Origin of the sequence: Leifsonia aquatica H1aii (assembly GCF_000633535.1) — a bacterium.
In the GTDB taxonomy this organism is placed as follows: Bacteria; Actinomycetota; Actinomycetes; order Actinomycetales; family Microbacteriaceae; genus Leifsonia; species Leifsonia aquatica_A.
The window spans coordinates 1-92,604 of record NZ_AYMR01000014.1 but is presented as its reverse complement, the minus strand read 5'-3'; the positions used below and the strand labels follow the sequence as shown (position 1 = coordinate 92,604).

Below are 92,604 nucleotides of genomic sequence, written 5' to 3'. Positions count from 1 at the left end.
CCCCGGTGGAGCCCCGGCCCGCTCGCCGACAGCCCCCTCGCCGAGGGACCGCTCGCACCGGACCCGCTCACCGCCGCCCGCGCCCTCGACGGCTCCGACCCGCTCGCGACCTACCGCGATCGGTTCGTCGGGGTGCTCGACGGCACCGGGGTGAGCGCCTACTTCGACGGCAACTCCCTGGGCCGGCCGACGCTGGCGAGCATCGACCGGGTGCAGCGCTTCCTGGTCGAGGACTGGGGCGGCCGGCTCATCCGCGGCTGGGACGAGGAGTGGATGGAGCTGCCGTTCGCGATCGGCGACGCCCTCGGCAGCGCCGCACTCGGCGCGGGCGCCGGCCAGACCTTCATCGGCGACTCCACCACGGTCCTCCTCTACAAGCTGGCGCGCGCCGCCGTCGACGCCCGCCCCGGCCGGAGCACCATCGTGCTCGACACCGACAACTTCCCCACCGACCGCTACCTTCTCGAAGGCATCGCACGCGAGCGCGGCCTCGACCTGGTCTGGATCGAGGCCGACACCGAGGCGGGCGTGACACCGGAGCAGGTCTCCGCCGCGGTCGGGCCGCAGACCGCTCTCGTGGTGCTCAGCCACGTCGCCTACCGCTCCGGATTCCTGGCCGACGTGCCGGCCATCACACGGATCGCGCATGACGCCGGAGCGCTCGTGCTCTGGGACCTCTGCCACTCGGCCGGTTCCGTCCCGGTGGAATTGGATGCGTGGGGCGTCGACCTCGCGGCGGGCTGCACCTACAAGTACCTCAACGGCGGTCCCGGGTCGCCCGCCTTCGGATACGTCGCCGCAGCCCTGCAGGGCGAGCTGACCCAGCCGATCCAGGGCTGGATGGGCACGAGCGATGTGTTCGCGATGGGGCCCGAGTACCGCCCGGCCGACGGCCTCCGCCGCTTCCTCAGCGGCACACCGCCGGTGGTCGGCATGCTCGCGATGCAGGACACGATCGCGATGATCGCCGAAGCCGGGATCGACGCGGTGCGAGCCAAGTCGGTGGCGCTCACGTCCTTCGCGGTCGCGCTCGCGGACGAGTGGCTGGCACCGCTCGGCGCAACCCTGGCGAGCCCACGGGATCCGGACCGCCGCGGGGGGCACATCACGCTCAGCCACCCCGCCATGCGGCAGGTGACGGCGACCCTCTGGGAGCAGGACGTCATCCCGGACTACCGTGATCCGGACGGGCTCCGGCTCGGCCTGTCGCCGCTGAGCACGAGCTTCGAGGAGGTCCGCCGCGGGATGGCCGCCGTGCGGGACGCCCTCGGCACGCTGACGCATGACTGACGCGGGCGGCGCCCGCGAGGATCTCGAGGCGAGCTCCGGGAGCGCCACCGCCCTCTTGCGCACCCTCGTCGGCAGCGTCCTGCGCCCGCTGGGCGGGTGGATGTCGGCCGCCGGCACCGTGCAACTGCTCGGCTCGCTCGGCATCCCGTCCGCGACGGCACGGTCGAGCATCGCCCGCCTGGTCGCCCGGGGCGTGCTGCGGCGTGCGCTCGGCGACGACGGCGCACCCGGGTACGCGCTGGATCCCGCGGCCGTCCCGATGCTGGAGCGCGGCGACGCCCGCATCTTCGGCGAGCGCCGCCCGTCCGACGGCTGGTGCCTGGTGTCGTTCTCCTTCCCCGAGCGGCAGCGCGCCCTGCGGCACCAGTTGCGGCGCCGACTCGCCGCGATCGGCTGCGGCGTGGTCGCCGACGGTCTCTGGATCGGGCCGGCGTCCCTGGAGCAGGAGCTGGCGGACGTCGTGGCCGAGTTCGATGCCGCGCTGTTCGTGGGGGCGACGCCGCACGGCCCGCTGGCCGAGGGTGTGGCCGCCTGGTACGACCTCCCCGCCCTCCGGCAGGTGCACGAGTCGTTCCTCGCCCGGTTCGGCGCGGCCGACGCGTCCCCCGCGATCGGGGACGAGGAGGCGTTCGCGCTCTGGGTGCGCGCGCTCGACGAATGGCGTGTCGTGCCGTACCGCGACCCCGGCCTCCCGCGTGCCGGCCTCCCCGCGGACTGGCCGGGCGACGCCTCCGCCACCCTGTTCGCGCGCCTGCGGACGGCTCTCGAGCACCGGGCCGTCGGTCACGCCTCCCGCGTCGCCGGGCCGGACCGCGTGGCCGCCGCCGCACGGTAGAATCGCAGGCGAACCCCCCGACCGCGAGCGAGCAGGAGCGCACCTTTGTCGACGATCGTTGTGGAAGTCATGCCCAAGGCGGAACTGCTCGACCCCCAGGGCAAGGCCGTCGCCGGCGCCCTGTCCCGGATCGGCAAGGGGCAGTTCTCCGGCGTGCGCGTCGGCAAGCGCTTCGAGCTGACCGTCGACGGCCCGATCGACGACGCCACCCGCGCCGCCGTCCGTGAGATCGCCGACGAGATCCTCTCCAACTCCGTGATCGAGGACGTCGTGGGCATCCACTACCCCGACGAGGCGGACGCCTGATGCGCATCGGCGTCATCACCTTCCCCGGTTCTCTGGACGACCGCGACGCCCTGCGCGCCGTACGGCTCGCCGGCGCCGAGGCGGTCGCCCTGTGGCACGGCGAGCACGACCTCCAGGGCGTCGACGCCCTCGTTCTCCCGGGCGGTTTCAGCTACGGCGACTATCTGCGCTGCGGCGCGATCGCGAGCCTCTCGCCGATCATGACCGAGGTCGTCGACGCCGCCGGCCAGGGGATGCCCGTGCTCGGCATCTGCAACGGCTTCCAGATGCTCGCCGAGGCGCACCTCGTCTCCGGCGGCCTCATCCGCAACGACCACGGCAACTTCATCCGCCGCGACCAGGCGCTGACCGTCGAGAACACGGACACCCCGTGGACGAACGGCTTCGAGCAGGGCCAGGAGATCGTCATCCCGCTCAAGAACGGCGAGGGCGGCTTCATCGCGTCGGCCGAGGAGCTGAAGCGTCTCGAGGGCGAAGGCCTGGTGGCGTTCCGCTACCACGGCGTCAACCCGAACGGCTCGCTCAACGACATCGCGGGCGTGCGCAACGAGCGCGGCAACGTGGTCGGCCTCATGCCGCACCCCGAGCACGCGGTCGAGCCCGGCTTCGGCCCCGACACCCATGACGCGATGCGCTCCGGCGTCGACGGCCTCACCTTCTTCACCTCCGTCATCCGCTCGGCGCTCGTGGAGGCCTAGCCGCGACGCGCGGCGACGCCCCGTCACGAGCGGGATGCAACCTTTTCGCGCGAGCGGACATACGTGGGTATGAGACAAACCCCGGGGGATGAGGCCGAGCGCTGGGAGTCCGCTCGCGCGGGCGATCCCGTCGCGTTCGGTGACCTCTACGATCGTCACCGTGATCGGATCTACGGTCACGCACTGCGCCTGGTGCGCTCGTCGCACGATGCCGAGGACGTGACGGCGCTCGTGTTCCTGGAGGCGTGGCGCCGACGCGCGAATGTCCGCCTCGTCGACGGCACCATCCTCCCGTGGCTCTTCGTGACCGCGACCAATGTGGTCCGCAACCACGAGCGCACAGCGCGGCGGCACCGATTGGCGATGAGCTCCCTCCCGCCGGCCGACGTCGCACCTGACCACGCGGACGAGATCGACGAGCGGATCGACCGGGAGCGGCCGACCGCCGACCTCCGTGGCGCGTTCGCCGAACTCTCCGCTCGCGATCAAGACGTCGTCACCCTGTGCGTCCTCGAACAGCTTCCGCTCGCGGAAGCCGCCCAGACCCTCGGCGTCCCCCTGGGCACCCTCAAGTCGCGACTCTCGCGCGCCAAGGCGAAGCTGAGCCGCACGCTCTCCTTCGATGTGGATACCGATCTGACGGCCGGAGGTGCACGATGAACGCCGAGAAGCCCTTCGACGAGACCCGTAGTGCTGCGATCAAGCGCATGCTGATGAACACGGTGGCGGGAGCCCCCGAGCCCGACCCGTCCCGACGGCGACGGGCCGGGCTGATCGCGGGGCTCGTCGCAGCCGCCCTGATACTGGCCGGTGGATCCGCCGCCGTTGCTTTCAACGCGGGCGGGATCTTCCGTCCGGCGGAGGTGACGCCGTCGTCCCCGTCGCCCGTCCCGACGACGACGCCCACCTCCCCCCCCACCCCGACGCCGACGGCCCCCGCCCAGCCGGCGGTCCCAGGCTCGACCATCCCGCTCGGCTGCCCCGATCTGGCAGAGGCCGCGTCGGGTTCGCTCACGAACCCATCGCTCTCGTCTGACAGCTTCTACCGCGTGGTCGACGCTGCGCAGGAGCAGGCCGGAGTGCTGCACTGCCAGTGGAACGCGAACGGGGCGTCCGGGTTCATCACGTTCGACGCAGTGGCGGACGCGCAAGCCGGACGCGCCGACATCGAGGGTCTGCGGGCCGAGGGCGCGACGTCTCTCGGCGCGGGAGAGACCAGCGCGTGGTCGTGCGAGCAGCGCGATCTCGGCTGTTCCGTCTCCGTGGTGGACGGCGCCTACTGGTTCACGCTGAACCTTCAGGGCAGAGGGCTGACCAGAGAGGCGGCCGGCGCTGCCTTGACGACGGCGGCGGACGGCATCCTCGCTCAGTTGCGCGCCCATCCCGACCCTGTCCCCGCCTGGACGCCCCCTTCGAACGTCTGGAACGGAGCCGACTGCTCGGCTCTCTCCGCGGCGCCGATCGCGACGATTCTCGGCACGCCGGGAATCACGGGGCCGACGCCGACGAAGTACGGCGCCGTCAACGCCATCGACGCATACAGCGGCGACATCGGCTGCAAATGGTACGTCGGCTCCGACGCGCAGACCGCTCCGGACCAGCCCCGCTCCATCGCCGTGGACCTCGCTCCCGGTTCGGCTTGGGCGTGGGGTCGCAGGGACGTCACGTTCGCCTCGCTCGAATCCGTCGCCGTGTCGGGCGCCGATCAGGCCGAGCTGGTGTGCTTCACCTCCGAGGGCACCCCGATGTGCTGGCTCGACGTCCTCGCCGATGACAGTTGGATGCGCGTCGACTCGGAAGCGGCGACGCTGCCCGGCGACCGGGAACGGTACATCGCCGTTGCGGAGGCGGTGTTGGCACAGCGCTAGTCCGCTACCCCAGTGGCGTGTAGACGACCAGCCGGAGCTCGGGGTGGTCGGTCGGCGTCAGCTGGTGGTGCTCGTACCGCGCGGTGACGCCGTCCGGGAGGCGGAACAGCCGCTCGCGGGAGGCGAACCCGCTGATGTCGTAGTGCTCCCACGCCGCGCGGAACTCCGGGCTCGCCGCGCGCAACCGTTCGACGAGCGTCCGCACGCCCGGGTCTCCCGCCCGCGCGCCGGTCTCGGCGCGGAACTCGGCGAGGAACCGTGCGCTGGTCACATCCCAGTCGGGCAGCAGCTCGCGCACCGCGTCGTCCGTGTAGACCAGCCAGAGCAGGTTGCGGTCCTCGGCCGGCACGTCGCCGACCCGCGGGTACAGCCGGGTGTACGCCTCGTTCCAGCCCGCGATGCCCCAGTCGGGCGCGAGCGCGAACGCCGGGTTGGGGTCGATCGCGTCGAGCAGGCGCTGCAGGTGGGGAGGCGCATCCTCCACAGCCCGCGCCGCAACGGTCGGGGCGAGACCGAACCCGGCCAGGGAGAGCACGAACTCCTGCTCCGACAGGGGCAAGCGGAGGGTGCGGGCGACCGCGTCGAGCACCGACCGCGACGGGTTGATCGGGCGTCCCTGCTCGAGCCAGGTGTACCAGGTGACGCTGACGCCGGAGAGGTAGGCGACCTCCTCGCGCCGCAGACCGCGATCGCGCGTGCGCCCGACCGGCGGGAGGCCGTAGTCGGCGCGCGGGGCCTGCTCGCGCCGGGAGCGCAGGAAGCGCCCGAGCTCGCGGCGGCGGTCCTCGGTGTCTGGCACGGAGTCGATACTAGTGCTCTCACTACTAGTATCACTGCTGACTTCCGCTCCCGCGCGCGCGGCCGAAGGATGGGACCATGCCTCCCCTCCGTTCACGCACCGTCACGCACGGCCGCAACATGGCCGGCGCCCGCGCACTGCTGCGCGCCGCCGGCGTCGCCCGCGAAGACTTCGGCAAGCCGATCATCGCGGTCGCGAACAGCTTCACCGAGTTCGTCCCCGGCCACACGCACCTGCAGCCGGTCGGCCGCATCGTCTCGCAGGCCATCCACGACGCCGGCGGCATCGCCCGCGAGTTCAACACGATCGCCGTCGACGACGGCATCGCGATGGGCCACGGCGGGATGCTGTACTCGCTGCCGTCGCGCGAGCTGATCGCCGACTCCGTCGAGTACATGGTCAACGCGCACTGCGCCGATGCGATCGTCTGCGTCTCCAACTGCGACAAGATCACGCCGGGCATGCTGCTCGCGGCGCTGCGCCTCAACATCCCCGTCGTGTTCGTCTCCGGCGGCCCGATGGAGGGCGGCCGGACCACGCTCGTCGACGGCACCGTGCGCAAGCTCGACCTCATCTCGGCGATCGCCGACTCCGCCAACGACAGCGTGAGCGACACCGACCTGTTCCGCATCGAGGAGAACGCCTGCCCGACCTGCGGTTCGTGCTCCGGGATGTTCACCGCCAACTCGATGAACTTCCTCACGGAGGCGCTCGGCCTCGCGCTGCCCGGCAACGGCTCGACCCTCGCGACCCACACCGCGCGCCGCGCCCTGTACGAGAAGGCCGGCGCGACCGCCGTCGAGCTGGCCCACCGGTACTACGACCAGGACGACGAGTCCGTGCTCCCCCGCTCGATCGCGACCAGCGCGGCCTTCGGCAACGCCATGGCGCTCGACATCGCGATGGGCGGGTCGACCAACACCATCCTGCATCTGCTCGCCGCGGCGCGTGAGGGCGGCATCGACTACGACCTGACCGACATCGACGCCCTGTCGCGCCGCGTGCCGTGCCTGTCGAAGGTCGCGCCCAATGGCGCCGCGCTCGTCGAGGACGTGCACCGCGCCGGAGGCGTCCCGGCCCTGCTGGGCGAGCTGGACCGCGCCGGACTGCTCGACCGCGGCGTCCACAGCGTCCACGCCGCGACGCTCGAGACCTGGCTGGCCGACTGGGACATCCGCGGCGGCTCCGCGACGCCCGAGGCGATCGAGCTGTTCCATGCGGCCCCGGGCGGCGTGCGCTCGTCGTCCGCCTTCTCGCAGTCCGAGCGGTGGCACGAGCTCGACCTCGACGCCGAGACCGGTGTGATCCGGGATGTCGGCCACGCGTACTCCAAGGACGGCGGCCTCGCCATCCTGCGCGGCAACCTCGCCCCCGACGGCGCCGTGGTGAAGACCGCGGGCGTCGACGAGAGCATCCTCACCTTCAGCGGTCCCGCCGTCGTCGTGGACTCGCAGGAGGCCGCGGTCGAGGCCATCCTCGGCAAGCGGGTGAACGAGGGCGATGTCGTCGTGATCCGTTATGAGGGGCCGCGCGGAGGTCCCGGGATGCAGGAGATGCTCTACCCGACGTCGTTCCTCAAGGGGCGCGGACTGGGCGCGAAGTGCGCGCTCATCACCGACGGCCGCTTCTCCGGCGGCACCTCCGGCCTCTCCATCGGACATGTCTCTCCCGAGGCGGCGGCGGGCGGCCTGATCGCCCTCGTCGAGGACGGCGACACGATCAGCATCGACGTGCACACCCGCGCGCTGCGCCTGGACGTTCCGGACGCCGTGCTCGACGCCCGCCGCGAGGCCCTCGAAGCCGGCCGCGGCTACCGACCCCTCGACCGCGACCGTCCGGTGTCGGCGGCGCTGCGTGCGTACGCCGCGATGGCGCTGTCCGCCGACAAGGGCGCCGCGCGCGACGTCGACCAGCTCGAGGAGCGCGTTCGTACTTTCGGGTGATTCGCCGACGGCGGGGATCCGTCAGGCTGGAGGGATGACCCCCCGCCTGCTCTACCGCATCCTCGCCGTCGCCGAGGCGATCACCTGGACCCTCCTCATCGCGGGGATGGTGCTCAAGTACGCGGTCGGGGTCGGCGACTGGCCCGTGACGGTGGCCGGCCCGATCCACGGCTTCGTCTTCATCGCCTACGCGATCACGGCCGCGCTCATCGGCGTCAACCAGCGCTGGCGGCCTGGCCTCATCGTGCTCGCAGTCGCGACCGCCGTCATCCCCTACGCCACGGTCCCGTTCGACCTCTGGGCCGACCGCACCGGCCGGCTCGACGGCGGCTGGCGCACGACGCCGACGGACGATCCTCGCGACCACACCTGGTTCGGGAGGCTCTTCCGCTGGATGCTGACCCACGTCGCCGTGCTGGCCACCTCCCTCGCCGTGCTCGCGATCGTCATCATGGCCGCGCTGCTCGTGATCGGGCCGCCCAAGCTGTCCTGAGCCGGGACTCCCCGCGCGCCGCTCGACCCGCTACCGTGTCGCCTGTTCGCACCGATCATCGACGACGGAGGGCACCATGGCAGGCAAATTCGAGCTCTACAAGGACAAGGCGGGCGAGTACCGCTTCCGGCTGAAGGCCGCGAACGGCGAGGTCATCGCGACCTCGGAGGGCTACGCCAGCAAGTCCGGCGCGCAGAACGGCATCGCCTCGGTGCAGAAGAACGCCCCGACCGCAGAGATCGTCGAACTCGACACCTGAGCGTCCTCCTCCCCCTGTGGATGAGTCGCCCTCAGCTGTCGCGACACGCCCTTTTTCGCGCCCGTTCACGGCGTGGGAGGGCGCGTCGTGACCGTTCAGCGGCGGGGCTTGGGAGGGAAGGCGGAGACGAGGGCGTGGGCGCGGGCGATCCAGGCGCGAAGGCGGTCGGGGTCGTCCCGCCACGCCTCGGGAAGAGCGACGTAGCCTCCCATCGGTCGCTCGGCCGGCCCGTACGGCCCCGCGCCGTCGACCGCGAGCAGCTCGTCGCGCGCAGCCTCGTCCGGAAGCCGCACACCGAGCGCGTCACCGAACGTCCCGGCGAACATGTTGCCGTTGACGAACGCCGCGACGTTCGCGAACATCGGCTTGACGACGACCCCAGGCGCGTCGGGAACCACGGAACGGAACAACTCCTGCGTCTCCTGCGACGGCCGTGGCACGTGCATGGCGGGCCTCCTTGTGCGCCAGGGTAATGCGGCAGGCGGCCGTTCGGGAACCGCCCGCGGGCGTTCGGAAACTACCTGGACGATCGGACTCCACCTGGACGATCGGCTTCGACGGCATCGGGCCGATGACGCTCGGGATGCCGATGGCGGAGGTGAACGGCGCGACGCCCACGATGTCCGACGAGACGGACGACATCTGCCGTCCCGGACAGCTGGATCTCGTCGCGCCGGACGGCTTGGCGCTCATCGTATTCGGACCTGCCGCGAGCGGCGACCGGGTCGGGAGCCTCCACCTCGGATTCAACTTCGACGTCGGGGGAGTCAGAACCCTCGCGACGCCGCGGACGGATCGCGGCATCGGAATCGGCTCCACGGTCGCGGATATGTTCGCCGCGTATCCGGGGATCCAGGAGACCGGCTCGTACGGTGAGCTCAGCCACTACTACGGCATCGACGGAGGTCACGGCACCTGGATCGTGTTCGGCACACTCCACGACACGGTGAACGCGATCACCGTCGGTCCGTCCTCCACGATCCCCTCGGAGTACTGCCCCGCCTGATACGCCGGCCGCTTCACCGCCCGCACCGCCCTGTGGATGAGCCGACCTCATCCGTCACGACACGCCCTTCTGCGCGCCCGTTCACGGCGTGGGAGGGCGCGTCGTGACGTCTCAATCCTGCCGACCCCTCGGGCCGGTAGACTGGCCTCCATCCCCCGCTTCCGCCTGCAGCCTGGAGTGCCCGCGTGACCGACACCACCGCCCAGCACGTCGTCGACACCGTCGCGAACGCGATCGAGACTCCCGAGAAGGAGCAGCCGTTCGCGGCGCTCGGCCTCAAGGAGGACGAGTACGCGCAGATCCGCGAGATCCTCGGCCGCCGCCCCACCAGCGGCGAGCTGGCGATGTACTCGGTGATGTGGTCGGAGCACTGCTCCTACAAGTCGTCGAAGATCTACCTGCGCCAGTTCGGCCAGAAGGTCTCCCCCGCCATGAAGAAGAACCTCATGGTCGGCATGGGCGAGAACGCGGGCGTCGTCGACGTCGGCGAGGGCTGGGCGGTCACCTTCAAGGTGGAGTCGCACAACCACCCCTCCTACATCGAGCCGTTCCAGGGCGCCGCGACCGGCGTCGGCGGCATCGTGCGCGACATCATCTCGATGGGCGCGCGCCCGGTGGCCGTGATGGACCAGCTGCGCTTCGGCGCCATCGACGACCCCGACACCGCGCGCGTCGTCCACGGCGTCGTCTCCGGCATCTCGTTCTACGGCAACTGCCTCGGCCTGCCGAACATCGGCGGCGAGACCTACTTCGACCCGATCTACCAGGGCAACCCGCTGGTCAACGCCCTGTCGGTCGGCGTGCTGCGTCACGAGGACCTCCACCTCGCCAACGCCTCCGGCGCCGGCAACAAGGTCGTGCTCTTCGGCGCCCGCACCGGCGGCGACGGCATCGGCGGCGCGAGCATCCTCGCCTCCGACACGTTCTCCGCGGGCGGCCCGACCAAGCGCCCTGCCGTGCAGGTCGGCGATCCGTTCGCCGAGAAGGTGCTCATCGAGTGCTGCCTGGAGCTGTTCCGCGACAAGCTCGTCGAGGGCATCCAGGACCTGGGCGCTGCCGGCATCTCGTGCGCGACCAGCGAGCTCGCCTCCAACGGCGACGGCGGCATGTACGTCGAGCTCGACAAGGTGCTGCTGCGCGACCCGTCGCTCACCGCCGAGGAGATCCTCATGTCGGAGAGCCAGGAGCGCATGATGGCGGTCGTCAAGCCCGAGCTGCTCGACGCCTTCCTCGCCGTCACCGCCAAGTGGGATGTCGAGACCAGCGTGCTGGGCGAGGTCACCGAGACCGGTCGCCTCGTCATCGACTGGAAGGGCGAGGAGATCGTCAACGTCGACCCGCGCACGGTCGCCGTCGACGGCCCGGTCTACGAGCGCCCGGTCGCCTACCCGACCTGGATCGACGCGCTGCAGGCCGACTCGGCGTCCCGCCTCCCCCGCCCCGAGGGCGGCGACGCTCTGCGCGAGCAGGTGCTGGCGCTCCTCGGCTCCGCCAACCTGGCCGACAAGGGCTGGATCACCGACCAGTACGACTACTTCGTCGGCGGCAACACCGCGCTCGCGTTCCCGGATGACGCCGGCATGGTCCGCGTCGACGAGGAGAGCGGGCTCGGCTTCGCCATCGCGACCGACGCGAACGGCCGCTACTGCCAGCTCGACCCGAAGGAGGGCGCCAAGCTCGCCCTCGCCGAGGCCTACCGCAACGTCGCCGCCTCCGGCGCCGTGCCCGCCGCGGTCACCGACTGCCTCAACTTCGGCAGCCCGGAGAACCCCGAGGTCATGTGGCAGTTCTCGCAGGCCGTCGAGGGCCTGTCGGACGCCTGCCTGGAGCTCGAGATCCCGGTCACCGGCGGCAACGTCTCCTTCTACAACCAGACCGGCGACGTGCCGATCTTCCCGACCCCGGTCGTCGGCGTGCTCGGCGTGATCGACGACGTCGCCCGCCGCATCCCCGCCGGCTGGCAGGACGAGGGCGAGAACATCTACCTGCTCGGCGTCACCCGCGAGGAGCTCGACGGGTCGGCCTGGGCCGGCACCATCCACGGCCACCTCGGCGGACGCCCGCCGGCGGTCGACCTCGCCGCCGAGCGCACGCTCGCCGAGACGCTGCACGCGGCGTCGGTTGAGGGCCTCGTCTCCTCCGCGCACGACCTCGCCGACGGCGGCCTCGCGCAGGCCCTCGCCGAAAGCGTGATGCGTTTCGGCGTCGGCGCGCGCGTCTGGCTGGGCGAGATCGTCGAGCGCGACGGCGTGGACGCGGCGACCGCGCTCTTCAGCGAGTCCACCGCCCGCGTCATCGTCTCGGTGCCGCGCGAGGACGACGTGAAGTTCCGCGGGCTCTGCGAGGGCCGCGGCGTCCCGCTCCTGCGCATCGGTGTCACCGACGCCGAAGTGGGCACCCAGCCGGTGCTCGAGGTGCAGGACCAGTTCACGATCGGCCTGGAGGAGCTGCGCGCGACGCACCGCTCCACCCTTCCGGAGCGTTTCGGCCCGGTCGTCGCCTGACGCCTCCCGACATCCGCACAGCGGGGTCGCATCCTGTCGTTCCAGCCCGCCCGGAACGACGGAGTGCGACCCCGCTGTCGCGTGCGGACGGCGCTCGTCGGACGCCCGGCCGCGACACGGGCGGTCACACGATTCCGTGACGGTGCGACCGGCTGCCAGGCTGGGAGCACCATGACCCAGCACAGCATCGATCGTCTCTCCGGCCGCTCCGTCGTCCTCGTCGGAGGCGGCTCCGGCATCGGGCTCGCCGTCGCGCGCCAGGCGGTCGCCGCCGGTGCCCGCGTGCACCTGGGAGGCCGCACGGAGGAGACCCTGCGGCGGGCCGCCGCCCAGCTGGGCGCGGCCGCATCCTGGGGTGTGGTCGACACCTCCGACGACGACTCCGTCGGCCGCTTCTTCGAGCCGGTGGAGACCGTGGACGCGCTGCTGACGACCGCCGCGAGCTACACGACGGGTCCCTTCACGACTTCCACGATCGAGGAGGCTCGCAGCCCCTTCGAGTCCAAGTTCTGGGGCCAGTACCGGGTCGTCCACGCCGCCCTCCCGCTCCTGACCCCCGACGCGGCCGTCGTGCTCATGTCGGGCGCGGCGAGCGTGCGCCCCGCCGGACCGGCCGCCGCCTATGTCGCCGCGAACGCGGCCGTCGAGGGCCTGGCCCGGGGCCTCGCCGTCGAGCTGGCACCCGTGCGCGTCAACGCCATCGCTCCCGGGACGATCGATGGCAACCTGTGGGCGCAGCGCTCCGCAGAGGTGCGGGAGGCGGCGTTCCGCGGTTTCAGCGCGACCACCCTCCTCGGCCGGCCCGGCACGGAGGACGAGATCGCCGACGCGGTCGTGCATCTCTTCACGAACACCTACACGACGGGCTCGACGCTCTACGTCGACGGCGGCTACGCGCTGCGCTGACCCACCAGCTCGGCCTGCCGGCGCGAGAAGATCCGCACCCGCTGCTGCGTCAGCAGGATGCCGACGATCACGATGAGGGCGCCCACCGGCTCGTTCCAGCTGAGGTGCTCGCCCAGCACCAGGATGCCGAGAGCGACCCCGACGACCGGAGTCACGTACGTCACACCGGAGGTCGCGGTGGGTCCCCACGCCCGCAGCACGTTCATGTTCCAGATGTAGACGACGCCCGTCCCGAGCATCCCGAGCGCCAGCAGGCTGAGCAGCACCGGCCAGCTGAAGGTGATCGGTCCGAGGGCCACGAACGGCGTCAGCACGATCATGATGACCGCGGCGATGCCGATGTTGAGGAACGCCGTCGTGGTCGCCGGGATGGCGCGGTGGCTGATGAACCGGCGGATGTAGCCGAAGCTGAAGCCGTAGCAGGTCACCGCGCCGAGGCAGGCGAGCTGGCCCCACACGCTGCCGCTGAGGGCGGCGATGCTCCAGGGGCCGACCACGACCACGACGCCGACCACGCCGACGAGCACGCCGAGCACCTGATCGCGGTTGAGCTTCTCGACCCGGAACGCGACGGTCACCATGATGGCCGTGGTGATCGGCGTGACCGCGTTGTAGATGCTGGCCAGGCTGGACGACACGTACTGCTCCGCCCAGGCGAAGAGCAGGAACGGCACGACGCAGTAGCTGATCGCCACGACGGTGAAGTGCAGCCAGACGATCGGCTCCCGCGGCAGCCGGCTGCGCAGCACGAGGACGATGACGCCGAGCGTGATCGCACCGAAGACGAGGCGCGCCCATGCGACCTGCCCGAACGAGACCCCGTCGAGCGCGATCTTCATGAACAGGAAGCTGGCGCCCCAGATGAGCCCCATGGCGATGAACTGCAGCGCGACCTTCATTCTGCGAGGCTAGCGGCTGCCCCCGACGCCGGCTGGCGGGAATCGGACCCGGCGTCGCAGTCTGTCCGGACCTGTGCGATGTCTGGCCGTATCTCCCTCCCGGAGGCCAGACTGGAGCCCGGGAATACTCCGGCAGTGCCTGCGTTATATGCGTTTGCATAGAAACGGCGAGACGAAACCCACAAGGAGCCAGCCATGCAGTACGGACTCTTCTCCGTCAGCGACATCACCCGCGACCCGGTCTCGGGCCACACCCCGAGCGAGGCCGAGCGGATCGACGCGATCGTGAAGATCGCGACCCACGCGGAGGAGGTCGGGCTGGACGTCTTCGCGATCGGCGAGCACCACAATCCGCCGTTCTTCTCCTCGTCGCCCACGACGCTGCTCTCGCACATCGCGGCCCTGACGAAGACCCTGACGGTCACCACCTCGACGACCCTCATCACCACCAACGACCCGGTGCGCATCGCCGAGGAGTACGCGATGCTGCAGCACCTCTCCAAGGGCCGCATGGACCTGATGCTCGGCCGCGGAAACACCGGACCGGTCTACCCGTGGTTCGGCAAGGACATCCGGCAGAGCCTGCCGCTCGCGCTCGAGAACTACAACCTCCTGCACCGCCTGTGGCGCGAGGACGTCGTGGACTGGGAGGGACGCTTCCGCACCCCGCTGCAGGGCTTCACCTCGACCCCGCGCCCGCTCGACGACGTGCCGCCGTTCGTCTGGCACGGCAGCATCCGCACCCCGGAGATCGCCGAGCAGGCCGCCTACTACGGAGACGGCTTCTTCGCCAACAACATCTTCTGGCCCAAGGAGCACTACCAGCGCCTGATCGCCTTCTACCGCGAGCGGTTCGAGCACTACGGCCACGGCACCGCGAAGGAGGCGATCGTCGGACTCGGCGGCCAGGCCTTCATCGCGAAGAACTCGCAGGACGCCAAGGACCAGTTCCGGCCGTACTTCAACGAGGCCCCCGTCTACGGCAACGGCCCGACGATGGAGGAGTTCACCGAGGCGACGCCGCTGACCGTCGGCAGCCCGCAGGAGGTCATCGACACGACGCTGACCTTCCGCGAGTGGGCGGGCGACTACCAGCGTCAGCTGTTCCTGATGGACCACGCGGGCCTGCCGCTGAGCACCGTGCTCAAGCAGCTCGACCTGCTGGGCGAGGAGGTCATCCCCGTGCTCCGCAAGGAGACTGAGGCCCGCAAGGACCCGGAGGCACCCGAGGCACCGACGCACGCCTCCCTCGTCGCCGCCAAGTACGGCGACGTCGAGCCCCGCCAGCCGCGCCCGAACGCCAACCGCGGCGACAACGTGACCGGCGCCTCCCCCTATCAGGACACCGAGGAGCAGTTCCAGGCGACCTTCCCGTCGCTCTGAGCGGCGAGACGGACCGGAACCGAGAGAAGGAGATGATGACGAACACCGAGCAGCGCCCGTTCCGGGTGGTGGTGGTGAACGCCGGCGTGAGCGACCCGTCGTCCACCAAGATGCTGGCCGACCGGCTGGCCCTGCGGGCGGAGGCCGCCGCGCAGCGTGACGGCCGCACGGTCGAGACGCAGCACCTCGACCTGCGCGAGCTGCTCCCGGAGCTGCCGGCGGCGCTCGCCTCCGGGCACCTCGGCCCGAAGTTCACGAAAGCGGTCGAGGCGCTGAAGTCAGCCGACGGGATCATCGCGACCGCGCCGGTCTACAAGGCGGGACCGAGCGGGCTGTTCAGCTCGGTCTTCCAGGTGCTCGACAACGACCTCCTGATCGCGAAGCCCGTCGTGCTCGGCGCGACCGCCGGCACCGCGCGGCACGCACTGGTGGTCGACGAGCAGATGCGGTCGATGTTCGCCTTCCTGCGCACGATGACCACGCCGACGTCCGTGTTCGCCTCGACCGAGGACTGGCAGGACAAGTCCCTCGGCAAGCGGATCGACCGGGCGGCGCGCGAGCTCGTGGTGCTCATGGAGAGCGAGGTGGAGGCCAAGATCACCGACGCCTCCTGGGACCACTACCAGCACGAGTTCGGCTCGGCGGGCGGCAACGAACTCGGGATCGACCTGGACTCCGACCTGATGAAGCTGGCCGCCGGCGGCTCCCTCGGAGCACCCCGCTCCTAGCACCGCCCACGGAAGCGGGCCCCGTCCACCGATGGGGCCGCTTCCGTCTGCCCGAGGGCGCTCCCGCGCTAAGGTTGCGGGTAGACGAGGGGAGTTTCCGGGTGGATGCCGTGAGCGTGCTGCAGTGGATCGGCGTGGTGGTGTGCCTGATCCTCGCGCTCACCGGATTCATCCCGGTCGTCGCCGCCGCAGTCACCTTCCTCGTCATCCCCTTCCACGCCTGGATCAACCACTACAAGAAGGCGGCGCCGTACTTGCCGCGAGTGGCCATCGTCGTGCCCGCCTGGAACGAAGGCGCGGTCATCGGCGCCTCCATCGACCGGTTGATGAAGCTCGACTACCCGAAGGAGGCGCTGCGGATCTACGTGGTCGACGACGCCTCCACCGACGACACCCCCGAGGTGGTGCGCAGCCGCGAGGCACAGTACCCGGGCAACGTGTTCCTGTTCCGCCGCGAACAGGGCGGCCAGGGCAAGGCGCACACCCTCAACCACGGCATCAGCCGCATCCTCGAGGAGGACTGGATGGAGGCGCTCCTCGTCATGGACGCCGACGTCATCTACCTTCCCGACTCGCTGCGCCGCATGACCCGGCACTTGGCGGATCCTGCGGTCGGGGCCGTCTCGGCGTACATCCGCGAGGGCAGCAGCGTCGGGCGCAACTACCTCACCAAGTTCATCGGCGTCGAGTACGTGCTCTCGCAGCCCGCCTCCCGTCGAGCGCAGAACGTCATGGGAGCCCAGGCGTGCCTCGCGGGCGGTGCCCAACTGCACACGCGCGAGAACATCGTCGCGATCGGCGGCCGCATCGACACCTCCTCGCTCGCCGAGGACACCATCACGACGTTCGAGACGCAGATCCAGGGCCGCACGGTCGTCTTCGAGCCACACGCGCACGTACTGGCCGAGGAGCCGAGCCGGGTCGACGCACTCTGGAAGCAGCGACTGCGCTGGGCCCGCGGCAACGTGACCGTGACGGCCCGCTACGCGAAAGTCTGGTTCCGCCCGTCGAAAGTGCACCACCTCGGTGGGTTCATGTTCGGCCTCATGTGGTTCAGCCTCCTGCTGCTCCCGCTCATCATGGTCGTGTCCGCGGTCGGGCTGACGGGCCTGTTGTTCCTCCAGTCGCCGTTCGCGACGGGGGTCTTCCGCGCCCTGTGGATCAGTGCGTCGCTCGCCTACCTGTTCGTGCTGCTTCTGGGCTCGCTGACCGATACGAGGACCTCCCGCCACGCACTCGGCCATGTGCTCCTCTTCCCCGGCATCATCAACATGCTGGTGATGGTGACGGCACTGTTCCCCACGCTCATGCTGGTGCGGCTCCCGGCCGTGTTCGGCGTCACTCTGAGCGATGCGGGCCTGCTCGTGCTCACGCTGCTGATCTACATCTGGATGCCGGTCTCGATGCTCGTCGCCTGGCTCGCCCGCGTGGTCGAGAAGCGCCGGGCGCTGCGCTGGCTCGCGCCGATCCTCGTGTACCTGGCGGGGTACGGCTCGCTGCTGTGCGCAATCACGCTCGACTCCTACTTCAAGGAGCTCGCCGGCGCCGAGGCGCGCTGGGACAAGACCGAGAAGGTCGGCCGCGTCGCCGTCTGAGCGCGCCGACCTCGTCATCCCACCTCCACCGAGGTTCACGTCGTGGTCGCTACACGTGCGGAATGAGCGCAACGACGTGAACCTCGCGCGAGGGTGACGGGTACCGCTCAGCCAGCGATCTCCGTCGCGGCGCGCACGATCAGGTCGGCGACGACATCCGGTCGGGACACGTAGATCGCGTGGCTTCCCGGGGTCTCGCTCACCGTCGAGCCCATCCGCTCCGCCATGCTCGACTGTGCGACCGGCGGAATCATCCTGTCCTCAGTGACGTGCAGATACCAGCTCGGCTTGACCCGCCAGGCGGCATCGGTGACCACCCCGCCCAGCGCATCGACGCCCCACGGGACCTGCGCGTCCCCCATGAAAGCGGCTTCGGCGTCGGAGACGTCCGCGGCGAACGCCTCATGGAACCTCGACCGATCGAGGAAGAGGAAGCCGTCGACCGGCGGCAGGATGGGCGGCTGGGGCCCGTCCGCCGGGAACGTCGCGAGGAGCGAGTTCACCGACTCGCCCGTGTCGGGTGCGAAGGCCGTGACATAGACGAGCGCGCCGACCGCGTCGTGCGTGCCCGCCTCCGTGATGACGGCCCCTCCGTACGAGTGTCCGACGAGAACGGCTCCGCGCTCGACGGTGTCCAGCACCGCACGGGTCGTCGCCGCATCGGCCGCGAGGGAGATGGTGGCGTTCTGCACCACCCGCACCTCGTACCCTTCGGCGCGCAGCCGGTCGTACACTCCGCGCCAGCCGGAGCCGTCGACGAATCCTCCGTGGACGAGGACGATGGTGGGTCTGCTCATGATCGCTCCTTCCTCTGCCGGTGGCCGCACGGGCTGTGCGGAGCGTCGCCGACGGCGCCCACGATCCGCTCGCCCAAGGCGCCGGCGCGCGGATCAGGACGAACGGTGTGCGGATCTCCGTGCACACCGAGGCATTGACCGGAGGATGGGCCCAGTGCTGTACTGACCGTGACCGATGGAGGCGGCGATGCCCGACGAGACGATCTCGACGTCCTCGGTGGATCCTGCCGATCGGGAGGCCTATTGGCGGCATGTGCTCGGTGAGACATTCGCCCCGGTCCTCCTGGATGGCTGGGACGACCACCCGCACCCCTCGGCGCAGCTGAGGGGGACGCGCAGAGGGCCGCTGCTGCTGGCCGAGCTGGCCGCGACCCCGCACGTCCACCGACGGACCGAGCCGCAGATCAAACAGGCCGACTCGCTCTTCTTCCAGGTCGCGGTCCTCACGGGCGGGTCGGCATCGCTCGAACAGGACGGCCGCACGGCACTGCTGGCGCCGGGCGACTTCGTCGTCTATGAGAATGCGCGCCCGTTCACCTGGCGGTTCCACACCCCGTGGGAGGTCGCTGTCCTCTCCGTGCCTGCCGACGAGGTACGCCTCACCCCCGCTGAACGGACGTCGGTGAGTGCCCGCACGCTCTCCGGGACGACGGGCCTCGCCGGCGTGGTGGCCCGCTTCGTCCGCGACACCACCCGCCACGCCGCGGAGATCCCCGCCGACGACGCGGGGCAGGTGCTCGGCCTGGCGACGGATCTCGTCGTCGCCCTCCTGGCGGCCTCGTCACGCACCGACCGGACGGACGCCCGCCATCGGACGACCATGGCCCGGATCACGGGCTACATCACCGACCATCTGCGCGATCCGACTCTCGGCCCCGAGGAGATCGCGGCGGCGGCGCACATCTCGACCCGGCTGCTCCACAAGCTGTTCGAGCGGGAGGAGCGCACGGTCGCCCTGTACGTACGGGACCGACGTCTGCACCTGGCCCGGCGTGAGCTGCTGGACCCCCACGCTCCCGATCGGAGCGTTGCCGCGATCGCCCACGGCTGCGGCTTCGGGGACGTCAGCGGCTTCACCCGCGCCTTCCGGTCCCGCTACGGCACCACCCCCGGCGCCCTCCGCGCCTCCGCGCGTGCCACGCAACGCGAGAGGTGAGTCGTTGCGGGTCGCAGTCTCCCGCGACCCGCAACGACTCACCTCTCGGCGGCGGGTCCGTCAGTCGACGATGGTGATCTTGACGGGGATGTTGCCTCGGGTGGCGTTGGAGTACGGGCAGACCTGGTGCGCCTTCTCACCGAGCTCCTCGGCGACGTCGCGGCTCACGTTCGGGACGTAGACGTCGAGCTCGACCTCCAGGGCGAAGCCGCCCTCACCGTTCGGGCCGATCCCGACGCTGGCCGAGACGGCGGCGTCGGTGGTGTTCTGCTTCTCGGCGCGGCCGACGGCGTGCAGAGCGCTCAGGAAGCACGCGGCGTAGCCTGCGGCGAACAGCTGCTCCGGGTTGGTGCCCTCACCGGAGCCGCCGAGCTCCTTCGGCGGGCGGGTGTCCATGTCGATCAGGTCGTCCTCGCTGCGGACGTGGCCGTCGCGGCCGCCTCCGGAGGCGTGGGCGATGGCGGTGTATGCGATTTCCATGGTCTCAGCCCACTCCAGCGGTCTGAACGGCGACTGGGAACCGCGTGAACAGTGCGGGTGTATAAGGCGATAGCGTGGAGACATGAAGGTCCGCGGGATGGTGCAGAGCAGCGAGACGAGCGAGCTGACGGCCGAGGCGGACGACGCCGAGACGGCGCGAGCGCTGGTCGAGGAGCAGGTGCCGGCCGGGCACGAGCTGCTGCGCGTGCACAACGCCATGCCGCGCGGCGGCCGAGTGATCTCCACGGCGCTCCTGCGGGTCGCGGCGGTCACCGAGATCGAGGCCGAGGGCGTCGACTACGCTGCCGCACGCGACGCCCTGCGAGCCGCCGTGCCAGAGGGCCAGCGGTTGCTGTCCATCACGGTCGTCGCAGAGTAAGCCGACGCCGGCCTCGGCGTCAGGCTCGGCCGAGGGGGAGTTCGACTCCGGCCGCCTCCTCGAGCAGCGGCAGCAGGCGCGCCCCCACACGTGGCGAGCGCGACTCCCTGGTGGGATGCGCGTGCGTCGGGATGCCCTTGGTGCGCGCCACCGGCCCGAGGTAGTCCTCTCCGTTCAGCGTCGGGTCGAGCACCGCCCGCACAGGTGCCCAGGCGCCGTGGTCCTTGCCCTGCGTCCAGGCCGCCTGGAGGTTGTCCACGAACCGTTTGAGCCGTGTCGGCTGGTTGACCCCGCGGATGCCGGGCGTCCGACCGGACGTCGAATAGCCGGGGTGCACGACCAGGCTCGTCACGCCGCTCCCGGCCGCGCGGAACCGCCGGTCGAGCTCGAACCCGAAGGCCTGCGCCGCGATCTTCGATCGCGAGTAGGCCCGCCACGACGTGTAGGAGTGCTCGAGCTGGAGGTCGTCGAGTCGGAGCCGTCCCAGTCGGGTGGCCAGCGACCCGAGGGTGACGATCCGCGCCCCGCCGGTCCGCTCCAGGGCGGGCAGGACACCGGCGACCAGGCGGACGTGCCCCAACACGTTCGTGGAAAGCACCAACTCGTTGCCGACCTCGTCGGTCCGGCGCTCGCGCGGCGGGTGCACGATCCCCGCGTTCAACACCAGCGCGTCCACGCGTTCCCGCTCCCGCAGGTGCTCGGCCGCGGCGTCGATGGAGGCGCGGTCCGTGACGTCCAGCGGCATCGCCTCGACACGCGCGCCCGGGACGCGGCGCCGGATGGCGGTCACGGCCGCTTCGGCCCGTTCGGGATCACGGCAGGCCAGCACGACCCGCGCGCCCGCCCGGGCGAGCTGCTCGCCCGTGAAGAAGCCCACACCGGCGTTGCCGCCCGTGATGACCACGGTGCGGCCGAGGGCGTCCGGCAGCGCCGACGGATCCCACACCATGCGCTTACTTGCCGCTCTCGGTGGCGATGCGCTCGTGGTGGTGGATGACCTCGGCGATGATGAAGTTCAGGAACTTCTCCGCGAACGCCGGGTCGAGGTGGCTCTCCTCCGCGAGGGCGCGCAGGCGCTGGATCTGCTCGCGCTCGCGCTCCGGGTCGGCTGGGGGGAGGCCGTGCTCGGCTTTCAGCGCCCCGACCTGCTGGGTGAACTTGAAGCGTTCCGCCAGCATGTGGATGACCGCCGCATCGATGTTGTCGATGCTCTGCCGGATACTGTGCAGCCGCTCGACGACGGCGGAGTCGGTCTCACCCATGCTCCGACACTACCGGGTCAGAGGCTGGGCGACGGCTCCGCGAGCACACGGGTCAGCACCGGCCGCGTGGCGAGCAAGGCCAGCCACGCCAGCCCCAGACCGGCCACGAGGCAGCCGAGGATCACGGCGATGCTCGCGGGCGCGACGATCAGGCTGAGCCCGGCGAGCGGGAACACCACCACGCCCGCGACGAGCGCCGACCCCACCGTGGTGATCCGCAGCGGCGAGAGCACGGCACGCCCGCGGGCGGCGTTCATCTCGCTCACCGGCATCCCCAACCGGTCCAGGCTGACGTAGAGGTCGCGCCGGTCGAGGATCGCGGCGGCCTGGTTGACGCCCGCTGAGCACGCGACCATCAGGAACGACGCGATGACGGTGATCAGCACACCGGTGCGGATGTCCGAAACGAGCTGGGCGGTCTGCGCGTCGGCGTCGCCCACGGCCCCGACGAGCGCGACGCCGACCCCGGCGAAGACGGCCATGAAGCTCGTCATCGCGACACCGGACACCTGCCGCCACGCAGCCTTCGGGGACTCCAGGATGCTCCGTGCGGCGAGGAGTCGACGCGCGGTGGCCGCGCGTCGCGCCTGCCGGGAGGCGAGCAGGCGGAGCACCCACGGACCCACGAGGTTGAGCACGGCGACCGCGCCGCCGAAGCCGGCGCCGAGCACGGCGATGATGACCGCGACGCTGCCGAGACTCCCCAGCGCGCTCATGACCGCGTAGACGAGGCCGACGACGGCGATCGCGATCACGACGCGCAGCCAGTGCGTCCGCGGTGCGTCCTGCCGGGTCCGCACGCCGAGCGGCGAGAGCACGACCCGGCGCAGCCCGACGACGGCGCTCACCGCGGCGAGCGCCGCGACACCGACGACGGCGAGGGCGATCCATCCGGGGCCGAGCAGGACCGCCATCCCGAGGGCCTCGCCTCGGAAGGGGAGGAGTCCGACGAGCGGGACGCAGACGAGGTAGAGGACGACACCGGCGAGCGCGCCGAGCACGGCGAGCGCGGTCGACTCGATCACGGTCAACGCCGTGACCATCGCCGGAGTCGCGCCGAGCAGCCGCAGGCCGGCGAGCCGGTCGTCCCTCCGGCGGGCGGAGAGACGGGCGGCCGAGCCGCCGAGCGCGACGAGCGGCACCACGAGCAGGGCCAGCGCGATCACGGCGAGTGCCTGGTAGAGCGGGGCCATCTCGTCCGTCCAGGAGAAGAAGGCGTGCGCCCCTCCCGCGACGATGAGCAGCAGGGCGGTGACGATGGCGAACGCGACGACGGGGAGGGCGACCGTCGAGCGGTCGGCTGCGCCGCGGCGGGCGAACAGCCAGGCGAGGCGGAGCGTGGTCATCGAGTCTCCTCCGGACGGGTGCGGGCCTCGTCCACGATGCGGCCGTCGGCCAGCCGGAGCACTCGCGAGCAGCGGGCGGCGACGCTCTCGTCGTGCGTGACGACGATGAGGCTGCGGCCTCGGCCGGTGGTGGAGGCGATGAGCGCGTCCATGACCTCGGCGGAGGTCCGCGAGTCCAATGCCCCGGTCGGCTCGTCCGCGAACACCACCGACGCCCCGCCGACCTGCGCCCGCGCGATGGCGACACGCTGGGCCTGTCCGCCGGAGAGCTGACCGATGCGGCGCTGCTCCATCCCGGCGAGGCCGAGCGCCGCCAGCCAGGTCGCGGCGTCCTGCTCCGCGGCCGCGCGGGGCGCGCCGGCCAGCATGAGCGGGAGGGCGACGTTCTCGACCGCGGTGAGCTCTGGCAGCAGCAGACCCTGCTGGAACACGAAGCCGAACGCCTCGCGGCGCAGCCGCGACCGTTCCGTCTCGCCCAGGGCGGTCACCTCCACCGGGCCGTGCGCTGCCGCGAGGACGACGGAGCCCGTGTCCGGGCGGACGATGCCGGCGAGGCAGTGCAGGAGAGTGGTCTTGCCGGAACCGGAGGCGCCCATGATCGCGACGGACTCCCCGGGTGCGATGGCGACATCCACACCGGCGAGGGCCGCGGCGGATCCGTAGGTCTTGGTGAGCCCGGAGGCGCTGAGCACCGGAGGGGCAGCGACGAGTGCGTTCATGTCTCCATGCTCGCCGTCGCGGCCCCGCCGCACATCGGACGATGGCGTCATCCTGCTGCGTCCGCGTCATCCTCCCGATGGACCGCCCGGTCCTCCCGGCGGACCGTTCGGTCCTGGCGGCGGATCGATCGGTCCTCCCGGCGGACCGTTCGGTCCTGGCGGCGGATCGATCGGTCCTCGCGGCGGAGGAGGCCCGGTGAGTACGGTGGAGGAGTGAACCAGAGCCACGAGAACGCGCCCGTCGACGAGCAGTCCGCCCACGAGGTCGAGGAGGCCGGGCTGCGGCTCGCCCTCGTCGACACGTCCGACGTCGAGGCGTTCGACAAGTGGCTCCGCGCGGATCAGCGCGGGTTCCACAGCGGCGCCCCGTCGAAGGAGGTGCTCCAGGAGTCGCGGGAGTACCTCGCCGACCGTCGCACGACGGCCGTGTACGACGACGCGCTCCCGTCGAAGGAGCCCGTCGGGACCGTGAACGCGTGGGTCGCGCCATTGACCGTGCCCGGCGGCGCCCGTGTCGGCAGCTGGGCGATCAGTTCGGTGACCGTCGCCCCCACCCACCGGCGGCGCGGCATCGCCCGCGCCCTGCTGGGCGGCGAGCTGCGCACCGCGCACCGGCTGGGGCTGCCCCTGGCGATCCTGACGGTGTCGGAGTCGGTCATCTACGGCCGCTGGGGCTTCGGCCCGGCCACCTTCGCCAGCGACTGGCGCGTCGACACCAAGCGCGCGCGCTGGGCGGGCGGTCCGACGACCGGGCGCCTCTCCTTCACCGAGCCCGACGACTACCGCGAGGCCGGGTACGCCGTGCTCGACGCGACGATGGCCGCCCGCCCCGGCGAGATCGGACTCTCGCCGTACCTGGCCGACCGGCTGATCGGGCCGTTGAAGGACAGCGAGAACCCCGAGCGCTACCGCCTGGTGCGCTACGACTCCCCCACCGGCGAGCCGGAGGGCTTCGTCAGCTTCGCCGTCAAGGGGAACGACGACTTCGTGCGGCACACGGTGGAGGTCAACCACCTCGCCGCGGCGACCGACGAGGCGCTCACCGCACTCTGGCGGTTCCTGCTGGAGCTCGATCTGGTCGCCGAGGTGCGCGCGTGGGGGCTCGGCGTCGATGAGCCGCTGCCGGCCCTCGTCACGGACATCCGGGGCGCTGCCGTCAGCGGCATCCGCGACCACCTGTGGGTGCGCATCCTGGACGTCCCCACCGCGCTCACCACCCGCCGCTACGAGCGCGACGGCGACCTGGTGCTGGAGGTGACCGACGATCTCGGTCTGGCCGGGGGCCGCTTCCGGCTGTCCGTCACGGACGGGGTCGCGACCGTGACGGAGACGGCGGACACACCCGACGTGACCCTGCCGGTCGCCTCCCTCGGCAGCGTGTACCTCGGCCACGACATCGCCCGCGCTCTGAGCGTGGCCGGCCGGATCACCGGCGACACGACGGCCCTCGACCGCCTGTTCCGCACCGCCGTCCCGCCCCGCCTCGGCACCTGGTTCTGAGGCAGGGGCCGGTCGGCCGGGCCGGCGCACGCCGATCCGGCCGACCCGAGCCTCAGCCGCGCACTCGGCGGCGAGCAGCCACGACCAGCCCCGCCCCCGCGAGTGCCACGACGGCGGCCGCGCCGATCGGGAGCAGGGGGAGTGTGCTGCCGGTGTCGGCGAGGCCGGTCCCCGAGCCGGTCGCCGGCCCGGGAGCCGGCGTCGGCGGGCCCGGGGTCGGGGTCGGCGTCGGAACCGGGGTCGACGCCGTCACGGTCAGGGCGGCGGAGGCCGTCGTCGCGGTGTTGTCCGCTCCGGGGCCGGTGAAGACCGCCCGGTAGAGGGTCCCGTCGTCGGCGCTCGTCGTGTCCGGCGTGGTGTAGTCGGGAAGGGTGGCTCCGGCGATGTCGGCCCAGGTCGTGCCCCCGTCGGTGCTCGACTGCCACTGCACCGTGATCGGGCCGGTCCCGGTCGCTGCCGCGGTGAATGTCGCCGCCGACCCCTCCGTCACGCTCTGCGGGGACGGGTCGGTGATCACGCTGACCGGCACCGGGACGACCGTCAGGGTCGCCGCCGCGGTGGTGACGCTCGCCCCGACGACATCGGTGAAGACCGCACGGTACCGGGTTCCGCTGTCGGCGAGGACGGTGGCGGGAGTCGTGTAGCTCGCGTTGGTGGCTCCGGCGACGTCCGCCCAGGTCCCGCCGCCGTCCGTGCTGGACTGCCACTGCACGGTGAGCGGGGCGGCACCGGTGGCCGCGGCGGTGAAGGTGGCGGTCGACCCGTCGGGGACGGTCTGCGAGACGGGGTCGGTCGTCACGGTCGGCGGCACCGGCACGACCTCGGTGAGGACGGACGCGGTGATCGACGAGACGAACACGTGGTGTGTCGTCGGATCGGCGGCCGGGTAGTAGGCGCTCGTGACCCCCGGCAGCGACTGCACCACCGCTCCCGTCGACTGATCCAGGATGCCCAGGGTGCCGCCGGCGGTGAACGGCTGCGTCACGAACCCGGACCCGAGGGCCGAATCGATCGTCTGGTAGTACGTCGTCGAGAGCGGGAGCGTCCCTGTCTGCGTGTTCGACGCGACCGAGAATACCGGCATCGTGGCGCCCAGCTGCTGCGAGACGAACGCCTGGCTGCCACCCGTCGACAGGGTGACCTGGTGCACGGAGGCGAAGCCGGTCCACGTGCTCGCCACGGTGCCGGTCGCCGTCGTGACCACGTAGACGTTGGCGTTGTTGTTCGGGACGAACAGCGTCGAGCCGTCCGCGCTCTCCGTCACCGTCTCGCTGGCGCCGGGGAGGGTCAGGTTCGCCAGCGCGACCGGCGCTGCCGGCGCCGTGAGATCGTACACGCTCAGGAAGGCGGACGAGAGGTTGGCGACGAACAACCGGGAGCCGTCGTGGGAGACGGTCACGCCCACGGGGGAGTTGCCGGTCGGCAGAGTCGCGACGACGGTGTCCGTCGCCGGGTCGATCACCGAGACGGTACCCGGGAGGTTGTTGCCGGTGTACTGGGTGACGTACACCACTCCCGTCGGCCCGATCGCGAGATTGAACGGCTGGTTCGGCACGGCGATGGTGCGCTGCAGGGTCAGCGTCGCCTCGTCGTACACCCACACGGCGGAGCTGTTGCGCCCCGCCACGTAGACCAGGCCGCGTGCCGGGTCGACGGCGACCCCCGCGCCGACGGCGGGGAGCTGGATCTGTCGCGCGACCTGGTAGCTCGGGACGGCGGCGGACGCGGTGGGCGCGGGAGCGATCGCGAAGCCGATGGCGGCGGCGAGCGCGGCAAGGAGGAACGCTGCACGCATCCGCATGCCGGACACCTCCTGTCGCCTCGGGGGCACAAGCTGTGTGCGCACTCTACGCGCGGTGCGGTGGTCGTGGAAGGTGGTCATCGGAAGTGGTCCTCTTCGGGTCGAGTGGTCGGGGTTGTGCGGGCCGCGCGACGGTCGTCGCACGGCCCGCGTCCGGCGCAGGGACCCGTTCCCCGGCCGGACGGTCCGGGCGCACCCGGACGTGGGAGCCCGAACCCGAATCGGGCATGCCCACACTCACCTCATGCGCGGATCGCCGAAATGTGACGCGGATCCTCGAATTTCCAGGGAACGGCCCGTGACGACCGCGATCGGAGCGTTCGCTCAGCGACCGGGTGCGATACTGGTGCCGCGCGCCCCGTCCCCGCGCTCTCCGCCTCGTTCCCGACCGAAGGCGGTCCCCCGCAGCCGCCGGCCGTGATGCGATCACGCCGCGGATGGCTGCGTCAGCCTGCCTGCCTTCCGCCCCGATGCCCTGCGTCCGCACCCGAAACGAGGATCGCTGTGACCGACGCCGCCGTTCACGCCCTCTCCGACACCGAACTGGTCTCCTTGACCCGTGCGGGCGACCCGCGCGCGTTCGCGGAGCTCTGGAACCGTCACCATGCCGCCGGGCGGAGTTTCGCACGCACGCTGTGCCGCTTCGACGCGGACGATGTGGTCGCCGAGTCGTTCGCCCGCATCTTCCGCGCCACGCGGGCCGGAGGCGGTCCGCAGGCCGGCTTCCGCTCGTACCTGTTCACCAGCATCCGCAACCTCGTGGCCGAGTGGGCTCGCCGCGACCGGGAGACCGCGACTCTGGAACCCGACCTGCTCGAGGACGACCGGTTCTCGGAGAGCAGCATCCTCGCGACGATCGACCGGGACCTGACCGTCCGCGCCTTCCAGACGCTCCCCGAGCGCTGGCAGCAGGCGCTCTGGTACTCCGAGGTGGAGGGGCTGACCAACATCCGCGTCGCCGAGCTGCTCGCGCTGAAGCCGAACGCCGTCGCGCAACTGACCCGGCGCGCCAAGGAGGGGCTCCGGGAGGCCTGGATCCGCGCGCACCTGGCCACGGCCGAGCCCGGTTCCGAGCATGCCTGGGTCATCGACCGACTGGCCGTGCGCGCCCGTCATCGGCTGCCCGGACGCGACTCGCGGCGGTTGGAGGCGCACCTCGACGCCTGCGCAGCCTGCACCCTGGTCGCGGCGGAGGCCGAACAGACGGCCTCCCGGCTGCGCGTGGTGCTCCTCCCGCTGCTGATCGCCGGCGCCGGAGCGGGAGCATTCGATGCATTCGGCCGGGGACCGTCGGCCACCGCGCGCGAGAGCACCGCACGCGAGAGCACCGCACGCGAGAGCCCCGCACGCGAGAGCACCGCACGCGAGAGCCCGGCGCGACGGCTCCGCGGCACGCGTTCGTCGCAACGCCTCCTGCCCCGATGGGGAGGGGCTGTCGCGGTGGGAGTCGCCGGTCTGGTGCTGACGAGCGGGGCCTTCACCACCCCCGTCCCCCTGCTGCCTCCGGACACCCGGTCGCCGGTCCCGGAGAGTTCCGGACCATCGGCACCCTCCGACCTCCCTCTGGAACGCCCCGTCGCCGACTCATCGTCGTCGCGCCGCCCTGCCCCGGACGCCGGCGACGGCGGCCCCGGAGCCGGACGGACCGCGCCCGGTGCAGAGACGTCCGCCCCCGATGCGGAGACGTCCGACGCCTCGCCCGGGGCGCTCCCGGCGGCGCCGCTCCCGACCGCACCCGGCGCGGGCGCGGACGTTCCCGTGCCCCCGCCGGCGCCGCCGACACGACCGGCACCACCGACCTACGCGGTGACCGCGCAGACGACGATGCCGGCCCAGGGCTCGGGCGTCGCCATCGACTCCGCGAGGGGGCTCGTCTACGTCGCCGCACGCTGGGCCGGAGCCGTGTATGTGTACGACGAGACGACGATGGCACTGCTGCGCACGGTCGAAGTGCCGAACGAGCCGTACGGGATCGCCGTCGGCCCGGCCGGGCACGTCTACGTGAGCCAGTACACCGGCAACAACCAGCCGGGAACACTGTCGACGATCGCGCCCGGCGCGACGACCGTGACCTCGACGGTCGCCACGGGACGATCTCCGGTCGGGGTCACCCTCTCGCGCGACGCACGACTGCTGTACGTCGCGAACTACTCGTCGCCCTTCCTCAGTGTCTTCGGCCTGTCGGACGCCGCCGCACCCTCCGCCTCCGCTCCCCTGGGCCTGCAGAACGCCGGGGAGACCGTCGCCCAGAGCCCCGACGCGACGACGCTGTTCGTCGCCAGCCCCCTCTCGAACAGCGTCGAAGTCCTCGATGCGCACACCGGTGCGCACCGCGTGACCTGGACGGGGCTGTCGTCACCGCACCAGGTCGGCCTCAGCGCCGATGCGGAATCGGCGGTCGTCACTCAGCAGCTGGGGACCGCTGCCGCCGTCTTCTCCGTCGCCGCGAACGCCCGGGTCGCCGAGGTCGCCCTCCCGAACGCGTACTACCTGTCGGAGGACCCGGCGCTGGGGCTGCGTTTCGTCAGCCAGCCGTTCACGGCGGGCGGCTCCCTGGCCGTCGTCGACCAGGAGGGCCGGGTGCTGCAGTCGCTCTCCGGGATCACCGGCGCGTACTACACCGCCACCGATCCCGAGACGGGCGTCACGTTCGTCACGTCCCTCTCCTCGAACGCGCTCACGCGAGTGGGCGCCACCGACGGCTGAGCGGGACGCTCAGTCGACCAGGTCGTGGCGGACGACGATCTCGTCGCGGGCCGGGCCCACGCCGATCGCCGAGATGCGGGCGCCGGACATGCGCTCGAGCGTCAGCACGTAGTCCTGCGCGTTCTTCGGCAGATCCTCGAAGGTCCGGGCGCCGCTGATGTCCTCGGTCCAGCCCGGGAACTCCTCATAGATCGGCACCGCGTGGTGGAAGTCGCTCTGCGACGCCGGGACCTCGTCCATGCGCACGCCGTCGACGTCGTAGGCGACGCAGACCGGGATTCGCTCGATGCCGGTGAGGGTGTCGAGCTTGGTCAGCACGAAGTCGGTCACGCCGTTGATGCGCGCGGTGTACCGGGCGACGGGGGCGTCGTACCAGCCGGTGCGGCGCGGGCGGCCGGTGGTGGTGCCGAACTCGAACCCGCGCTCGCGCAGGAACTCGCCCCACTCGTCGAACAGCTCGGTCGGGAACGGGCCGGCGCCGACGCGGGTCGTGTACGCCTTGACGATGCCGATGACGCGGTCGATGCGGTTCGGGCCGATGCCGGAGCCGATGGCCGCGCCGCCCGAGGTCGAGCTGGAGGAGGTGACGAACGGGTAGGTGCCGTGGTCGACGTCGAGCATGGTGGCCTGGCCGCCCTCGAAGAGCACGTACTTGCCGTCCTCGAGCGCGCGGTGCAGCAGCAGGGAGGAGTCGACGACCATCGGGCGCAGGCGCTCGGCGTAGCTCAGCAGCTGCTCGACGATCTCGTCGACCGAGATCGCACGACGGTTGTAGACCTTCACCAGCAGGTGGTTCTTCTGGTCGAGGGCGCCCTCGACCTTCTGGCGCAGGATGTTCTCGTCGAAGAGGTCCTGGATGCGGATGCCGACGCGGTTGATCTTGTCGGCGTAGGTCGGGCCGATGCCGCGGCCGGTGGTGCCGATCTGGCGCTTGCCGAGGAAGCGCTCCGTCACCTTGTCGATGGTGCGGTGGTACTGCGTGATCACGTGGGCGTTGGACGAGACCTTGAGGCGCGAGACGTCGACGCCGCGGGCGATCAGCCCGTCCAGCTCCTCGAAGAGCACCTCGATGTCGACCACCACGCCGTTGGCGATGACCGGGGTCACGCCCTCGGTCAGGATCCCCGACGGCAGGAGGTGAAGCGCGTACTTCTCGTCACCGACGACGACCGTGTGCCCGGCGTTGTTTCCGCCGTTGAACTTCACGACGTAGTCGATGCGGCTGCCGAGGAGGTCGGTCGCTTTGCCTTTGCCTTCGTCGCCCCACTGGGCGCCGATGATCACGATCGCGGGCACTGTCCACGTCCTCTCGATGGATGGGCGCACCGGCGCGTCACACGGACGACCGCTGCACTCGATCCTATCGCGACCCGTCTGCGGGGGCGGTCGAGGGGGTCTGCGGCGGCCCGGGGCCGCGGAACCGAGTCCGGCGTTCCCCGGCACGACCGCCGCTGCGGGGCGCGGTAACATCTGATCGTGCGCATTTCAGTGTTGTTCGGCGGAGCCAGCGAAGAACGGGATGTCTCGATCGCGAGCGCGGCGCAGGTGGTGACGGCGCTCCGCTCCCGCGGACACGACGTCCTCGCGGTCGACACCGCGCACGGAGCCCTCACCGCGGCGGACGAAGAACGCATCCTGACCTCCTCCGTGGCCGTCGAGCCGCCGTCGGGGCAGGAGATCGAGGCGCTCGCGCCGGCGAAGGGGGCGTCGCTCCGCCTGCCCGCCGCGATCGGAGACAGCGACGTGGTGTTCCTCGCCCTGCACGGCGGATCGGGGGAAGACGGACGCATCCAGGCGCTGCTCGATCTCGCGGGACTGCCCTACACGGGCTCCGGTCCGCTGGGGAGCGGGCTGGCCATGGACAAGGACATCGCCAAGACCCTCCTCCGCGCCAATGGAATCGACACCCCCGGCTGGCTCCTGGCGCCGACGACGGCGGAGATCGTCGCCGAGACGCTGAGCTTCCCGGTCGTGGTCAAACCCACGGCTCAGGGTTCTACGGTCGGACTGTCGGTGGTCCGAGCGCCGGAGGAGCTGGCGGCCGCGATCGAGATCGCGTCGCAGTACGGCCCCGCCATGGTCGAGCGCTTCATCCGCGGCCGCGAGCTGACGGTCGGCGTGCTCGACGGAGAGCCTCTCGCGGTCGGAGAGATCCTCCTCCCTCCCGACGCCGCCTTCACCTACGCGGAGAAGTACCAGCCCCACGCGGTCCACGAGCAGTTCCCGGCCGACCTCCCCGACCAGGTCGCCGACGCCGTCCGGGCGGCCGCAGCGCACGCGCACGCCGTCCTGCGGTTGAGCGGGTACAGCCGCTCGGACTTCCGCCTCGACGAGGACGGTCGGCTCTGGATCATCGAAGCCAACAGCCTTCCCGGCATGACCGCGACCAGCCTGCTCCCGCAATCGGCCGCCGTGCTCGGAATCGACTACGCAGAGCTCTGCGAACGCATCTGCCACCTCGCGCTCGAGGGCGATCACTAGGCCCGGCAGCCGCGTTCCGAACCCCCGGCTTGCCGCGAAGGGGACGTGACGCCTTCCCGAGAGCTGAGGAAAGTTCTACATTGTGCGGGTGGCGTCCTTCCTGTACGCGCTGGGCCGGATCGCCTTCCGGCGGCGCCGGAGGGTCCTCGCCCTGTGGCTGCTGGTGGCGGTGCTCATCGGGGCGGGCGGTGCACTGCTCAGCCACGGCACGGACAACACGTTCACCATCCCGGGCACCGAGTCGCAGGAGGCGTTGGATGCGCTCGCCCGCACCTTCCCACAGGTCAGCGGTGCGTCGGCGCAGCTGATCGCGGTCGCTCCGCCCGGAGAGCGGGTCGACGACCCCGCGTTCGAGTCGGCGGTGGAGCAGACGGTCACGGCGATCGGACGCATCCCGCAGGTGACGAGCGCCTCGTCGCCGTACTCCGGACCGTCGACCGGCAATGTGAGCGCGGACGGGTCGGCGGCGCTCGTGCCGATCCAGCTCGCGGTGGCGACGACCGCCGTGCTGCCGTCGACGGCGGACGCGCTGCAGCAGGCGGGCCGCGATCTGGAGAAGCAGCTGCCCGCCGGGTCGCAGGTCGCCGTCGGCGGCCAGGTGTTCTCGTCGTCCCCCGCGGGCATCAGCGTCACCGAGCTGCTCGGCATCCTGATCGCCTTCGTGGTGCTGCTGTTCACCTTCGCCTCGGTGGTCGCAGCGGGGATGCCGCTGATCACCGCGCTGCTCGGCTCGCTGATCTCGCTCTCGCTGATCTTCGCGGCCACCCACTGGCTGACGATCGCATCCACCACGCCACTGCTGGCCCTCATGCTCGGGCTGGCGGTGGGGATCGACTACGCGCTGTTCATCATCTCCCGGCACCAGGAGCAGGTGAAGCACGGGATGGACCCGGAGGAGTCCGCGGCCCGCGCGGTCGCCACGGCCGGGTCCGCCGTGGTGTTCGCCGCGGTCACGGTGATCATCGCGCTGGTCGGGCTCGCCGTCGCGAACATCCCGTTCCTGACGACCATGGGCGTGGCCGCGGCGGGAGGGGTGGCGATCGCCGTGCTGCTGTCGACGACCCTGACCCCCGCGCTGCTCGGTTTCGGGGGGATGCGGGTGGTGGCGAAGCGGTACCGCGCGGGCGGGGCGCCGACGGCGCGGGCCGCGAAGCCGGCGCGGAAGACCCGGCGCGCACGCACGCACCGCCCTCGCGCCGAGCATCCCGTCGCCCTCGGCTGGGTGCGCGGCATCACGCGCTGGCCGCTGGTGACCGTGCTCGCCGTCGTCGTCCTGCTGGGGGTGGCGACGGTGCCGGCGGCCTCGCTCCGGCTCTCGCTCCCCGACGCCGGCTCGCTCGACGAGCAGGAACCGGCACGGATCACCTACGACCTGATCGCCGAGCACTTCGGGCCCGGCTACAACGGCCCCCTGATCGTCACCGGCTCGGTGATCGGAAGCTCCGACCCGGTCGGGTTGATGAACGACCTGGCGGCGGAACTGCGCACCGTCCCCGGCGTCGCGGCCGTGCCCCTGGCGACCCCGAACCCGGACGGGGACACCGGGATCGCCCAGGTGGTCCCGACCGGCGCCCCGGACTCGGAACAGACCCAGGAGCTCGTCGCCACCCTCCGCTCGATGCACGACCACTTCGAGAAGGAGTACGGGATCGACACCGCCGTGACCGGGTACACGGCAGCGGGCATCGACATCTCCGAGCGGCTCGGCGGAGCACTGCTGCCGTTCGCCCTGCTCGTGGTGGGGCTCTCCCTCGTGCTGCTGGCGATGGTGTTCCGGTCGATCGTGGTGCCCGTCACGGCTGCGCTCGGCTACCTGCTCAGCATCGGAACCGCCTTCGGCGTGACCAGTCTCGTCTTCATGAGCGGCTGGCTCGCCGGACCGCTGCACGTCGCCCACCTGGGCTCGATCATCAGCTTCATGCCGATCATCCTGATGGGGGTGCTGTTCGGCCTCGCGATGGACTACGAGGTGTTCCTGGCCAGCCGGATGCGCGAGGAGCATGTCCGTGGAGCGGCCCCGACCGCAGCCGTGCACGGCGGGTTCGTCGGCTCCGCGCGGGTGGTGACCGCCGCCGCGGCGATCATGTTCGCGGTCTTCGCGGCGTTCATCCCCGAGGGCGACGCGAGCATCCAGCCGATCGCGCTGGGCCTGGCGGTCGGCGTGGTGGTCGACGCGTTCATCGTGCGCATGACGCTGATCCCCGCGGTGCTCGTGCTCGCCGGCCGCGCCGCCTGGTGGATGCCGCGCGGGCTCGACCGGGTGCTCCCGCACTTCGACATCGAGGGGGACGCCCTGCAGCGCGGGCTCGAGGCGGCCGACTGGCCCGAGCCGGGCGATCGGATCGCGATCGCCGCCGAGCACGCACAGCTGGGCGCCCACGGCCGCACGGTCGTGACGGTGGATGCGCTGGTCCCGGCAGGCGACGTACTGCTGGTGCGCGAGGAGGATCCGGTCGCCCTCGGCGCGGCGCTGTACGGGATCGCCGGGCGCGGGCCGATGAACGGCGGGCGGCTGAAGGTCGCCGGTCTGGTGCTGCCGGTCCGGCGGAGCGCCGTGCGGGCACGCGTCGGGGTCGCGCGCGTGGGAGACGGCGCCGACCCGATCGCGGCCGTGCGGATCGCGCTGTCGGGCGCCCCGCGCATCCTGGTCGTCGACGGGGCGGACCGCACGGCGGGCGAGGCCGCGCACGCCGAGCTCGCGGTCGCACTCGACCGCGCGTGGACCGACGCGCGCGACGCCGGACGCCCGCTCACGCTCGTACTGGGAGGCGGCCCGGCGGCCGATCTGAACGCCCTTGCGCCGCTCGGGGCGGTGCAGCACGTGACACCGCCCGGCGCCCCGCCACCCGAGCCGTCCGCGGGGAGCGCCCCGCCCATCCAGGAACCGGAGCCCCAGCCATGAGACGCACGCCCTTCTCCGCCCGGGCCGGCACGGAGCGGCTGACCCCTCTCACCCTCACCGGGCTCGCCCTCGTCCCGCTGATCGTCGCCGGCGTGCTCGCGTGGGCGCTCTGGGCCCCGGGGCAGGACCTCGACCGCGTCACCGCCGCCATCGTCAACGACGACACGCCTGTGACGGTGAACGGGACGACCGTTCCGCTGGGACGGCAGTTCGCCGGGGCGCTGATGTCGGGAGGGAGCGCGACGGTGTCGTCCGGGTCGCCATCGACCGCGTCCGGAACGACCGCGACCCCGAAACCCACGACGACCGCCGCTCCCGCGCCCGCCACGACGGCGACACCGACGCCGACCTCCACCGCCTCCCCGGCCGAGGCGCCGCCCGCCGCGGACCCGCAGAACTTCGACTGGGTGCTCACCAACGACACCGAAGCGGCCTCGGGGCTGACCAGCGGGCGGTACGCGGCCGTGGTCACGATCCCCTCGTCGTTCTCGGCGAACGCGCTCTCTTTCTCCGGACCCGCCGCCCAGGCGAAGCAGGCCGCCATCACCGTCCGGACGGGCGCGGCCGTCGCCCTCCTGGATCCGGCTCTCACCGCCGCCCTCACCCAGACCGCCACCGCTGCGCTGGGGCGCCAGCTCACGGTGCAATATCTCGGAAACGTGTATCAGGGGTTCAACACCATCAACGCGCAGATCGGCACGGCGGCATCGGGAGCGGCGGGCCTCGCCTCGGGGGCGGACTCGCTCGCCCAGGGGACGCAGCAGCTCGCCGCAGGCGCCGCGAGCCTCGCCTCCGGCACGCAGTCCCTGGACTCCGGGGCGCAGTCCCTCGCCGCGGGACTCGGGACCCTGAGCGCGCAGACCGCCGCGCTCCCCGCCCAGTCCGCGCAGCTGGCGCGGGGAGCGGCGGCGGTGGCGGGAGCGACGGACGCGGCAGCGGCGAAGACCTCCGCCGTCGTCGCCTCCCTCACACAGGCGCAAGCGCAGGCCTGCCCGGGCGTGCTCTGCGCCGCGGTGACCGACGCGCTGACGAAGGCGACCGCCGCGAACGACGGCATCGGCACGCTGGACGCGGTCGCGGACGGTGTCGCGACCGGCAACCAGCAGCTCGCGGCCGCTCTCCCCCGGGTCGTCGACGGCATCGACCAGTCCGCCGCCGGCGCCGCACAACTCGCGAGCGGAGCAGCGCAGACCAGCAGCGGTGCGGCCTCGGTCAGCAGCGGCGCCGCCTCCACGGCGAGCGGAGCCGCCCAGGTCGACGCGGGCTCCCAGCAGCTGGCGAGCGGTCTCACCTCGGCCGTGAAGAGCATCCCGACATACTCCGACGCCGATATCGCGACGCTGACCGGCGTGGTCTCGCAGCCCGTCGTGGCGACGCAGGAGGCGCCTCCGCCCGGTGTCGCGACGCTCCCGCTCTTCCTCGTGCTCGCGCTCTGGGTGGGGGCGATGGCGACGGCGTACGCGCGGCGAGCGGTTCCGGGGCGCGACCTGCTGACCACGGCGCCGTCGCTCGGCATCGCCCTGCGCAGTGCGGGCGTCACGGCTCTGATCGGCGCAGGTGAGGGCCTGCTCGCCGCCGGTCTCGCCCAGTTCTGGCTCGGGCTGCGGCCCGACCTGTGGCTCGAGCTCGGCCTCGCCGCCGCGTTCGCCGGGGCCGTGTTCTGCCTGATCAACCAGGCGCTGGCGGCCGCGTTCGGCGGCGTGGGACGTCTGCTCGCGCTCGCCGTCGGGCTGCTCGCCCTCGTGGCCGGGATGTCGTCGACGGTGCCGCCTCCCGTCGCCTCGCTCGCCGGGGCGATGCCGACCGCGCCCGCACTGTCCATGCTGCGGGCGATCGCCTCGGGGGATCCGGGCGGGGCTTGGGGCGGGGCGGGCCTGCTCCTGCTCGTTGCCGTCGTCGCGCTCGCGCTGCTGTTCGCGGCGATCGCCGCTCGCCGAACCGTCCGTCTGCGCGACTTCGCCCCCCACCCGCGCCCCGCCTGACCATCCCCCGCTCCCTCTCTGTTCCCTCCCCGTTCCCTCTCTCACCGAGGTTCACGTTGTTGCCCTCATTTCGGCGAAATGAGCGCAACAACGTGAACCTCGGCGGGGAGGGGTCGCGCTAAGTTGCACATGAGTGTGCAAGAAGCGTAGGATCGAGGCATGCCCGCCTCCCCCGCCCGTGCCCCGCGACGCGATGCCGCCGCGAACCGGGAGGCCCTCCTCGTCGCCGCGGCGGCGGCCCTGAACGAGGACATCGACGCCTCCCTCGAGACCATCGCCGCGCGCGCCGGCCTCAGCCGCCGCGCGCTCTACGGCCACTTCGCCAACCGCGACGACCTGCTGGTGGACGTGTTCACCCGCGGAGCCGCCCGCCTGGCCGCCCTGCTCGACCCGGTGTCGCACCCCGACGCCCGAGTGGAGATCGCCCTCTTCGGCGCGACGCTCTGGGCCGAGGTCGAGCACATCCGGGTCAGCGCAGCGCTCGCCGTGCGCGGCCCGCACCGCCAGATGGTCGCGACCGCCCTCGACCCGGCCCGCGCCCGGTTGCGCTCCACGATCGAGCGCGGGATGTCCAGCGGGCAGGTGCGCACCGACCTCGACCGCGAGACCGTCACCCGACTGGTCGAGAACGCGGCCGTCGCCGTGCTCGACGAGGCCACCCGGGCCGGGCTCTCCCGCGAGGCCGGCCATCGGCTCGTCATGCTCGCCGGGCTCGGCGCCGCCGGACTCGGCTGGCAGGAGGCCGACGCGCTGATCGACAGCACCCCCGAACTCGCATTCGTCCCGGAAGAGGATCGTGCGCCGCAGAACGGCCGCATCCCGGAGGAGAACCGATGAAGATCGCACTCGACTCGGTCGCGAAGGGCCCGCGCAACGCCGCCCTCCCGCCGACCAGCGTCGCCTACGCCACCGGGCAGGCCGTGCTCGCCCGCGCCGAGACGGAGCAGCGCCCGACCGTGCTCGGACTGATCGCCTCCGGCCGGATGCGCCCGGACGCCGGGGTCGTCACGATCGACGGCGCCACCGACTACCGCGCGATGCGCCGCCGGATCGCCCTGATCGACGCCCCCGACGTCTGCGAGCCCGCAGCCGACGTGACCGTGGCCGGGATCGTCGCCGAAGAGCTCATGTTCGCCGGCCGCCCCTCCCACCCGATCGCCGTCAACAAGCGGCTGAATGAACTGGGCGCGTCCGAGTACGCGCGCTGGGGCATCGGCACCGTCCCGCCGACCGTGCGCATCCGGCTGCTCGCCGAACTCGCGCTGATGCGGGAGGGCGTCGACGGCCTCGTGATCGTCTCGCCCGACCGGCACGGCGGCGACCCCAACGAATGGTGGGTGTTCGCCCGCGAGCTCGCCGGGCGCGGCATCGCCGTTCTCGTCGTCGCGGGCGACGCCTCCGCCGCGGCCATCGCCGCCGCCTCCCTCGTCTCGCGACTCGACGAGACCGCCACCGCACCCGCGACCTTCGACGAAGACCCGGGCCGCGACGACACCGACGACCTTCCCGACCTGATCGTGGAGAACGCATGAAGATCCCCCAGATGATCGCGGCGGAGTTCCGCCGCCTGACCGCCAACCCGATGGCCATCGTGGCGCTCATCGCGCTCATGGCCGTGCCGGTGCTCTACGGCGGCCTGTACCTGTGGGCCAACCAGAACCCGTACGCCAATCTGAACAAGATCCCGGCCGCGATCGTCGTGGACGACACCGGCACGACGGTCGACGGCAAGGACATCAACTACGGTCACCAGGTGGCCGATCAGCTCGTCGACGACGGCTCGTTCGACTGGCACATCGTGGAGTCCGGGTCCGCCGCCAGCGGCGTCGACGACTCCAAATACGACTTCAGCATCACGTTCCCGTCGGACTTCTCGTCCGCGCTCGCCTCGGCGTCCGGATCGAGCCCGCATCGCGCGGTGGTGACGCTCACGACCAACGACACCAACAGCTACCTGGCGTCGACGATCGGCACCCAGGCGGCCGAGAAGATCCGCACCTCCATCGTCAAGCAGGTGAACCAGCAGGCGGCGGAGCAGTTCCTCCTCGGGCTGGCGGACATCCGCTCCAGCCTGGTGAAGGCGGCGGACGGCGCGAGCCAGCTCGTCGACGGCAGCGCGACCGCGCAGTCCGGAGCCTCCGCGCTCGCGGACGGCACGGCCCAGCTCTCGACCGGATCGCAGACGCTGGCCGGATCGCTCGGCCAGCTCGCCTCCGGCGCCCAGCAGGTCAGCGACGGGGCGGCGAAGGTCGCCTCCGGCAACGATCAGCTCGCCGCGAAGGCGACCCAGGCCGGGCAGGTCGCAGCCCAGCTCGCCGCCGACGCCCCCGCCGTCGGTCAGAAGCTGCTGGCGCAACTGGAGGCCGACAAGGTCGATCCGGCGATCATCGCGCAGGTGCAGGCGGCTCTCGGGGACATCGACACCAAGGTGCAGTCGGGCAACAGCCAGATCCAGTCCGCCGTCGGCCAGGTCAACCAGCTCGCCGCCGGCGCCGACCAGGTCGCGAGCGGCGCCTCCCAGGTCGCAAGCGGCTCGGCGCAGGCCCAGGCCGGTGCGTCCCAGCTCGCCACCGGTGCGGGATCCGCGGCGAGCGGCGCCGCACAGCTGCGCGACGGACTCACCACGCTGCACGACGGCACCACCACACTGAGCAACGGCCTCCAGGACGGTGTGAAGCAGATCCCCGACAACTCCCCCGAGCTGCAGAAGAAGCAGGCGTCCACGATCTCGGATCCGGTGAACCTCAAGAACGACAGCATCACCTCCGCCGGGACCTACGGCGCCGGCCTCGCGCCGTTCTTCGTCGCCCTGGCCGGGTGGATCGGCATCTACGCGCTGTTCCTGATCGTGAAGCCGGTCTCGCGCCGCGCGATCACCGCGCTGCACTCGCCCGTGAAGATCACGCTCGCGGGCTGGCTCACGCCGGGCTTGCTCGGCGCGATCCAGATGGTCGGCCTGTTCGCGATCGTCGCGGGAGCACTCGGGTTCCGCATCGACAACCCGGTCGGGATGTACGGATTGATGGCGCTGGCGTCTCTGACCTTCGCGGCCATCATCCTGACGCTCAACGTCTGGCTGGGCAGCGTCGGACAGTTCCTCGGCCTGGTGCTGATGGTGCTGCAGCTGGTGACCGCGGGAGGCACGTTCCCCTGGCAGACGCTGCCCGGGCCGTTGGCGGCGCTGCACCATGTGCTCCCGATGTCGTACGCGGTCGACGGGATCCGCCAGCTCATGTACGGCGGCAACCCGGCGACCGCCTGGGCGGACGCGGGAGTCCTCGGGCTCTGGCTGCTGATCGCCCTGCTGCTGGCGGCGATCGGGGTGACGCGGATGACGCACTTCCGCACCCTGCGCGACCTGCGGCCGTCGCTGATCGGGTAGCGCCGTCCGATCGGTGACGGACCGCCGAGGGCGCCCGGCCCCGTCACCGGCGCGCGCTAGGCTCGGCGCGTGACCGCCTCCCACCGCATCCTGCACCTCAGCGACACCCACCTCTTCGGCGACGGAACCCTGCACTACGGGCTCGTCGACACCCGCGTCGCCCTCGAGCGGGTGCTCGAACGGGCGGCATCGCTGGGCACGGTGGATGCGGTCGTCGTCTCCGGCGACCTGTCCGAGGACGGGTCGGCCGAGTCGTACCGGATCCTCGCCGGGCTGGTCGAGCCGTGGGCGGCCGAGCGCGGGGCGCAGGTCGTGTACGCGATGGGCAACCACGACCTCCCGGAACCGTTCGAGGAGGTCCTCGGCGAGCGCGAGACCGTCGTGGAGGTGCGCGGGCTGCGGATCGTCACCCTCGACTCCACGGTTCCCGGCGCCGGCTACGGGTCGATCGGGGCGGAGCAGCTGGAACGGCTGCGCGAGATCCTGTCGGAGTCGGCCGAGCACGGCACCGTCGTCGTGCTTCACCATCCGCCGACGCCTCCGACGACCGGGCTCTTCGAGAGCCTGCGGCTCGTGGACCCGGAACCGCTGCTCGAGGCGTGCCGCGAAGGCGACGTGCGGGCGATCCTCGCCGGGCACTACCACCACGCGCTCGCGACCGAGACCGACCCCGGCTACATCCCGCTCATCGTCGCCCCGGCCGTCGCGAACACGGTCGACGTGCTGTGGTCCGAGCCCGGCGACCGTGCCGTGCGTGGTTCGGGACTCGCGCTCGTGGACCTCCCCGACGACGAACCCGTGCGCGCCCACTTCGTCACGGCTCCGGCGGGAGACGACGGCGACCTGGTCTACGTGCTCAGCCCGACGGACGTCGAGCGCATCGCCGAGACCACCGGGTGGCAGGGCGAGGGATGAGCACCCCGGCCGGCTACTCCGGCACGCCGCTGTGGAAGAAGCTCGGGTTGAAGCCCGGGATGCGCGCCCAGCTGCTGCACGCGGACGCCGGCTGGAGCATCCCCCTCGACGGCCCCGGATCTCCCGCGCCGATCGAGTGGCTCGATCCGGGCGACGACGGCCCGGCCGGGCTGGTGCTCGCGTTCTACCGCGAGGCGGCGGAGTACCTCGCCGAGCTCGACGCGGTCGGTGCACGCATCCGGCCCGACGGGATGCTGTGGGCCGCCTGGCCGCGCAAGGCCGCCGGACACGTGAGCGACATCGACGAGAACCTCCTGCGCGACGCCGCACTCGACCGCGGCCTGGTCGACGTGAAGGTGGCCGCGATCTCGACCGACTGGTCCGGCCTCAAGATCGTCTGGCGCCGCGAGAACCGCTGACCCCTCGCCCGCCCGGCCGCCGCCCCCGCGAGATTTGGACCGAATCGCGTGAAAGAGCGACCGATTCGCGACATTTGGTCCAAATCGCGCCGGGGTCAGAAGGGGACGTGCTGCAGGATCCAGGCGTGCATGGCGACCGCGGCGGCCGCCGACGCGTTGATCGAGCGGGTGGAGCCGAACTGCGAGATCTCGACCACGGCATCGGCCGCGTCGATCGCCGGCTGCGAGAGTCCCGGGCCCTCCTGCCCGAACAGCAGCACGCACTCGCGCGGGAGGGCGAACGTCTCGATCAGCACGGAGCCCGGCACGTTGTCGATCGCGATGATCGGGAGACCGGCCTCCCTCGCCCACGCGACGAACGCCTCCACGTCGTCGTGATGACGGACGTGCTGGTAGCGGTCGGTCACCATCGCGCCGCGCTTGTTCCAGCGCCGGCGGCCGATGATGTGGACGGTGTCGGCCGCGAAGGCGTTGGCGCTGCGCACGATGGAGCCGATGTTCATGTCGTGCTGCCAGTTCTCGATCGCGACGTGGAACGGATGGCGGTGCTCGTCGAGATCGGCGACGATCGCGTCCATCCGCCAGTACCGGTAGCGGTCGATCACGTTGCGGGTGTCGCCGTGACGCAGCAGCTCGGGATCGTAGTGGCCGCCCTCGGGCCAGGCGCCCGGCCAGGGGCCCACGCCATGCGTGCTGAGCTCGTGCGACGGTCCGGGCTGATCCACCCCGCCAGCGTAGCCGCGCGAGAGGAGGGTGACGAACCGTAACAACGCGTACCACGACCGCCGGGGGACGCTACTGTCGGCACGACCCCGTCTCTCACCCGAAAGGCAGTACCCGCACCGTGTGGAACAACCTCTGGAACGTCATCTGGCTCATCTTCGTGGCCTTCGCGTTCATCTCGTACCTCTTCGCCCTGTTCGCCGTGATCGGTGATCTCTTCCGCGACCACAAACTGAACGGGTGGTGGAAGGCGCTCTGGGTGCTCTTCCTCGTCTTCCTGCCGTTCCTGACCGTGCTGGTGTATCTGATCGCCCGCGGGCGCGGCATGGCCGAACGCGGGGCCGTCAGCGCCAAGGCGGCACAGGAGCAGACCGACTCCTACATCCGCTCGGTCGCCCTGTCCAGCCCGGTCGATGAAATCGCGCGAGCCAAGGGTCTGCTCGACAGCGGGGCCATCACCCCCGCCGAGTTCGAGGCGTTGAAGGCGAAGGCTCTGGCCTGACCGGTCCGTGCGACGCACCCCTGCGGCGGGCATGAACAGGCTGAATGCCCGCCCGCCGCAGGGCTCCCGCCCTCTAAGCTGGTGGCGTCCGGTCCATCGAAAGGGGTTTGCGTGGCGCGACGCGACGAGATCGAATGCTGGCTCACCGACATGGACGGCGTGCTCGTCCATGAGAACCAGGCGCTGCCCGGCGCCGCGGAGCTCATCCAGCAGTGGCGCGACAACGGCACCCCCTTCCTGGTGCTGACCAACAACTCCATCTACACCCCCCGCGACCTCGCCGCGCGACTCCGCGCCTCGGGCCTCGACGTCCCGGAGGAGTCGATCTGGACCTCCGCTCTGGCCACCGCGGACTTCCTCAAGTCGCAGAAGCCCGGCGGCAGCGCCTACGTCATCGGCGAGGCCGGTCTGACCACTGCGCTCCATGAGGCCGGCTTCATCATGACCGACACCAATCCCGATTACGTCGTGGTGGGCGAGACCCGCAGCTATTCGTTCGACGCGATCACCAAGGCCGTTCGCCTGATCGGCGCGGGCGCCCGGTTCATCTCGACCAACCCCGACGCGACGGGCCCGAGCGCCGAGGGGCCCCTCCCCGCGACCGGCGCCGTCACCGCGATGATCACCAAGGCGACGGGCGGCATGGAGCCCTATGTCGTCGGCAAGCCGAACCCGATGATGTTCCGCTCCGCCCTCAACCGCATCGGCGCGCACTCCGAGAACACCGCGATGATCGGTGACCGGATGGACACGGATGTCGTCGCGGGCATCGAGGCGGGCTTGCACACCATCCTGGTGCTCACCGGGATCAGCGATCAGACCGAGATCGATCGCTACCCGTTCCGGCCGGACGAGATCCTCAGCGGCGTCACCGAACTGCTCGCGGCCGAACCCGTCGAGTCCGACCTCTGAGCCGGCTGCGACACGGCCTGGCCTGACTCAGCCGGGCCTGACTCAGCCGGTCGAGACTCAGCCGGTCGGGCCGGGCCCAGCGACCGAGCTCGTCAACGGCTCACCGGTCGAACGGTTCGCGAAACAGTAATAGGAGCGCTGGCCGTCCTTCCACTGCTCCTCCGTGGCGGGGAAGGTCCCCTGCACCTGCAGGCCGGTGTACACCGCTGCCGCGTTCAGATCAATGACCCCCGGCGCGGTGCAGAGGCCGGTGATCTGCTGGGCCAACGCGTCCGCGCCCGGGTACGCCGCAGCGATGTCGGGGTTCAGGATACCGGTGTAGACCATCTGCGCGGCATGAGGCGCAGCACAGTCGACCACCGTGAACGACTCGGCCCAGGGCGTGGTGTACGGGTCGATGCACTCGCCGCCGCCCAGCGCGTCCCAGGCCGCCGCTCCCGCCGGGGCCGCGGCGGCGGGCTTCGGCGTGACCGTGGGCGTCGGGGTCGGAGTCGGAGTGGGGCTCGGGGAGGCGGACGCTCCGTGCGACGTCTTCGGAGCAGAAGCGGCCGCACCGAAGAGCGCCGGCAGGCGCGTCCCGAGAGCGAATAGGCCGATCAGAACGAGGATCACCGCCAGGGCGCCGGCGACGATGAAGAGGATGCGGTTGTTGCCACTGCCGCGCGGCCGGGACGGCGGCGTGGTTCCGGCACCAGAGTCGCCTCCCGCCGTGCCCGGCGTCACGGGCGCGCCGGTGAGTGGAACGACCGGGGGCACCACCGGCGGGGGTGCGATCGGCGGGGTGGCGGCCGACGGGATCGCCACGGTCGGATCGGCGGCGAACACGGGCGCCGGCAGCGTCTCCTCCGGAACGGTCAGCGGCCCGCTGAACGGCATCGTGAACTGCGGGCCCTCCATGGCCGCGCTGGCCTCCGTGCCGGCCAAGCCCGGGAAGAGGATGGCGTCCGCGGGATGGACAGGCTCGGCTTCGGGCTCGTGGGAAGTTCCGTGGGCAGCAGGGTCGTAGTCTGCAGGTTCGTCGTCTGCAGGTTCATCGGCTGCAGGTTCGTCGGCTGCAGGTTTATCGCCTGCAGGTTCGTCGGCTGCAGCTTCGTCACCGTGGGGCTCGTCCTCGGACACGTCGGCGACGTCGCCGAAGAGCACGGCGAGTCCGTCGTCAGGCTCGGCGTCAGCGTGCTCGGCGTCAGCGTGCTCGGCGTCGTCGGGCACGGCCGGTGTGGCGGAGGGCTCGGTGACGAGCGACTCGGCGGCGAGCGACTCGGCGGCAAGCGACTCGGCGGCAAGCGACTCGGCTCGGGTCGGGAGGCCGGAGATCGCTGTCGTCGCGTCCGCCTGGGCGGGCACCTCGAACCCGGCCGGTGGCGCGACCGCGGGCGGCGGGACGAGCGGGTCCGGGTCTCCCGCGCGGGCGGCGAGCAGCGCCGCCATCTCGGCGGTGTCGAGTTTCGTCGTGGGAACCCCTGCCGGATCCGGGGTCGGCTCGAAGAGCTCGGACGGATGCGGCGGCGGCAGCACCGGCTCGGCCGGCGACGGCGGCGCGGCGAACGCCGGTGGCACCAGCGGCGGCGGGGTCACCGGAGGCACGGTGTCGCCGGCCGGCATCACCGGCGGGACCGAGGATGTCGACGGCACGGCGGTCAGAGGCGTGGTGGCGGCGGGGGCGACCGGCACCTCCGTCGCGGCGGGGACCTCCGTCGCGCCGGGGAGCTCGGTCGCGGCGGGAAGCGGCGTCGGAAGCGGCGGCGGGGGCGTCAGCGAGCCGGGAAGGATCGGGATGATGCCCGTCGTGTCGCCGATCACGGAGCGCGACGCCGGAGCGTCCGACGGGGCGGACCCGTAGCCGAGCAGAGCGGCGAGGCCGTGGCTCTGCGGCTCGTCCGGGACGGACGCGTCCGCTCCGGCGGCTGCGTCGGGCCCGGCCGCGGGAGGCTGCGCGGGCGAGGCGAACGGCGACGGCTGGCGGGGGGCCGCCTCGACCGGCGCCGCCGGCTCCTCCCACTCCGGTGGCCGCGGCATACGGAGGGAGGCCAGGAAGCTGGGCGGTTCGGCTGCGGGCGTGCTCGGTGGCATCGGCTCGGCCGCGACTGGCTCCGGCGCGAGCGGCGCGGCGGACGCGGACGCGGGCGCGGCAGCCGGGGGAATGGACGTCGACGGGGCCACGACCGGCGGCTCCGGCAGCACCGGGATCACCGGTGCGGCAGGCGTCGTGAACAGGGGCGGCTCCGGCGTACCGGCCTCGGACGCCGACGGGGCCGACGCCGGGGCGGGCTCGACGGGAGGCACCGCTGCGGGAGGCGCAGCGGCGGTCGGCGCAGCGGCGGTCGGCGCAGCGGCGGTCGGCGCAGCGGCGGTCGGCGCAGCGGCGGTCGGGGCAGCGGGGATCGGCAGGGCGACTGTCGGCGCGTCGCCGACCGGAGGCTCCTCGGCGACGGGTTCGGCCTCCACGAGCTTCGACGGGGTGCCGCCGACCAGGGGATCGCCGTCGGTGCTGGGCGTCAGGTTCCAGATGAACGACGCTGCTCCCGAGGCAGGGGCGTCGTCCGGAGCGGCGGCCGGGTCGGCCGCGGATTCGGCGGGCACGAACGACGCACCGATCGCACCGGAATGCGCGTCGGTTGTGGCCGGATCGCCGTCAGCGTCGTCGCCGTCAGCGTCGTGCGTCCCGTCGTCCGCCGTGTCCCCATACCGGCCGCCGAGCTCCCGGAACAGCCACTCGCTGCTGCCGAACTCGGGCTCGGCATCCCCCGATCCGGGCGCAGCGGGGCCGGGCGACGCGTCCGCGTCGCCGTCGCCCGCTCCCGGGTCGCGGTGGTCTGCCACTAGGACAGCCCCAGGTCCTTCAGACCGATGGCGGCGAAGTAGGGGTAGCCGGCGGCCTCGATGACCTCGCGCGCGCCGGTGTCGCGGTCGACGACGACCGCCACGGCCGCGATCTCGGCGCCCACCTTCTTCAGGGCCTCGACGGCCTTGAGCGGCGACCCGCCCGTGGTCGACGTGTCCTCGAGCACGATCACACGCTTGCCCGCGAGATCGGGGCCTTCCACCTGCTTGCCACGACCGTGGTCCTTCGGCTCCTTGCGCACGACGAACGCGTCGTAGCCGGCGCCGCGGGCCGCGCCCTGGTGCAGGATGGCGGCGGCGACCGGGTCGGCGCCCATGGTCATCCCGCCGACGGCCGAGACGTCCGGGATGTCGGCGATGAGGTCGAGCATGACCTGCCCGATCAGCGGGGCGACCCGGTGATCGAGGCTCACCTTGCGCAGGTCGACGTAGTAGGTGGCCTTCTTCCCGCTGGTGAGCGTGAAGTCGCCGTGGAAGACGGCCTCGGCCGAGATGTAGTCGATGAGCTGCTGTCGTGCGTCGGTCACGTCCCGATTCTATGGGGGCAGGGGCCCCGATACGATCGGTGCATGCGTGTCGCCACCTGGAACGTCAACTCCATCCGCACCCGAGTCGGCCGAGTGGTGGATTGGCTGGTCAGGGAAGACGTTGATGTCCTGGCCATGCAGGAGATCAAGTGCAAGCCGGAGCAGTTCCCGTACGGCCCGTTCGAAGAGGCCGGCTACGAGGTCGTGCTGCACGGCCTCAACCAGTGGAACGGCGTCGCGATCGCCAGCCGCCTCCCGATCGAGGACGTGCAGATCGGCTTCCCCGACATGCCCGGATTCCTCAAGGGCCACGAGGGGCCGGACCTGCCGAAGGAGGCGCGCGCGATCGGCGCCACCGTCGACGGTGTGCGCGTCTGGAGCCTGTACGTGCCGAACGGTCGGGCGCTGGGCGACCCGCACTACGACTACAAGCTCGACTGGCTGGCCGCCCTCGCGGAGGACACCCGCCGTTGGCTCGCCGAGAACCCGCACCTCCCGCTCGCCCTGATGGGCGACTGGAACGTGGCCCCGCTCGACTCCGATGTCGGCGACCCGAGCCTGATCCCGGGCGTCTCGACGCACATCTCACCGCCGGAGCGCACGGCGTTCTCCGCGTTCGAGACCGCGGGACTGACGGACGTGGTGCGTCCGCTGGTGCCCGAGGGGTACACCTACTGGGACTACAAGCAGCTGCGGTTCCCGCGCAACGAGGGGCTGCGGATCGACTTCATCCTCGGCTCCGAGGCGTTCGCCGACCGGGTCGCTTCCGCCTCCATCCACCGCGACGAGCGCAAGGGCGACGCTCCGAGCGATCACGTGCCCGTCCTGGTCGAACTGACCGAGCCGCTCGCGGACGAGGACGACGAGGACCGGCCGATGATCTTCGGCTGACGCCGAGGCAAGCTTTCGTTACGCCAGGTTTCGTCGCCCGGGCGCGCGGACGGGTGCTTCGGTAGCGTCGGAGCACCATGTCAGAGGAATCGTCCGCCTTCCCCGTCGAGTTCGCCGGGGTCGGGCGCGCCTTCGCGTCCCCGAAGCGCCGCGGCGCCGCGACCGAGGTGCGCCCCGTGCTGAGGGACGTCTCGCTGCGCGTGGCCGCGGGCGAGGTCGTCGCGATCCTCGGTGCGAGCGGGTGCGGCAAGTCCACGCTGCTGCGCATCGCCGGCGGTCTCGACACACCCACAGCGGGATCCGCTCTGATCGACGGTTCGCCGGTCGTGGGCGTCGACCCGCGCTGCGCCGTCGGGTTCCAGGAGCCGCGGCTCCTGCCGTGGCGGTCGCTGGCCGACAACGTCGCCCTCGGTCTCGCCCGAGGGCTGGACCGAGCCGCCGGACGCGAACGCGTCGCCCGCCTGCTCGACCTCGTCGGGCTCTCGTCCTCGGCCGGGCTTCGACCGCGCGAGGTCTCCGGCGGAATGGCCCAGCGCGCTTCCCTCGCCCGTGCCCTGGCCCGCAATCCCGGCGTCCTCCTGCTCGACGAGCCGTTCGGCGCCTTGGACGCCCTGACGCGCCTCAAGATGCAGGACCTGCTGGTCGACGTGCACGCCGCGGCGCCCACGACCATCCTCCTCGTCACCCACGACGTGGACGAGGCCCTCCAGCTGGCCGACCGCATCATCCTGCTCGGCAGCGAGGAGGGGCGCGCCGGCGCCACGATCCGCAGCGTCACGACCGTTCCCGGCGCCCGGCCGCGCGACCGCGGCTCGGTGGAGCTCGCCGACCTCCGGGCGGACCTGCTCGACGGGCTGGGGATCGACCTGCACGGCAATGCCCACGGCGCACCAGCAGGCCGGCGAATGCCCGTGGCCGAGGCCTCTCTGGTCTGATCGGCCCACCCGGCACCCCAGCACCAGCACCAGCACCAGCACCAGCACCAGCACCAGCGTCCACCAGACCGCGACCAGCACCGCACCCACAGCACCGCACCCACAGCACCGCTCGCCCGAGCACTCGACCAGGAGGCCCCATGCGCCGCACACCCACCATCGTCACCGCCCTCGCGGCGGCCGCCGCAGCGGCGACCCTGCTCCTCTCGGGCTGTGTCGCCGGCGAGGGCTCGGCCTCCGGCGCCGCAGCCAGCAGCACCCCCGGCACCGTCACGAAGGGCGGCACGCTCAACATCGACTTCGCCACCTACAACCCGCTCAGCCTGGTGATCAAGAAGGAGGGCTGGCTCGAGAAGGCCCTCGCCAAGCAGGACATCACCGTCAACTGGGTGCAGTCCGCCGGCTCCAACAAGGCCAACGAGGCACTGCGCTCCGGCGCGGTGGACGTCGGCTCGACCGCGGGCTCCGCCGCCCTGCTCGCGCGCTCCAACGCCTCGCCGATCAAGACGATCGACATCTTCTCGCAGCCCGAATGGTCCGCGATCGTCGTCGGCCCGAAATCGGGCATCACCTCGGTGAAGGAGCTCAAGGGCAAGCAGATCGCGGCCACCAAGGGCACCGACCCCTACTTCTTCCTGCTGCAGGCGCTGGAGGCGAACGGCCTGTCGGCGAGCGATGTCACCATCCAGAACCTGCAGCACGCCGACGGCTGGGCCGCTCTGCAGAACGGCTCGGTCGACGCGTGGAGCGGGCTCGACCCGATCATGGCCAACGCCCAGAAGTCGGGTGCCACGCTGATCTACCGCAACGTCGACTTCAACACCTACGGCTTCCTCAACGCGACCGAGTCGTTCCTGTCGAGCAAGCCCGACGTCGCGCAGACCGTCGTGAACACGTACGAGTACGCCCGAGCGTGGGCGCAGAAGCACCCGGAGGAGACCGCACAGATCCTCTCCGAGGTCGCCGGGATCGACCCGTCGGTCGCCACCACCGTCATCACCGAGCGCACCAACCTCGACGTCTCCCCGATCCCGGGCGACGCGCAGCTGAAGGTGCTGAAGAAGGTCGGCCCGATCTTCGTCCAGTCCGGCGACGTGGCGTCGCAGGCCGACATCGACAAGGCGCTCGACACCCTGCTCGACCCGACCTTCGCGAAGAAGGCCGACCCGAGCGCGATCGGCGGCTGACCGAACCATGTCCTACCAGAACTCACCGGAGGGAGAGGGCCCGCTGATCGTGGTCGGCGGCCCCGGCGGCGAGGTCGGGAGCGCGGCCTCCGTGGCCGGAGAGCGACCCCGGCCGGCGGCCCCGGCGACCGTCGTCGCCGACGGCACGGGCGCGGTCGTCGCCCGCACGCCTTTCCTCTCCCGCCGGTGGGTCCGGATCGTCGGCGGCCTCGTGCTGCCGGCGATCATCCTGATCGTCTGGCAGGTCACGAGCACGTCCGGCGTCTTCACCTCGGCGCAGCTGCCCTCGCCCGCGATGGTGTGGAACGCCGCGATCGACCTCGCCCAGCGTGGCCTGCTCGGCCTCTACGTGGCGATCTCGACCCAGCGGGTGCTGATCGGGTTCGCCTGCGGTGCGGCACTCGGCCTGGTGCTCGGGGCGGTCGTCGGCCTCTCCCGGCTCGCCGACATCCTGTTCAGCTCCACCCTCGCCGCCGTCCGGGCCGTCCCCTCGCTCGCCTGGGTGCCTCTGCTGATCCTCTGGTTCAAAATCGGTGAAGACTCGAAGATCATCCTGATCGCCATCGGTGCGTTCTTCCCCGTCTACACGACGGTGGCGGCCTCGTTGAAGCACGTCGACCGGCATCTGGTCGAGGCCGGCCGCGCCTTCGGCCTCAACGGGATCCGCCTGTTCACCACGGTGCAGCTGCCATATGTGCTGCCGTCGGTCATCTCGGGCCTGCGTCTCGCTCTTGCGCAGGCCTGGCTGTTCCTGGTCGCAGCCGAGCTGATCGCCTCGTCCATGGGCCTCGGCTTCCTGCTCAGCGACTCCCAGAACAACGGCCGCACTGACCGCCTCTTCCTGGCGATCATCCTGCTCGCGGTGCTGGGCAAGCTGACGGACTCCCTGGTCGGCTTGTTCGAGCGCTGGGCGAACCGGCGCTGGGCGTGAGGATCCCGGCGAGGGATGGCGTCAGGGTTTCGCCCTGGCGTCCGTGACCTCGTGCGGCTCGGTCGTTGCGGCGAAGGCGGCACGGATCAGGGCGACCGTCTCGTCGAGGCCGAGTCCGCGTTCCCGCATGCGGGCAGCGAACTCGAGTGCGTCCGCGTGGGCATGCGCGCGGAGTTCGTCGGTTCCGTGACCAACGACAGTGCCGCCGCGCCTCCGCGTCTCCACCAGTCCCGCCGCCTCGAGCTCCTTGTACGCGCGACCCACGGTGTTCGCCGCGACGCCGAGGTCCGCGGCCAGCCTCCGCACCGTGGGGAGCCGGGTCCCGGCGAGGAGCTCGCCGTTGGTGATCTGATCGCGGAGCTGTGTACGGATCTGCTCGTACGGCGGCTCGGCCGCATCGGCCGTGAGCGTGATCACGGTCGCCCACGTCCGATGAGCGCCGGTTCCACGGCGCCACCGGCCGGCGCCGGCAGCGGGCGGTCCCGCACGGGAGCATCCGCTGTGGAGGAAGCGAGAGCGTTCACATCCGACCCCTTCGTCACCGCTCGTGTGTCTCTGCCAAAGCTACAGCCCGCCGACGATCGTCGCGGGCCCGGGCGCGAGCCTCCCGGTCAGCGGCCGGCGCGGGCTCGAGCCGTTTCGACGAGCACGAGGAAGACGACGACCAGCCCGGTCGCGATCCCGATGCCGAGCGCGCTGACGCCGAGCCCGCCTCCGAGGGCGACGACGACGAGCAGGGCGCCGAAGGCGATGAGATGTGTCGTGCTCGCCCGACCGCTGATGAGCCGGATGTAGATCGCGTGCCCGAGCACGAAGGTCGCCGCACCGCCGGCGCAGAACCAGGCGATCAGCCAGGAGTCCGGGTGGTGCCCACCCGCTCCGCCGAGCACGGAGGCCAGGATCTCCTCGTTGCCCGCCGCGACGAGGATGATGCCTCCGACGATGATCGGATGGACCAGATGGTAGCCACGAGCGGCGAGCTTGCCGGGCTCTGCCGCCCGCCGGACGGCGGACACGCCGGCGTGCGCCCAGCGGTCGAAGTACAGCAGGAAGAGCGCGGACACGGTGATGAACGCACCGATCGTCCCCGCGACGCCGGCCGCGTCGACATGGTCGGCCTCGGCGAGCGGCGAGCTGATCCCGACCACGGACTCTCCCAGCGCGATCAGGACGAAGGCCTGGCAGCGCTCCGCGAAGTGCGGTCCGTCGATGTCCCACTCCGCTGCCGGCGTCCTGCCGAGCCCCGGCGTCCAGAACTGCACGATCCCGCCGACGATGTCGATGACGACAGCGAGCGCGAACAGGGCGAGCCGAGCGGGACCGTCGAGCGCGCCTCCGACCACGGCGACGGCACCGCTCAGCAGGCACCAGCACAGGATCCTCTGGTAATTCCTCCGCAGAGCGTCGTCGGACCGCGCCGCCCAGACGGTGAAGACCGAGCGGCCGATCTGTATCGCGGCATAGGCGATCCCGACCCACAGTCCTTTGTCGTCGTAGGCGTCCTGCACACCCGCGGCCAGGACGAGGCTGCCGCCCATGACGGCCAGGAGCATCAGACGCGTCGCATTCCGGTCGGGATCCAGCCAATTGGTGACCCACGTCGTGTAGACCCACGCGTTCCAGATCATCCCGAGGAGGATGAGCGCGCCCAGCGCCCCCGACCAGGTGGGATGCTCGCGCAGGAAGCCCGACAGCTGGGTCACCGCCACGACGTAGACGAGGTCGAAGAACAGCTCGGTGTTCGTGACGCGTGTGCCCGCGGTCCGGTCGCGGAGGAGACTCGGCGACGCCATCGGTCAGGCCTCGCCCCGGATGACGAAGCGCGCCACCGCGCCGTCCACGACGGTGAACTCGCCGACCGAGTCGCCGGTGAAGACGGCGCTGCGCCACGAGAACCGGGTCGTGGTCACAGCGCCCGCGGTCCGCGCGGAGAGTATCTCCATGCGGGCTCCGGCGCCGATCGCGTCGGAGAGGGCCCAGCCGCGGATCCCCTCGGAACCGCGGCACCGGCGCCCCCAGTCGTCGATGAGTCCGTCGGGTGCGAACACAGCGACGAAGCCATCGACGTCGGCGCCGTTGATCGCCTCCACCAGCCTCGAGACGGGGGCGGGCACCGCACCCGTCTCGTCGTCGGCACGGCTCCCGCCCTCGTCTCGTGGTGACGGTGTCATCTCACCCATCCCTTCTCCACGTGCCTTCTCAGCTGCCCGAGAGGGACTGCCGCCGTCTCCTGCGCTGCCCGGCCACGGTCAGCGCGACTGCGCCGACGAGCAGTGCGATCGCGGAGGCCGCGAGGCCGGGGCCGACGTCGCTCCCGGTGCTCGCGAGGACCGGGGTCGGCGGATCCAGCGGGCCGCTCGGGTCTGCGAGGATCGGCGGCACCGTCGCGGTGACGAAGCCGAAATCGAGGGTGTCGTCGCGGTCGCCGTCGGTGTGGAGGTCCCCGGGCCGGGTTGCGGCGGTCCAGGTGGACGAGTCGCCCGTCCGGTCGCCGACGCCGGCCGTCGTGGGGACGTAGGGGGCGAGCGCCACCGCAGAAGCAGACCGATCGATCTGCACGGTGTAGGTCTCGTCACCGCTCAGGACGGGCAGGTCGTCGAACGAGTAGCGTCCGTCGGCGTCGGTCGTGACCGGGCCGACCGCCTTGCCGCTGACATCCGTCACCGGCTTGCCGTCCGGCCCGGTGATCGTGAGGACGACGCCGGGGATGCCCGGCTCTCCGGCATTCTGACGGCCGTCGCGGTTCGAGTCGACCCAGACGTAGTCGCCGACGGAGACCTTCCCCACCGGCACGATCGTGGCTGTGCTCCCGCCGATGCTGTTCACGATGGAGTGGACGAGGGAGGTCACTCTCACCGCGAAGCGGGCCGACAGGGTGTCGCCGTCCGGGTTGTCGAGCACGGTGCCGGACTTCTGCCGGATGCTCACCGTGTTCGCGGCGGCGTCGTAGACGGCCTCCAGGTTGTGGCCCATGTCGATGGGCCCGGCGAGGGGATCCGCCGCCGTGGTGTCATCCGCCTGCACGAAGCCCGCGAACTCGACTCCCGCGGGGAGGTGGTCGACGATGTCGCTGATCGCGACCGCGTTGTAGCCGCCGTGCGGGATGAAGTCGATCTTGTAGACATAGGCCGACGGCCCGTTCGTCTTCGCCTGGAGCGAGTCGGTGTATGCGCCGGTCGCGGGGTCGTACAACGTCTTGTCGATCTCCACCTCGCTCCCGAAGGAGGTGGTGACGTTGCTCACCGTCGACGTGTAGGGCGGCTGGCCCGCGGCTCCGGTGAGCTCGGCGCGGTTCGAGATGGTCTTCGTCACCTTGCCGTCGAAGGGCAGTGTGGTGAGGGCGAGGCGGAGCTCGAAGGCCTTGTCGACTCCCTGAGCGGCGACGACCGCCGTGCCCGCATCGCTGAGGGCGACGAGAAGATTCCCCTCCGCGTCCGTGGTGAGCGAGAAGCTCGCCGCGGTGAGGGGCCGCCCGTTGTACCTGCCGGTCGGGTTCACCGTGCTGAGATCGAGGTCGCCATAGACGCTCTTGTCGAGGAAGTCCGTGATCGTGCTCGTCCTGAGGTCGATCCCCTTGCCTGCGCCGACCGTGAAGACGTAGGGGATGGTGGCGGTCTCCCCCGCGTTCACCGCTGCGGGCGGGTTGCTCACCGTCTTGCTGAACACGCTCGCGTCGGTGTAGGCGCCTCCGGCGGCGGCGGGCAGCTTCGTCACGGTGATCGTCTTGCTCGCAGTCTGCGGGGTGGTTCCCCCGTAGAACAGGCTCGCCGTGTTGGGGAGCCGGTATGGGGTGCCCCCCTGTGCTCCGGCGGTGCCGCTCGAGGTCAGTCCGGCGACGCTGGTGACGAGCGCCTTGGCCGTGACGGTGGCGTTCGTGCTCCTGCCGGCGCCGAGATTGACCTGCAGCGTCCGGTCGTTCACGCACCACTGACCGACGTAGCCGTCCGCCGCGAATGCCGTGGCGTCAGGGCAGTCGGCCGCCTGCGTCAGAGCGATGCCGGTGATGAACTGCGGGTCTGAGGCGTTCCAGCTCATCCCCGCCGGGAGCGGGTCGCTGAGGACGACGTTCACGGGCAGCGCGGCATCCGTGGTCCCCACACTCGCGGTCAGCGTGTAGGCGATCTCCTGGGCGGGGGTGAGCACGCCGGCCGGGTCGGTGAGCACGTTGCGGGTGTCCCAGTCGGACGCCTTGGTCAGCGTGTGCGTGCACAGTCCGACACAGGGTGCAGCGGGAACGGTGCCGCGCACGTTCACGGTCGCCGTGTCCTGGTTGCCGTTGAAGGTGGCCGTGTTCTGGAGCGGGAGGGTGTGGCTGGTACCTGCGGCCGTGCCCAGCAGCTGCGCCTGCAACGCGGCGGCGAGCCCGTCCGGGTCGGTGACATGCACCGTGTACGTGATCCTGAGGATGGACGGGCCGGGCACGTCGACGTTGCTGGTGAAGGAGTTCCCGGACACGGTGACCGGGTAGGGGGCCACGGGCGTCGTGCTCTTGTTCAGGCCGTCCGGATCCCAGGTGGTCAGTGCGAAGGTGAAGGAGTCGGTGTCGTAGCCGACAAAGGCGGGGAGCTGGTCCGCGATGGGGAAGCCGGCCTGAGCCTGGGTGGAAGTGAGGGTCAGGGTGTAGCTGATCGCCTGGCCGGCGAGCGCCGGGTCCATCGTCACCGTGCCGTCCTCGGCGACGCGCACGTACCTGTTGAGATCCGTCGGGCTGACGCTCTTGGCGTCGGCGGACTGCGTCGGTGGTGGCGTGTCCCCCGTGCGCTTGATCGTGACCGGGATGGAGGGGCCGCTGCCGTCGACCTTCCACGCGATCACGTCCGCGCCGCTCTGCGCCGGGTTCGTCACCGACAGGCCGATATCGAAAACGCCCTGATTCACATCCGCCGGCAGCGGATCCTTGAACGTGACCGACACCACGGCGCCGACCTGTGTGACCGAGGCGATCGAGGTGTTCGCCGCCGGGAGGCTCTTCACGCTGACGTTGGAGCCCACGTCGAAGACGACCGTGGAGCCCGGAGTCACCTTGGTGTTGTCGTACTGCACTCTCAGGTCGAGGACGGCGCCCGCCGTCAGCACCGTCCCGGGCTTCAGAGCGCTGCCGCTGTAGAGCATCGTCGACGCGATGCCGGGCGCGTCCGCCCGTGCGGCCTGATCGAGGCCGAGGAGGGACACCAGCACGAGCAGCGAGGTCAGCACCCCCGCGATCGTGCGGCCGAACGGCAGCAGGCGCCGACCCGAGCGGGCCGGCACGGTCCCGGCCAGATGCTTCCCCCGCGTGCGGGACCGCCGAGCGCCGGGCATGGTCGCGCCTCCGGTGGATGTACTCACGTCGAACTCCCTCTTCGATGCCACCGGGCATCACATGCTCACGGTGTGCGGACGGCCGGGATGCCGCCTTCGTCTTGAAGGAGTCGTCGACGCCGCGAAGGTGACGCCGTGAAGGTGACGCCGGACCGGAGGTCCGATCCCTGTGACGGTCAGGGCGCGGTGAGCGTGAAGGTCATGTCGTCCGGGTCCGGACCGTAGGGATCGAAGACGATGTCGGGGTCGTACACGTCGGCGGCGGCCTCGAGCCCCGGCCCCCAGAACCCGTCGGAGTCGAGGGCGCGGAAGGTGAAGTAGTACCAGCCGCGAGAGTTCATCAGCAGGCGCAGTCGGGTGTGACCGGTGGCGCCGAGCGGGACGATCGCCGTGTGGCCCTCCATGGTGGAGACATAGACGCGTCCGCCTGCCGGGCCCGTCACCTCGATGACGATACCCGTGGTCTGCGCCTCGGCGACGGTCATGTCCTCGAAGCCCGTCAGCTGCTCGAACCCGGTGACGACGAGCGGGAGGATGGTGATGGTCCCGCTGACGGCGGCGGATCGCGTGTCGGCGTCGAACGCCCACACGCGAGAGGAGTGGACGCCGGGGTTCAGTTGGAGGGCGCGCGCGTCGAACGTCCACCGTCCGTCGGGGGCGACCGTCGGGCTGAAGCGCTGACCGTCGACCTCCACGGCCACACCCGCCGTCGCGCTGGTCCTGCCGGCGAGGACCGGAGCCAGATAGCCGGACGACGCTGTCGGCGTCGCCACTCCGGGCGACAGCACGGAACCGCCGCCGGTCGACGGGGAGGGCACGCTCGGATCGGCGGGCGTCGGGCGGGTCGGCGCGGTGGGCGCATCCGCCCCGGATGGATCGGCCAGGGTGACCGTCGGGATGGTCGGATCATCGACATGACGTCCGGTCGGGGCTTCCGTCGCCTCGGGCGCGTCCGGTCGCGCCGGTGCGCTCGGACCGACGGCCTCCGCAGCCGGTGACGGGGCGGAGGCCGTCGGCGCCGCCGGTGGCGCGGTGACCGCGGACGCAACGGGCGGCGCCGTCTGAGGTGACGCCGCGGACACACCGATGACCGTCGTCAGCAGGAGGCTGCCGCCGATCGCCGCGACGCTGAGCCCTCCCGCCGTGAGGAGGCCGGCGAGCCCGGTGCCGAACAGCCCCGTCGCGACTGCCGTGGTCCCCGTCGTCACCGTCACGGCCGTCGCTGACCCGCCCACGCCTCCCGCCCCCAGGAGCACGGCGAGGGTCCGGGTCCGGACGCGACGCGACATGGTGCGCATGTCCTGCAGGAGGTCGTTGCACAGGACGCACGCCGCCACGTGGACGGCGACCCCGGCGGCGAGCGCGGCGTTCTTCGGCTCGGTGAGATGCTGCGGCAGCAGCCGCGCCACGTGGGTCTCGTCCACGCGCAGGACTTCCGGGACCTGACGTGAGAGCCACTGGAGCTTGAGCCCCGAGCGGGCTCGCCGGTGGAGCGCGGACACCGCGTTCGGCTTGATGCCCAGTTCCCGCGCGATCGCCGGTCGGGGAACGTCGGCGACCTCGGTCAGCCAGAGGACGCGCTGCCAGCGGTCGGGGAGCTCCTGGAAGGCCGCGAGCACCTCCACCGATTCGGATGCCTCCTCCGCACGGGCGAGACCGTCACGCGGTTCGATCTCATCGACCTCGTCCTGGTCGACGAAGCGACCCGCGTCCTTCCCCCACCGGATCGCGGTGTTCCGGATGACGGCGCGCAGGTACGACCGGAACGCGAACGCCGGTCCCTTGGACGTCGTCGTGACCTGGTGGTAGATCGCCAGAAAGGACTCCGCCACGAGGTCGTCGACCTGGCCGGGGGCGAGGTGCCGGGCGTATCGTCGGGCCGCCGCCGAGTGACGCTCCCAGAGCGCGGCGAACGCGGCGTTGTCGCCGTCGCGCAGGCGTTCGAGCAGCTCCGCGTCGCTACGGTCTTCGTTCACGTTCCCTCCCCAGGTACATACCTTCTCAGGACGAAGGGGTCCGGCGCGCACCCGCGACTACGCCGCCGCCACGGAGGCGTCCGATCGTCACGCGGATCCCCCCTCCGCACGAGTCGCGGCGGAGCACGATGTGACGCGGCCGGAGAGGCGTCAGTGCTGGCGTCGGGTTCGCGTCCACCGGCTCCGCACGGCGACGCCGAGTCCCGCGAGGATCGCGACGAGCCCCACGGCCGCCGCTCCTGCCGGGAGCGCGGAACCCGTTGCGGCGAGGCTCGTGGTCGCGGTGGTCGATGGTGCCGTGGCCGCGGTGGCGGACGGGGCCGGGCTCGCGCCGGGCGACGACGTGGTGGGGACCGCCGTCGCCGCCCACTGGACGGAGGCCTGGGCGTCGGTCGTCGCGGAGGCACCGGCGACCAGGACGATCGACTGGGCATGGGAGGCGGCCGTCGGGATGCCTCCCGCCGCCGTCGGGACCGAGACGATGTGTCCGTCGACCGACGAACCCGCGACGGTGGCGGTGATCGTCGCACCTCCCGCCGCGGTCTTGCCGCGCAGATCCAGATAGAGCTCCTGGCCGTCGGTGACGGCGTTCAGGTCGACGGGGTTTCCGGTGGCGTCGGTTACCGGAACGGCAGGCGCGACCGAGACCTGGACGGTCGGCCGGTTGGAGGTGACCACGAACGGCCCGACGAGCCGGCCGGCGGTCGGGGCGGCCGCCGGGACGCTCACAGCGACCTTCGCCGTATCGGGCACGGTCCCGGTGCTCGCGTTGGCGCCGGCGAGGAGGTATCCGTACGCCGTCCCGGAGGCAGGGGTCGTGAAGTCCCACGCGGCGTCCCACGTGAGCTCGGTGTAGCGCCAGATCGCATACTGGGTGGCTTCGATCGCATCGTTGCGGGAGATGCCGGGGACGCCGACCGCCGCACCGAAGTCCGCCAGGCTGAGCGCCGGGTAGCTGTGGGCGAGCACCCAGAAGATCTTGCTCTGGACGGCCGGGTCGGTGAAGTAGTTGGTGCCGAGGAAGCCGGAGGCGTCGCCGACGACCCCCTCGAGCCCGGTCTCGGCGTGCACGTCGTGCTCGATGCAGTACGCCCACAGGTCGGGGTCGCCGGGGTTCGCCGGGTCGGCGGGGGCGCTCGCGTAGAGGGGGAACACACCGGTCCCGCCGTAGCCCTGACGCGCACCGACGTAGATGGACGAGCCGTCGTCGACGGTCGCCGCGACCGCCGGGGCGGACGAGGCGACGCCCGCCGCCCCCAGCAGAGCGGCCAGAGTGAGCGAGAGGAGCAGTCCTGCCCGCCGCCGTGAGTGGTGCGCCATCGTGCCGGTCCTTCCGTCGGGTGGTGTCGTCCGGTCCGACGACGCGACGACGCCCCACGCTAGCGAGGTCGGCGAGAGGGCAGAATCCCCCGAAAGGGACGCTGGGAATTCCCCGTCTCGGCGTCACTTCCGCAGGGGAACGGACTCCGCAGCATCCTGGCCGGCGACAGCCTCCGGCCCCGCGTCAGCCCGCGGAGCGCTTCCGCACAGCCGCGTAGATCCGCTCGACCACCCACAGCAGCACGCCGATCGTCAACAGTGCCAGGGCGATGCCGTACTGCCCTCCCGGCCGCCCGGAGGTCCACGGGAAGACCAGGTAGAGGCAGGTGATCGCTCCGATCACCGGCAGCACGGTCGGGGTGCGGAAGTGCTGGTGATCCACGGGCTGCCGGCGCAGCACGAGCACCGCGATGTTCACGATCGCGAAGACCACCAGCAGGAGCAGGGAGGTCGTGCCGCCCAGGAGCGCCACGATCGACCCCTGCGGGTCGAGCGAGACGTAGACGATGAGCGCAACGGCCAGGGCGCTGGTGAACAGGATGGCCGTCCACGGCGTCCGCCGCTTCGGCGACACCGAGGCCAGGAACGGCGGCAGCACGCCCTGCTTGGCCATGCCGTAGAGCAGGCGGCTGGCCATCATCATGTTGATGAGCGCGGTGTTGGCGACGGCGAACATCGAGATGAACGGCAGGAGGTCGTTGATCGGGAAGCCCGGGGCTCCCGCCTGCACGGCCATCACCAGCGGGGTCTCGCTGCCGGCCAGTTCCCCGATCGGCACCAGAGCGACGACGGTGATGGAGACGAGAACATAGATCACCGCGGCGACCCCGAGGCCGCTGAGCATCATCTTCGGGAAGATCCGGCTGGGGTTCTTGGTCTCCTCCGCCATGTTGACCGAGTCCTCGAAGCCGACCATGGCGAAGAAGGCGAGGGAGGTCGCCGTGCTCACGGCGAGCAGCACGTTCTTGTCCTCCGGCGTCTCGAACGCGACCACCCGCGACCAGTCGGCGTTGCCGCCCGAGATCGCCCACAGTCCGATGAAGATCACCAGCAGGAGTCCGGACAGCTCCACCAGGGTCAGCACGACGTTGAGCCACACGCTCTCGGTCACGCCTCGCAGGTTCACCAGCATGATGAGGACGATGAAGGCGAGGGCGACGAGCATCGTCGCGAGGTTGTCATCCGGGAGGCCGAAGCCGATCCCGAGGTTCACGGCGAACGCGCGCGAGGCGGTCGACGCCGACGTGATGCCCGAGGTCATGACCACGAAGCAGACGATGAACGTCAGGAAGTGGATGCCGAACGCTTTGTGCGTGTAGAGCGCGGCACCGGCGGCCTGCGGGTACTTGGTGACCAGCTCGAGGTACGAGAACGCGGTGAGCGTCGCGACGCCGAACGCGAGCAGGAACGGCAGCCAGGCAGCGCCTCCCACTTCTGCCGCCACCTGGCCAGTGAGGGCGTAGACGCCGGTGCCGAGGATGTCGCCGACGATGAACAGCAGCAGCAGTCCGGGCCCCAGGGCCCGCTTGAGTTCCGGCTGCTCTGGTTCGACGGTCTTGACCACCTGGGTCCAGGACGGATCGCTCACGAGTGCTCCCTTCCGCGCAGCCGCGGTGCTGCGCGTACGGGGCACTGTATGTGAGTTCTCTCAGGTTCGCCACCCATTCGGGGGTGAACCGGCCGATCGAGGTCAGGCGCCGGAGGCGAGCATCCGACCCGCCGCCGCCGCCGCGAGCGAGCGTGGAGCGAGGGCCGCGAACGTCGAGCTCAGCCGGTTGGCCCGGCCCGAGACCACGGAGGCCGGGGTGCGCCGCCTGTCCAGCGCCTTCAGGGCCGTGGTGATCACCTGTTCCGGCGTCTGATACCCGCCGACGGCGGCGGCCTCCGTGCCGACGACGTCGAAGAACTCGGTGCGCGTCGCGCCCGGGCTGAGGGCCAGCACACGGACGCCCGAGGCCTTCGTCTCCACGGCGATCGCCTCGGTGAACGACAGGACGAACGCCTTGCTCGCGCCGTAGACGGCCATGCCGGGGAGTGGCTGGTAGGCCGCCGTGCTGGCGACGTTGACGAGAGCGCCCGTGCCGTGCGCGATCATCTCCGGCAGGAACGCGCGCGTCAGATCGACGAGGGTCGCGACGTCGAGCTGGATCTCGGCCGCGATGCGCTCCGGGTCCTCGTCGATGAACGCGTTATAGGTCGCGAACCCCGCGTTGTTGATCAGCGTGCTCACCCTGATGGAGCGCGCCGCGAGCCGCTCCCGCAGCTCCGCGCCGACACCGGGGCGGGCGAGGTCCATCGCGATCGGAGTGACGGTCACGCCGTGCTGCGAGCGCAGCTCGGCCGCCTGCTCCTCGAGCAGCTCACCTCGTCGGGCGACGAGCACCAGATCCGCCCCGCGCGCCGCGAGCCGGCGGGCGAACTCCGCCCCGAGTCCCGAGCTCGCCCCGGTGATCAGGGCCGTGCGCCCCGCGAAATCGATGGCCATGTTCTCCGCCGTCCGTTCGATCGGGCGACCCCTGTGGTCTCCCGAGCTTCAATGTAGACACTGTCTGCAATGTTGTCAACGTCTACTCGGGCGATAGGATGCCGTCATGACGACCGCGTACCACCACGGCAACCTGCGCACGGCCCTGCTCGCGCAGGCGGAGGTCGCTCTGCGGGAGGTCGGAGTCGACGGCCTGTCGCTGCGCCAGGTCGCGCGCGATCTCGGGGTCAGCCACGGCGCGCCTGCACGGCACTTCCGCGACAAGCAGGCACTCCTCGACGCCTTGGCGCTCGACGGGTTCGAGGCCATGAACGCGCGGCTCGCGGAGGCCGCTGCCGGCGCCGGCGACTTCCGCAGCCGATTCGAGCGCACCGCCCGCGCCTACGTCGCCTTCGCCACCGACCGGCCCGAGCTGCTTCACCTGATGTACACGACCAAGCACGACGACGCGGCCAGCGACCTCCTGCGCGAGACCGGCTACCGCGGCATGCTCGTCGCGCGCGACCTGATCGCCGAGGCGCAGGCCGCGGGCGAGGTCCGGGCGGGCGACCCCGGCGTCTTCGCCGTCGTCGTGCACGCCCACATGCACGGCGTCGCAGTGCTCGCGGCGCAGGGGATGCTCGAGGAGTACGCGACCGAGGTCGTCGTGGACGCCGCGCTCGACCAGCTGTGGGAGGGCATCGCCGCCCGCTGAACGGGACCGCCGAATGAGCCGGCCCGTCGAACGGAGCGGAACCGGCCCGCACCTGGCAGGCTGACCGTGTGATCGCACTCGTGTCCGCCCCGACCGATCTGGGGCTCCGCCCTCCGCGCCCGGGCAGTGTCCCCGGCGCGTCGAAGGCGCCGGAGGCACTCCGGGAGGCGGGGCTGTTCGCACGCCTCCAGGCTCTCGGCGCGCGCGAGGCCGGCGTGATCGTCCCCGGCCGCTACGTCGATGACGACGCGGAACGGCCCCTGGGCGTCGTCCGCAACGAGATCGCCCTGGTCGACCATGCGCGGCGGCTCGCGGGTCGACTGACCGAGATCCTCGACGCCGGGGACTCTCCCGTCGTCATCGGCGGAGACTGCAGCGTACTCGTCGGGATCGGCGTCGCCCTCGCCCGGCGGGGCCGCAGCGGGCTGGTCCACATCGACGGGCACACCGACTTCCGCCACCCCGGCAACAGCGACCGCTGGGGCAGCGTCGCGGGAGAGGACCTCGCGGCCGCGATCGGCCTGCACTCCCCCGCCCTCTCCGACATCGACGGTCTCGGCCCCTACGTCGTGCCGTCGCGCGCCGTCCACCTGGGCCATCGCGACGACGACGAGCACGCCGCCGACGCACGCGCGCACCTCGGCGCCGTCGTCTCCGCGCGCGACATCATCGCGTCGACGCCCGCGACGCTCTCCGCCCTCGTGCATCGCGTCGCGGGCTCCGGATACTGGCTCCAGGTCGATGTCGATGTGCTCGACCCGAGCGTGATGCCGGCCGTGGACAGTCCCGACCCGGGCGGCCTGTCGGCCGATGGCCTGTCGGACCTCCTCGGAGCACTGGCCCCCGGAGCGATCGGAGCCTCGATCACCGTGTTCGACCCCGACCTCGATCCGGACGGCCGTTACGCGCGCCTGCTCGCCGACATCCTGGTCGGCCCGATCTCCACGGTCGGGAGCGCTCGCGGCTGAGCGCGCGGGCCCGACTACGGGCGGCGGCCGGTGAAGAAGTCCATGGAGTGATAGACACCGAGGCGCTCGGCCACCGCATCCCACGCCCGCGTCGGCAGCACGCCCTTCAATACGCGAGCCAGTCCGACCGACCACGGCAGCATGAGCAGCGGCCGACCGGCGAGCATGGCCTTCCAGACCTTGTCGACCACGTACTCCGGCGCGAGCACGGGCGTCAGCAGCGGGCCGCGGGCGCCCTCGAACATCCCGGTGTCGATGTAGCTGGGAGCGACGGTCGTCACCTTCACGTGCCCGAACCCCTGCTGCTCCAGCTCGAGGCGCATGCTGTCGCTCCAGCCGATGACCGCCCACTTGCTGGCGGCGTAGACGCTCATGCGCGGATTGGAGAGGGTGCCGGCGGCCGACGCGATGTTCACCACGCGCGCCTCACGTGAGCTCTCGATCATCCCGGTCAGGAACTCCCGCGTGACGTACATCGGGGCGAGGGCGTTGACCTGCATGGTGGGTCGGGTGTCGGCGCCGTTGTCGTGCTCCCAGAAGAACTTGCCGCGCACAATCCCCGCGTTGTTGATGAGCACGTCGACGCCGCCGAGCTCACGACGGACTGCCTGCGCGCTCTGCGCGATGGCGCCGAGCTCCCCCAGGTCGAGGACGAACGGGTGCACGCTGGTGGCGGGGCGGCCCGCGGCGGAGGAGGGCGAGCGCGGCGGTGCATCCCACGCCGTGGCGGACCGGCCGGTCAGGATCTCGGCACGCAGGGCGGCGGTCAACGCGTCGAGGGCGGCGGCGTCGCGGTCCCAGAGGACGACCGCGCGTGCGCCCTCGCGCACGGCGCGCTCCGCGTACAACCGCCCCATCCCGGACGCGGCCCCGGTGATGAGCACACGTGCACCCCGAACCGTTCTCGCCATCCGTCCATCATCGCAGGCGAGAGCGACGGCCGCCGCGTGTACGATCGACGAGGACACCGATCGTTACTCGGTTTTCCCTCCTTCCCATCCGATCCGATCCGAGGTCCCTGTGATGACGCAGACCGCTCTCGACCGCCGCGCACTGGTCCGCTGGCGCAACGCGATCACCGCCGCCTTCGGGCTCGGCGGGGTGACGATCGCGACCTGGGGGCCGCGACTCCCCGAGTTGATGCGCGAGCTGAACATCGACACCCCGACGGTCGGTGTGCTCATCGCCTGCTCCACCGTGGGCTCGATCGCCGGGCTCGGCCTGTCGACCCCGCTGCTCGGCCGGCTCGGCGGCCGCTGGGCCGTGTCGACGGCGCTGCTGACGATCGCGGGCTCGCTCGTGCTTCTCGGCGGGGCGCTCCTGCTGCAGTCGGTCCCCCTGGTCGCGATCGGCTTCGTCACGGTCGGGCTCGGGATCGGGACGCTCGACGTGCTCATCAATGTGGAGGGCGCGGCGATCGAGCAGGCCGCCGCGAAGACGCTGATGCCCCTGATGCACGCCGCGTGGTCCGTCGGTGCGGCGATCGGGTCCGGGATCGGCGCGGCCTGCGCCGCCCTCGGCATCGCCCCCTCTGCCCAGTTCATGGCGCTGGGTGTCGTCGTGGTGGTCGTGACCCTGGCCATGGCGCGGGCCATTCCCGCCGCCGCCCCGGTGACGGCCGAGACTCCCGCGCGGCCGCCCGTCGCGGTGCGGGTGAAGCAGTGGCTGCGCGGCTGGATGGATGTGCGCCTCCTCGTGATCGGCGTCGTGATGCTGGGCGTGGAGCTCGGCGAGGGCTCGGCCAACACCTGGCTGACGCTGTCGGTGAAGGACGACCACGGCCAGACGGCCGCGATCGCCGCCCTCTTCTTCACGATCTTCGCCGCCAGCGAGGCCGCGACCCGGATCTTCGGCGGTCCCGTGGTCGACCGGCTGGGCCGTGTGGCGACCATCCGCTGGACCACGGCCCTCGGAATCGTCGGTCTGCTGCTCTTCATCCTCGGCGGCGAACTCTGGATGGTGCTCGTCGGCGTCATGCTCTGGGCCGTCGGCGTCTCGATGGGCTTCCCGCTCGGGATGTCGGCCGCGGCGGAGGGCGGCGGCAATGCGGCCGCCCGAGTCAGCGTCGTCGCCTCCATCGGCTACCTCGCCAACCTCGCCGGACCCCCCGTGCTCGGGCTCGTCGCGCACTCGACCGGCCTGCTCGGTGCGCTGTGGCTCGTCGTGGCTCTGATGGCGGCCGCGTTCATCAGCGCCCCCGCACTGCGGCCGCGGGTCACCCGGGGAGCTCCGGAGCCGGCTCCGGCCGACTCCGGAGAGTAGGTGCGACGTGCCGCTCAGCGTGCCGCGCGGTACTCGGCGCGGGTCTCCGGGTCGAGATGCTCGGTGGCGTACGAGAGCATCGTGCGCGGCATCTGCGCCGCATGCTCGTCGAGGAAGCCCAGGAGGAGGGCGCGATCGACCCGCTTGCCGACCTCCCGCAGCATCCACCCGACCGCCTTGTGCATGAGGTCCTCGCGATCGGCGAGCAGACGCTCGGCCAGTGCGAGCGTCGTGGACGCATCGCCCCGACGGATGAACGCGAACGTCGAGAGCACGGCGACCCGTCGTTCCCAGAGCACGTCGCTCGCGGCGAGCTCATCGAGCACCCCGCGCGGCCGGTCCCACAACCAGGCGCCGAGCACGAACTCGGCGGAGGAGTCGACGAGGTCCCAGTTGTTCACGCGCCCGCGACGCACAGCCGCGAGGTAGAAGGAGGCGATGCGCTCGCGAGCCTCGTCGTCTCGCCCGCGGGGGCGGCTCGCGCGTTCGAAGGCGCGGTTCAGGATGATCAGGCCGGCGAGGCGGTGCTCGTGCACCGCGCTGTCGAGGAGCACGTCGATCTGCTCCAGCGGCATCCCTTCGAACCGTTTCGCGACCGCGCGCGTCTGCGGTACGCGCACGCCGATGAAGACGTCGCCCTCGCCGTACTCACCCGGCCCGGTCTTGAAGAAGCGCCGCAGGACGTCCGCGTCCCGGGGATCGGCGATCGCGGCGAGTGCCTGTTGCACCGCGGTCGCGTCGATCGTCATGCCGCCGACACTAGCGAACGCACGCCCTGCGCGCAGTGGGTGTCGAATCGTGCACGATCGCCGCTTGTGGCGCACTTTTCCGCTGAAACCGTCAAAGAAACGTCCGCGATCCGCGGTTAGGCTCGAGTGAGGACACGATTTCGCGCGTCCGATCCTGCCGCATGCCCGCGGCCGACCGATGACGGGAGGTTCGTCACATGTCTCAGTCCACAACTGGTTTCACGCAGAACGCGATTGTCGGAGAACCCGAGGTCGTCGAGGACGCCCGCCCGGTCCGCGAGGTCGCCACGCACTCCGCCTGGCTCCGGCTCAAGGACGCCGCCATCGCCCTGCAGGCGCTGCAGGTGAAGGACGGCTCGGTCGAGCAGGAGTCCGACCGGCCGGCCGCCGCCGAGCACGTCGACACGCTGATCGCGTCGATCGGCGAGCTCGCCCCCTTCTTCCCGCACGACGCGTCGTATCTGGCGGCCCTGCAGCGGGACTTCGCACGCTGGGCCGACGAGGGCTTCGGCGTTCCCGACTTCCTGGACGCCTTGAACGAGTTCCAGCCCCAACAGCACCGCGTCGACGGGCTCGGCCATCTGGTCGTGTTCCCGATGTACACGCAGAACGGCAGCGCGAACCGCCTCGTGGAGGCCGTGCTGGTCGAGGTGATCTGGCCCGAGTTCGTCGCGGAGCTGGAGGCCGGCGAGTACGGCAACAAGCTCTTCGTCGCGCTGCGCTTCGTGGACTTCACCCCCGGCTACGACACCAACTCGGCAGTGCTCTTCCCCGAGACGGTCGCGATGCGCGAGATCCCGCAGTTCACCTGGGGCGCGATCTTCCAGGACCGCGAGGCCGCCCGGTACCGCCGGGTGGTGCGCGCCGCCGCGGAGATCACCAAGCTCGAGCTGCCGGCCGACGCCGCGGCGATGCTGGACGACCAGCAGCTCACGGAGGAGACCTTCGTGATGTGGGACATCATCCACGACCGCTCCCACATGCGCGGCGACCTGCCGTTCGACCCGTTCATGATCAAGCAGCGGATGCCGTTCTTCCTCTACTCGCTGGAGGAGCTGCGCTGCGACCTGACGGCGTTCCGCGAGTCGGTCCGGCTCGAGCGCACGCTGTCGGCGGTCCCCGACGCAGAGCTGTCCGAGGCGCAGCGGGCCATCCGCGACCACGCTCACCTCGTGCAGTACGCGGTGATCTTCGACCGCATCTTCCGGTTCGCGATCACCGGCAGCCGCGTCCGCAACTACGACGGGCTCGGCGGCCAGCTGCTGTTCGCGTGGATGCACCAGCACGACGTGCTGCACTGGACGGACACCCAGCTCACGATCGACTGGGAGTCGGTGCCGGACGTGGTGGTCGCCCTCAGCGATCAGATCAACGAGCTCTACTGGCGGTCGATCGACCGGCCGAAGGTCTCGCACTGGCTGGCCGCGTACGAGATGCTGACGCAGACCCTCACGCCGCACCCCGCCTCCCACTGGGCACGCGGGCTGTCCGACGAGATCCTCTCCGGTGCGCCCAAGGGCTACACGGACGCGGTACTGGACGACGAGTTCCCGCTCTCGATGTTCTACGAGGCGCTGAACAAGAAGATGGCTTCGGTCATCGAATCGACGGCGGGCATCACCGGCACGACGGACGACGCCCCGGCGGGCGCCGCGTGACGGACGCCCTTCCGCTGCACGGCCGGCTGGTGCTGATCGCGGGAGCGACCAGCACCAGCGGCGAGGCCGTCGCGCGATCGCTGGTGACGGCGGGCGCGACGGTCCTCGCCGTCGGCACCCGCGAGGAGGCGCTGGAGGCCCTGGCCGCCGCGGTCCCCGGCGTCGACACCCGGGTGTGCGACCTGTCGGATCGGGACGCCGTGGCCGAGCTCGCGATGCGCATCCACCTCAAGTTCGGCACCATCGACGGCCTCATCCATCTGGTCGGCGGTTGGCGCGGAGGCGGCGGTCTCGAAGGCCAGAGCGATGAGGACTGGGAGTTCCTCGAGCGCGGCTTCCGCACGCTCCGCAACACGACGCGGGTGTTCTTCGACGACCTGGCGGCCTCGCCTGCGGGCCGGCTCGCGATCGTCTCATCGACGGCGGTCGATGCGCCGTACGCGGGAGGCGCGAACTACGCCGCCGCGAAGGCCGCGGCCGACGCCTGGACCCGCGCCGTCGCGCAGGGCTTCGCGAAGCAGGCCCCCGATGCGGCGGCCGTCGTCTTCGTCGTGAAGACGCTGTCCGGCCTCGAGGAGCGGCTCGGCGACGAGGTCGTGCGCCTCTGGGAGAGCTCGGCCGCCGAGGTGAACGGCACGCGCATCCCACTCGCCGCGAATCCTGCAAGGATGGACGGGTGACGCTACAACTCCATGATCTGAACCTGCGCGGCTTCGCCTCCGACAACTACGCGGGTGTGCACCCCGAGATCCTCGACGCGATCGCCGCGGCCAACCAGGGCCACCAGATCGCCTATGGCGAAGACGTCTACACGGAGCGCCTGCACGAGGTCTTCGCCGAGCACTTCGGCGAGGGCGTCCAGGTGTTCCCGGTCTTCAACGGCACGGGCGCCAACGTGGTCGGCCTGCAGTCGATGGTCCCCCGCTGGGGCGCGGTCGTCTGCGCGAAGACCGCGCACATCAACACCGACGAGGCCGGCGCCCCGGAGCGCGTCGCGGGCCTCAAGCTGCTCCCGGTCGAGGTCCCGGACGGCAAGCTCACCCCCGAACTGATCGACCGCGAGGCGTGGGGCTGGGGCGACGAGCACCGCGCGCAGCCGCTGGTCGTCTCCATCACCCAGACGACCGAGCTCGGCACGGCCTACACGGTCGAGGAGATCCGCGCGATCGCCGATCACGTGCACGCGCTCGGCATGAAGCTGCACATGGACGGCGCCCGCATCTCCAACGCGGCCGCGACCCTCGGCCTGCCGCTGCGGGCGTTCACCACCGACGCGGGCGTCGACGTGCTCAGCTTCGGCGGCACCAAGAACGGCATGCTGTACGGCGAGGCCGTGGTCGTGCTGAACCCGGAGGCCTCCGACGGCCTGATCTACCTGCGCAAGCTGAACATGCAGCTGGCCTCGAAGATGCGGTTCATCTCGGCGCAGTTGATCGCCCTGCTCACCGACGACCTCTACCTGCGCTCGGCCGGGCACGCCAACGCCATGGCCACCCGCCTGCGCACAGCCCTCGAGCGCGGCATCGCGGACGGCAGCATCCAGGGCGTCGGCTTCAGCCAGGAGACGCAGGCGAACGGCGTCTTCGCGACCCTCCCCGCCGGCGTCGCGGACCGGCTGCGCGAACACTTCCGGTTCTACGACTGGGATGCCGCTCGCAACGAGGTGCGCTGGATGTGCTCGTTCGACACCTCCGAGCAGGACATCGACGACTTCGTCGCCGCCCTGGTGCAGGAGCTTGGCACCGCCTGAGTCCGCGCCGCATGGCGGCCTCCCTCGACGTGGTGCCCGTCGACATGGTGTCCCTCGGTCTGGTGCCCCTCGGTCTGGGGTGAAGTCGGGGTACAAAAATGTCCTCCATTTGACCCACAAGTTCGCTATCCTCGAAGAGCGGCCGGGGGAACCCGAATATCCACCGGCCGTAACCCCGAACGTATGCCGGGCAGCACGAATGATCCCTAGTCTCCGTGCCGCCCGGCATCGTGGGTTAACGCCGTCGTGCCAGCCGAACCACCCGCGCGACGACAACGCCCGGGCCACCCCCGGATTGGGGTAGAGGGGTACAGATTTTGTCCTCCATTCGACCCACACCGAGGACGAGGTTTCCGCTAGTCTTCAGATGCGGCCGAGGAGACCCGAATATCCAGCGGCCGTAACCCCGAAACGCTGCCGGGCTGTGTGGACTAACCCTAGTGTCCATACCGCCCGGCATCGTGGGTTCAACGGACCCCCAGCGGAGCCTGCCAGTAGGCGTAGCGCGAGGCCGGGACGAACCCGAGGCTCTCGTACAGAGCGATCGCTCCGGAGTTGTCGGCCAGCACCTGCAACCAGAGCCGTTCGACGCCGTGTCCGGCGGCCTCCCCCGCGAGCGCTGCGGTGAGCGACCGCGCGAGCCCGCGGCGGCGTGCTGCCGGGAGCGTCGCCACCGCATACAGCCCGCCCCACGCGCCGACGAGCGCCAGCCGGGCGACCGCGTCAGGGGCGTCCTCCGCTCCGGCCCAGGCATAGAGCGCGGGTCCACCGGCGAGGATGCGCTCGACGGTCCCACGGGCGGACGCCCCGCCGCGACCGTCGACCGTCCACCAGGTGTCGAGCCATCCGGTCGACGCGTCGGGCGCGACCGCGATGCTCGGTGCCGTGCGCGTGCCGGCCGCGGCGACCGTGGATCGGTCCGCCACCAGGACGGCCGTCTCGGAGTGCTCCCGGTAGCCGCGCTTCCGCAATTCCCGGGGCAGCGCGGCGGACGAGGCCGGGCTCACCTGGAACACGGCGGGGAGTCCGCGCGCCGCGTACCAGGCCTCGGCCGTATCCACCGCCGCCGGGAGATCGGCGTGCCCACCGGTTGCCCGGACGGAGTTCGCACGGTTCGTAACGCCGTCGGCGGCCCGCAACATCCACGGACCGAATGGTTCGCGTTCGAGCGCCGGCCAGCCGTGGTCGGCGAGCCGGTCGAGGACATCGGGTGCGGGGATCTCCATCCGCCCACGCTAGCGGGTGCGCCGGAACCGGTCGCCAGCGGCCTCCCGACGGCGTACGGTCCGGAGTATGACCGACACCCAGCACGCCGACCCGCTCCCCGCCAGCGAGGTCGCGGGCCTCAGCGCCAAGACCGTCGCCCACGTCGTCCACTACCGACGGAAGACGTACGTCACGCGCCCGTCCGAAGGCTACGCACTCTTGAAGCGGATCCGCACCCTGCTGCGCGACGGCACCACCGACCTGGTACCGCTGGTGCACCGCGACGGCTTCGTGTGGCTCGCGGTCGGGCCGAACATCCCCATCGCGGTCGACGAGATCGAGACCGACGCCGGCCACAGCGAGAAGCACACGCTGAAGCGCCTCGGCCTGGACTGAGGCGTCCGGCCGTGCGTGCGGCGTCCCGGTACGAGTGCGCCGTGTCGACGCGGGGCAAACGTACCGTGGGAGCACTCGCGTGCACCGCGGAGGCGCGACGCGCTCACCGCCACGCATCCAGGAGCATCCAGAGCGCGGCGTAGACAGCAGCGGCGGTGAGGAAGGCGGCGGCGACGACGGCCGCCTGGCGAACGGTGAGGCGGTTGCGACCGATCGCCACGGCGATCACGACCACGGAGAGCACGATCTCGATGACCCAGTAGACCGGGCTCGTGGTGTCGGCGATGCGGAGGAGGGCCCAGCCGCCTTCGCCGAGCAGCACAGCCGACAACGGGACCGCCGCGAGCGCCGCCCGAAGTCCGGAACCGTGCCGGACGATCGCCGCACACGCCCCCAGCACCGGTCCGGCGACGACGGCGATCGCCGTCCAGACGCTGGAGAACGGGTCCGCGAAGAAGTACCCGCGCCACGCGGAGACCAGACCGTAGCCCTCCACCATCAGGAGGAAGGAGAGCGCTCCGAGCACCGCGCCGAGTGCCGGGCGCGCCCGGCTGAGCCAGACGATCCCGAACGCGAGCATCGCCCACCCTCCGGCGGAGTTGGCCAGCGAGGAGAACCAGGCGGGGAGGTACTGCTGGCCGAAGCTGGTCAGTCCGCCGACGAGAAGCGAGCCGACCGCCACTCCCGCGACGCTCATCGCTCCGCGGATCCACGGCGCCCATCCACCCGGAACCGGAGCCGGAGCCTCCACCGGCCGTGTCGCACTGGTCATACCCCGACCCTACGAACCAGACCCCTCTGACGCGTCCCTCTCGCGACGGACATCCGCCTGCGACTGCTGCGGTTCGGGACGCCTGCGGTCGGGCGCCGCACCGCGGACGTCCCGCCGCACCGCGGTCACTCGGGACTGCGGTGCGGCGGGACGGAGGGACAGGGTCAGGCGCCGGCGACGGGGAGCAGCTCGCGCTCGCGCTTGGAGGTCTGCTTCGGCTGCTTGGCGGCGGGCCGCACCGGCGGCGCGGGTGCCGCGGGTGCGGCGGGTGCGGCGAACGGCGCGACGGTCTCGAGCGGCGCCGCCGGCGCGACCGTGTCGGCGAACTCCCGCAGCCACGGCACCAGCCCCGGCCCGAGGTCGTCCCGCGCGGAGGCCAGCTGCACGATCGCCTTGATGTAGTCGAGCCGGTCCCCGGTGTCGTAGCGACGGCCCCGGAAGATGACGCCGTGCACACCACCGGTCCAGGCCGGGGCGGTCGCGAGCCCCTCGAGGGCGTCGGTCAGCTGGATCTCGCCACCCTTGCCCGGCTCCGTCTTCTCCAGGATGTCGAAGATCTCCGGGCGCAGCACGTAGCGTCCGATCACGGCGTAGTTCGACGGCGCGTTCTCGCGGCTCGGCTTCTCGACGAGACCGGTGATGCGCACCACGTCGTCCTCGTCCGTCTCGACGACTGCGGCGGCGCCGTACAGGTGGATGGACTCAGGCGGCACCTCCATCAGCGCCACCACGGTGGTGTTGAGCGCGTGCTGCACCTCCAGCATCCGGGAGAGCAGGGTGTCCCGCTCGTCGATGATGTCGTCGCCGAGCAGCACGGCGAACGGCTCGTGGCCGATGTGCATCTTGGCGCGCAGGACGGCGTGGCCGAGACCCTTCGGGTCGCCCTGGCGCACGTAGTGCATGTCGGCCAGCGAGGTGGAGTGGCTGACCTTCTGGAGCTTGTCGGTGTCGCCCTTGCGGACGAGCGTGTCCTCCAGCTCGGTGTTGCGGTCGAAGTGGTTCTCGAGCGCGTTCTTATTGCGACCGGTGATGAGGAGGACGTCGTGCAGGCCGCTGGAGACGGCCTCCTCGACGACGTACTGGATGGCCGGCTTGTCGACGACCGGGAGCATCTCCTTGGGCATCGCCTTCGTGGCGGGGAGGAATCGGGTGCCGAGTCCCGCGGCGGGGATCACGGCCTTGGTGACGTAACTGGTCATGTCGGTTCCTTCGATCGGATGAGGCTGGTGGACGGAGGCGGAGCGGGTCAGTGGATGGCGGCGAGCGTGGCGAGATCGCGCTCGAGCGGGGCCACGGTCGGGACCGTCCCCATCGCGAGGACGTCCCAGCCGGCGGCCGACCAGGCACCCGCGTCGAGGCAGTTGCGCGCGTCGATCACCGTGCGGCCGGCAGCGATCGCCTTGAGGGCGGCCGGGTCGGCGGTCGTGAATTCGTCCCACTCGGTGAGCACGACGAGCGCATCGGCCCCCGTCACGGCATCCACCATGGAATCGGTGTAACCGAGCGTCGGGAACAGGCGTTCCGCCGTCCGGCGCGCCTGCGGGTCGTAGACGACGACCTGGGCACCGCGCAGGTGCAGGGCGGCGGCGACGTTCAGCGCCGGCGAGTCGCGGACATCGTCCGTCTCCGGCTTGAAGGCCGCGCCGAGCACTCCGATCCGTCGGTTGAGCACCGAACCGCCGAGCGCCTTCAGGGCGAGGTCGATCACGCGCTGCCGACGACCCATGTTGATCTCGTCGACCTGCTGGAGCAACCCGACGGCGGCGTGCGCGCCGAGCTCGCTCGAGCGATGCATCAGCGCGCGGATGTCTTTCGGGAGGCAGCCGCCGCCGAACCCGAGGCCGGCGTTGAGGAACTGGCGGCCGATCCGCTTGTCGTGCCCGAGGGCGTCCGCCAGCAGGGAGACGTCCGCGCCGGCCGCGTCGCACACTTCCGCGATCGCGTTGATGAACGAGATCTTGGTGGCCAGGAACGCGTTCGCGCTGACCTTCACCAGCTCGGCGGTCGGGAGGTCGGCGACCAGCACCGGCGTCCCTTCGGCGATCGGGGTGGCGTAGACGCGACGCAGCAACGCTTCGGAGGCCGCCGTGGTGCCGCCGAAGACCAGGCGGTCGGGGTGGAGGGTGTCGTCGACCGCCTTGCCCTCACGCAGGAACTCCGGGTTCCAGACCAGTTCGACTTTCACCCCGACGGGCGCGGCGTCGGCGACGATGGCCCGCAGCCGGGCGCCGGTACCCACCGGCACGGTCGACTTGCCGACGATCAGCGCGTCGTGGGTGAGGTTCTCCGCGATGCCGCGGGCCGCCGCCTCCACGTAGGCGAGGTTGGCGGCGAACGAGCCCGACTGCTGCGGAGTGCCGACGCAGATGAAATGCACGTCGGCGGTCGCGACCGCCTCGGCGATGTCGGTCGTGAACGCCAGGCGACCGGCGGCGACGTTCGACCGGATCAGCTCGGGCAGACCCGGTTCGAAGAACGGCGCGCGCCCTTCCCGCAGCTCTTCGACCTTGTGCGGGTCGGTGTCGACGCCGACGACGTCGAAGCCGAGCTCGGCCATGGCGGCCGCGTGGGTGGCGCCGAGGTAGCCGGTGCCGATGACACTGAGGCGCGGAGCGGGCTGCTCCTTCGGGGACTTCTTGGGGGTGGTCATGTCAGGTCCTTCCGTTGACGGAGCAGGTCAGGGTGCCGGGGTGAGGGTGAAGCGGTCTTCCGGTCTGGTGAGGCCGGCGATGAACGCGGAGAGCGTGTCGGCGCGGGAGTCGACGCGCCAGTCGTTCGTGGCGCGCACCCCCTCCACGTAACTCGTGACCGCGAGATTGAACCAAGAGAGGCCGATGATGTCGTCGTTCTCGGGCTTCCCCAGAGCCGAGAAGAGCGAGGTGATCCACGCCGGCTTGTGCCCATCGGTTTCGGATGCGCCAATCTCGGCCAGGATGATCGGCCTACTTGTGATCGCCCTCAACGCGTTGAGGCTCGGTGTGAAGGTGTAGTCGAAGCTGAAATTGTTGTCGGACTTGTAGGGAGGCCGCAAGTACCCAGACAGCCCCACCCAATCGACGTAGTCGTCGCCCGGATACAGACTCTCGAGGTATCCGGCCGCCTTGTGCGAGGCGGGCAGGTTGTTGACGATATTCGGGGACCACACCCAGATCACGAGATCGTTGGCACCCTCCTGCTGGAAGATGTCGTGGACGTGCCGCCACATCTTCACGTAGTCGCCCACATTGTTCCCGTTGATCGACTTGCCCTGACCATCGTTCTCCGCCCACGGGTACCAGATTCCGTTCATTTCGTGGTCGAGTCGAATGGCGAGGGGCAACCCGGTGGCCACGATGTCCTTCGCGTACTGGTGAAGGTACGCATCGAAGTCCCCGCCGATGATCTTCGGAAGCGAGTACGCGGGCGCTTCCAACACATTGTTCGCGTCGCTGATGGGCCGGGACTCCCAGGTCATCATCGGCATGCGGCCCTGGGCCCAGGCCCGGGTGACGGCGTTGGCGCGGAAGGTCTCGTCCCAGCCGCTGAAGTAACCGACCAGGTTGGGCGCGACCCCCACTTTGGCGCTGGTCGCGTCGAACGTGGCCCAGTTGAACGGCGCCTGCTCGGTGTACATGCCGTAGTAGCGACTGGTCGGCGCGACCAGGTCGGCGCGGGCCGGAGCGGTGATCGGCGTCCCGCCGCCGGAACCCGGGCTGCCCGATCCCGGGTTCGAGCCGGTCGAGCCGCCGGCGGAGCTCTTGGATCCCGCGCCCGCCTTGGCGTTGGCGGCGGCGAGCTGCGCTTTGACGCTGGCGAGCTGGCTCTGCGCAGCGGTCGCCTGCTGCTGGGCGGCGGCGAGCTGCTTGGCCGTCGACGCCTGGGCGGCGAGCGCTTCACTCTCCATCGCGGTCATCTTGCCCTTCTGGGAGGCGATGGTCTGGGTCGCGCGCTGCAGGTTGCGGCGAAGCTCGACATTCTGGGCGGCGTACGGGGTGATGGCCTCCGTCGCGTCCGCGACCGCCTGCCGGAGCGGTGCCCCGGACGGGGACGCCCAGACGAAGGCCGAGATGCCGACGAGGGTGGCCGTGAGGAGGATGGCCGCACCGGCGGTCGCCTGGGACCGCGAGCGGGACTGGGACCACCAGTTGGCGGCCTTGGTCGAGATCGAGGGGCTAGACAAGGAACAGAGCCTCCAGGGTCAGGATCGCGATTCCGATCAGGTACGGGATGGCGGCGAGCGGGTTGAGCCGGCGCCGCTTCGAGGTCGTGGCGGTCGACGCCGCCGCCTTCGCGGCTTTGGCCGACGCGCGGGTCGCCGTCGGCGCAGCGGCCGGCGCGGTCACGGGAGGGGCGGCCTCCCGTGTCGCCACGGCGGTGAGGCTGCCGGTGGACGGCCGGGTCGCGGCCTGCAGCGCGGTCGCGGTGGTGACGCCGCCGACCGCGTCCGGCAGATCCCCGGCGGGTGCCGGCGCGCTGCCGAGGGCGGCGATCTCGTCGTCCGTCGTCATCTCGGCGGGGCCGCCGGCGTACGCACCGGCGCGTGTCCCCCAGCCGCTGGCGTGAGCCATGCGGAAGAACCCGATCAGGCGGATGGGCATGAGGAAGAACGTGGAGACGATGATGAAGATCGGCAGGCGGAAGAAGTCGGACGGCTTCTCGGAGAGATGCCGGATCTGACGGATCGACATGCTGATCACCGAGGAGGCGACCATCAGCGCGACAACGGTCAGGATGCCGGTCTGCACGCCGTACTCCTTGAGGAAGCCCTCGTAGAAGTTGTAGCCCTGCCCGGTGATCGACCGGTAGACCCAACCGCCGAGCACGCCCGCGAGCACGAACGGCAGGATGATGTCCATCACGAAGAAGAACGCCAGCAGCGGGGCGTGCCCGAGCATCCAGGGCAGCATCCGGAGCGTGTTGTACTGGCTGCCGCGCGCCCAGCGGAGCTGCTGCTTGAAGAGCTTCTTCACCTTCAGCGGTGCGTCCGTGTAGCAGAGGCTGGTGTGCTGGTAGACGGTGCGGTAGCCCTCTTTGAGCGTGAGGTTCGTGAGGGTGCGGTCGTCCGAGACCTCGAGGAAGACGCCCAGGAACTTTTCGTTCATGAACTTGTCCATGACGCGCATCAGGATCGAGCGGCGGAACGCGATGGTGCGGCCGGGGAGGCAGCCGATCTGCCCGACGACGCTCTGGGCGGGCATCGAGTAGAGCGCCCGCGAGTTCTCCAGCCAGTCCGCCCAGCGGGTGATCCAGCTGCGCTCCGGCTCGAGGATGCGCTGCTTCGTGGTGACCCCGCCCACGCGCTGGTCGGCGAAGGGCTTGACCAGCTCGCTGAGCGTGTTCTCGGTCCACACGGTGTCGGAGTCGACGAGCACGGTGATCTCGCCGGTCGACATCCGGGTGCCGATCATGACGGCGTTGCGCTTGCCGGGGATCGGCGTGTGCACCCAGCGGACGAGCGGGGCGAACTCCTCGCACACCTCGGCCAGCTCGGGGTTGGGGGCGCCGTTGATGACGACGATGATCTCGCCCGGACGCTGCTCGACCATGCGCCCGAGCACGTCCCGGAAGAGGTCGAGGGGTTCGTCGACCACCGGGACGACGACGCTGGTGGTGCCGTGGAAGTCGTCGGTGTACGGCCGGTATCGGCGGGACATCAGGACCTTGACGATCCAGATGATCCAGATGAGGGCGGAGTAGACGGCGAAGAGATACAGCTCCGGATGGCCGCCGAGCATGTGCCGGATCTGCAGCAGGAAGATGAACACGAGCGGACCTCTCACGGTGAGATGGGGTTTGGGCATCCACGACGGCGGGGATCTGGTCTGTTCGGGTGGCTCAAGTTGTACGGGGTCTCAGGGATGGCCCGCAAGTAGGGGTGGACAGGTCGGGTCGGCGCGTCGGATGCACCCCGTTCGACCCGCTGTCCGCCGACACGCGGACACTTCCTCCCGGGCGTGTCGCGACATCCCATCCCGGGCGCGCCGCGCGCTGAAGTGCTGATTAAGGGCGGAAATCGCCGCAATCGGCTGACCGCGGCGGCACTGTCGCCAGCTGTACCCCTTACCCCCATTGCTGTACCCCGACAATGCCTCGATGCCGAAGCCTGAGAATGTTACGAATTGTTACGTGGATGTCATCGGGTGTTAACAGGTTCGCGTCGCCGACGGGCTCTTCTGCACCGCTCCCGCACGGGTCTAGGCTGTGGCCCGTGAGCCCGGACGACCGCATCTCACCGCAGGTCTTCCACGACGCCGAGGGCGTCGCGGAGTGGTCCGTGCTGTTCGACGGCGCGGTCGCCCGCTACGCCACCGGGAGCTTCGAATGCGGGGCCGCGCTGCTCGCCGAGATCGCCCGCCTGGCCGAGGAGGCCGGCCATCATCCCGACGTCGATCTGCGCTACGGCACCCTCGTCGTGCGGCTCGTCAGCCATGACGTCGGAGACATCAGCCGACGGGACCAGGCGCTTGCGGCGCGGATCTCCACGGCGGCGCAGCGGCTCGGAATCGAGGCCGCGCCGCAGGGCGCGCAGGCCGTGCAGATCAGCATCCACGCGCTCGACATCCCCACTGTGCTGCCGTTCTGGCAGGCGGCCCTCGCCTACGACAGACGCGGCGAAGCCGACCTGGTGGACCCGCTGGGCCGGGGGCCCGCCATCGCCTTCCAGCCGCTCGACCACCCCATGACCCACCGCAACCGGATCCACCTCGACATCTCCGTCCCGCGGGCCGCGGCTGCGGCCCGCGTCGATGCGGTCGTGGCCGCCGGAGGCCGCCTCACCGGCGACAGCCGGGATCCGCTGTGGTGGTCGCTCGCCGACCCCGAGGGCAACGTGGCGGACATCGCGGCGTGGCGCGACGACTCCGAGGAGGAGGACCTGTGACATCGACGACGACATCGACACGGACACCGGCACGGACGACGGCGCGCGTCCGCGGTCGTGCGGGAGCGGCCGCAGGACTCTCGGTGGCTCTGCTTCTCCTGCTCACGGGCTGCGACCTGTTCGCGCCGCAGGACACCCTCCACATCGAGGAGACCAGCGACGGCGTGAGCGGCACCGTCGGCGACCTCTACGTGGGCAACGCCGTCGTCCTCACCGCCGCCGACGGGACCGGCCCGGCCGGCCTCGTCGCGAGCCTCGTCAACCAGGGGACGTCGCCGCTCGATGTGAGCATCCACACCACCTCCGGCAGCGACGCCGTGGCGTTGGCGCCCTCGGGGGTCGTGCAGCTCGGCGTGCCGGACGGGCAGACCATCGAGTTCGACGGGCTCGACGCGAAGCCGGGCGGCCTGACCGATGTCACGTTCGAGAACGGGGCTGAGACGCTGACGCTGGAGGTCCCCGTGCTCGACGGCGGACTCACCCAGTACCGCGACCTGGTGCCGACGATGACGCCGACCCCCACACCCACCACGCGCACCTCGAAGTAACGGATCGACACGCTCGCGGAATACTCGCAGCGTCCATGTGTTTACATCGATATAGCCGGGCAATGGAGCCTCGAGGCCACCGATCCACACTTCGAGGAGAACCACCCATGTCGCTCACCGACGTCGCGCCCCGCAGCGCCGAGACCGCCGCACCCCTGCTCCCCGCTCTCGCCGAGCGCTGGAGCCCGCGCGCGTTCGACACCGTCGCCGTCATCGACGAGACCAAGCTGACCGCCGCCCTCGAGGCCGCGCGCTGGTCCCCGTCGGCCAACAACTCCCAGCCCTGGCGCTTCATCGTCGCCCGCCGCGGCACGGCCGAGTTCGACAGCATCGTCGCCAACCTGATGGGCTTCAACCAGACCTGGGCCGGCGCCGCGAGCGTCCTCATCGTGGCCGTGGCCGAAGTCGCCGACGCGGAGGGCACCGAGCGCCGCTGGGCCACCTACGATGTGGGCCAGGCGGTCGCGCACCTCAGCATCCAGGCCCACCACGACGGCCTGCACACCCACCAGATGGGTGGCTTCGTCGCCGACGGCCTGCGTGGGGCGTTCGGTCTCGAAGAGCGCTTCGTCCCCGTCTCGGTGACCGCCCTGGGCACGGTCGGCGACGCCGACGCGCTGCCCGAGCCGCTGCGCGAGCGCGAGCTCGCCCCGCGTGTCCGCCGCCCGCTCGACGAGGTCGTCATCGTCCGCGCCTGACGCACCCCGCCGACGTTCACTAAAAGGCCCTCATTCCGTGTGAATGAGGGCCTTTTCGTGCACGTCGGCAGACGGCTCGCGGGAGGGGCTAGGGGCGCACGAGGGTCTTGATCGCGCGGCGCTCGTCCATGGCGGCGTAGGCCTCGGCGATATCGCTCAGGGGCAACTCGAGGTCGAAGACCTTGCCGGGCTGAATGGCCCCCGACCAGACGTCCTGCAGCAGCTCTTCGACGTAGTTGCGCACCGGCGCGACGCCGCCGTTGACGCCGATGTTGTCGTTGAAGAGCGGGCGGACCGGCAGCTCGGGGCCGCCGTTCGGCGCGCCCACGTAGCCGACCGTTCCGCCCGGGCGGACGGAGCGGATGGCCTGGTCCATGGACTCCTTCATGCCGACGGCCTCCAGCACGCAGTCCGCGCCGATGCCGTCGAACAGCGCCTTCACGGCCACCACTCCGGCGTCGCCGCGCTCGGCGATGATGTCGGTCGCGCCGAACTCGCGCGCGAGTGCCTGGCGCGGCTCGTGCCGCGACATGGCGACGATGCGCGAGGCACCCAGCCGTGCGGACGCGAGGACGGCGCACAGGCCGACGGCGCCGTCGCCCACGACGACCACCGTGCTGCCCTCGGTGACGCCGGCGGACACGGCGGCGTGGTGGCCGGTGCCCATCACGTCGGCGAGCGTCAGGAGGCTCGGGATGAGGTCGTCCCGGGGGTACTCCGGCGTCGCGACGAGCGACCCCTCGGCGTGCGGCACACGGACGTACTCCCCCTGACCGCCGTCGGCGAATCCGCCCAAGCGGTCGTTCGCGCCCCACCAGCCGCCGTGCAGGCACGAGGTGCTCACGCCGTTGCGGCAGTTGACGCAGGTCATGTCGCAGTCGTAGAACGGCGCGATGACGAAGTCGCCCGGGGCGATCGTGCGCACATCGGGTCCGACGGCCTCCACGACGCCGACGAACTCGTGGCCGATGCGGCGAGGCTTCGGGGTCGGGGTGATGCCGCGGTAGCCCCAGAGGTCGGAGCCGCAGACGCAGGCCGCGACGACCCGGACGATGGCGTCGCCGCCGGTGGAGAGGACGGGATCGGGGACCTCTTCGAGACGGATGTCTCGCTCCCCGTGCAGGACTGTAGCGCGCATGGTCCGAGCCTACGCCCGGCGCGCGGCGCGCACCGTCGCCCCGGTTCGGCCGGGACGCGCGCGACCGGGTCCCACGTGGGCGGCCGGGCGGGTCAGACCCGCCGGACGCGCCGCCGGACGAGCAGAGCCGATCCCAGCCCCAGGAGGGCCAGCGCGATCAGAGCCAGCGGAGTGGCATCGAGGCCGGTGTCGGCGAGGCCGGAGCCGCCGCTTCCGGAGGTCGAGCCTGCTCCTCCGGCGGAGGCGCCACCCGTGCCGCCCGTGCCGCCCGTGCCGCCGCCGCTCGCGGTCGGGAGGACGATGCCGGTGCGCAGCACGCGCTCGCTGCCGTCCGGTGCGGTCCCCAGCGCGACGAGGGTGTGCGCGCCTTCATAGCCCGCCGGGATCACGATGGCGAGGCGGGCGGTGCCCTGTGCATCGGCGTTCACCACGCCGAGCGTGACCGGCACCGAGTAGAGGCCGAAGGTCACCGGCGAGTCCGGGGCGAAGCCGTCCGCCACCAGGGTGATGGTCTGCCCGGGCTGGACGCCGGAGGGCACGCCGGCGAGCGGCCCGTCCCCGGGCGGCGGGGTCAGCGGGAGGGCGATGATGGGAGCGTCTGCGACGTCGATCGTGAGCACGCGGGTGACATCCGGGCTGCCCGGGGCGACCGCGGTGAGGGTCACGGTGGAGGTCGCCGCGGCGTCCGTCGTGGTCCCGGTGATGCGGGCCGTCCCGTCCGGGCCGGCGGTGAACGTCAGGCCGGCCGGCAGCGTTCCGGACAGGGTGAGCGCCGAGACCGCGGGGTAGGCGTGCCCGGTCGCGATGGGGGCGTCCACCGTGACGCCGCGCGTGATGTCGAGCGTCGCCGATCCGGTGAAGGCCGCGGCCTCTGCGACGGTGATCTCCAGGGTCTGGTTCGTGGCCGGGGCGACGCCGTTGGACGCCGCCACCTGCAGCGTGTACACGCCGCCGGAGCCGGCCCGCGGCGTCCCGCTCAGCACACCGGTGCCGTTGCCGGCGTCGACGAAGCTCATCCCCGGCGGGAGGGAACCGTTCGCGGTCAGTCCGACCGCCGTCGGGTAGCCACCCGCCGTGGTCACCGTGAATGACCCGGCCGCACCCGCCGTGAATCCGGCCGACGCCGCGCTCGTGATGGCGGGAGCCTCGGCGACCGTCAGGGCGAACGTCTGCGTCGCATCCGGCTGGTACGTGTTGGCGGCCGTGAGCGCGAACGAGTGGACGCCGGCGGACCCGACCGGAGCGGTGCCCGCGAGGGTGCCGGTCCCGTCACCGTTGTCGGTGAGCGTGACCCAGCCCGGCAGGCCGGACCCGGTGATCGTGGCGCCGGGGAAGCCGCTGGTGGTCACGGGGAAGCGGTGCTCCGCGCCGTCGAGCAGGAACGTGGTTCCCGCCGCGCTGGTGAACGCGGGGCTCGTGCCGACGCTGAGCCGTGCGTCGGCCGAGGCCGTCCCCGCCGTGTTCTCGAACGTGACGCGGTACCGGTTGCCGTCGTCGCCCGCCGCCGCCGTGAACGAGTAGGTGGGGGAGGTCGCGCCCGTGATCAGCGCCCACGACACGCCACCGTCGATCGAGACCCACCACTGCGCGCTCGGCGCGGGGAAGCCCGAGGCGGCCGCGGTGAAGACCACCGGGGCGCCGACGACGACCTTCTGGCCGGCGGGCGCCGTCGTGACGGCCGGAGCCTCCCGCACGGTCAGGGCGAGGCTGCCCGAAGCCGCCGGGGCGACGCCGTTGCTCGCGGCGACGCCCAGGGTCGTCACTCCGCCCGTGCCGGTCGGGGTGCCGGAGATCGTGCCGGTGCCGTCGCCGTTGTCGACGAAGCCGAGACCCGCCGGGAGGCCACCCGTCACCGATACGGCGGGGACGGGGTAGCCGCGGTCGGTGGTCACGGTGAAGGAGAAGGGCTGGCCGACCGTCGCGGTGGCGACCGCGCTGCTCGTGAGGATCGGCGCCTCATCGACCGTGAGCGTCAGGGTCTGCACGGCGGGTGTGCCGATGCCGTTGCCCGCGCTCAGCGAGAAGGTGCGGACGCCGCCGGTCTTCGCAGCGGGGGTTCCCGCGAGCGTCGCGGTGCCGTCGTGGTTGTCGGTAAAACTCACGCCGGAGGGGAGTTGGCCGCTGAGGGTGATCGGGTCGGGCGTCGGGCGTCCGGTGGTCGTCACGGTGAACGATCCCGGCGTGCCCGCGACGAAGGTCGCGGTGTTCGGGCTCGTGATCGCCGAGGACTGGTTGAGCACGTACGTCAGGGCCTGGTCCACAGTGTCGCCGGCGTTCGTGGCACGCACGGTGACGGGGTAATCCTGGGCCGCACCCGACGGGGAGCCGGAGATCGTGGCGGTGCCGTCGTGGTTGTCCGCGAACGAGACGCCGGTCGGGAGGGAGCCGAGGAGCGAGAGCGCGGGAACCGGGTATCCCGTCGTCACGACCGTGAAGCTGCCGGAGGCGCCGACGACTCCGGTCGCGGTGGCGCCGGTCGTGAACACGGGCGGGGCGTACCGGGCGACGGTGGTGGAGACGGTGCTGCCATCGAGTGTCGCGGAGGCGGTCGCCGTGCCTGGCTGCAGCAGCGTGAGGGTGGCCATCGCGACGCCGCCGGAGAGCGTCGTGCTCGACGGACTGATGCCGCCCGCGGTGCCGGCGTGCGAGAAGCCGATCGCCGTGTCCTGGAAGGCGCCGAGGTCGGCCGGGGCCACCGCGCCGCCCTGCGAGTCGGAGAGCAGGCTCGCGGTCACCACCGCTGTGCTCTGCGGCGGGACGATGGCCGCCGGGGAGGCCGTGACTCCCAGGGTCAGGTAGGGCGCGGAGGACACCGTGCCGCTCACCGTGTCGCATCCGGCGGCGCCCGGGCCGCCCGGGCATCCCCACCAGCTGCGGGTGAGGTCGACGGCGCCACTGAGCTGCTTCACCGCGGGCCCGGTGTTGCCGGTGATGCGGTTGTAGTGGCCGGTGAGCGTACCGCCCGAGACGGCGATCGCCGACCCGGTGCCCGAGGCGATGCGGTTGTCGGTGAACGTCGACCCGGTCACCGCGAGGGCGCCGTTGTCGAGCCAGAGGCCGGCGCCCGTGAACACGCCCGTGCCGGTCGACGCGTTGCCGGTGAACCGGCTGGAGGCGATCGACATGCTCGCTCCACCGTGGGGGTCGCTCACGGCGACGGCCGCGCCACCGGTGGAACCGGAGGCCGTGGCGGTGTTGTTCGAGAAGGTGCTGCCTTGGATGTTCAGCTTCTCGCCGGAGGTCGCACCGGTGGCCTGGTAGTAGAGGGCGCCGCCCGAGGCGATGCCCGACGAGTTGCCGTCGAAGGTCGTCGACCGCACGTCGAGCGAGCCGCCGATGAACTGGACCGCGCCTCCCGGGTTGGCGGTGGAGGCCGTGGCCGCGTCGGTGTTCGCGCGGTTCCCGCTGAAGGCCACGCTCGTGACGGCCAGCGAGTCCGCGATGACCGCGTTGCCCGAGCCGCCGATGATCGCCCCGCCGCCGTAGACGTTGTCGACGCCGCCGCGGATGGTGACGTGGTCGAGGGAGACCGCGACTCCGCCCACCTGCTGCGGGTCGAGGGTCATCACCTGGTCCGTGCCGGAGCCGACGAGGACCGTGCCGTCCGTCGACTCGCCCGAGATCATGACGTTCGTGCCCGGCCGAGTTCCCACCGCCAGTGCGCCGCCCGACAGGTCGTAGGTGCCGTCCGGGACGGTGACGGCGGTCGAGCCGCCGAGGTTCGAGGCCACGCAGAGCGCCGCACGGAGGGTGACCGGGTTGCCGGGGTCGGTCACGCTCGGGGTGGTGCACGCGGCGTTGACGTCGGCGTCGGCGCTGCTCGCGACGACGAACGTGCGCTCCGCGGCCTGGGCGGGAGCGGCGATGCCGACGCCGAGCAGGGCGGCGATCACCGCGGCGACGGTCGCGGAGGCGATGAGGGGAAGGCGGCGAGCGGACGGGCGATGCATCGTGTGACGGGCTCCTCGCCGGGCTCGGGAATCAGGCTTTCTCGATGCTAGTGGGCAGCCCATACCGCGCGTTGTCCCCTCTCTAAGGGCCAGAGCGGCGGAACGGGGATGCCCTAAGCTCGCATCCAGGCTGCGCGCCTCCCGTCCGGCGCCCAGCATCCAGAGAGGACAACCGTGCCCGAGGTGTCGCGCCGCACTGTGATGGCCACCGCCCTGGGCGGCATCGGCCTCGCAGCGCTCGTCCCCGCTGCCCCCGCGTTCGCGCGCTCGGCCGCCGGGTCCGTCACCGCGACCTCGGTTGCGACGAGCGGGGCTGCGGGCCTCGCCGAACCGGTCCGTTCCCTGTTCACGCCCGCCGTCGGTCGTGCCTTCACCGCCACCGACGGCGACCGGACGCTCCGCCTCGTGCTGACCGCCGTCGAGGACCTCTCCGAGGCAGCCCCCGGCGACGAGAACCGGTTCGCGCTGCTGTTCTCCACCGACGGCTTCGCGGCCGCAGACGGCACGTTCACCCTGAGCCGCACCGGCGCCCCGGACGTCGCGCTCTTCGTCACCCCCATCGGCCGCCCGGGACTCTCGCGGACGCTGCAGGCCGTCGTCGACCGGACGGCGTGATGGCGCTGCTGACGGCCGGGCTGCGCGCGGCGACTCCCGCCGACGACCCGTTCCTGCGGCGCCTCTTCCTGGACAACCGGCGAGCCGAGTTCACCGGCCTCCCCGAGAGCCAGCTCGACCCGCTGCTCGCGATGCAGTACCGCGCGCACGCCGCCGACCGCCGCGCACGCCACCCTCGGGCGGAGACCTTCGTCATCACGTCCGCGGACGAACCGGTGGGCTCGGTGACCGTCGACCGCGACGGCGGCCGGATGCATCTCGTCGACATCGCCGTCCTGAGCACGCACCGAGGTCGCGGCATCGCCTCCGAGATCCTCGGCGAACTGGTCCGCACGACCGAGCATGCGACGCTGACCGTCTGGGGGCTGAACACCGGCGCCCGCCGCCTGTACGAGCGGTTCGGCTTCCAGGTGGTCTCGGAGCAGTTTGGCTACCTGCTGATGGCGACCGAGGTCGACGGATGAGCGCGACGCACGCCGACTGGACGGCGGCGATCGGCGTACCCGTGCGCGCCACGTCTCCGGACGGCACCGGGTACGACCTGCGGATCGTGGAGGTCTCCCCCGCCCGGGAGTCCGAAGGCTGGGTGGCCTACACGGTGCGGTTCGAGGGCGGGCCCGACCTCCCCTCCGAACAGCAGACCTACGAGATCGTGGCGCGTCCGATCGCCGAGCAGGTGTTCCTGGTGCCGACCGGGCACACCGCCGACGGACTCGCACTCGACGCCGTCTTCGCCCAGGCCGCGCCCCGTGCGCAGGAGGAGAGCTGATGTCCCAGCCCTACGTCGGAGAGATCCGCATGTTCGCCGGCAACTTCGAGCCCGTCGGCTGGATGTTCTGCCGTGGGCAAGAGCTGGCGGTCTCCGAGTACGAGACGCTCTTCCAGCTCATCGGGACCACCTACGGCGGCGACGGGATGAGCACCTTCCGCCTTCCCGACCTCGGCGCCCGGTTCCCCGTGCACCAGGGCACGCTGGGCGGCCGTCAGTTCACGCTCGGCGAGGCGGCAGGGGCGGAGTCGGTGACGGTGGGCATCCCGCAGCTGCCGAACCATTCCCACGCTCCCGCCGCTGCCGCATCTCCGACGACCCCGAGCGCGTCCGGCGCCTACCTCGCGGGATGGGCGGACGCGCCGTTCACGTCGGCGGACCCCACCGTCGCGCTCGCTCCGCAGCAGCTCGGCGCAGCCGGTGGATCGCGGGAGCACGAGAACCGTCAGCCGTACATCGCCGTGAGCTTCATCATCAGCCCCTACGGCGTCTTCCCGTCCCAGAACTGAGCCAGGAGCCGCGATGTCCACCCCCTTCATGGGCGAGATCCGCCTCGCCAGCTTCAACTTCGCCCCCAAGAACTGGGCGTTCTGCAACGGGCAGTTCCTGCCGATCAACCAGAACCAGGCGCTGTTCGCGCTGCTCGGCACCAGCTACGGCGGCAACGGACAGACGACGTTCGCGCTCCCCGACCTGCGCGGGCGGGTGCCCGTCGGCATCGGCCACAGCTACCCGGTCGGCACCGTTCTCGGCGAGACGGCGCACACGCTCTCGTTGTCCGAGCTGCCGCCCCACACGCACCAGGCCACGGTCGCGACATCGGCCACGGTCACGACGCCGACCGGCACGTCCTACCTCGCACAGCCCGGAAAGGCGGCGTTCGCCCCCGCGCCCACGACGTCCCTCGCCGCCACCACCGTCTCCTCGACCGGGCAGGGCCAGCCGCACGAGAACATGGCGCCGTATCTCGTCTTGTCCTACATCATCGCCCTCACCGGCATCTTCCCGACACAGAACTGAGGCCCGCATGTCCGACGCGTTCGTCGGCGAGATCCGTCTCGTCGGATTCACCTTCGCCCCCACCGGCTGGGCGTTCTGCCGCGGTCAGCTCCTCCCGATCTCGCAGAACACCGCTCTGTTCTCCCTGCTCGGAACCAACTACGGCGGCGACGGCATCTCGAACTTCGGACTGCCCGACCTGCAGGACAAGACGGTTCTGGGCACGGACCAGAACGGCGCGTACCCGGTCGGCACGTCCGCGGGCATCCCGACCGTCTCTCTGCTGGTCAACCAGATCCCGTCGCACACGCACGGGGTGCTCGTCTCCCCGACCCCCGGCACCACGAGCAACCCGAACGGCGCGTCCCTCGCCGTCCCCCGGATCGGCCGGGTGACCGAGGCCGCCTACGGGACGACGGGGACGGTCCCGCTCGCACCGGCGGCCTTCGCGGTGAGCGGCGGCGGCCAGCCGCACAACAACATGCAGCCGTCGCTCGGTCTGAACTACATCATCGCGATGCAGGGGATCTTCCCGCCGCGATCGTGACGGCGACGCCACGACACAGAAGGGGCGCACGGCTTTCGACCGTGCGCCCCTTCTGTGTTCTCGGCGTCGTTACGCCACGTCGTGCGCCGCCACGACCGTGAGCCGGTCGCCCTCGGGAGCGAGATCCACCCGCACCAGATCGCCGTCGCGGATCTCTCCCGCCAGGAGGGCGGTCGCGAGCCGGTCGTCGATCTCGCGCTGCATGAGCCGGCGCAACGGCCGCGCCCCGTAGATCGGGTCGTAGCCGCGCTCCGCGAGCCACGCCCGCGCGTCCGGGGTGACCGCGAGCTCCAGGCGACGATCGGTGAGCCGCCGGACCAGACGGTCGATGTTGAGCTCGACGATCTCACCCAGCTCGTCTTTGCCCAGCGTCGAGAACACCACGATGTCGTCGAGACGGTTCACGAACTCCGGCTTGAACGCCTGCCGCACCTGCTGCAGCACGGCCTCCTCGCGCTCCATCTCGTTCAGCGTCGGATCGACCAGGAACTGGCTGCCGAGGTTGGACGTCAGGATGAGGATGGTGTTGCGGAAGTCGACCGTGCGCCCCTGCCCGTCGGTGAGCCGACCGTCGTCCAGCACCTGCAGGAGGATGTCGAACACCTCCGGGTGCGCCTTCTCGACCTCGTCGAGCAGGATCACCGAGTACGGCCGACGGCGCACGGCCTCAGTCAACTGGCCGCCCTGCTCGTACCCGACGTATCCGGGAGGCGCCCCGACCAGACGAGACACGGAGAACTTCTCCCCGTACTCGCTCATGTCGATGCGGATCATCGCCTTCTCGTCGTCGAACAGGAAGGCGGCGAGAGCCTTCGCGAGCTCGGTCTTGCCGACACCGGTCGGGCCGAGGAACAGGAACGATCCGGTCGGCCGGTCGGGGTCGGAGATGCCGGCGCGCGTGCGGCGCACCGCGTCGGCGACCGCCCGCACGGCCTTCTTCTGACCGATGAGGCGCCGGCCGAGCTCCGATTCCAGGTGCAGCAGCTTCTCGGTCTCACCCTGGGTGAGACGGTCGACGGGGATGCCCGTCCACGCCGCCACCACTCCGGCGATGTCTTCGGCCGTGACCTGCTCGTTCACCATCCGCGGGTGGTCGTGCTCGGCCTGCTCGGCCTCCGCCAACTCCCGCTCGATGTTGGGGATCGTCTCGTACTCGATGCGGGAGGCCTCCTGGTAGCGGCCGTCGCGCAGGGCGACGTCGCGGGTCGTCTTGGCCTCCTCCAGCTGGGAGCGGAGCGCACCCACCCGGTTGAGCGCGGCCTTCTCGGCACGCCACCGGCCCTGCAGCTCCTCGAGCTCGTCCTCCTGCACGCGGAGGCGCTCCTGAAGGGCGGCGAGGCGCTCCTTGCTGGCGTCGTCCTTCTCCTTCTTGAGCGCGAACTCCTCCAGCTTCATCCGCTCGACCACACGCTGGAGCGTGTCGATCTCGATCGGGGCGGAGTCGATCTCCATCTTGAGCCGGGAAGCCGCCTCGTCGATCAGGTCGATCGCCTTGTCGGGGAGCTGCCGCGCCGTGATGTAGCGGTTGGAGAGGGAGGCCGCGGCGACCAGCGCCGAATCCTCGATCGTCACACCGTGGTGCGCCTCGTAGCGCCCCTTGAGCCCGCGCAGGATCGCGACCGTGTCCTCCACGCTCGGCTCGCCCACGTAGACCTGCTGGAACCGGCGCTCGAGCGCGGCGTCCTTCTCGATGAACTCGCGGTACTCGTCGAGTGTGGTCGCGCCGATGAGGCGCAGCTCGCCGCGCGCCAGCATCGGCTTCAGCATGTTGGACGCCGCGACGGAGCCCTCGCCGCCGCCGGCACCCATGAGGATGTGGAGCTCGTCGACGAAGGTGATGATCTCGCCCTCGGCGTCGTTGATCTCCTTGAGCACGGCCTTCAGCCGCTCTTCGAACTGGCCGCGGTACATCGCGCCGGCGACCAGCGCCGAGAGGTCGAGCGAGACCAGCTGCTTGCCCTTGAGCGAGTCGGCCACGTCGCCCGCGACGATGCGCTGGGCGAGGCCCTCGACCACGGCCGTCTTGCCGACGCCGGGCTCGCCGATGAGGACCGGGTTGTTCTTGGTGCGCCGGGTCAGCACCTGGCTGACGCGACGGATCTCGGCGTCTCGCCCGATGACCGGGTCGAGCTTGCCGCTCTTCGCGATCTCCGTGAGGTTGACGCCGTACTGTTCGAGCGCGCTCTTGGCCTCCTCCTGGGTGGAGGGCGCGCCCTGCATGTTCGCCATTCGTGTCCTTTCCGAGTGGTGGCAAAGTTGAGTCTACTAAGCTCAACTTTGATTGGCGAGAGGGTATTCCGTCCGAAGCGAACAATCGGCCGGGGTACGGCATCGGTGGTCGATCGTACGATCGTCGCGTGATCACCACCGTCGCCGTCGCCGGCTACCGCTCGCTGCGCGATCTCGTGCTGCCGCTCGACCGCCTCACGGTCGTCACCGGCGCGAACGGGGTCGGCAAGTCGTCGCTCTACCGGTCGCTGCGGCTGCTGGCGGGATGCGGACGCGACGAGGTGGTCGTCGCGGTGGCGCGGGAGGGCGGGCTCGACTCGACGCTCTGGGCAGGTCCCGAGCAGATCGGCCGCGCAGTGCGGGAGGGGCGCGCGCCCGTCCAGGGCACGGTCCGGCGCGGTCCAGTGTCCCTCCGCCTCGGCGTGCAGCTCGCCGACGACGACGGCGACGGGCTCGGATACACGCTCGACCTCGGCCTGCCGCAGGTGGCGAAGTCCGCATTCGACCGCGACCCCGAGCTCAAGGCTGAGACGCTCTGGACGGGCACGGCGCCGCGGCCGTCGAGCGTCGCCGCCGAACGCCGTGGCGCGCATGTCCGGGTGCGCGACGACGACGGCGCGTGGACAGAGCTCGGCCGACCGCTCCGCCCATTCGAGAGCCTGCTCACCGAGGTGGTCGACCCGGTGCGCGCACCCGAGGTGCTCCGGATGCGCGAGAACCTGCGGTCGTGGCGGTTCTACGACCACTTCCGCACGGACGCGACCGCGCCCTCCCGACTCCCCCAGCTCGGCACCCGCACCCCTGTGCTCGCAGCCGACGGCGCCGATGTCGCCGCCGCCGTGCAGACCATTCGCGAGCTGGGCGGCGGCGACCGGTTCGACGCGGCCGTCGAGGACGCCTTCCCGGGCAGCCGTGTGGAGGTGGTGATCGAGGGCTCGCAGTTCTCGCTCGCCGTGAAGCAGCACGGCCTGCTGCGCCCGCTCGCCGGTCCCGAGCTCTCGGACGGGACCCTGCGCTACCTGCTCTGGGCGACCGCCCTGCTCTCGCCGCGGCCCCCGCAATTCCTCGTGGTGAACGAGCCGGAGACGAGCCTGCACCCCGACCTCCTGCCCGCTCTCGGCTCCCTCATCGTCGCGGCCTCGGCGAACGCGCAGACGCTCGTCGTGACCCACTCGCAGGCGCTGCTCGACGCGATCGGTCGGGCAGCGACCGACCGCGACGGAGTGCGTCGGGTCGAGCTCGAGAAACGCTTCGGCGAGACCGTCGTACTGGGTCAGGAAGGGCTGCTCGACCGTCCGACCTGGCACTGGCCGGGGCGGTAGCGGCACGACGCCCCGGTGTGCCGGCGACCTGGTCGGGGGTCAGGCGAGGAAGCCACTTCCTTCGGCTACGGCCGCGCTAGAGTGCGGGCCGGTGGGGCAATGGTTCGACCACCAATTGATCCAGACCCGAGTACCAGTCCCGCAGTCCGGCAGCAGCCTCGACGAGGGCTTCGACCCTCTGAACGGACGTGATCCGGCGCGGGCT

83 protein-coding genes are annotated in these 92,604 nt (G+C 71.4%); 50 read left to right on the top strand and 33 right to left on the bottom strand.

Features of this window, described 5'->3' with window-relative positions:
- From U870_RS0115125 to U870_RS23240, 6 genes are all read left to right on the top strand, one after another.
- On the top strand, positions 1-1,290 hold a 1,290-nt coding region (locus U870_RS0115125), incomplete at its 5' end, for a kynureninase (protein WP_025158225.1).
- Positions 1,283-2,125: a PaaX family transcriptional regulator gene (locus tag U870_RS0115120; RefSeq protein ID WP_025158224.1), complete on the top strand. Its 843-nt coding sequence runs from the start codon at positions 1,283-1,285 to the stop codon at positions 2,123-2,125. The genes U870_RS0115125 and U870_RS0115120, both read left to right, overlap by 8 nt.
- Before the next feature lie 45 nt (positions 2,126-2,170).
- Positions 2,171-2,431 carry a phosphoribosylformylglycinamidine synthase subunit PurS gene (gene purS / locus U870_RS0115115; RefSeq protein ID WP_025158223.1) on the top strand — a complete coding sequence of 87 codons (261 nt, stop codon included), beginning with the start codon at positions 2,171-2,173 and terminating at the stop codon, positions 2,429-2,431.
- Positions 2,431-3,129, top strand: coding sequence for a phosphoribosylformylglycinamidine synthase subunit PurQ (gene purQ, locus U870_RS0115110; protein WP_025158222.1), 699 nt, complete (start codon positions 2,431-2,433; stop codon positions 3,127-3,129). The genes purS and purQ overlap by 1 nt, the downstream gene beginning before the upstream one ends.
- 69 nt (positions 3,130-3,198) lie before the next feature.
- Entirely contained in the window at positions 3,199-3,789 is a 591-nt protein-coding gene (locus U870_RS0115105) for an RNA polymerase sigma factor (RefSeq protein ID WP_025158221.1), read from the top strand.
- Entirely contained in the window at positions 3,786-4,997 is a 1,212-nt protein-coding gene (locus U870_RS23240; RefSeq protein WP_025158220.1) for a hypothetical protein, read from the top strand. The genes U870_RS0115105 and U870_RS23240 overlap by 4 nt, the downstream gene beginning before the upstream one ends.
- Positions 4,998-5,001: 4 nt before the next feature.
- On the opposite strand, the gene U870_RS0115095 is transcribed toward U870_RS23240, so the two are convergent.
- On the bottom strand, positions 5,002-5,796 hold the full coding sequence (locus tag U870_RS0115095) for a helix-turn-helix transcriptional regulator (RefSeq protein ID WP_025158219.1): 795 nt from the start codon (positions 5,794-5,796) through the stop codon (positions 5,002-5,004).
- Between the two features lie 77 nt (positions 5,797-5,873).
- On the opposite strand from U870_RS0115095, the gene ilvD reads away from it, so the two are divergent.
- The 3 genes from ilvD (at position 5,874) to U870_RS0115080 (ending at position 8,491) form a co-directional block, all read left to right on the top strand.
- Positions 5,874-7,739, top strand: a complete 1,866-nt coding sequence (gene ilvD / locus U870_RS0115090) for a dihydroxy-acid dehydratase (RefSeq protein ID WP_025158218.1) — start codon at positions 5,874-5,876, stop codon at positions 7,737-7,739.
- A gap of 34 nt (positions 7,740-7,773) precedes the next feature.
- On the top strand, positions 7,774-8,232 hold the full coding sequence (locus U870_RS0115085; RefSeq protein WP_025158217.1) for a DUF3817 domain-containing protein: 459 nt from the start codon (positions 7,774-7,776) through the stop codon (positions 8,230-8,232).
- Between the two features lie 76 nt (positions 8,233-8,308).
- Positions 8,309-8,491, top strand: a complete 183-nt coding sequence (locus tag U870_RS0115080; protein WP_025158216.1) for a YegP family protein — start codon at positions 8,309-8,311, stop codon at positions 8,489-8,491.
- Between the two features lie 95 nt (positions 8,492-8,586).
- On the opposite strand, the gene U870_RS0115075 is transcribed toward U870_RS0115080, so the two are convergent.
- Positions 8,587-8,937 (bottom strand): TfoX/Sxy family protein, encoded by a 351-nt coding sequence (locus U870_RS0115075; protein ID WP_025158215.1) that lies wholly within the window; start codon positions 8,935-8,937, stop codon positions 8,587-8,589.
- A gap of 125 nt (positions 8,938-9,062) precedes the next feature.
- On the opposite strand from U870_RS0115075, the gene U870_RS0115070 reads away from it, so the two are divergent.
- From U870_RS0115070 to U870_RS0115060, 3 genes are all read left to right on the top strand, one after another.
- Entirely contained in the window at positions 9,063-9,497 is a 435-nt protein-coding gene (locus U870_RS0115070) for a hypothetical protein (RefSeq protein ID WP_025158214.1), read from the top strand.
- 185 nt (positions 9,498-9,682) lie between these two features.
- Positions 9,683-12,001 (top strand): phosphoribosylformylglycinamidine synthase subunit PurL, encoded by a 2,319-nt coding sequence (purL, locus tag U870_RS22675; protein WP_025158213.1) that lies wholly within the window; start codon positions 9,683-9,685, stop codon positions 11,999-12,001.
- Between the two features lie 171 nt (positions 12,002-12,172).
- Entirely contained in the window at positions 12,173-12,907 is a 735-nt protein-coding gene (locus tag U870_RS0115060) for an SDR family oxidoreductase (RefSeq protein WP_025158212.1), read from the top strand.
- Here U870_RS0115060 and U870_RS0115055 read toward each other — a convergent pair.
- Positions 12,892-13,806: a DMT family transporter gene (locus U870_RS0115055; protein ID WP_025158211.1), complete on the bottom strand. Its 915-nt coding sequence runs from the start codon at positions 13,804-13,806 to the stop codon at positions 12,892-12,894. The genes U870_RS0115060 and U870_RS0115055 overlap by 16 nt on opposite strands.
- A 195-nt stretch (positions 13,807-14,001) precedes the next feature.
- On the opposite strand from U870_RS0115055, the gene U870_RS0115050 reads away from it, so the two are divergent.
- From U870_RS0115050 to U870_RS0115040, 3 genes are all read left to right on the top strand, one after another.
- Positions 14,002-15,189 carry an LLM class flavin-dependent oxidoreductase gene (locus tag U870_RS0115050; RefSeq protein WP_025158210.1) on the top strand — a complete coding sequence of 396 codons (1,188 nt, stop codon included), beginning with the start codon at positions 14,002-14,004 and terminating at the stop codon, positions 15,187-15,189.
- A 35-nt stretch (positions 15,190-15,224) separates the two neighbouring features.
- Entirely contained in the window at positions 15,225-15,917 is a 693-nt protein-coding gene (locus U870_RS0115045; protein WP_025158209.1) for a CE1759 family FMN reductase, read from the top strand.
- Between the two features lie 116 nt (positions 15,918-16,033).
- The gene (locus tag U870_RS0115040) at positions 16,034-17,512 is read left to right on the top strand and encodes a glycosyltransferase family 2 protein (protein WP_025158208.1); all 1,479 of its coding nucleotides are present in this window, start codon (positions 16,034-16,036) and stop codon (positions 17,510-17,512) included.
- Positions 17,513-17,619: 107 nt separating this feature from the next.
- Here the strand turns inward: U870_RS0115040 and U870_RS0115035 are convergent, their stop codons facing one another.
- Positions 17,620-18,309: an alpha/beta fold hydrolase gene (locus U870_RS0115035; protein WP_025158207.1), complete on the bottom strand. Its 690-nt coding sequence runs from the start codon at positions 18,307-18,309 to the stop codon at positions 17,620-17,622.
- Between the two features lie 187 nt (positions 18,310-18,496).
- Between U870_RS0115035 and U870_RS0115030 the strand changes: the two genes are divergently transcribed.
- On the top strand, positions 18,497-19,465 hold the full coding sequence (locus U870_RS0115030; protein ID WP_162819165.1) for a helix-turn-helix domain-containing protein: 969 nt from the start codon (positions 18,497-18,499) through the stop codon (positions 19,463-19,465).
- 60 nt (positions 19,466-19,525) lie between these two features.
- On the opposite strand, the gene U870_RS0115025 is transcribed toward U870_RS0115030, so the two are convergent.
- A complete protein-coding gene (locus tag U870_RS0115025; RefSeq protein ID WP_025158205.1) occupies positions 19,526-19,945 on the bottom strand; it encodes an organic hydroperoxide resistance protein in 420 nt (139 codons plus the stop codon).
- An 82-nt stretch (positions 19,946-20,027) separates the two neighbouring features.
- Between U870_RS0115025 and U870_RS0115020 the strand changes: the two genes are divergently transcribed.
- Positions 20,028-20,324: a hypothetical protein gene (locus U870_RS0115020; protein WP_025158204.1), complete on the top strand. Its 297-nt coding sequence runs from the start codon at positions 20,028-20,030 to the stop codon at positions 20,322-20,324.
- A 19-nt stretch (positions 20,325-20,343) separates the two neighbouring features.
- On the opposite strand, the gene U870_RS0115015 is transcribed toward U870_RS0115020, so the two are convergent.
- The 4 genes from U870_RS0115015 to U870_RS0115000 are packed head-to-tail and all read right to left on the bottom strand — an operon-like array spanning position 20,344 to position 23,651.
- On the bottom strand, positions 20,344-21,273 hold the full coding sequence (locus U870_RS0115015) for an SDR family NAD(P)-dependent oxidoreductase (protein ID WP_025158203.1): 930 nt from the start codon (positions 21,271-21,273) through the stop codon (positions 20,344-20,346).
- Between the two features lie 4 nt (positions 21,274-21,277).
- Complete coding sequence (locus U870_RS0115010; RefSeq protein WP_025158202.1) at positions 21,278-21,586, bottom strand: chorismate mutase; 309 nt, start codon at positions 21,584-21,586, stop codon at positions 21,278-21,280.
- A gap of 17 nt (positions 21,587-21,603) precedes the next feature.
- On the bottom strand, positions 21,604-22,932 hold the full coding sequence (locus U870_RS0115005) for an FtsX-like permease family protein (RefSeq protein WP_025158201.1): 1,329 nt from the start codon (positions 22,930-22,932) through the stop codon (positions 21,604-21,606).
- On the bottom strand, positions 22,929-23,651 hold the full coding sequence (locus U870_RS0115000; protein WP_025158200.1) for an ABC transporter ATP-binding protein: 723 nt from the start codon (positions 23,649-23,651) through the stop codon (positions 22,929-22,931). Before U870_RS0115000 ends, U870_RS0115005 begins: the two co-directional genes overlap by 4 nt.
- A gap of 213 nt (positions 23,652-23,864) precedes the next feature.
- Here U870_RS0115000 and U870_RS0114990 point away from each other — a divergent pair, with 213 nt between their 5' ends.
- Positions 23,865-25,151: a GNAT family N-acetyltransferase gene (locus tag U870_RS0114990; RefSeq protein ID WP_025158199.1), complete on the top strand. Its 1,287-nt coding sequence runs from the start codon at positions 23,865-23,867 to the stop codon at positions 25,149-25,151.
- Between the two features lie 52 nt (positions 25,152-25,203).
- On the opposite strand, the gene U870_RS0114985 is transcribed toward U870_RS0114990, so the two are convergent.
- The gene (locus tag U870_RS0114985) at positions 25,204-26,952 is read right to left on the bottom strand and encodes a YncE family protein (protein ID WP_025158198.1); all 1,749 of its coding nucleotides are present in this window, start codon (positions 26,950-26,952) and stop codon (positions 25,204-25,206) included.
- A gap of 504 nt (positions 26,953-27,456) precedes the next feature.
- Between U870_RS0114985 and U870_RS23235 the strand changes: the two genes are divergently transcribed.
- Positions 27,457-29,658 (top strand): sigma-70 family RNA polymerase sigma factor, encoded by a 2,202-nt coding sequence (locus U870_RS23235; protein ID WP_025158197.1) that lies wholly within the window; start codon positions 27,457-27,459, stop codon positions 29,656-29,658.
- Between the two features lie 9 nt (positions 29,659-29,667).
- Here U870_RS23235 and U870_RS0114975 read toward each other — a convergent pair whose 3' ends face one another.
- On the bottom strand, positions 29,668-30,954 hold the full coding sequence (locus U870_RS0114975; protein ID WP_025158196.1) for an adenylosuccinate synthase: 1,287 nt from the start codon (positions 30,952-30,954) through the stop codon (positions 29,668-29,670).
- 180 nt (positions 30,955-31,134) lie between these two features.
- Here U870_RS0114975 and U870_RS0114970 point away from each other — a divergent pair, with 180 nt between their 5' ends.
- From U870_RS0114970 to U870_RS0114935, 8 genes are all read left to right on the top strand, one after another.
- Positions 31,135-32,139 (top strand): D-alanine--D-alanine ligase family protein, encoded by a 1,005-nt coding sequence (locus U870_RS0114970; RefSeq protein WP_025158195.1) that lies wholly within the window; start codon positions 31,135-31,137, stop codon positions 32,137-32,139.
- 88 nt (positions 32,140-32,227) lie between these two features.
- A complete protein-coding gene (locus U870_RS0114965; RefSeq protein WP_025158194.1) occupies positions 32,228-35,041 on the top strand; it encodes an MMPL family transporter in 2,814 nt (937 codons plus the stop codon).
- Complete coding sequence (locus tag U870_RS22670) at positions 35,038-37,023, top strand: hypothetical protein (RefSeq protein ID WP_025158193.1); 1,986 nt, start codon at positions 35,038-35,040, stop codon at positions 37,021-37,023. Before U870_RS0114965 ends, U870_RS22670 begins: the two co-directional genes overlap by 4 nt.
- Positions 37,024-37,182: 159 nt before the next feature.
- Entirely contained in the window at positions 37,183-37,860 is a 678-nt protein-coding gene (locus U870_RS0114955; RefSeq protein WP_025158192.1) for a TetR/AcrR family transcriptional regulator, read from the top strand.
- Entirely contained in the window at positions 37,857-38,555 is a 699-nt protein-coding gene (locus U870_RS0114950; RefSeq protein WP_025158191.1) for a hypothetical protein, read from the top strand. Before U870_RS0114955 ends, U870_RS0114950 begins: the two co-directional genes overlap by 4 nt.
- Positions 38,552-40,405, top strand: coding sequence for a YhgE/Pip family protein (locus tag U870_RS0114945; RefSeq protein WP_025158190.1), 1,854 nt, complete (start codon positions 38,552-38,554; stop codon positions 40,403-40,405). The genes U870_RS0114950 and U870_RS0114945 overlap by 4 nt, the downstream gene beginning before the upstream one ends.
- Before the next feature lie 69 nt (positions 40,406-40,474).
- Complete coding sequence (locus U870_RS0114940) at positions 40,475-41,320, top strand: metallophosphoesterase (RefSeq protein ID WP_025158189.1); 846 nt, start codon at positions 40,475-40,477, stop codon at positions 41,318-41,320.
- Positions 41,317-41,739 (top strand): DUF3052 family protein, encoded by a 423-nt coding sequence (locus U870_RS0114935; RefSeq protein ID WP_025158188.1) that lies wholly within the window; start codon positions 41,317-41,319, stop codon positions 41,737-41,739. Before U870_RS0114940 ends, U870_RS0114935 begins: the two co-directional genes overlap by 4 nt.
- A gap of 95 nt (positions 41,740-41,834) precedes the next feature.
- Here U870_RS0114935 and U870_RS0114930 read toward each other — a convergent pair whose 3' ends face one another.
- Positions 41,835-42,464 (bottom strand): TrmH family RNA methyltransferase, encoded by a 630-nt coding sequence (locus U870_RS0114930; RefSeq protein ID WP_025158187.1) that lies wholly within the window; start codon positions 42,462-42,464, stop codon positions 41,835-41,837.
- A gap of 119 nt (positions 42,465-42,583) precedes the next feature.
- Between U870_RS0114930 and U870_RS0114925 the strand changes: the two genes are divergently transcribed.
- Positions 42,584-42,964 (top strand): SHOCT domain-containing protein, encoded by a 381-nt coding sequence (locus tag U870_RS0114925; protein WP_025158186.1) that lies wholly within the window; start codon positions 42,584-42,586, stop codon positions 42,962-42,964.
- Between the two features lie 111 nt (positions 42,965-43,075).
- Positions 43,076-43,876 (top strand): HAD-IIA family hydrolase, encoded by an 801-nt coding sequence (locus tag U870_RS0114920; RefSeq protein WP_025158185.1) that lies wholly within the window; start codon positions 43,076-43,078, stop codon positions 43,874-43,876.
- 57 nt (positions 43,877-43,933) lie between these two features.
- Here U870_RS0114920 and U870_RS23230 read toward each other — a convergent pair whose 3' ends face one another.
- Together U870_RS23230 and pyrE are read right to left on the bottom strand one after the other, a co-directional pair.
- Positions 43,934-46,696 carry a septum formation family protein gene (locus U870_RS23230; RefSeq protein ID WP_025158184.1) on the bottom strand — a complete coding sequence of 921 codons (2,763 nt, stop codon included), beginning with the start codon at positions 46,694-46,696 and terminating at the stop codon, positions 43,934-43,936.
- The gene (pyrE, locus tag U870_RS0114910; protein WP_025158183.1) at positions 46,696-47,244 is read right to left on the bottom strand and encodes an orotate phosphoribosyltransferase; all 549 of its coding nucleotides are present in this window, start codon (positions 47,242-47,244) and stop codon (positions 46,696-46,698) included. The genes U870_RS23230 and pyrE overlap by 1 nt, the downstream gene beginning before the upstream one ends.
- Before the next feature lie 42 nt (positions 47,245-47,286).
- On the opposite strand from pyrE, the gene U870_RS0114905 reads away from it, so the two are divergent.
- The 4 genes from U870_RS0114905 to U870_RS0114890 all read left to right on the top strand — a co-directional run bounded on the left by U870_RS0114905 (position 47,287) and on the right by U870_RS0114890 (position 51,188).
- Entirely contained in the window at positions 47,287-48,135 is an 849-nt protein-coding gene (locus U870_RS0114905; protein ID WP_025158182.1) for an exodeoxyribonuclease III, read from the top strand.
- Positions 48,136-48,212: 77 nt separating this feature from the next.
- On the top strand, positions 48,213-49,070 hold the full coding sequence (locus U870_RS0114900; RefSeq protein ID WP_025158181.1) for an ABC transporter ATP-binding protein: 858 nt from the start codon (positions 48,213-48,215) through the stop codon (positions 49,068-49,070).
- Positions 49,071-49,210: 140 nt separating this feature from the next.
- The gene (locus U870_RS0114895) at positions 49,211-50,257 is read left to right on the top strand and encodes an aliphatic sulfonate ABC transporter substrate-binding protein (protein WP_025158180.1); all 1,047 of its coding nucleotides are present in this window, start codon (positions 49,211-49,213) and stop codon (positions 50,255-50,257) included.
- Between the two features lie 7 nt (positions 50,258-50,264).
- Entirely contained in the window at positions 50,265-51,188 is a 924-nt protein-coding gene (locus tag U870_RS0114890; protein WP_025158179.1) for an ABC transporter permease, read from the top strand.
- A gap of 21 nt (positions 51,189-51,209) precedes the next feature.
- On the opposite strand, the gene U870_RS0114885 is transcribed toward U870_RS0114890, so the two are convergent.
- From U870_RS0114885 to U870_RS0114850, 8 genes are all read right to left on the bottom strand, one after another.
- Entirely contained in the window at positions 51,210-51,605 is a 396-nt protein-coding gene (locus tag U870_RS0114885; protein WP_025158178.1) for a GntR family transcriptional regulator, read from the bottom strand.
- A gap of 194 nt (positions 51,606-51,799) precedes the next feature.
- Positions 51,800-52,981 carry a low temperature requirement protein A gene (locus U870_RS0114880; protein ID WP_025158177.1) on the bottom strand — a complete coding sequence of 394 codons (1,182 nt, stop codon included), beginning with the start codon at positions 52,979-52,981 and terminating at the stop codon, positions 51,800-51,802.
- Positions 52,982-52,984: 3 nt separating this feature from the next.
- Entirely contained in the window at positions 52,985-53,359 is a 375-nt protein-coding gene (locus U870_RS0114875; RefSeq protein WP_052357754.1) for a nuclear transport factor 2 family protein, read from the bottom strand.
- Positions 53,360-53,387: 28 nt separating this feature from the next.
- Positions 53,388-56,516, bottom strand: a complete 3,129-nt coding sequence (locus U870_RS23225; RefSeq protein WP_205288776.1) for an SdrD B-like domain-containing protein — start codon at positions 56,514-56,516, stop codon at positions 53,388-53,390.
- Positions 56,517-56,665: 149 nt separating this feature from the next.
- Positions 56,666-58,465 carry an RNA polymerase sigma factor gene (locus U870_RS0114865; protein ID WP_025158174.1) on the bottom strand — a complete coding sequence of 600 codons (1,800 nt, stop codon included), beginning with the start codon at positions 58,463-58,465 and terminating at the stop codon, positions 56,666-56,668.
- A 150-nt stretch (positions 58,466-58,615) separates the two neighbouring features.
- Complete coding sequence (locus U870_RS0114860; RefSeq protein ID WP_025158173.1) at positions 58,616-59,785, bottom strand: thioester domain-containing protein; 1,170 nt, start codon at positions 59,783-59,785, stop codon at positions 58,616-58,618.
- A gap of 184 nt (positions 59,786-59,969) precedes the next feature.
- Positions 59,970-61,373: an APC family permease gene (locus U870_RS0114855; protein ID WP_025158172.1), complete on the bottom strand. Its 1,404-nt coding sequence runs from the start codon at positions 61,371-61,373 to the stop codon at positions 59,970-59,972.
- A 102-nt stretch (positions 61,374-61,475) separates the two neighbouring features.
- Positions 61,476-62,270 (bottom strand): SDR family NAD(P)-dependent oxidoreductase, encoded by a 795-nt coding sequence (locus tag U870_RS0114850; protein ID WP_025158171.1) that lies wholly within the window; start codon positions 62,268-62,270, stop codon positions 61,476-61,478.
- Between the two features lie 106 nt (positions 62,271-62,376).
- Here U870_RS0114850 and U870_RS25065 point away from each other — a divergent pair, with 106 nt between their 5' ends.
- Positions 62,377-62,964: a TetR/AcrR family transcriptional regulator gene (locus U870_RS25065; protein WP_025158170.1), complete on the top strand. Its 588-nt coding sequence runs from the start codon at positions 62,377-62,379 to the stop codon at positions 62,962-62,964.
- 68 nt (positions 62,965-63,032) lie between these two features.
- Positions 63,033-63,932: an arginase family protein gene (locus U870_RS0114840; protein ID WP_025158169.1), complete on the top strand. Its 900-nt coding sequence runs from the start codon at positions 63,033-63,035 to the stop codon at positions 63,930-63,932.
- A 14-nt stretch (positions 63,933-63,946) separates the two neighbouring features.
- Here U870_RS0114840 and U870_RS0114835 read toward each other — a convergent pair whose 3' ends face one another.
- Positions 63,947-64,843 carry an SDR family NAD(P)-dependent oxidoreductase gene (locus U870_RS0114835; protein ID WP_025158168.1) on the bottom strand — a complete coding sequence of 299 codons (897 nt, stop codon included), beginning with the start codon at positions 64,841-64,843 and terminating at the stop codon, positions 63,947-63,949.
- 112 nt (positions 64,844-64,955) lie between these two features.
- On the opposite strand from U870_RS0114835, the gene U870_RS0114830 reads away from it, so the two are divergent.
- Positions 64,956-66,194 (top strand): MFS transporter, encoded by a 1,239-nt coding sequence (locus tag U870_RS0114830; RefSeq protein WP_025158167.1) that lies wholly within the window; start codon positions 64,956-64,958, stop codon positions 66,192-66,194.
- 14 nt (positions 66,195-66,208) lie between these two features.
- Here U870_RS0114830 and U870_RS0114825 read toward each other — a convergent pair whose 3' ends face one another.
- Positions 66,209-66,943, bottom strand: a complete 735-nt coding sequence (locus U870_RS0114825; protein WP_025158166.1) for a DNA alkylation repair protein — start codon at positions 66,941-66,943, stop codon at positions 66,209-66,211.
- A 197-nt stretch (positions 66,944-67,140) separates the two neighbouring features.
- Between U870_RS0114825 and U870_RS0114820 the strand changes: the two genes are divergently transcribed.
- From U870_RS0114820 to U870_RS0114810, 3 genes are read left to right on the top strand one after another with little or no spacing between them, the layout of a single operon-like run.
- A complete protein-coding gene (locus U870_RS0114820) occupies positions 67,141-68,601 on the top strand; it encodes a DUF6421 family protein (RefSeq protein ID WP_025158165.1) in 1,461 nt (486 codons plus the stop codon).
- Positions 68,598-69,281: an SDR family NAD(P)-dependent oxidoreductase gene (locus U870_RS0114815; RefSeq protein WP_025158164.1), complete on the top strand. Its 684-nt coding sequence runs from the start codon at positions 68,598-68,600 to the stop codon at positions 69,279-69,281. Before U870_RS0114820 ends, U870_RS0114815 begins: the two co-directional genes overlap by 4 nt.
- The gene (locus tag U870_RS0114810; protein ID WP_025158163.1) at positions 69,278-70,351 is read left to right on the top strand and encodes a threonine aldolase family protein; all 1,074 of its coding nucleotides are present in this window, start codon (positions 69,278-69,280) and stop codon (positions 70,349-70,351) included. Before U870_RS0114815 ends, U870_RS0114810 begins: the two co-directional genes overlap by 4 nt.
- 467 nt (positions 70,352-70,818) lie before the next feature.
- Here the strand turns inward: U870_RS0114810 and U870_RS0114805 are convergent, their stop codons facing one another.
- Positions 70,819-71,577 (bottom strand): GNAT family N-acetyltransferase, encoded by a 759-nt coding sequence (locus tag U870_RS0114805; protein ID WP_025158162.1) that lies wholly within the window; start codon positions 71,575-71,577, stop codon positions 70,819-70,821.
- Positions 71,578-71,644: 67 nt separating this feature from the next.
- Between U870_RS0114805 and U870_RS0114800 the strand changes: the two genes are divergently transcribed.
- Entirely contained in the window at positions 71,645-71,953 is a 309-nt protein-coding gene (locus U870_RS0114800) for a hypothetical protein (RefSeq protein ID WP_025158161.1), read from the top strand.
- Positions 71,954-72,056: 103 nt separating this feature from the next.
- Here U870_RS0114800 and U870_RS0114795 read toward each other — a convergent pair whose 3' ends face one another.
- The 5 genes from U870_RS0114795 to U870_RS0114775 all read right to left on the bottom strand — a co-directional run bounded on the left by U870_RS0114795 (position 72,057) and on the right by U870_RS0114775 (position 78,469).
- A complete protein-coding gene (locus U870_RS0114795) occupies positions 72,057-72,725 on the bottom strand; it encodes a DUF6518 family protein (RefSeq protein ID WP_162819164.1) in 669 nt (222 codons plus the stop codon).
- A gap of 164 nt (positions 72,726-72,889) precedes the next feature.
- On the bottom strand, positions 72,890-73,924 hold the full coding sequence (gene galU, locus U870_RS0114790) for a UTP--glucose-1-phosphate uridylyltransferase GalU (RefSeq protein ID WP_025158159.1): 1,035 nt from the start codon (positions 73,922-73,924) through the stop codon (positions 72,890-72,892).
- A 47-nt stretch (positions 73,925-73,971) separates the two neighbouring features.
- On the bottom strand, positions 73,972-75,375 hold the full coding sequence (locus U870_RS0114785) for a UDP-glucose dehydrogenase family protein (RefSeq protein WP_025158158.1): 1,404 nt from the start codon (positions 75,373-75,375) through the stop codon (positions 73,972-73,974).
- A gap of 27 nt (positions 75,376-75,402) precedes the next feature.
- Complete coding sequence (locus tag U870_RS0114780) at positions 75,403-76,884, bottom strand: glycoside hydrolase family 26 protein (protein WP_025158157.1); 1,482 nt, start codon at positions 76,882-76,884, stop codon at positions 75,403-75,405.
- Positions 76,877-78,469, bottom strand: coding sequence for a glycosyltransferase family 2 protein (locus tag U870_RS0114775; RefSeq protein ID WP_025158156.1), 1,593 nt, complete (start codon positions 78,467-78,469; stop codon positions 76,877-76,879). The genes U870_RS0114780 and U870_RS0114775 overlap by 8 nt, the downstream gene beginning before the upstream one ends.
- 443 nt (positions 78,470-78,912) lie before the next feature.
- Here U870_RS0114775 and U870_RS0114770 point away from each other — a divergent pair, with 443 nt between their 5' ends.
- The 3 genes from U870_RS0114770 (at position 78,913) to U870_RS0114760 (ending at position 80,830) form a co-directional block, all read left to right on the top strand.
- The gene (locus U870_RS0114770) at positions 78,913-79,584 is read left to right on the top strand and encodes a VOC family protein (RefSeq protein WP_025158155.1); all 672 of its coding nucleotides are present in this window, start codon (positions 78,913-78,915) and stop codon (positions 79,582-79,584) included.
- Positions 79,585-79,667: 83 nt separating this feature from the next.
- Entirely contained in the window at positions 79,668-80,132 is a 465-nt protein-coding gene (locus U870_RS22665) for a hypothetical protein (protein WP_025158154.1), read from the top strand.
- A gap of 107 nt (positions 80,133-80,239) precedes the next feature.
- On the top strand, positions 80,240-80,830 hold the full coding sequence (locus U870_RS0114760; RefSeq protein WP_025158153.1) for a nitroreductase family protein: 591 nt from the start codon (positions 80,240-80,242) through the stop codon (positions 80,828-80,830).
- An 88-nt stretch (positions 80,831-80,918) separates the two neighbouring features.
- On the opposite strand, the gene U870_RS0114755 is transcribed toward U870_RS0114760, so the two are convergent.
- Together U870_RS0114755 and U870_RS0114750 are read right to left on the bottom strand one after the other, a co-directional pair.
- On the bottom strand, positions 80,919-81,968 hold the full coding sequence (locus U870_RS0114755; protein WP_025158152.1) for a zinc-dependent alcohol dehydrogenase family protein: 1,050 nt from the start codon (positions 81,966-81,968) through the stop codon (positions 80,919-80,921).
- A gap of 92 nt (positions 81,969-82,060) precedes the next feature.
- Positions 82,061-85,918, bottom strand: coding sequence for a beta strand repeat-containing protein (locus U870_RS0114750; RefSeq protein ID WP_025158151.1), 3,858 nt, complete (start codon positions 85,916-85,918; stop codon positions 82,061-82,063).
- 183 nt (positions 85,919-86,101) lie between these two features.
- Here U870_RS0114750 and U870_RS0114745 point away from each other — a divergent pair, with 183 nt between their 5' ends.
- Genes U870_RS0114745 through U870_RS0114720 form a run of 6 tightly spaced genes read left to right on the top strand, consistent with a single transcriptional unit; the run spans position 86,102 to position 88,848 of the window.
- Positions 86,102-86,533, top strand: coding sequence for a DUF6916 family protein (locus U870_RS0114745; protein WP_162819163.1), 432 nt, complete (start codon positions 86,102-86,104; stop codon positions 86,531-86,533).
- Entirely contained in the window at positions 86,533-86,997 is a 465-nt protein-coding gene (locus U870_RS0114740) for a GNAT family N-acetyltransferase (protein ID WP_025158149.1), read from the top strand. Before U870_RS0114745 ends, U870_RS0114740 begins: the two co-directional genes overlap by 1 nt.
- On the top strand, positions 86,994-87,302 hold the full coding sequence (locus tag U870_RS0114735; protein ID WP_025158148.1) for a DUF6916 family protein: 309 nt from the start codon (positions 86,994-86,996) through the stop codon (positions 87,300-87,302). The genes U870_RS0114740 and U870_RS0114735 overlap by 4 nt, the downstream gene beginning before the upstream one ends.
- Complete coding sequence (locus U870_RS0114730) at positions 87,302-87,811, top strand: phage tail protein (protein ID WP_025158147.1); 510 nt, start codon at positions 87,302-87,304, stop codon at positions 87,809-87,811. Before U870_RS0114735 ends, U870_RS0114730 begins: the two co-directional genes overlap by 1 nt.
- A 13-nt stretch (positions 87,812-87,824) precedes the next feature.
- Positions 87,825-88,322 (top strand): phage tail protein, encoded by a 498-nt coding sequence (locus U870_RS0114725; protein ID WP_025158146.1) that lies wholly within the window; start codon positions 87,825-87,827, stop codon positions 88,320-88,322.
- A gap of 7 nt (positions 88,323-88,329) precedes the next feature.
- A complete protein-coding gene (locus U870_RS0114720) occupies positions 88,330-88,848 on the top strand; it encodes a phage tail protein (protein ID WP_025158145.1) in 519 nt (172 codons plus the stop codon).
- 69 nt (positions 88,849-88,917) lie between these two features.
- On the opposite strand, the gene U870_RS0114715 is transcribed toward U870_RS0114720, so the two are convergent.
- A complete protein-coding gene (locus U870_RS0114715; RefSeq protein WP_025158144.1) occupies positions 88,918-91,077 on the bottom strand; it encodes an ATP-dependent Clp protease ATP-binding subunit in 2,160 nt (719 codons plus the stop codon).
- Positions 91,078-91,205: 128 nt separating this feature from the next.
- Here U870_RS0114715 and U870_RS0114710 point away from each other — a divergent pair, with 128 nt between their 5' ends.
- Positions 91,206-92,399, top strand: a complete 1,194-nt coding sequence (locus U870_RS0114710; RefSeq protein WP_025158143.1) for an AAA family ATPase — start codon at positions 91,206-91,208, stop codon at positions 92,397-92,399.
- Positions 92,400-92,604 lie beyond the last annotated feature (205 nt).

What these genes read in the sequence shown, in the direction of transcription:
- U870_RS0114835 (WP_025158168.1), bottom strand. Translation starts at nt 64,843, where the DNA reads ATGGCGAGAACGGTTCGGGGTGCACGTGTGCTCATCACCGGGGCCGCG.
- U870_RS0115025 (WP_025158205.1), bottom strand. Translation starts at nt 19,945, where the DNA reads ATGGAAATCGCATACACCGCCATCGCCCACGCCTCCGGAGGCGGCCGC.
- U870_RS0115010 (WP_025158202.1), bottom strand. Translation starts at nt 21,586, where the DNA reads ATGGGTGAGACCGACTCCGCCGTCGTCGAGCGGCTGCACAGTATCCGG.
- U870_RS22670 (WP_025158193.1), top strand. Translation starts at nt 35,038, where the DNA reads ATGAGACGCACGCCCTTCTCCGCCCGGGCCGGCACGGAGCGGCTGACC.
- U870_RS0114830 (WP_025158167.1), top strand. Translation starts at nt 64,956, where the DNA reads ATGACGCAGACCGCTCTCGACCGCCGCGCACTGGTCCGCTGGCGCAAC.
- U870_RS0115000 (WP_025158200.1), bottom strand. Translation starts at nt 23,651, where the DNA reads ATGAACGCACTCGTCGCTGCCCCTCCGGTGCTCAGCGCCTCCGGGCTC.
- U870_RS0115060 (WP_025158212.1), top strand. Translation starts at nt 12,173, where the DNA reads ATGACCCAGCACAGCATCGATCGTCTCTCCGGCCGCTCCGTCGTCCTC.
- U870_RS0114850 (WP_025158171.1), bottom strand. Translation starts at nt 62,270, where the DNA reads ATGGCCATCGATTTCGCGGGGCGCACGGCCCTGATCACCGGGGCGAGC.
- U870_RS0114895 (WP_025158180.1), top strand. Translation starts at nt 49,211, where the DNA reads ATGCGCCGCACACCCACCATCGTCACCGCCCTCGCGGCGGCCGCCGCA.
- U870_RS0115055 (WP_025158211.1), bottom strand. Translation starts at nt 13,806, where the DNA reads ATGAAGGTCGCGCTGCAGTTCATCGCCATGGGGCTCATCTGGGGCGCC.
- U870_RS0114760 (WP_025158153.1), top strand. Translation starts at nt 80,240, where the DNA reads ATGTCGCTCACCGACGTCGCGCCCCGCAGCGCCGAGACCGCCGCACCC.
- U870_RS0115050 (WP_025158210.1), top strand. Translation starts at nt 14,002, where the DNA reads ATGCAGTACGGACTCTTCTCCGTCAGCGACATCACCCGCGACCCGGTC.
- U870_RS0114725 (WP_025158146.1), top strand. Translation starts at nt 87,825, where the DNA reads ATGTCCACCCCCTTCATGGGCGAGATCCGCCTCGCCAGCTTCAACTTC.
- U870_RS0114795 (WP_162819164.1), bottom strand. Translation starts at nt 72,725, where the DNA reads ATGACCAGTGCGACACGGCCGGTGGAGGCTCCGGCTCCGGTTCCGGGT.
- U870_RS0115020 (WP_025158204.1), top strand. Translation starts at nt 20,028, where the DNA reads ATGAAGGTCCGCGGGATGGTGCAGAGCAGCGAGACGAGCGAGCTGACG.
- U870_RS25065 (WP_025158170.1), top strand. Translation starts at nt 62,377, where the DNA reads ATGACGACCGCGTACCACCACGGCAACCTGCGCACGGCCCTGCTCGCG.
- U870_RS0115035 (WP_025158207.1), bottom strand. Translation starts at nt 18,309, where the DNA reads ATGAGCAGACCCACCATCGTCCTCGTCCACGGAGGATTCGTCGACGGC.
- U870_RS0114730 (WP_025158147.1), top strand. Translation starts at nt 87,302, where the DNA reads ATGTCCCAGCCCTACGTCGGAGAGATCCGCATGTTCGCCGGCAACTTC.
- U870_RS0114905 (WP_025158182.1), top strand. Translation starts at nt 47,287, where the DNA reads ATGCGTGTCGCCACCTGGAACGTCAACTCCATCCGCACCCGAGTCGGC.
- U870_RS0115075 (WP_025158215.1), bottom strand. Translation starts at nt 8,937, where the DNA reads ATGCACGTGCCACGGCCGTCGCAGGAGACGCAGGAGTTGTTCCGTTCC.
- U870_RS0114935 (WP_025158188.1), top strand. Translation starts at nt 41,317, where the DNA reads ATGAGCACCCCGGCCGGCTACTCCGGCACGCCGCTGTGGAAGAAGCTC.
- U870_RS0115030 (WP_162819165.1), top strand. Translation starts at nt 18,497, where the DNA reads ATGCCCGACGAGACGATCTCGACGTCCTCGGTGGATCCTGCCGATCGG.
- purQ (WP_025158222.1), top strand. Translation starts at nt 2,431, where the DNA reads ATGCGCATCGGCGTCATCACCTTCCCCGGTTCTCTGGACGACCGCGAC.
- U870_RS0114955 (WP_025158192.1), top strand. Translation starts at nt 37,183, where the DNA reads ATGCCCGCCTCCCCCGCCCGTGCCCCGCGACGCGATGCCGCCGCGAAC.
- U870_RS0115070 (WP_025158214.1), top strand. Translation starts at nt 9,063, where the DNA reads ATGACGCTCGGGATGCCGATGGCGGAGGTGAACGGCGCGACGCCCACG.
- U870_RS0115015 (WP_025158203.1), bottom strand. Translation starts at nt 21,273, where the DNA reads ATGGTGTGGGATCCGTCGGCGCTGCCGGACGCCCTCGGCCGCACCGTG.
- U870_RS0114740 (WP_025158149.1), top strand. Translation starts at nt 86,533, where the DNA reads ATGGCGCTGCTGACGGCCGGGCTGCGCGCGGCGACTCCCGCCGACGAC.
- U870_RS0114860 (WP_025158173.1), bottom strand. Translation starts at nt 59,785, where the DNA reads ATGGCGCACCACTCACGGCGGCGGGCAGGACTGCTCCTCTCGCTCACT.
- U870_RS0115120 (WP_025158224.1), top strand. Translation starts at nt 1,283, where the DNA reads ATGACTGACGCGGGCGGCGCCCGCGAGGATCTCGAGGCGAGCTCCGGG.
- ilvD (WP_025158218.1), top strand. Translation starts at nt 5,874, where the DNA reads ATGCCTCCCCTCCGTTCACGCACCGTCACGCACGGCCGCAACATGGCC.
- U870_RS0115045 (WP_025158209.1), top strand. Translation starts at nt 15,225, where the DNA reads ATGACGAACACCGAGCAGCGCCCGTTCCGGGTGGTGGTGGTGAACGCC.
- U870_RS0114750 (WP_025158151.1), bottom strand. Translation starts at nt 85,918, where the DNA reads ATGCATCGCCCGTCCGCTCGCCGCCTTCCCCTCATCGCCTCCGCGACC.
- U870_RS0114900 (WP_025158181.1), top strand. Translation starts at nt 48,213, where the DNA reads ATGTCAGAGGAATCGTCCGCCTTCCCCGTCGAGTTCGCCGGGGTCGGG.
- U870_RS0114805 (WP_025158162.1), bottom strand. Translation starts at nt 71,577, where the DNA reads ATGGAGATCCCCGCACCCGATGTCCTCGACCGGCTCGCCGACCACGGC.
- U870_RS0114800 (WP_025158161.1), top strand. Translation starts at nt 71,645, where the DNA reads ATGACCGACACCCAGCACGCCGACCCGCTCCCCGCCAGCGAGGTCGCG.
- U870_RS0114875 (WP_052357754.1), bottom strand. Translation starts at nt 53,359, where the DNA reads ATGACACCGTCACCACGAGACGAGGGCGGGAGCCGTGCCGACGACGAG.
- U870_RS0114985 (WP_025158198.1), bottom strand. Translation starts at nt 26,952, where the DNA reads ATGCGGATGCGTGCAGCGTTCCTCCTTGCCGCGCTCGCCGCCGCCATC.
- U870_RS0114825 (WP_025158166.1), bottom strand. Translation starts at nt 66,943, where the DNA reads ATGACGATCGACGCGACCGCGGTGCAACAGGCACTCGCCGCGATCGCC.
- U870_RS0114890 (WP_025158179.1), top strand. Translation starts at nt 50,265, where the DNA reads ATGTCCTACCAGAACTCACCGGAGGGAGAGGGCCCGCTGATCGTGGTC.
- U870_RS0114720 (WP_025158145.1), top strand. Translation starts at nt 88,330, where the DNA reads ATGTCCGACGCGTTCGTCGGCGAGATCCGTCTCGTCGGATTCACCTTC.
- U870_RS0114950 (WP_025158191.1), top strand. Translation starts at nt 37,857, where the DNA reads ATGAAGATCGCACTCGACTCGGTCGCGAAGGGCCCGCGCAACGCCGCC.
- U870_RS0114715 (WP_025158144.1), bottom strand. Translation starts at nt 91,077, where the DNA reads ATGGCGAACATGCAGGGCGCGCCCTCCACCCAGGAGGAGGCCAAGAGC.
- U870_RS23240 (WP_025158220.1), top strand. Translation starts at nt 3,786, where the DNA reads ATGAACGCCGAGAAGCCCTTCGACGAGACCCGTAGTGCTGCGATCAAG.
- U870_RS0115005 (WP_025158201.1), bottom strand. Translation starts at nt 22,932, where the DNA reads ATGACCACGCTCCGCCTCGCCTGGCTGTTCGCCCGCCGCGGCGCAGCC.
- U870_RS0114880 (WP_025158177.1), bottom strand. Translation starts at nt 52,981, where the DNA reads ATGGCGTCGCCGAGTCTCCTCCGCGACCGGACCGCGGGCACACGCGTC.
- U870_RS0114945 (WP_025158190.1), top strand. Translation starts at nt 38,552, where the DNA reads ATGAAGATCCCCCAGATGATCGCGGCGGAGTTCCGCCGCCTGACCGCC.
- U870_RS0114785 (WP_025158158.1), bottom strand. Translation starts at nt 75,375, where the DNA reads ATGACCACCCCCAAGAAGTCCCCGAAGGAGCAGCCCGCTCCGCGCCTC.
- U870_RS0115080 (WP_025158216.1), top strand. Translation starts at nt 8,309, where the DNA reads ATGGCAGGCAAATTCGAGCTCTACAAGGACAAGGCGGGCGAGTACCGC.
- U870_RS0114755 (WP_025158152.1), bottom strand. Translation starts at nt 81,968, where the DNA reads ATGCGCGCTACAGTCCTGCACGGGGAGCGAGACATCCGTCTCGAAGAG.
- U870_RS0114820 (WP_025158165.1), top strand. Translation starts at nt 67,141, where the DNA reads ATGTCTCAGTCCACAACTGGTTTCACGCAGAACGCGATTGTCGGAGAA.
- galU (WP_025158159.1), bottom strand. Translation starts at nt 73,924, where the DNA reads ATGACCAGTTACGTCACCAAGGCCGTGATCCCCGCCGCGGGACTCGGC.
- U870_RS0115105 (WP_025158221.1), top strand. Translation starts at nt 3,199, where the DNA reads ATGAGACAAACCCCGGGGGATGAGGCCGAGCGCTGGGAGTCCGCTCGC.
- U870_RS0115085 (WP_025158217.1), top strand. Translation starts at nt 7,774, where the DNA reads ATGACCCCCCGCCTGCTCTACCGCATCCTCGCCGTCGCCGAGGCGATC.
- U870_RS0114735 (WP_025158148.1), top strand. Translation starts at nt 86,994, where the DNA reads ATGAGCGCGACGCACGCCGACTGGACGGCGGCGATCGGCGTACCCGTG.